Origin of the sequence: Schaalia radingae, assembly GCF_900106055.1 — a bacterium.
Taxonomy (GTDB): domain Bacteria; phylum Actinomycetota; class Actinomycetes; order Actinomycetales; family Actinomycetaceae; genus Pauljensenia; species Pauljensenia radingae_A.
Window position 1 is genome coordinate 2,076,174 of sequence record NZ_LT629792.1, and the last position, 115,343, is coordinate 2,191,516.

The 115,343-nt window shown below is 59.2% G+C and carries 103 protein-coding genes, 2 tRNA genes, 1 other RNA gene and 1 pseudogene (2 of these 107 cut by a window edge); 40 read left to right on the forward strand and 67 right to left on the reverse strand.

Annotation, left to right across the window (positions count from 1 at the left end; all coding sequences use genetic code 11):
• Together BLT69_RS09105 and BLT69_RS09110 are read right to left on the reverse strand one after the other, a co-directional pair.
• Positions 1–10: the start of an ABC transporter permease/substrate binding protein gene (locus BLT69_RS09105; protein ID WP_092648857.1), read on the reverse strand. The gene continues 1,751 nt to the left of window position 1, outside the view; 10 of the gene's 1,761 nt are visible here — the first part of the coding sequence; it begins with the start codon at positions 8–10; the stop codon falls past the left edge of the window.
• Positions 10–1,314, reverse strand: coding sequence for a quaternary amine ABC transporter ATP-binding protein (locus tag BLT69_RS09110; protein WP_092648858.1), 1,305 nt, complete (start codon positions 1,312–1,314; stop codon positions 10–12). The genes BLT69_RS09105 and BLT69_RS09110 overlap by 1 nt, the downstream gene beginning before the upstream one ends.
• Before the next feature lie 524 nt (positions 1,315–1,838).
• Between BLT69_RS09110 and BLT69_RS09115 the strand changes: the two genes are divergently transcribed.
• Complete coding sequence (locus tag BLT69_RS09115) at positions 1,839–2,807, forward strand: Sir2 family NAD-dependent protein deacetylase (RefSeq protein ID WP_092648859.1); 969 nt, start codon at positions 1,839–1,841, stop codon at positions 2,805–2,807.
• 44 nt (positions 2,808–2,851) lie between these two features.
• Here the strand turns inward: BLT69_RS09115 and BLT69_RS11270 are convergent.
• A pseudogene (locus BLT69_RS11270) lies at positions 2,852–3,070 on the reverse strand (YdeI/OmpD-associated family protein); the annotation flags it as partial.
• Between BLT69_RS11270 and BLT69_RS09125 the strand changes: the two are divergent.
• The 4 genes from BLT69_RS09125 (at position 3,011) to BLT69_RS09140 (ending at position 4,920) form a co-directional block, all read left to right on the forward strand.
• Positions 3,011–3,385, forward strand: a complete 375-nt coding sequence (locus tag BLT69_RS09125) for a hypothetical protein (RefSeq protein WP_162272381.1) — start codon at positions 3,011–3,013, stop codon at positions 3,383–3,385. The pseudogene BLT69_RS11270 and the gene BLT69_RS09125 sit on opposite strands and share 60 nt — an antisense overlap.
• Positions 3,386–3,674: 289 nt before the next feature.
• A complete protein-coding gene (locus BLT69_RS09130; protein ID WP_092648861.1) occupies positions 3,675–4,163 on the forward strand; it encodes a phage holin family protein in 489 nt (162 codons plus the stop codon).
• Positions 4,160–4,468, forward strand: a complete 309-nt coding sequence (locus tag BLT69_RS09135) for a DUF3618 domain-containing protein (RefSeq protein ID WP_058237341.1) — start codon at positions 4,160–4,162, stop codon at positions 4,466–4,468. The genes BLT69_RS09130 and BLT69_RS09135 overlap by 4 nt, the downstream gene beginning before the upstream one ends.
• 173 nt (positions 4,469–4,641) lie before the next feature.
• On the forward strand, positions 4,642–4,920 hold the full coding sequence (locus BLT69_RS09140; protein ID WP_058237904.1) for a DUF3073 domain-containing protein: 279 nt from the start codon (positions 4,642–4,644) through the stop codon (positions 4,918–4,920).
• Positions 4,921–5,530: 610 nt separating this feature from the next.
• Here the strand turns inward: BLT69_RS09140 and purM are convergent.
• The 8 genes from purM to BLT69_RS09180 all read right to left on the reverse strand — a co-directional run bounded on the left by purM (position 5,531) and on the right by BLT69_RS09180 (position 15,949).
• Entirely contained in the window at positions 5,531–6,679 is a 1,149-nt protein-coding gene (gene purM / locus BLT69_RS09145; protein ID WP_371935808.1) for a phosphoribosylformylglycinamidine cyclo-ligase, read from the reverse strand.
• A gap of 96 nt (positions 6,680–6,775) precedes the next feature.
• On the reverse strand, positions 6,776–8,521 hold the full coding sequence (gene purF, locus BLT69_RS09150; RefSeq protein ID WP_092648863.1) for an amidophosphoribosyltransferase: 1,746 nt from the start codon (positions 8,519–8,521) through the stop codon (positions 6,776–6,778).
• Positions 8,522–8,673: 152 nt separating this feature from the next.
• Complete coding sequence (gene mnhG, locus BLT69_RS09155; protein WP_058237344.1) at positions 8,674–9,027, reverse strand: monovalent cation/H(+) antiporter subunit G; 354 nt, start codon at positions 9,025–9,027, stop codon at positions 8,674–8,676.
• Complete coding sequence (locus BLT69_RS09160; RefSeq protein WP_070727812.1) at positions 9,027–9,506, reverse strand: MrpF/PhaF family protein; 480 nt, start codon at positions 9,504–9,506, stop codon at positions 9,027–9,029. The genes mnhG and BLT69_RS09160 overlap by 1 nt, the downstream gene beginning before the upstream one ends.
• Entirely contained in the window at positions 9,503–10,561 is a 1,059-nt protein-coding gene (locus BLT69_RS09165; protein WP_058237346.1) for a Na+/H+ antiporter subunit E, read from the reverse strand. Before BLT69_RS09165 ends, BLT69_RS09160 begins: the two co-directional genes overlap by 4 nt.
• Positions 10,558–12,471 carry a Na+/H+ antiporter subunit D gene (locus tag BLT69_RS09170; protein WP_092648864.1) on the reverse strand — a complete coding sequence of 638 codons (1,914 nt, stop codon included), beginning with the start codon at positions 12,469–12,471 and terminating at the stop codon, positions 10,558–10,560. Before BLT69_RS09170 ends, BLT69_RS09165 begins: the two co-directional genes overlap by 4 nt.
• On the reverse strand, positions 12,468–12,986 hold the full coding sequence (locus BLT69_RS09175; protein WP_092648865.1) for a Na(+)/H(+) antiporter subunit C: 519 nt from the start codon (positions 12,984–12,986) through the stop codon (positions 12,468–12,470). Before BLT69_RS09175 ends, BLT69_RS09170 begins: the two co-directional genes overlap by 4 nt.
• The gene (locus BLT69_RS09180) at positions 12,986–15,949 is read right to left on the reverse strand and encodes a Na+/H+ antiporter subunit A (RefSeq protein ID WP_092648866.1); all 2,964 of its coding nucleotides are present in this window, start codon (positions 15,947–15,949) and stop codon (positions 12,986–12,988) included. The genes BLT69_RS09175 and BLT69_RS09180 overlap by 1 nt, the downstream gene beginning before the upstream one ends.
• Before the next feature lie 254 nt (positions 15,950–16,203).
• On the opposite strand from BLT69_RS09180, the gene BLT69_RS09185 reads away from it, so the two are divergent.
• Positions 16,204–18,495 carry a (Fe-S)-binding protein gene (locus BLT69_RS09185; RefSeq protein ID WP_092648867.1) on the forward strand — a complete coding sequence of 764 codons (2,292 nt, stop codon included), beginning with the start codon at positions 16,204–16,206 and terminating at the stop codon, positions 18,493–18,495.
• A 27-nt stretch (positions 18,496–18,522) separates the two neighbouring features.
• Here BLT69_RS09185 and BLT69_RS09190 read toward each other — a convergent pair whose 3' ends face one another.
• Together BLT69_RS09190 and dcd are read right to left on the reverse strand one after the other, a co-directional pair.
• Complete coding sequence (locus tag BLT69_RS09190; protein ID WP_092648868.1) at positions 18,523–19,866, reverse strand: hypothetical protein; 1,344 nt, start codon at positions 19,864–19,866, stop codon at positions 18,523–18,525.
• Complete coding sequence (gene dcd, locus BLT69_RS09195) at positions 19,859–20,452, reverse strand: dCTP deaminase (RefSeq protein WP_058237351.1); 594 nt, start codon at positions 20,450–20,452, stop codon at positions 19,859–19,861. The genes BLT69_RS09190 and dcd overlap by 8 nt, the downstream gene beginning before the upstream one ends.
• Before the next feature lie 66 nt (positions 20,453–20,518).
• Here dcd and BLT69_RS09200 point away from each other — a divergent pair, with 66 nt between their 5' ends.
• Positions 20,519–21,403, forward strand: coding sequence for an HhH-GPD family protein (locus BLT69_RS09200; protein ID WP_257590315.1), 885 nt, complete (start codon positions 20,519–20,521; stop codon positions 21,401–21,403).
• A gap of 85 nt (positions 21,404–21,488) precedes the next feature.
• Here the strand turns inward: BLT69_RS09200 and BLT69_RS09205 are convergent, their stop codons facing one another.
• The 3 genes from BLT69_RS09205 to BLT69_RS09215 are packed head-to-tail and all read right to left on the reverse strand — an operon-like array spanning position 21,489 to position 24,854.
• The gene (locus tag BLT69_RS09205; protein WP_092648869.1) at positions 21,489–22,916 is read right to left on the reverse strand and encodes an ABC transporter permease; all 1,428 of its coding nucleotides are present in this window, start codon (positions 22,914–22,916) and stop codon (positions 21,489–21,491) included.
• Positions 22,913–23,821, reverse strand: a complete 909-nt coding sequence (locus BLT69_RS09210) for an ABC transporter ATP-binding protein (protein ID WP_092649150.1) — start codon at positions 23,819–23,821, stop codon at positions 22,913–22,915. Before BLT69_RS09210 ends, BLT69_RS09205 begins: the two co-directional genes overlap by 4 nt.
• A 1-nt stretch (position 23,822) precedes the next feature.
• The gene (locus BLT69_RS09215; RefSeq protein ID WP_092648870.1) at positions 23,823–24,854 is read right to left on the reverse strand and encodes an efflux RND transporter periplasmic adaptor subunit; all 1,032 of its coding nucleotides are present in this window, start codon (positions 24,852–24,854) and stop codon (positions 23,823–23,825) included.
• Between the two features lie 454 nt (positions 24,855–25,308).
• Between BLT69_RS09215 and BLT69_RS09220 the strand changes: the two genes are divergently transcribed.
• The 5 genes from BLT69_RS09220 to BLT69_RS09240 all read left to right on the forward strand — a co-directional run bounded on the left by BLT69_RS09220 (position 25,309) and on the right by BLT69_RS09240 (position 30,185).
• A complete protein-coding gene (locus BLT69_RS09220) occupies positions 25,309–26,070 on the forward strand; it encodes a hypothetical protein (RefSeq protein ID WP_154955715.1) in 762 nt (253 codons plus the stop codon).
• A gap of 12 nt (positions 26,071–26,082) precedes the next feature.
• Positions 26,083–27,342 (forward strand): aspartate aminotransferase family protein, encoded by a 1,260-nt coding sequence (locus BLT69_RS09225; protein ID WP_092648871.1) that lies wholly within the window; start codon positions 26,083–26,085, stop codon positions 27,340–27,342.
• 176 nt (positions 27,343–27,518) lie between these two features.
• Positions 27,519–28,382, forward strand: coding sequence for a transketolase (locus BLT69_RS09230; protein WP_058237357.1), 864 nt, complete (start codon positions 27,519–27,521; stop codon positions 28,380–28,382).
• 1 nt (position 28,383) lies between these two features.
• Positions 28,384–29,388 (forward strand): transketolase family protein, encoded by a 1,005-nt coding sequence (locus tag BLT69_RS09235; RefSeq protein ID WP_092648872.1) that lies wholly within the window; start codon positions 28,384–28,386, stop codon positions 29,386–29,388.
• 11 nt (positions 29,389–29,399) lie between these two features.
• Positions 29,400–30,185, forward strand: a complete 786-nt coding sequence (locus tag BLT69_RS09240) for a hypothetical protein (protein ID WP_092648873.1) — start codon at positions 29,400–29,402, stop codon at positions 30,183–30,185.
• A 689-nt stretch (positions 30,186–30,874) separates the two neighbouring features.
• Here the strand turns inward: BLT69_RS09240 and ald are convergent.
• Both ald and BLT69_RS09250 read right to left on the reverse strand, forming a co-directional pair.
• Positions 30,875–31,993, reverse strand: a complete 1,119-nt coding sequence (gene ald, locus BLT69_RS09245; RefSeq protein ID WP_058237360.1) for an alanine dehydrogenase — start codon at positions 31,991–31,993, stop codon at positions 30,875–30,877.
• 18 nt (positions 31,994–32,011) lie between these two features.
• Positions 32,012–33,424 carry an aldehyde dehydrogenase family protein gene (locus tag BLT69_RS09250; RefSeq protein ID WP_092649151.1) on the reverse strand — a complete coding sequence of 471 codons (1,413 nt, stop codon included), beginning with the start codon at positions 33,422–33,424 and terminating at the stop codon, positions 32,012–32,014.
• A 310-nt stretch (positions 33,425–33,734) separates the two neighbouring features.
• On the opposite strand from BLT69_RS09250, the gene BLT69_RS09255 reads away from it, so the two are divergent.
• Positions 33,735–34,490: a trimeric intracellular cation channel family protein gene (locus BLT69_RS09255; protein WP_257590316.1), complete on the forward strand. Its 756-nt coding sequence runs from the start codon at positions 33,735–33,737 to the stop codon at positions 34,488–34,490.
• Between the two features lie 8 nt (positions 34,491–34,498).
• On the opposite strand, the gene BLT69_RS09260 is transcribed toward BLT69_RS09255, so the two are convergent.
• Positions 34,499–35,296, reverse strand: a complete 798-nt coding sequence (locus BLT69_RS09260) for an SDR family oxidoreductase (RefSeq protein ID WP_092648875.1) — start codon at positions 35,294–35,296, stop codon at positions 34,499–34,501.
• A 128-nt stretch (positions 35,297–35,424) separates the two neighbouring features.
• Here BLT69_RS09260 and BLT69_RS09265 point away from each other — a divergent pair, with 128 nt between their 5' ends.
• From BLT69_RS09265 to BLT69_RS09290, 6 genes are all read left to right on the forward strand, one after another.
• Positions 35,425–35,838, forward strand: coding sequence for a hypothetical protein (locus BLT69_RS09265; RefSeq protein WP_058237363.1), 414 nt, complete (start codon positions 35,425–35,427; stop codon positions 35,836–35,838).
• Positions 35,839–36,630: an SDR family oxidoreductase gene (locus tag BLT69_RS09270; protein ID WP_092648876.1), complete on the forward strand. Its 792-nt coding sequence runs from the start codon at positions 35,839–35,841 to the stop codon at positions 36,628–36,630. It abuts the gene before it with no gap.
• A gap of 162 nt (positions 36,631–36,792) precedes the next feature.
• Positions 36,793–37,824: an ABC transporter ATP-binding protein gene (locus BLT69_RS09275; protein WP_092648877.1), complete on the forward strand. Its 1,032-nt coding sequence runs from the start codon at positions 36,793–36,795 to the stop codon at positions 37,822–37,824.
• The gene (locus BLT69_RS09280; protein WP_092648878.1) at positions 37,821–38,648 is read left to right on the forward strand and encodes an ABC transporter permease; all 828 of its coding nucleotides are present in this window, start codon (positions 37,821–37,823) and stop codon (positions 38,646–38,648) included. The genes BLT69_RS09275 and BLT69_RS09280 overlap by 4 nt, the downstream gene beginning before the upstream one ends.
• Positions 38,649–38,653: 5 nt before the next feature.
• Positions 38,654–39,937: a sensor histidine kinase gene (locus tag BLT69_RS09285; RefSeq protein ID WP_092648879.1), complete on the forward strand. Its 1,284-nt coding sequence runs from the start codon at positions 38,654–38,656 to the stop codon at positions 39,935–39,937.
• The gene (locus BLT69_RS09290; RefSeq protein ID WP_092648880.1) at positions 39,934–40,542 is read left to right on the forward strand and encodes a response regulator transcription factor; all 609 of its coding nucleotides are present in this window, start codon (positions 39,934–39,936) and stop codon (positions 40,540–40,542) included. Before BLT69_RS09285 ends, BLT69_RS09290 begins: the two co-directional genes overlap by 4 nt.
• A gap of 94 nt (positions 40,543–40,636) precedes the next feature.
• Here BLT69_RS09290 and BLT69_RS09295 read toward each other — a convergent pair whose 3' ends face one another.
• From BLT69_RS09295 to BLT69_RS09315, 5 genes are all read right to left on the reverse strand, one after another.
• The gene (locus BLT69_RS09295) at positions 40,637–42,070 is read right to left on the reverse strand and encodes a DUF4232 domain-containing protein (protein ID WP_157886396.1); all 1,434 of its coding nucleotides are present in this window, start codon (positions 42,068–42,070) and stop codon (positions 40,637–40,639) included.
• A gap of 112 nt (positions 42,071–42,182) precedes the next feature.
• Positions 42,183–43,400, reverse strand: a complete 1,218-nt coding sequence (locus tag BLT69_RS09300; protein WP_092648882.1) for an ABC transporter permease — start codon at positions 43,398–43,400, stop codon at positions 42,183–42,185.
• The gene (locus BLT69_RS09305; protein ID WP_082628600.1) at positions 43,384–44,148 is read right to left on the reverse strand and encodes an ABC transporter ATP-binding protein; all 765 of its coding nucleotides are present in this window, start codon (positions 44,146–44,148) and stop codon (positions 43,384–43,386) included. Before BLT69_RS09305 ends, BLT69_RS09300 begins: the two co-directional genes overlap by 17 nt.
• Complete coding sequence (locus BLT69_RS09310) at positions 44,145–45,299, reverse strand: efflux RND transporter periplasmic adaptor subunit (protein ID WP_092648883.1); 1,155 nt, start codon at positions 45,297–45,299, stop codon at positions 44,145–44,147. The genes BLT69_RS09305 and BLT69_RS09310 overlap by 4 nt, the downstream gene beginning before the upstream one ends.
• A 5-nt stretch (positions 45,300–45,304) precedes the next feature.
• Positions 45,305–45,871, reverse strand: coding sequence for a hypothetical protein (locus tag BLT69_RS09315; protein WP_157886397.1), 567 nt, complete (start codon positions 45,869–45,871; stop codon positions 45,305–45,307).
• A 248-nt stretch (positions 45,872–46,119) separates the two neighbouring features.
• Between BLT69_RS09315 and BLT69_RS09320 the strand changes: the two genes are divergently transcribed.
• Positions 46,120–46,788 carry a response regulator transcription factor gene (locus tag BLT69_RS09320; protein WP_092648885.1) on the forward strand — a complete coding sequence of 223 codons (669 nt, stop codon included), beginning with the start codon at positions 46,120–46,122 and terminating at the stop codon, positions 46,786–46,788.
• Positions 46,785–47,984 (forward strand): sensor histidine kinase, encoded by a 1,200-nt coding sequence (locus tag BLT69_RS09325; RefSeq protein WP_092648886.1) that lies wholly within the window; start codon positions 46,785–46,787, stop codon positions 47,982–47,984. The genes BLT69_RS09320 and BLT69_RS09325 overlap by 4 nt, the downstream gene beginning before the upstream one ends.
• 105 nt (positions 47,985–48,089) lie before the next feature.
• Here BLT69_RS09325 and BLT69_RS09330 read toward each other — a convergent pair whose 3' ends face one another.
• From BLT69_RS09330 to BLT69_RS09360, 7 genes are all read right to left on the reverse strand, one after another.
• Positions 48,090–48,815 (reverse strand): hypothetical protein, encoded by a 726-nt coding sequence (locus BLT69_RS09330; protein ID WP_092648887.1) that lies wholly within the window; start codon positions 48,813–48,815, stop codon positions 48,090–48,092.
• Positions 48,812–49,318 (reverse strand): hypothetical protein, encoded by a 507-nt coding sequence (locus BLT69_RS09335; protein ID WP_058237375.1) that lies wholly within the window; start codon positions 49,316–49,318, stop codon positions 48,812–48,814. The genes BLT69_RS09330 and BLT69_RS09335 overlap by 4 nt, the downstream gene beginning before the upstream one ends.
• Positions 49,318–49,866 (reverse strand): MFS transporter, encoded by a 549-nt coding sequence (locus tag BLT69_RS09340; protein WP_092648888.1) that lies wholly within the window; start codon positions 49,864–49,866, stop codon positions 49,318–49,320. The genes BLT69_RS09335 and BLT69_RS09340 overlap by 1 nt, the downstream gene beginning before the upstream one ends.
• Positions 49,867–50,064: 198 nt before the next feature.
• The gene (locus tag BLT69_RS09345; RefSeq protein WP_092648889.1) at positions 50,065–51,192 is read right to left on the reverse strand and encodes a hypothetical protein; all 1,128 of its coding nucleotides are present in this window, start codon (positions 51,190–51,192) and stop codon (positions 50,065–50,067) included.
• Positions 51,189–51,509 carry a hypothetical protein gene (locus BLT69_RS09350; protein WP_092648890.1) on the reverse strand — a complete coding sequence of 107 codons (321 nt, stop codon included), beginning with the start codon at positions 51,507–51,509 and terminating at the stop codon, positions 51,189–51,191. Before BLT69_RS09350 ends, BLT69_RS09345 begins: the two co-directional genes overlap by 4 nt.
• A gap of 670 nt (positions 51,510–52,179) precedes the next feature.
• On the reverse strand, positions 52,180–52,449 hold the full coding sequence (locus BLT69_RS09355; RefSeq protein ID WP_143273989.1) for a hypothetical protein: 270 nt from the start codon (positions 52,447–52,449) through the stop codon (positions 52,180–52,182).
• Positions 52,450–52,608: 159 nt separating this feature from the next.
• A complete protein-coding gene (locus BLT69_RS09360; protein ID WP_058237381.1) occupies positions 52,609–52,791 on the reverse strand; it encodes an LPXTG cell wall anchor domain-containing protein in 183 nt (60 codons plus the stop codon).
• 170 nt (positions 52,792–52,961) lie between these two features.
• Here BLT69_RS09360 and BLT69_RS09365 point away from each other — a divergent pair.
• Positions 52,962–54,082 (forward strand): IS3 family transposase gene (locus BLT69_RS09365; protein WP_257590317.1). Its coding sequence is split into 2 segments (ribosomal slippage): positions 52,962–53,195 and positions 53,198–54,082, totalling 1,119 coding nucleotides; the frame shifts between segments, so codons are not numbered across the junction.
• Here BLT69_RS09365 and BLT69_RS09370 read toward each other — a convergent pair.
• Together BLT69_RS09370 and BLT69_RS09375 are read right to left on the reverse strand one after the other, a co-directional pair.
• Complete coding sequence (locus BLT69_RS09370; protein ID WP_117394374.1) at positions 54,079–54,744, reverse strand: IS3 family transposase; 666 nt, start codon at positions 54,742–54,744, stop codon at positions 54,079–54,081. The genes BLT69_RS09365 and BLT69_RS09370 overlap by 4 nt on opposite strands.
• Complete coding sequence (locus BLT69_RS09375; protein WP_157886398.1) at positions 54,714–55,193, reverse strand: helix-turn-helix domain-containing protein; 480 nt, start codon at positions 55,191–55,193, stop codon at positions 54,714–54,716. The genes BLT69_RS09370 and BLT69_RS09375 overlap by 31 nt, the downstream gene beginning before the upstream one ends.
• Before the next feature lie 164 nt (positions 55,194–55,357).
• Between BLT69_RS09375 and BLT69_RS09380 the strand changes: the two genes are divergently transcribed.
• Positions 55,358–56,725 carry a glycoside-pentoside-hexuronide (GPH):cation symporter gene (locus BLT69_RS09380; RefSeq protein WP_058237383.1) on the forward strand — a complete coding sequence of 456 codons (1,368 nt, stop codon included), beginning with the start codon at positions 55,358–55,360 and terminating at the stop codon, positions 56,723–56,725.
• Positions 56,722–58,629 carry an alpha-glucosidase gene (locus BLT69_RS09385; protein ID WP_058237384.1) on the forward strand — a complete coding sequence of 636 codons (1,908 nt, stop codon included), beginning with the start codon at positions 56,722–56,724 and terminating at the stop codon, positions 58,627–58,629. Before BLT69_RS09380 ends, BLT69_RS09385 begins: the two co-directional genes overlap by 4 nt.
• A gap of 454 nt (positions 58,630–59,083) precedes the next feature.
• Here BLT69_RS09385 and BLT69_RS09390 read toward each other — a convergent pair whose 3' ends face one another.
• Positions 59,084–59,977, reverse strand: a complete 894-nt coding sequence (locus BLT69_RS09390; RefSeq protein ID WP_092648892.1) for a TIGR01777 family oxidoreductase — start codon at positions 59,975–59,977, stop codon at positions 59,084–59,086.
• A 503-nt stretch (positions 59,978–60,480) separates the two neighbouring features.
• On the opposite strand from BLT69_RS09390, the gene BLT69_RS09395 reads away from it, so the two are divergent.
• Positions 60,481–62,532 carry a SpaA isopeptide-forming pilin-related protein gene (locus tag BLT69_RS09395; RefSeq protein ID WP_092648893.1) on the forward strand — a complete coding sequence of 684 codons (2,052 nt, stop codon included), beginning with the start codon at positions 60,481–60,483 and terminating at the stop codon, positions 62,530–62,532.
• 265 nt (positions 62,533–62,797) lie between these two features.
• Here the strand turns inward: BLT69_RS09395 and BLT69_RS09400 are convergent.
• Positions 62,798–62,871: transfer RNA gene (locus BLT69_RS09400), tRNA-Gly, on the reverse strand.
• A gap of 128 nt (positions 62,872–62,999) precedes the next feature.
• Between BLT69_RS09400 and BLT69_RS09405 the strand changes: the two genes are divergently transcribed.
• The 3 genes from BLT69_RS09405 (at position 63,000) to trxA (ending at position 64,849) form a co-directional block, all read left to right on the forward strand.
• Entirely contained in the window at positions 63,000–63,437 is a 438-nt protein-coding gene (locus BLT69_RS09405) for a (deoxy)nucleoside triphosphate pyrophosphohydrolase (protein WP_307876268.1), read from the forward strand.
• A 114-nt stretch (positions 63,438–63,551) separates the two neighbouring features.
• A complete protein-coding gene (locus tag BLT69_RS09410; RefSeq protein WP_058237417.1) occupies positions 63,552–64,322 on the forward strand; it encodes a TetR/AcrR family transcriptional regulator in 771 nt (256 codons plus the stop codon).
• Between the two features lie 161 nt (positions 64,323–64,483).
• Positions 64,484–64,849 carry a thioredoxin gene (gene trxA / locus BLT69_RS09415; RefSeq protein ID WP_058237418.1) on the forward strand — a complete coding sequence of 122 codons (366 nt, stop codon included), beginning with the start codon at positions 64,484–64,486 and terminating at the stop codon, positions 64,847–64,849.
• Between the two features lie 92 nt (positions 64,850–64,941).
• Here trxA and BLT69_RS09420 read toward each other — a convergent pair whose 3' ends face one another.
• The 10 genes from BLT69_RS09420 to betT all read right to left on the reverse strand — a co-directional run bounded on the left by BLT69_RS09420 (position 64,942) and on the right by betT (position 75,732).
• On the reverse strand, positions 64,942–66,021 hold the full coding sequence (locus tag BLT69_RS09420; RefSeq protein WP_092648894.1) for an aspartate-semialdehyde dehydrogenase: 1,080 nt from the start codon (positions 66,019–66,021) through the stop codon (positions 64,942–64,944).
• On the reverse strand, positions 66,018–67,334 hold the full coding sequence (locus BLT69_RS09425; protein ID WP_092648895.1) for an aspartate kinase: 1,317 nt from the start codon (positions 67,332–67,334) through the stop codon (positions 66,018–66,020). Before BLT69_RS09425 ends, BLT69_RS09420 begins: the two co-directional genes overlap by 4 nt.
• Positions 67,335–67,435: 101 nt before the next feature.
• Complete coding sequence (gene recR, locus BLT69_RS09430) at positions 67,436–68,032, reverse strand: recombination mediator RecR (protein ID WP_092648896.1); 597 nt, start codon at positions 68,030–68,032, stop codon at positions 67,436–67,438.
• 9 nt (positions 68,033–68,041) lie between these two features.
• Positions 68,042–71,014, reverse strand: coding sequence for a DNA polymerase III subunit gamma and tau (locus BLT69_RS09435; RefSeq protein WP_092648897.1), 2,973 nt, complete (start codon positions 71,012–71,014; stop codon positions 68,042–68,044).
• Between the two features lie 68 nt (positions 71,015–71,082).
• Positions 71,083–71,178: signal recognition particle sRNA small type (gene ffs / locus BLT69_RS09440), an RNA gene on the reverse strand.
• 129 nt (positions 71,179–71,307) lie between these two features.
• Positions 71,308–71,868 carry a TetR/AcrR family transcriptional regulator gene (locus BLT69_RS09445; RefSeq protein ID WP_092648898.1) on the reverse strand — a complete coding sequence of 187 codons (561 nt, stop codon included), beginning with the start codon at positions 71,866–71,868 and terminating at the stop codon, positions 71,308–71,310.
• A 709-nt stretch (positions 71,869–72,577) separates the two neighbouring features.
• The gene (locus tag BLT69_RS09450) at positions 72,578–72,811 is read right to left on the reverse strand and encodes a hypothetical protein (RefSeq protein ID WP_070725231.1); all 234 of its coding nucleotides are present in this window, start codon (positions 72,809–72,811) and stop codon (positions 72,578–72,580) included.
• 4 nt (positions 72,812–72,815) lie between these two features.
• Complete coding sequence (locus tag BLT69_RS09455; protein ID WP_070725233.1) at positions 72,816–73,052, reverse strand: hypothetical protein; 237 nt, start codon at positions 73,050–73,052, stop codon at positions 72,816–72,818.
• A 110-nt stretch (positions 73,053–73,162) separates the two neighbouring features.
• A tRNA-Ser gene (locus BLT69_RS09460) sits at positions 73,163–73,247 on the reverse strand.
• A gap of 187 nt (positions 73,248–73,434) precedes the next feature.
• Positions 73,435–75,732 (reverse strand): choline BCCT transporter BetT, encoded by a 2,298-nt coding sequence (betT, locus tag BLT69_RS09465; RefSeq protein WP_092649152.1) that lies wholly within the window; start codon positions 75,730–75,732, stop codon positions 73,435–73,437.
• A gap of 179 nt (positions 75,733–75,911) precedes the next feature.
• Here betT and BLT69_RS09470 point away from each other — a divergent pair, with 179 nt between their 5' ends.
• Positions 75,912–76,364 carry a hypothetical protein gene (locus tag BLT69_RS09470; protein ID WP_058237437.1) on the forward strand — a complete coding sequence of 151 codons (453 nt, stop codon included), beginning with the start codon at positions 75,912–75,914 and terminating at the stop codon, positions 76,362–76,364.
• Between the two features lie 61 nt (positions 76,365–76,425).
• Entirely contained in the window at positions 76,426–77,100 is a 675-nt protein-coding gene (locus tag BLT69_RS09475) for a LytR C-terminal domain-containing protein (RefSeq protein ID WP_157886399.1), read from the forward strand.
• A gap of 98 nt (positions 77,101–77,198) precedes the next feature.
• On the opposite strand, the gene BLT69_RS09480 is transcribed toward BLT69_RS09475, so the two are convergent.
• Positions 77,199–78,671 (reverse strand): uracil-xanthine permease family protein, encoded by a 1,473-nt coding sequence (locus BLT69_RS09480; protein ID WP_092649153.1) that lies wholly within the window; start codon positions 78,669–78,671, stop codon positions 77,199–77,201.
• A gap of 284 nt (positions 78,672–78,955) precedes the next feature.
• On the opposite strand from BLT69_RS09480, the gene BLT69_RS09485 reads away from it, so the two are divergent.
• From BLT69_RS09485 to BLT69_RS09495, 3 genes are read left to right on the forward strand one after another with little or no spacing between them, the layout of a single operon-like run.
• Positions 78,956–79,405 (forward strand): hypothetical protein, encoded by a 450-nt coding sequence (locus BLT69_RS09485; RefSeq protein WP_092648899.1) that lies wholly within the window; start codon positions 78,956–78,958, stop codon positions 79,403–79,405.
• Positions 79,406–79,462: 57 nt separating this feature from the next.
• A complete protein-coding gene (locus BLT69_RS09490) occupies positions 79,463–80,200 on the forward strand; it encodes a glutamine amidotransferase-related protein (protein WP_058237440.1) in 738 nt (245 codons plus the stop codon).
• Positions 80,200–81,048 carry an SIR2 family NAD-dependent protein deacylase gene (locus BLT69_RS09495; RefSeq protein WP_092648900.1) on the forward strand — a complete coding sequence of 283 codons (849 nt, stop codon included), beginning with the start codon at positions 80,200–80,202 and terminating at the stop codon, positions 81,046–81,048. Before BLT69_RS09490 ends, BLT69_RS09495 begins: the two co-directional genes overlap by 1 nt.
• Before the next feature lie 4 nt (positions 81,049–81,052).
• Here the strand turns inward: BLT69_RS09495 and BLT69_RS09500 are convergent, their stop codons facing one another.
• Together BLT69_RS09500 and BLT69_RS09505 are read right to left on the reverse strand one after the other, a co-directional pair.
• Positions 81,053–82,324, reverse strand: coding sequence for an MFS transporter (locus BLT69_RS09500; RefSeq protein ID WP_092648901.1), 1,272 nt, complete (start codon positions 82,322–82,324; stop codon positions 81,053–81,055).
• A gap of 48 nt (positions 82,325–82,372) precedes the next feature.
• On the reverse strand, positions 82,373–84,469 hold the full coding sequence (locus BLT69_RS09505) for a beta-galactosidase (RefSeq protein ID WP_092648902.1): 2,097 nt from the start codon (positions 84,467–84,469) through the stop codon (positions 82,373–82,375).
• A gap of 141 nt (positions 84,470–84,610) precedes the next feature.
• Here BLT69_RS09505 and BLT69_RS09510 point away from each other — a divergent pair, with 141 nt between their 5' ends.
• The gene (locus tag BLT69_RS09510; RefSeq protein WP_092648903.1) at positions 84,611–85,597 is read left to right on the forward strand and encodes a LacI family DNA-binding transcriptional regulator; all 987 of its coding nucleotides are present in this window, start codon (positions 84,611–84,613) and stop codon (positions 85,595–85,597) included.
• Positions 85,598–85,679: 82 nt separating this feature from the next.
• Here the strand turns inward: BLT69_RS09510 and BLT69_RS09515 are convergent, their stop codons facing one another.
• The 4 genes from BLT69_RS09515 to BLT69_RS09530 all read right to left on the reverse strand — a co-directional run bounded on the left by BLT69_RS09515 (position 85,680) and on the right by BLT69_RS09530 (position 90,772).
• Positions 85,680–86,624 (reverse strand): variant leucine-rich repeat-containing protein, encoded by a 945-nt coding sequence (locus BLT69_RS09515; RefSeq protein WP_092648904.1) that lies wholly within the window; start codon positions 86,622–86,624, stop codon positions 85,680–85,682.
• Positions 86,625–86,741: 117 nt separating this feature from the next.
• Positions 86,742–87,554: an anaerobic ribonucleoside-triphosphate reductase activating protein gene (locus tag BLT69_RS09520; RefSeq protein ID WP_092648905.1), complete on the reverse strand. Its 813-nt coding sequence runs from the start codon at positions 87,552–87,554 to the stop codon at positions 86,742–86,744.
• Positions 87,551–89,404, reverse strand: coding sequence for a ribonucleoside triphosphate reductase (locus BLT69_RS09525; RefSeq protein WP_092648906.1), 1,854 nt, complete (start codon positions 89,402–89,404; stop codon positions 87,551–87,553). Before BLT69_RS09525 ends, BLT69_RS09520 begins: the two co-directional genes overlap by 4 nt.
• Before the next feature lie 330 nt (positions 89,405–89,734).
• Positions 89,735–90,772 carry a phosphatase PAP2 family protein gene (locus BLT69_RS09530; protein ID WP_070725260.1) on the reverse strand — a complete coding sequence of 346 codons (1,038 nt, stop codon included), beginning with the start codon at positions 90,770–90,772 and terminating at the stop codon, positions 89,735–89,737.
• A gap of 279 nt (positions 90,773–91,051) precedes the next feature.
• Between BLT69_RS09530 and BLT69_RS09535 the strand changes: the two genes are divergently transcribed.
• The 6 genes from BLT69_RS09535 (at position 91,052) to BLT69_RS09560 (ending at position 96,775) form a co-directional block, all read left to right on the forward strand.
• Positions 91,052–91,525: a hypothetical protein gene (locus tag BLT69_RS09535; RefSeq protein WP_157886400.1), complete on the forward strand. Its 474-nt coding sequence runs from the start codon at positions 91,052–91,054 to the stop codon at positions 91,523–91,525.
• A gap of 2 nt (positions 91,526–91,527) precedes the next feature.
• Complete coding sequence (locus BLT69_RS09540) at positions 91,528–92,016, forward strand: YbjN domain-containing protein (protein ID WP_058237450.1); 489 nt, start codon at positions 91,528–91,530, stop codon at positions 92,014–92,016.
• Between the two features lie 70 nt (positions 92,017–92,086).
• Positions 92,087–92,542 carry a hypothetical protein gene (locus BLT69_RS09545; protein ID WP_058237451.1) on the forward strand — a complete coding sequence of 152 codons (456 nt, stop codon included), beginning with the start codon at positions 92,087–92,089 and terminating at the stop codon, positions 92,540–92,542.
• Positions 92,539–93,018 carry a YbjN domain-containing protein gene (locus tag BLT69_RS09550; RefSeq protein WP_058237452.1) on the forward strand — a complete coding sequence of 160 codons (480 nt, stop codon included), beginning with the start codon at positions 92,539–92,541 and terminating at the stop codon, positions 93,016–93,018. The genes BLT69_RS09545 and BLT69_RS09550 overlap by 4 nt, the downstream gene beginning before the upstream one ends.
• The gene (sftH, locus tag BLT69_RS09555; RefSeq protein ID WP_257590318.1) at positions 93,011–95,581 is read left to right on the forward strand and encodes a DEAD/DEAH box helicase; all 2,571 of its coding nucleotides are present in this window, start codon (positions 93,011–93,013) and stop codon (positions 95,579–95,581) included. Before BLT69_RS09550 ends, sftH begins: the two co-directional genes overlap by 8 nt.
• A gap of 309 nt (positions 95,582–95,890) precedes the next feature.
• The gene (locus BLT69_RS09560) at positions 95,891–96,775 is read left to right on the forward strand and encodes a hypothetical protein (RefSeq protein ID WP_092648908.1); all 885 of its coding nucleotides are present in this window, start codon (positions 95,891–95,893) and stop codon (positions 96,773–96,775) included.
• Here BLT69_RS09560 and BLT69_RS09565 read toward each other — a convergent pair.
• The 15 genes from BLT69_RS09565 to BLT69_RS09635 all read right to left on the reverse strand — a co-directional run.
• Positions 96,772–97,440: a CDP-alcohol phosphatidyltransferase family protein gene (locus BLT69_RS09565; RefSeq protein WP_257590319.1), complete on the reverse strand. Its 669-nt coding sequence runs from the start codon at positions 97,438–97,440 to the stop codon at positions 96,772–96,774. The two genes, BLT69_RS09560 and BLT69_RS09565, sit on opposite strands and share 4 nt — an antisense overlap.
• A gap of 216 nt (positions 97,441–97,656) precedes the next feature.
• Positions 97,657–98,277, reverse strand: coding sequence for a hypothetical protein (locus BLT69_RS09570; RefSeq protein WP_092648909.1), 621 nt, complete (start codon positions 98,275–98,277; stop codon positions 97,657–97,659).
• Between the two features lie 34 nt (positions 98,278–98,311).
• The gene (locus BLT69_RS09575; RefSeq protein ID WP_092648910.1) at positions 98,312–101,023 is read right to left on the reverse strand and encodes a hypothetical protein; all 2,712 of its coding nucleotides are present in this window, start codon (positions 101,021–101,023) and stop codon (positions 98,312–98,314) included.
• A 2-nt stretch (positions 101,024–101,025) separates the two neighbouring features.
• Positions 101,026–101,385 carry a hypothetical protein gene (locus BLT69_RS09580; RefSeq protein WP_058237456.1) on the reverse strand — a complete coding sequence of 120 codons (360 nt, stop codon included), beginning with the start codon at positions 101,383–101,385 and terminating at the stop codon, positions 101,026–101,028.
• A gap of 170 nt (positions 101,386–101,555) precedes the next feature.
• Positions 101,556–102,398, reverse strand: a complete 843-nt coding sequence (locus tag BLT69_RS09585) for a prephenate dehydratase (protein ID WP_058237457.1) — start codon at positions 102,396–102,398, stop codon at positions 101,556–101,558.
• A gap of 123 nt (positions 102,399–102,521) precedes the next feature.
• Positions 102,522–103,799, reverse strand: coding sequence for a zinc-binding dehydrogenase (locus tag BLT69_RS09590; RefSeq protein WP_058237458.1), 1,278 nt, complete (start codon positions 103,797–103,799; stop codon positions 102,522–102,524).
• A gap of 31 nt (positions 103,800–103,830) precedes the next feature.
• Positions 103,831–104,871: an SDR family NAD(P)-dependent oxidoreductase gene (locus BLT69_RS09595; RefSeq protein ID WP_092648911.1), complete on the reverse strand. Its 1,041-nt coding sequence runs from the start codon at positions 104,869–104,871 to the stop codon at positions 103,831–103,833.
• A 43-nt stretch (positions 104,872–104,914) separates the two neighbouring features.
• Positions 104,915–106,228 carry a PHP domain-containing protein gene (locus BLT69_RS09600; protein WP_092648912.1) on the reverse strand — a complete coding sequence of 438 codons (1,314 nt, stop codon included), beginning with the start codon at positions 106,226–106,228 and terminating at the stop codon, positions 104,915–104,917.
• Between the two features lie 139 nt (positions 106,229–106,367).
• Positions 106,368–108,818, reverse strand: a complete 2,451-nt coding sequence (locus BLT69_RS09605; RefSeq protein ID WP_092648913.1) for an alpha-ketoacid dehydrogenase subunit alpha/beta — start codon at positions 108,816–108,818, stop codon at positions 106,368–106,370.
• A 42-nt stretch (positions 108,819–108,860) separates the two neighbouring features.
• Complete coding sequence (gene lpdA / locus BLT69_RS09610) at positions 108,861–110,231, reverse strand: dihydrolipoyl dehydrogenase (RefSeq protein WP_058237462.1); 1,371 nt, start codon at positions 110,229–110,231, stop codon at positions 108,861–108,863.
• Between the two features lie 5 nt (positions 110,232–110,236).
• Positions 110,237–111,586, reverse strand: a complete 1,350-nt coding sequence (locus BLT69_RS09615; RefSeq protein WP_058237463.1) for a dihydrolipoamide acetyltransferase family protein — start codon at positions 111,584–111,586, stop codon at positions 110,237–110,239.
• Between the two features lie 11 nt (positions 111,587–111,597).
• Positions 111,598–112,350, reverse strand: a complete 753-nt coding sequence (locus BLT69_RS09620) for a DeoR/GlpR family DNA-binding transcription regulator (protein ID WP_058237464.1) — start codon at positions 112,348–112,350, stop codon at positions 111,598–111,600.
• A gap of 275 nt (positions 112,351–112,625) precedes the next feature.
• On the reverse strand, positions 112,626–113,057 hold the full coding sequence (locus BLT69_RS09625) for an RbsD/FucU domain-containing protein (protein ID WP_092648914.1): 432 nt from the start codon (positions 113,055–113,057) through the stop codon (positions 112,626–112,628).
• A 13-nt stretch (positions 113,058–113,070) separates the two neighbouring features.
• The gene (locus tag BLT69_RS09630; RefSeq protein WP_257590320.1) at positions 113,071–114,111 is read right to left on the reverse strand and encodes a LacI family DNA-binding transcriptional regulator; all 1,041 of its coding nucleotides are present in this window, start codon (positions 114,109–114,111) and stop codon (positions 113,071–113,073) included.
• Positions 114,086–115,343: the 3' portion of a rhamnulokinase gene (locus tag BLT69_RS09635; protein ID WP_058237466.1), read on the reverse strand. It continues 149 nt past the right edge of the window; only the last 1,258 of its 1,407 coding nucleotides appear in the window; the start codon falls outside the window, past its right edge — the gene reads right to left on this strand; the stop codon is at positions 114,086–114,088. The genes BLT69_RS09630 and BLT69_RS09635 overlap by 26 nt, the downstream gene beginning before the upstream one ends.

Genomic DNA, 115,343 nt, shown 5'->3' on the forward strand with positions numbered 1-115,343 from the left:
ATTCCACCATCAGTGTTTACCTCCCTGCTCGCTTGCAGGTACAGCATGGGCCGCATCAGCCATTTCAGTTGCCTGAGTGGCTTGTCCCGTCCGGTTTGCATCACTGGTGATGGGCACGCTCGTGTCTTCTTTTCCAGCGCCCTGTCCTAGTGCGCGCAGCAGCGCGACACGTGAAATGACGCCAAGCAGCTGGCCGTCATCTGCCACCACGGGTACGGGTATGGGTCGCGTGGCGGACGGCATGATGATGTCCGACAGAGACGTGTCCGGCGAGATTCCAGGGTGCGTGGGGTGCACGAGGTCGCTGATAGTTCGCAGCTGCGGATCATGGGCGAGGGCCGCTGCAATTTCATCGGCTTCCACGTATCCATGCAGATGGCGGTCCCCTGAGGAAATCACCCAGCCGCCCTGCAGATCCACTTCTTCGAGCTTGTGCAGCACGACGCGTGGACCGTCGTCAAGGTAGATGCGTGCAACCGGTTTGTTCATAATGGCCGACGCGGTGATCACGCGCGAGCGGTCCACGTCGCGCACGAAGCGCGCCACGTATTCGTTGGCTGGTTGCGTCAGAATCTCTTCAGCTGTGCCGACTTGGACGATTTCACCGTCACGCATCACGGCGATGCGGCTGCCCAGCAGCATGGCTTCGTTCAGGTCGTGAGTAATAAAGACGATGGTGCGCTGAGAACGTGCCTGAATTTCAAGAAGAAGTTCTTGCATATCACGGCGAATCAGCGGATCGAGGGCGGAGAAGGCCTCGTCCATGAGCAGGATGTCGCCGGGAGCGCACAGCGCGCGAGCCAGGCCCACTCGCTGCTGCATGCCGCCTGACAGTTCAGACGGATAGAAGTGTTCGCGGCCCTCCAGACCAGCGATCTTCAGCTCTTCCATAGCTTTTTCTTCGCGTTCCTGCTTGCCTACTCCGGCGATTTCAAGCGGGTAGGCAGCATTCTCCAGCACTGTGCGGTGCGGCAGCAGTGCGAAGTGCTGGAAGACCATGGACATGGATTCGCGGCGCACATCTCGAAGTTCTGCCGGTTTCAGTTTCGTGATGTCAGTGCCTTTGACTTTGACACTTCCCGCAGTGGCGGGTCCAAGGCCGTTTAGGGTTCTTAACAGTGTTGATTTTCCAGAACCGGATAGTCCCATGACGACGAAGATTTCGCCTTCTTCAATGTTCAGGGACACATTATTCACTGCGACAGTTGCATGTGTGATGGATGACGGATCTGCACCATTTCGTAGTTTGTCAACTACCTGCTGCTTATCTCGTCCGAATATCTTATAAACATGATCACATTCGAGGATACTCATAGTTCCCTTCGAGTAAGAGCCAGCTGCTCGAATACTGCTCGCACAGACGTGTCGGGGCTTCAGCCAGCTGATGGGCATTCAGTTTCCAGGCGCTAATGACCACCACCTTCCATTTCGTCAGGTACACAGATCCTTTCGAATATTTCAAAGAAATGTGCCTGCTTCAAACGCAAAACTGTCGCCACATACGCAGACGAATCGGACGGGTTCTCACGATCCAGGCGGCATGAAAGAGAACAAATTCGCTGCTCCTGGGCGGTAAACTCCTAGGAGCGCAGTCCTGCCACACGGCGCTTCAGTGACTGATATTCACCTCCTCAAATGTGACAGATGCAACAGATTCCGATTCGAAAAGACACGATGTACTTTATCCTCATTGTGCTGATCAAACACGGTCCGTGTCCTTCGTGGGCAAACCGCCTCACACGCTAGGACCAGTCGTTGAACGGCTCCTGACGCATCCTGTTACGCCACGTAAACACTTCGAAATCACGCCTTCTGCTCACTCGCGATAGTCTGACAGCGTGGCTCACCATTCGATTGAGGATTACTTCCCCGACGGCAACATCCCTAACCTGCGGATCAAGAACACGCCCGTGCCTCCGGCTGAAGATGCGCGACCCGATCCCACGGATGTGTCGGCCGCCCTCGAACCTGTTGTCGAGCTGCTCGACGGTAAGCTCATCGCGGTGATCACCGGTGCGGGAATTTCCACGGACTCCGGCCTGCCGGATTACCGATCCCCCGGCGCAGTTGACCGACACCCCATGACACTGCAGCAGTTCATGTCTGACGAGTCGTACCGCCGTCATTACTGGGCGCGCAACCATTCCGGCTGGCTCGCGCCTCTGCGCGCACAACCCAACGCCGGCCACCTCGCCCTGGCGCAGATGGAACGTGACAGGATCATCGACGGCGTCATTACGCAAAACGTCGACATGCTGCACGCCCGAGCCGGCACCCACTCACTGGTCAACCTGCATGGCCGCTTTGACCGCGTCATGTGCACCAGTTGCCACAGAATTTTTCCGAGGGCGGCCCTGCACAAGCGCCTCGTTGAGCTCAACCCCACGTGGCAGATCAGCATTGACGAGGGGGACGTCGCGCCCGATGCCGATCTGGATGTGGGCGACACAAGTGGTTTCGTCATCGCCAACTGCCCGGCGTGCGGCGGCATTTTGCGAACTGACGTTGTTTTCTTCGGCGGCACCGTCCGTCCACATATTGTCCGCGCGGCGCGCACCCTGGTTGAGAAAGCTGATGCGCTGCTGGTGGCAGGCTCATCCCTTGCCGTAGGCTCAGCGATGCGTTTCGTGCGCCAGGCTCATCACGAGGACAAGCCCATCGCGATTATCAATCGCGGCGCGACGCGGGGGGATCGTTTCGCACAGGTGAGGGTCAACATAGGGACGTCAACGGCGCTGCCGTATCTGGCTGAACGGCTCCACGCTTCTGCCGCCCCGCGCCAGGCGCGGCCTGTTTTTTCGCGATGAGGGCACCCCGGCCAACAACACAGGCGGCGTTTGCCTTCATCAAGCTCTTCAAGAGTGCGTCGGATGCGTCGCTGGCGCGTAGCTTCCTGCTTCGCACTGGTGACCCAGCAGATAAATTCGTTGCGCGCAAGGGTGGTGATGTCACGCCACGCGGTTTCAGCCGTAGCGAGAATTTTGCGACCCTTTCGGGGCACAATAGGTCTATGTCTGATTCGCGCGGCTTTCGGAAGCGGTGGTGGCGGCCCTGTTCGTGGTTCCGCCATTCATCAGTGGATCAGTCCGCAACCGACGATACCGCGTCCGAGTCGTCGACGCTGGAGCTTGAGCCGGACGGGTCATCGAACACTGAAATAGACGAGTCAGTTACCCCTTCGGGCAAAGATGGCGACTCGCCCAGCCACCCTCGTCAATCTGACGATGCGGATAATGAAGCGGGCGGCGACGGTGGTGAGCTGTCTGCGGCCGATCGCAGCACCCACAATCATATGAGCGAGTTGCCTGAGGAAAGCCGGCGCGTCCTTGAGAAAGCGCAGGAAGTCTTCTCGCAGCTGCCAGGGCCTATCGCACCTGAACGCTGACGCAGCAACCGCTCTGGCTGCCGGCGCCTGGCCTAGCTCTCGGTCGCGGATCGCCGCCTGCACACGAGCTGTCTCCCGGCCGCAGAGGACTCCCGCACAAGGCTTAGATCTCGCTTAAAACCCGCCGCCCGCGCACGACCTACCTCCCGTTGCGCGCATGGAGGAAATCCGGTCGGATTTTACTGTCCACTGCACCAAAAAGCTCCAAATCTGCAACACTTGGGTTTATACACTTCTAACAGGCGAGTTAGAAGGCCGAAATCACTGACGGCGCGAAGGAGAATCATCCATGTCGACGAACCGCTTCCGCTCGAACTCGAGCGCGCAGCCGGTCACTTCGACGTCCGATACGACTCGGACGTCCTATACAGCAACCGACGCGAATGCATCACGAAAATCAGGGCCGACCATCGGTGAGCTCTTTGCCACCCTGTCCGCTCAGCTCACTACGTTGGTGCGTGGTGAGATTGAACTGACGAAGACGAAGGCAACCGCATTCCTGGGAAAGATCGGCATGGGTGGCGGCCTGCTCGCTGGAGCAGCCGTTTTCGCACTGTTCATGCTGGGCTGGATTTTCCACACGATCGAGCTCGGCATTGCACAAGCTCTGCCTCATTGGGCGGCATCGCTGATCGTTGTCGGAATTCTCCTCATCATCGTGTTGATTCTGGCGCTGGTTGGTGTCTCCGCCCTGAAGAAGGCAAAGGAAGACACGCCTGCTCCTCAGGAAGGCCTGAAAGATGACGTCGATGCGCTGAAGAAGGGATTGGGTAAATGAGCCAGTCAGAACCCCGCAAAGCTGAAGGTCGTTCTCCCGAGGAGATTGAGCGCGAACTGGAGCGCACCCGCGCACAGATGAGCGTCACCGTTGACGAACTGGTGAAAACCATCAGCCCGTCCAACCAGGCTCGCCTCGCGAAAGAAGCTGCACAGGAGAAGGCCAAGGATTACCAGGCCAAAGCACAGTTACTGGTCGACGATGCCCGTGCGGGTGATTCAGACGCCATCATGAAAGTTGCGGCGGCAGCGGTGGGCGTGAGCGCCCTCGTGGGCCTCGTGATCTTCAGGATCGTCAAACGCTGAATCGCCACGTCATCCTCGTGTAGAGGTTCTCGGCCCGCAGGCGACACGATGTCTCATGTCACACGAATAGGTGACATGGCTTTGAACACGCTATGATGTGGACACGACAGAATTTTGACCAACATAGGACACCGCTTTACGCGGATCCGCACACCGTGGAGGGGGTCGACGCCATGGGGCGCGGCCGTCAGAAGGCCAAGCAGACGAAAGTCGCACGTAAGCTGAAGTATTTCAGTCCCGATACTGATCTGGAAGCCCTCCAGAGAGAGCTGGCTGCCGAGCGTAAGGGAGCCGATCCAGATGACCCATACGCAAAATACATCGACGATGACGATCAGCAGGATGATTCCTATGAGGATCTGTACGAAGACCGTTACGCCGACATGTTCGCGGATGAGGATGACGAGGACGACGACTACGGCGCATACGAAAGCGACCAGAGTTCACGCTGAGTGACGTCCACTGTGACGTACGTTGTTTCACACGATTGACGAGGGCGGCGCGCTACGCACCGTCCTCGTTTTATGTTTGCGCGCGACGCGGCGCCCGGAGTCCGCGGATTGACGGCACATTTCCCTTGGATCTAACTGAGCTGTGTGCACAGCCCCTAGATCTAAGCCACCGGCGTGCACAGCCCCTGGATCTAAGCCACCGGCGTGCACGAACCCCTAGATCTAAGCCACCGGCGTGCACGAACCCCTAGTTCTAACCCGTTCGCGCGCACAATCCCCTAGATCTTCCGATTTGCGTGCACAACCCCCTAGATTTAACCGAAGTTCATTTCTCGCGTTTTACATATGCGCAGGTCAGGAGCCAGATGTACTGCCGCGCGCATCCGCAGGTGGGGTTTATCTAGGGGATCGTGCACAAATCACTTTAGATCTAGGGGATTGTGCGAGAAAACTGTTTAGATCTAGGGGGTTGTGCATAGGGTGCAGCGAACGCGGGGCCTGGTGTGCGACAACCGGTGGACGACAGCCTGCACGCGGCGCAGCGAACGCGGCGCAGCGAATGCGGCGCACTCCACCATAGCCGCTGGCATCACCCTGCTACCGAAGCCGCTCAGCTCACGCGATAACTGCCGGATAGCGCCACGGCCCCGGCATCGACTCCCTTGGCACCGCAGATCAGTCGCGGCTGGGACGTGCTCAAGGCGGCTCCCGTTGTGGCATGGCCCCCTGCAGCAGTGCGTTCTACGGAAGAGCCTTCAGCAGCAGTGCGTTCTGCAGCAGTGCGTTCTGCAGCGGAACCCTCTGAGGCGATGACCTCGCCCAGCACCCACGCCTCTATCCCAGCGTCGGCAGCGAGCGACATGCACTGGTCAGCAGTGGACTGCCCGACTACAGCGACCATGCCAACACCCAGGTTCAGTGAATCCTCCAGAGCTTCCCATGTCACGTCACCGTTGCGGCGCACCCACTCAAACACGGCAGGCACAGTCCATGAACCACGATCCACAGTCGCGCACAAACCGCTGGGAATGACTCGAGACAAGTTGGCTCCCAATCCCCCGCCGGTGACGTGGCTCAGGGCGTGCAGGCCACCCTCGTCAACGCCAAGAGAATCCAGCATGTCGAGGCACACACGGGTGTACAGACGTGTGGGTTCAAGCAGTTCCTCCCCCACTGTTCGACCGAAGTCGGCGCACTGCGATTCCAGAGAGGTTCCGGAGATGTCCAGAACGCGTCGCACCAGCGAATAACCGTTGGAATGCAGGCCAGATGATGCCAGAGCGATCACGGCGTCACCCTCGCGCACGCGGTCAGGGCCGATCATCTTGTCCGCGTCCACTACGCCGGTTGCAGCACCGGCGATGTCGTAATCGTCCGGATCCATCACTCCGGGATGCTCAGCGGTTTCGCCGCCCACCAGCGGGCAATCGACTTGTTCGCACGCCTGGGCGATACCGCGCACGATCGCCGCGATCTTTTCCGGCACAACCTTGCCGCACGCGATGTAATCAGTCATGAGCAACGGCCGCGCACCCACAACAACGATGTCATCAACGACCATGCCTACCAGGTCTTGGCCGATGGTGTCGTGAATATTCAGCGCCTGCGCCAACGCAATCTTCGTGCCCACACCGTCAGTAGAGGTGGCCAGCAGCGGGCGCGTCATTCCGAGTAGAGCGCTCGCATCGACCATGCCGGCGAACCCGCCGGTTGCTCCTACAACGGTGGAGTTATGCGTGCGGCTGATGGCGTTCTTCATCAGTTCCACCGCGCGGTCACCGGCCGCAGTGTCCACGCCTGCTGCCGCGTAATCAAGATGCTCGCTCACAAGATCCTCCGAGTTGTAGCTGTGTGACTAGACCGTTGCGCCCGGCGTGCCGGGGATGGGTGTGCCGCGTGTGACAGGTTCGGGGTACGCGCCGGTGAAACACCCTACGCACAGGTTATCGCCTTGCCCGGTTGCGCGGACCATGCCGGGAAGTGAGAGGTAGGCCAGCGAATCAGCACCAATGGAACGACAGATTTCGTCCACATCCATCGACGAGGCAATCAGTTCCGCCCTCGTCGGAAAATCAATGCCGAAGAAGCAGGGCCACAGCACTGGCGGCGAGGAGATACGCACATGAACTTCCAGCGCGCCTGCTTCGCGCAGCATACGCACCAACGCGCGCTGAGTGTTCCCGCGCACGATCGAATCGTCGATGACGATGAGTCGTTTGCCGGCGATAACTTCCTTGAGCGGGTTGAGCTTGAGTCGGATACCCAGCTGACGCAGCGACTGCGTGGGCTGGATAAACGTGCGGCCCACATAGGAGTTCTTCACAAGTCCCTGCGCAAAAGGGATGCCTGATTCTTCGGCGTACCCGATCGCAGCGGGTGTTCCCGATTCGGGTGTCGGCATGACCAAGTCAGCCTCGGCCGGATTCTCCTTAGCCAGGATTGCTCCCATTTGCCGACGAGCCGCCACGATCTGACGATCCCCGATCACCGTGTCGGGGCGCGCAAGGTAGACGTATTCAAAGACGCATGTTGCGCTGGCGGCCTGCGCAAACGTGTAGGAACGCACTCCAGAAGAGTCAATGACCACCAGTTCGCCCGGCTTGATTTCTCGCACGAACGAGGCGCCCACCAGATCCAGTGCAGACGTTTCCGAGGCGAGCACCCATCCGCGCGACAGGCGTCCCAGCACGAGTGGGCGGTATCCGTGCGGATCACGCGCACCATACATGGCGTGCTCGTCCATGAACACCAGTGAGAATGCGCCGCGCAGCAGTGGCAGAACCTTGAGCGCGGAGGGCACCAGTGAACCGTGGTCCTCATCGTCGCCGGCTTCCCTGGCCTGGCGTATCGCCTCTGACAGGGCGCCCGGATCGATTTCTCCGGATGCGCGGCGTGCGGCCTGGAATGCGGCTTCAGAAGGGCGGCCGGGCTGCGCGTTGTCTGCTCCTGCGGGCGCGGTATCGGCTTGTGCGGTGGGCGTGGTGGGCTCGGAGTCGAGCACGGTCCGCGCGGCAGGCTTGGCAGAGGCTGGTGCGGTAGTGGGTGCAGCGGACGTGGCTGCGTCGCCCTCGTCCACATCTTCGACAGCCCCTTCTTCGCCGCGCCACGGGGCGGGCAACCGGTCAGCTTTACCCAGCAGGTCAGTAATGATCGAGGTGTCAGTGGTCGAATTTCGGTCTGCCCGGCGTTCGCCATGACTGATTTTATCGACGAGGGTGCTCAGCGCAGCCGTGTTGATCAGGTTGCCGTTATGTCCTAGCGCGACTGTGCCCCACGGTGTCGGGCCGAGCGTGGGCTGGGCGTTGTGCCAGTTGTCTGCACCGGTGGTGGCGTAACGGACATGTCCGAGGGCGATGTGTCCACGCAGACCTGTCAGGGTTTGCTCGTTGAACACTTGGTTGACCAGGCCCTGATCCTTGTACACGAGGATGTTGTTACCGTCAGAGGCGGCAATACCCGCCGACTGCTGGCCACGATGCTGCAGCGCGTACAGGCCAAAATATGTCAGGCGTGAAACATCTTCGCCTGGCGCCCACACGCCGAAAACGCCGCAATGGTCGTGTGGATGATCGTCAGTGTCGTCAGGAAGCGACATGCTCATAGTCACGCCTCTACTGTGTCATATCCACTGGTCGCAGAGCCAATCTTCAGACCATGAGATTGCACCCTTTTTAGGACTGTCGGAGCGTGGCTGAAGTTGGCGGGACGCCATCCCATTCTCAGAGCAGGCCGAGGAAGCTCGACAGGAAACGATCAGGGCGCGTCAATCATCGACGAGGAGGACATGTCATCGGTCAGATCATCGACCAGAAGATGCTCTGAATCCCAATTCCCCGTGAGATAGGTCGCTCGACCCACGAGGTGCGACGACACGGGCGCGGTAATGACCTGCAGGACGAGGACTGCGACGGCGAGCACTGCCCAGCGCCAGTTATGTAATTCGACCGCCATGCCAACGCAGATGAACATCAGTCCGAGCAGCTGAGGTTTTGATGCCGCATGCATGCGCGTGAACAGATCCGGCATGTTGATCAGGCCGATCGCTGCAATCAATGTAAAGGCCACGCCGATAAAGACCAGGATGGCGCCGATCCATTCCATCACCATCAGTGTTCCTCCTGCGTGCCGTGTTCGGGGTCATGCACCAGTTCCAGGTCGTGCGCTGCGTCAACGGCTCCCGTCTGGCGGGCATCGTGCACGCTGCGCTGAGCATCCTCAGTTTCTTCACGCTGAGCTTCTTCAGCCTGCCGCTCACGTTCAGCTACCTGCTCCTGGGCCTCTTCCTCACTCAGGATGCGCTGCTGGCTGCGGTCGATACGTGTGGCGAAGCGTGAGACCACGACGCCGGACATGAATGCGGTCAGCGCCAGAATGATGAGCAGGACGCTCAGGTCGTAGCGATGCCACCACACGATCATCACGGCGATCATCCCGATTCCCGCGGCCGTCAACACGTCGAATGCGACGGTTCGGTCCAGCAGACCGGGGCCTTTGGCAATGCGGATCGTGGCGAGTACTGCCGCGAGCACGGTCATAAGTCCTGTCAGGGCATGCAGGAGGTCAAGCGCTGAAAAGTCGCCGATCATTGATCCTCCTCACCGCGCGCGCCAGGTTCACCGGCAGTGTCCGAGGGATAAGCATCACCGGGCTCTTCGGCATTGCCCGAGGCATGGGCATCGCCAGGTTCACCGGCAGTGTCCGAGGCAAAAGCATCACCCAAGCCTTGACCCTCCCCAGACTTCGTCGTCTCTGTTACGTCCAGCCCACGCTCTTCTTCCGGCACGACCTTTGTCAGATCCACCATGCCGGAAATGTCTCCCTGCGTGGCATCGCGCAAAGCCTTCGCGTGATCAACAGTGTCTCGAACATCGTCGCCGTGATTCCTCTGCGTCCCTTCGCCGGATGCGGGTTCCTCATGATGGTCCTCGCCGGTGGGCGTCACCTCACGCAGCGGCGGCTGAGCCTGAGTCGTCTCAACTGTGTCTTCGACGGGAACGCACCTCTCCGAGGCAGTCGGAGATTTCTTGCTCCACGACCAAATCGGCTTCACCGGCAGGTCAATCCCCCACTGCTCCAGGTGCTCGCTGGCTGCAATGGCACGCAGCATGCGTGCTTCCTGAGCGCGAATCGACTCTTTGACCCCGTCGATACCGCCCTGAGCCGGAACGTCAAGCACATGCAGGTACAGCCCGGCTGAAAGCCTGTCCACGCGCAGCACGACGGTCCCTGGCACCAGTGACGTCATTGCCGACTGAATCGTCAGGTGTACCGGGTTCGATGATCGCAGATCGACTCGCACGATCGCATTGTCCACGCGCTTATTGAGCAGCACGACTTTTGACACCTGCAGCCCGGCCACGATGACATCGCGCGTGAAGGTCAGCAGCACCCACAGCACGTACAGCGGACGGATATGCCACAGGCGAGTGATGTGCGGCAGTGGGAACGCCACCTGGACGGCGAGGGCGACCAGCACACCTGAAATAATCGTCAACCAGTCAAAATGTCCAAAGATCAGGCACCATATGATCGTCAGCCACAGCGTCATCGCGATGGAGAGGCGCTTACCCAGAGGGGTGTGGCGTCGTGACACGTGCGGTTCCGGCCCGGCCGGGTTCGACGAGGTTAGTGAGGCTGTCATGATCGCCTCCCATCCTGCGATGTACCAACCTGCCCACGCGTTTCGCCACTTTGGTTACCGGCATCTGACTGGCCGCTTTGACCCGATTGTGCATCGCGCCCGGACTGGGCCGAATCCGACTGAGAATCGTGATCCGACTGAGGCGCGTCGCCCTCGCCCTCACTTTGCTGATCTTCAATGGGTGAAGCCGTGGGGTCAGGTGAGGGAACGACCGGCGTGGTGCCGCCCGATTCCGTATCTGACGTGCCGCTACCGCGCCCGTCTCCTCCCAGAACGGCGTTGATGTAGGGCGTGCGTGTCAGCTGGTCGCGCGCGCCTTCTTCCACATAATTCCAGATCGGTCCGGACAGTGCGGCCATCGCGATCTGCACGCCGACAAGGACGGCCACGGTTGCCGACATCAGTCGTGAGGTTCCTCCAGACTTCGCTTCCGCTTCAGTCAGCGCGGATCGAGCCACTTCCTGAGAGTGCTGGAGGGAGCTGCGCATAGTGCGCTGGGCTCGGTCAAACTGGCGTGACAGGCGCGACGAGCTATTCGATGACATACCCGGAATGGGCAGAGAGGAAGCCAATGCGAGCGGCGCATCATCTTCTGTTTGCCAAAATGCCTGGTGCCACCATTTGATGACGACGTACAGCGTGAGGAACGAGGTGATGATGCCGCCTGCCAGCAGTGCCCATGCGCTGAACGTGCCCGCTTCGACAGATGCCTGCGCCAGGGCGAACTTCCCGATGAAACCGGTCAGGGGCGGAACACCCACCAGGTTGACACCGGCGATGAAGAACATGATCGACACGATGGGGGCGCTCCTGGCAAAACCGGACAGTTTGGCCAGCGATGTCGTTCCCGCTCGCCGTTCGATAAGACCAGCAATCAGGAACAGTGCCGTTTGCACCAGAATGTGGTGGGCTGCGTAGTAAATGACTGCCGCGACACCCACGCGCGAGGAGATCGCCAGGCCCCACACCATGAAGCCGATGTGCGAGACCAGCGTGAAGGACAGCAGACGTTTAATGTCATCCTGGGCAACAGCCCCCAGGATGCCGCCGATCATGGTCGCAATGCCGATGACCGTCAGTATCGGGGCGAAGCGATCACCGGGGAAAAGCAGGACTTCAAGCCTGATCAGCGCGTACACGCCTACCTTCGTCATCAAGCCGGCGAACACTGCCGTCACGGGCGCCGGTGCCGTCGGGTAGGAGTCAGGAAGCCAGGCCTGCAGTGGGAACAACGCTGCCTTGATGCCGAAGGCCACCAGCAGCAGCATGTGGATCATCGTGGCCACGTTCTGATCAATCTCCGGTAGGCGCAGCGCCAGTTGCGCCATGTTGACCGTGCCGGTGGCAGCGTAGGTCAATGCGATGCCGGCCAGGAAAATCGACGATGACAGCAGGGAGACGACCACGTACACAGCACCCGCACGCACTCGCCCTCGCGTGCCGCCCAACATGATCAGGACGAACGAGGCGGCCAGCAGGATCTCAAAACCCACGAACAGGTTGAACAGGTCACCGGTCAAAAATGCGTTAGCCACGCCTGCTGACAGAACCAGGAACGTCGGGAAGTAGATGGCGATCGGCATGTTCGGCTCGTCATCAGCCAGATTCTGAGCCAGGGAATAGACCAGAACGGCCAGCGTCACGATCTGAGAGACCACCAGGAACGCGCCGGAAACCCGGTCAACGACCAGCGTGATGCCGATGGGAGCGGCCCACGATCCCACGTCGAGGACGACGCGACCGGTGTGCGCCGCACCTGCCAGGACGACCGATGAAACGGTGGTCAGTGACAGTGCGACCAGGGCGATGAGCTGTTGGATCTTCGGGTGCCGTGACAGCGCCAGCGCCAGTCCTGCGCTCAGCAGGGGCAGTGCCACGGGAATGGGAACGAGCCAGTCCAGGGAGGTCATAGTCGGGCCTCCTCTGCGTCGTCAGCGCCATCAACGCCGTTAGCGTCGTCAGTGCCGTCCGCGTCATCCTCGTCAGATTGGGAATCCTCATCGTAGTTAATGTCTTCGTCCTCATCACCGGAGGAGGCCACATCCTGAGCCTCGGTAATTTCAGCTTCGGTGCGGCGCGCCAGCAGGCGGTCTTCCACGTCATCGACCACTTCATCGTGTCCGAGCAGTCGCCAGGAGCGGTACGCCAATGCCAGGCCGAAAGCAGTGGTGCCCAACGAGAGCACGATGGAGGTGAGGATCATAGCCTGCGGCAGTGGATCAGCCATTGCCGTCGGGTCTTCACTGCCCAGCAGGGGTGGGCGTCCGGCTGCTCCACCGCCGGACAAAATCAAGACATTCACGCCGTGTGTGATCAGGCTCAGGCCGATGAAGATACGTGACAGGGTGCGCTCAAGCAGCAAGTACACGCCCGTGGCCACCAAAACTCCGGCAATCACCAGCATCGTCAGGGAAGCAACGCTCATCAGTGTTTCCTCCCTGTCTTTTGCTGTGAAATCGGGGTCGGAGCCTGCTGATCGATTTCAGCACCGGCCGAGGCCACCAGGTCCAGCACCAGGCCGACCACCAGGATGTACACGCCGACATCCAGGATCATGGCGGTGGTGAAGTGAATGTCGCCCAGCACGCCGACGTCAATGGTCAGCGGCGTGGATTGGAGCACCGAGTTGCCATACAGCAATGGCATCAGCGCACCGCCGGCAGCCACGAACAGGCCCGTGCCCAGGACGCGGCCCGCTGGAATCGGGATCGCTTCAGCCAACTCATAGCGCCCACCTGCCAGGTAGCGCAGGACAAACGCCAGGCCTGCGACCACACCGCCAGAGAAGCCACCACCCGGATTGTTGTGACCGATCAGCAGCAGCCACAACGACACGACAATCATGGTCGGGAACAGCAGGCGGGTCACTACTTCCAGAACAGTTGAGCGATCCTGGGAACGCAGGGCGGTTGCTGCAGGCAGGAAAGAGGTGGACTCCCTCGTCAAGTCACGCGGGGCACGCTCCACCCGTCCGACACGTGAGGACACGTAGATCAGCGAGGCGACACCTGTTGCCGTGACCAGCAGGACTGACAGCTCACCAACCGTGTCCCAAGCGCGGATATCCACCAGGATCACGTTGACGATGTTCTCGCCGTAGCCGAATTCGGAGGCCTCGTTAGGCATCAGCTCCGACACTGCGGAGTGGACGCGCGCAGACGAGGCATACAGCCCAACAAACACAGTGCCGATCCCCATGAGCAGGGCGACGATGAAACGCCACCAGCGTGAACGTGCCAGCGGCCTGTCGGAGAAGAAGCGTGGGAGGCGGCGCAGCACGAGCACGAAAATCACCATCGACACCGATTCAACAACGATCTGCGTCAATGCCAGGTCAGGTGCGCCCTGCGATGCATACAGCACCGCCACACCTAGGCCCACGCCACCGAGCGCGAAGACGGCACGCATGCGTCGCCTGGAGCGGGCGGTGAGCAGAGCACAGATGATGATGATAATACCGATGCCGACCTGCAGTATGGAGTCCCACGGACGGATGACGTAGGTGCTGGGTCGGAAGATCAACACCGCAGAGCCCACACCGATCAGCATTGTCACGACGATTGTCGACAGGTCCCAGGGCAGCGAACCGCGCTGGATAAGTCGGGTGACGCGTGTTGCGATGATTTCCAGTTCACGCACCGACCAGGAGTAGATGTAAATGGCGGACAGCGGGGAGCGTGGCTTGGGTGAGATCAGCCCACTCGAATATCCAAACGCTGCCAGCAGCGCGCCACCTGCGAAAATGGCGAGTGTGATCAGTGCCGGTTCCCAGCCCGACCACCAGGCCACGTGTGCCGAGCCGTCCAGGTCGTACACCCCGTGTAGTCTGAGCACGTCTTCCAGCCCGGTCGGCGCCAGCCCGATCAGTGCGCCGAGGGAAAGCAGGCAAATCGGGATCAGCATCAACAACGGGACGGGCTTGACGCGCACCAGCTGACCGTTCGCATCAACCTCAGGGGCTGATTTCTGGGTCACAGCAGCTGATCCTTCGGTGTTTTTCTTCTGCTCGGTCGGGGTCAGTGTGCGCGTCCCGAATGCGCCCCACCATGCGCGCCATGAGTATGCGACAGTCAGCATCGATCCGATTGCGATCACGGCAAGAACAATGAGGTCAAATAGGGTTGGCCCCGAGTATGCGGCCTGCGCCCCCGTCCACGGCGCTCCTGAACCTCCCAAAAGGGTGGAGATCATGGATTCTTTGCCGACATATCCCACTGTGATGGGAACACCCGCCATTGACAGGCATGCCAGCGCGGCAGCTACGGCAAGCACGGGAAGGCGTCGCGCCAGACCGGTCAGACGGCGAAGATCGCGCGTGCCGGTCGAGGATTCAACCGCACCGACTGTCAGGAACAGCGTGGATTTGAAGCACGAGTGTGCGACCAGCATGATCAGTCCTGCCACCATTGCGCCGTGACTGCCGAACCCGACTGTCGCTGTGATCAGCCCCAGTTGCGAGACGGTACCGAATGCCAACACGAGTTTGAGGTCTGTTTGACGCAGTGCGCGCCACCCGCCCAGAACCATCGTGATCAGTCCAATAGTCACGATCAGCGGGGACCATAAAGCGATGTGGGTTGCACCGGGTGTCAGGCGGGCAACCAGGTACACACCTGCTTTGACCATTGCCGCCGCGTGCAGGTATGCGGACACAGGTGTGGGTGCAGCCATCGCGCCGGGCAGCCAGAAGTGAGCAGGGAAGAGCGCGCTCTTTGTGAATGCGCCGAGCAGGACGAGGACAGCCGCGGTCGCCACAAGCGGCGATCCGGCATCCATCGTGCCGTCGGCCAGGTTCGCGGCCAGCTCGGACAGGCGGAAGGAGCCACCGGGAGCCAGGCCCCACATGACGAAGCCTGCGAACATGGCCAGTGAGCCTGATGTGGTGATCAGCAGTGCCTGCCGGGCTGCAGCTCGTGCGGGCCGGCGGTCAAAGTGGTGTCCGATCAGCAGGAATGACAAAAGCGATGTGGCTTCCCAGAAGGTGTATAGGCCCATCGTGTGATCAACGGTGACCACGCCGAGCATGGCTCCGGCAAAGCCGACAAAGACTGCTGCGAATCGCCCGCTTCCAACCGCTGAGTGCCCAAAATACCGTGACGAGTACAGCAGGACGAGGGCGCCCACGCCCCCCACGATCATCGTCATCAGCCACGACAGCATGTCCATGCGGAACCAGATGTCCAGATCCAGTCCCGGAACCCACATCACGTGTTCAGCTGGAATCGTGTCAGCATTGCCCGACAACACCTGGGAGGTATGGACCAGTGCCCACACGAATGCTGATCCTGGCACCAGGGCCAACAACATGAACGCAGTGCGATGCAATCGCCCGACAAGCCACGGCGCTACAATTGCCGCGCATATATGCGCGGCAAGCAGCGTAATCATTCAGGACCTCCGCAGCGGTCGTCGTTCTCAGCGGGCAGATGGGCGCCGTGCGCGGGGCAAGCACACAGGTACGTCCCGCATTTACGAACGGTCACTTCTAGGATAATGCACCTGCTGATAATCTGCGTGCCCTGTCCAAAAGGCCTCAGCCACGGGCAGAGCTGATCGGTCGCATGCGCGAGGGGCTCTGCGTGAGAGGATAATGAGACACATCAGGATCAACAGACCGATCATTCCAGGAGGAAAAAACTCACATGGCCTCTCCCGTCATCGTCACGGTTTCATGGGTTTTCGCCTGGCTGGTCACTCTGATTGCCCTGGTGTCGCTAGGCCGAGGCATCGCCCATCTGGTTCGCCAGTTCTCACAGGGCCAGCCGGATCACACGAGGATGCGTCCTGTCGGGAAACGCCTGTGGACGATGCTCTCCACGATCATCACGCACCGCGAGTTCACACACAAACCAGTCGTGAAAGTCGCGCACTGGTTTGTCATGGTCTCCTTCCCCCTGCTTTTCCTGACCTTGATCAGTGGTTATGCGCATCTGCGCGACCCTCGCTGGTCGCTGCCGCTGATCGGCACGTGGGCGCCGTGGCAATGGCTCGTCGATATTTTTGCATGGGCCGGGTTGCTGGCGATCATCGTGTTAATGGTGATCCGTTACCGCACCGGACACCGCCCCGAGCCGCTACCGGCCGACGCCACCTTGCGTAAGCGCACGTCCCGTTTCTTCGGTTCGACCCGCTGGCAGGCCCTCTTCGTTGAATGGGTCATTGTCATCGTGTGCGGGTGCGTGGTGGTGTTGCGCGGATTGGAGGCCGCCCTCGTCGTTGCTGATGGAGGCGATGCGTCGTGGTGGCACTATCCGCTGACCGGTTGGATTGGATCGCTGGTATCCTCGGCGGCTCCTTCCACGCTCGCCACGGTAATCGTGCTGGTCAGTCTGCTGAAGATTCTCGTGTCGATGCTGTGGATGATCGTAATCGGCGTGCAGACGTCAATGGGTGTGGCATGGCACCGCTTCCTCGCCATCATCAACCTGTATGCGCGGCGCAACGCCGACGGCGCGAAGTCACTGGGGCCGGCAGCACCGATGCTCGTTGATGGCGAGCCGCTCACTGACCTGGACCGCCTCGACGACCTGCCTGATGACGTGCCGCTCGGCGTGGGAACCGCGCTGGACCTGACGTGGAAGCAGCGTCTGGACCTGTATTCGTGTACCGAATGCGGCCGCTGCCAGGAATTGTGTCCGGCGTGGAACACGGAAAAACCGCTGTCGCCTAAGCTGCTCGTCCTGGCGTTGCGCGACCATGTGGAATCTGTTTCCCGCGTGGAACTGACCGACATGGACGTACCTGAGGAGATTGACCCGGGTGAGGACAAGACCCTGATCGAAAAGGGCGTCCTTCCCTCCCCGCACACCAGCGACGTCCTGCATGCCTTGTCGTCCTCCGGTGCGACCGGTCCGCTTGGGGTACGCGACACCGACGGGCCGCTCGTTCCCGACGTCATTGACGAGGGTGTCCTGTGGGACTGCACGATGTGTGGTGCGTGTGTGGATCAATGCCCGGTCGATATTGAACACGTTGACGACATCTTGAATCTGCGACGCCACCAGGTGTTGATGGAGTCTGCATTCCCGCGCGACCTGGCGCGTCCGTTCCGCGGGATGGAAAAGAAGGGGAATCCGTATAACCAGTCGGCTCGCAAGCGTCTGGAGTGGGCGAAGAACCTGGACTTCGAGGTACCGGTGATCGGAGAGGATATTGAGTCTGCCGATGACGTGGAGTACGTGCTGTGGGTCGGATGCGCGGGTGCGTACGATGATCGTGCGAAAAAGACCACTGCCGCGCTGGCGGAATTGCTGCACACCGCTGGCGTGACGTTCGGGGTGCTTGGATCGGCTGAGTCGTGTACTGGGGATCCGGCGCGTCGTGCCGGCAATGAAATCTTGTTCCAGATGCTGGCAAGCGCCGCCATTGACACGTTGAACGAGGCTCACGCGAGGAAAATCGTTGTGACGTGTGCTCACTGCTTCAACACGATTGCCGGAGAGTTCCCGCAGCTGGGCGGCACTTTCGAAGTAATCCACCATACGCAGTTGCTGAACCGTCTGGTGCGCGAGAACAGGCTCACTCCCCTGCCGCCCGCACCCGGTGAGCGCCACCAGACGATTACGTATCACGATCCCTGCTTCCTGGGCAGGCACAACCGTCTCTTTGAGGCACCGCGGGAGCTGCTGGGATCGCTGCCGAGTGTGGACATGGTGGAGATGCCGCGCAATCGCGAGCGCGCACTGTGCTGTGGTGCAGGTGGCGCGCGGGCGTGGATGGAGGAAACACGTGGCACGCGCATTGCGGATAACCGCATGGATGAGGCGCGTGAAACCGGAGCACACGTCGTGGCAACTGCGTGCCCCTACTGCTCGCAGATGCTGGGATCGGCGCACGGTGAGAATATGCCTGAAGTCAAGGACGTTGCCGTGTTGCTGCTCGAGGGCGTCCACCGTCACCGCGATGCAGCCGGAGACGACGGCACCATCACCTAGTACCAGTGGAACAGGTCTGCAGATGTGTTAGTCGCCCTGGTCGCTCATGGCGACCAGGAAGTCATCCTCGTCAACCACGAAGCCACCCACTGCGGAGACGATCAATCCGGCGGCGCGCTCAATGTCGCGTGCGGAACGTGCCCGCTCAAGCCTGGCTGTCCGGGTGAGCATATTCGTCGGCGCATGCACTTTCAGATCCGCATGGTTCAACCAGTGCAGCCTGTAGCAGATCACCGACTGTGATTCCCATATTTCCCAGCGCAGGACTCGAGGAATGTCGCGCGTGACGGTGACTTCACAGGAAAACTCAGACCGGTTACCAGCCGGCGCGACCAGGCAGTAACCGTCAAGCACCTGGTCGCGGGTTGCCGCCTCGGCTCGGTCGCGTTTGAGTCTCTGAGCGATGTCTTCTCTCAATGCCGGCGTTGAGCTCTGGATCGCGCGCGCAGCTTCAACTTCACGCTGTGTCAGGCGGCGCTGCTGCCTGACACCCAATTCCCGCGAGTCAACCACCGTTGGGAAATCCCTGTGCAGCAGCTCCATCAGTTCATCGGGGTCCAGCCAGCGCCTCGAATACAGGGTCAGCCCCACTGCCGAATCCGGGTCAGGCTGAATGACATCACCGGACGTGTCGGTCGCGATGCGCAGCGCACCACCCAGGCGTCGAGCCATGCGATACAGGACCAGCAAGACTTTGTACTCCAGTCCTATCGGCATGCCGTCTGGGAATGCGCGCGCCCACCTGTCACGCTCTTTCATGTCCTCATCTGGAGCTTTCCCACGTGACGCGGGACAATTCAGGATCCACGCACGCGTCAGGTCCGCGCCCGATCCAAGCTCGGCGCGAGTCGCCGCATCCACGCTCCACGGGCCATTGAGCCGCGCGGACTGGCACAGCGTCAGGTTTCCTGCCCCGGCCCATCCGGCGTCATCCCACACAGAAATTGCCAGCGCTTCGAGTTCTTCGGGGTCGACCTCCGGGCTGAGCAACAGCACGTGGTGCTCACGCGCACTGTCCACGTCGAGTGGGTGCGGGTCCTCCAGGCGTGTCAGCGGCGCACTGATCGGTGCTCCCGAGTCATCGCGGGCCGCGCGGCCCCCCTCGTCAATGCGGAACGAATCCGTCAAAACGTTCAGGCCGCTCAGCGCCGTCAATGACGTGTCAGCCAGAAGGCTGGGTGCCTCGCGCTGCGCGGCCCGTTCACTTTCGGTCGCGTCGGCAGCCTCCCCCTGCTGCTCTGCACGCTTTTCAACACGGCGGTCCGCCTGGGCGAAGCGGTCATGAATTGAAATGCGCGTGGGTCGGCCAGGCGCAGTGTTGTGCGACGAGGGTGCCTCTGCGCCACTGCCAGGTGATGACGTGTCAGTCATCAGCCCCACGCTCGATTCTGGTGCGGGTAAAGCGCACATGCGTGCGGGACGGAGTCGGCCCGCGTTGGCCCTGATAGTGGGAGCCGGCCGCGGCTGAACCATACGGGTTCTTCGCGGGCGACGACAGATCAAAGAAACACAACTGTCCGACCTTCATGCCGGGGTGCAGCAGAATCGGCATCGTCGCCGTGTTCGACAGCTCCAAGGTCACATGGCCACAAAATCCGGGGTCAATGAACCCTGCAGTCGAGTGCGTCAGCAATCCGAGCCGGCCCAGCGACGACTTGCCTTCCAGGCGCGCGGCGATGTCATCAGCCAGGGTGACCTGCTCGTAGGTGGCTCCCAACACAAACTCGCCGGGATGCAGCACGAACGGGTCGTCCGGTCCCACATCAATCAGATGTGTCAGGTCTGACTGGTCGGCCGCCGGATCGATCACCGAATAGCGGTGGTTGTTGAACAGGCGGAAGAGCCGGTCGAGGCGTACGTCGATACTGGCGGGCTGAATCATCGAGCGGTCGAGCGGGTCGAGATTAATCCGCCCCGAATCCAGGCTGGCAGCAATGTCACGGTCACTCAGGAGCATGTGTTGATTGTCCCACGTCGGCGCCCCAGCTCCAACTGAACGACAACTTGCCCGTAGGCTGTAGTCATGTTTGACGCGGTAACGACCTGGTACAGGCACAATCGGCGTGACCTTCCGATGCGTTCTGACCATGTCAGTCCGTGGGCCACCCTGGTTTTTGAAGTGATGAGCCAGCAGACCCCGATACCGCGGGTCCAGCCGATCTGGGAGCGGTGGATGGAACGCTGGCCCACGCCTGTTGATCTGGCCCGTGCCAGGCGCTCCGATGTTCTGGTGGCGTGGGACCACCTGGGCTACCCGTCGCGAGCCCTGCGTCTGCATGCATGTGCTCAGGTGATCGCCAACCGCCCCGGTTCGCGTGTACCGGCCGATATGGATGCTTTGCTGGAACTGCCGGGAATCGGTCCCTACACCGCTTCAGCTGTCGCATCCTTCTCGTTCCACCAACGTGTCCCTGTATTGGACACCAACATTCGTCGGGTCCTCACCCGCGTTTTTGACGGCCGCCAGTTCGCCCGAAAATCGGCCCCTTCACGAGCCGAACAGAATCGCGCATGGTCATTACTTCCTGACGAGGGCGACGCTTGCGCCTTGTGGAACGTGGCCATCATGGAGCTTGGCGCACTGGTGTGTACGCAGCGCGCACCGCTGTGCGATCAATGCCCGATCAGTGAGCGGTGCCGATGGCTTGCTGACGGTCAGCCTGCCGATGCGGTCAAACCGCGCGGCCAGGCGTGGGCGGGAACCGACCGTCAGGCTCGTGGCCGCGTCATGGCGCTGCTGCGTGATGCTCACGCTTCTTCAGCGGAGCGCGTCGGCCGCGATGCAGTCATTGAAGCGGCCACCTTGCCCGGCGCTCCAGCCGACCAGGCAGTGCAAGTGGTGGATGCCCTCGTCAATGACGGGTTGATCGAGGTGGATCGACGCGGAACGTATGGCCTGCCTGACTAGGGTGCGGACCGCCCATTAGAGGGCGCGCAATGGCCTCTCTTCTGGTCAGGACGGCCTGCGCACGAGCCAGTCCCTTGGTAGCTAATTAGTAGCGAATCGCGTCGATCGGGCGCACCCGGATGGCTGCCACTGCCGGAATAATGCCGCACAGAGCGCCAACTGCAGATGCGATCCCGACGCCGGCGGCGGCCGCGGAAGTGGGGAACGCCGGTCGGTCCTGCAATATGATGTCCATTGACTCAAGCGGAATGAACTGCAGGATCACGATCGCAATGCCTACCCCGATTATGCCTGCAACAAAGGTCGCGACCACTGATTCCATGAACACGGCGAAGAAGACTCTGCCGGCCGAGGCACCCATTGCGCGTCGGATGCCGATTTCCCGGATACGTTGACGCACCGTCACGATCGCCACGTTCAGCAAGCCCAATGCGCCCAGGGAGATGACGATCGCGCCGATGATCATGACTATCAGGCGCAGCGTCTGAGTCTGGTCCTGCACACTTTCGAACTGTTCGCCGCCACTCACATCCACGCGCCAGCCCTGACCCAGAATCGCACTCAGAGCCGCGGGCAGCTCGGTGCGTGCCTGGTCGACCTGGTCTTCACCGCTCCACACCAGCATCGTCGGAAAACCTCCGATGCCTCCTGCCATTGTCGGGTCGGCCGTGTCCTGTGGTTTGGTCAGCTGCCAGGCGTCGTAGTGCATGTAGATGATGGGCTGATCCCAGGCGGATTTCGCCCTGACCACTCCGACTACACGCAGCTGCTGTGTCTGCTTGCCGGTCACGTTCAGCACAATCGGGTCAGCAATGTTGGGCTTGCCCAGGTATTCCCACAAAATACTGTTGATAACAACAGGGCTGACCCGCTGGTTGATGTCACTGTCCTGCAGCCAGCGTCCCTGCACCGGCTTCAGGCGGAACAGCACCTGATAATTCGGATCCACCGCCTGCAGTGCCAATCCTCCAAATCCGTATTTAGGCTCCACAACCGGAACCCCGCGGAACGACCCGGTTTGCTGGGCTCGATCGACTTCTTCGATCTGAATGGAGGAATCTTCCAGTCGTGACCAGTACGGAATTGAGAAGCGGTCCGCCAGCGTTTTCATGGCGGTAGACACCGGGTCGGCCACGATACCGGTCGCCTGAGCGGACCAGCCCATCTGGTCCTGGTCTTCCGGCTCAGTTGAATCCGGTACCGCGTCTTCGGCATACACCACGGCGCCACCGCTTCCCACGACCATGCCGCCACCAGGTGGCGCGCCCGCAGTGTCGCCACCGCCGTCTCCGGTTTTTTGCGGCATGAGCCGCAGCGTAATATCCCGGCCGTCGAACGCTTCATTCATTTCCTTGTCCGCCTGTCCGACGATGTCACCCAACGCAATTACCGTTGACATGGCGGCAACAGCTGCCACGACACCCACCAGGGAGAGGATCACGCGCGCTTTCTGCACGCGCACCTCACCCCACGCTTCGACGAGTGCGCCCACAATCTGGCTCAGGATCCTCATGGCGTCACCTCATTTCCACGGGGTTCCCCGTCCTCCGTGACGGTCACTTCCTCAATGGTGGCTGTGTCTGTTTCTTCGTCGCACAGTTCAGGCGCGGCCGAAGCCTCACCCTCGTTGCTCATTGGCATGTCCGATGGCGACTGGGGTATTTGACTGCGCTCAGCATCCTGCGACATGACGGGCACCCCGTCTGAAACGGCGGCAACGGTGTGCTCAGACAAATCGTCAACATTGTGCAAAATGCCGTCGTAGAGGGAATACGCGCGGCTCGCTCGCGCCGCCACATTCATGTCGTGCGTAATGACGATCAGGGCGGCATTGTTTTCCGCAGCCACGTCTTCGAGCAGTTCCATAATGATGCGGCCGGTATGCGGGTCCAGTGCGCCCGTCGGCTCGTCGGCCAGAATGACGCGCGGCGTGCGCACCAAAGCGCGCGCAATGGCGATACGTTGCTGCTCACCGCCCGACATCTGCGTGGGATAGGAGTCAAGGCGGTCGCCCAGGCCAACCCGCTCGAGCATGTCAGCCGCCAGGTTGCGACGGTTCCAGAACTGACGGCCTGCCGCATACAGCAACGGGACTTCCACGTTCTGCAGCGCTGTTCGAGCATTGAAAATGTTGAACTGCTGAAAGACAAAGCCGAAGGACGATCCTCGAAGTGCTGATCGTTTCCCCTCGCCCAGGCCCGATGTATCAACACCGTCGATGCTGTAGGTCCCACTGGTCGGCTTGTCCAACAGTCCAATAATGTTGAGCAGCGTGGATTTGCCGGTTCCTGATCGCCCCACGATGGAGACGTGGTCGCCAGGCTCCACAGTCAGATTGACACCCCTGAGGATGTGGAGATCATCCCCATCGGGCAGCGTGACTGTCCGTGTGACGTCATGAATGTCGAGCAGTGCCACGTCAGCACCCTTCACCTGTCATCGGGTCACACATGTCCTGTTCCTGCTGCTGGCCTGGGATGAATTCGAGAACTTCCTGATCCTCGGTCAGGCCCTCGACGATCTGCACGCGTTTGCCGTCAGTGATTCCCAGCTTGACTTCCACCTTCGTCGGGTTCGCCGGATCATCTGTCGGCATGTAGACGTAGCCGTTCTGGAAGCGTCCCTCAACTGCGGTTGCGGGCAGCGTCATCACGTCAGCTGCTTCACCGGCAACCACATCCATCGTCACCTGCAGGCCGGCAAACACCTTCTGGTCACCGGGAATGGTGCACGTGGCGCGAATGCCTGACTGAGTTGAACCTGAATTGCCATCCATCTTGGGGACAGACCCGGAATCCTGTCCCGATGCCTTGGGCGTATCGATACGAAGCCCCGTGCATTCGAACGGTGCCGGACCGTTCTTGATCGTGATCGTCGCCTTTTCAGGTGTTTGCTGCATCCGGTACATCTGGTCGGGTGTGAGACTCGCGCTGGCAACAAAGGTAGGCGGCTGAATGGAGCCGATCGGATCCCCCACGTTGAACTGCTGTTCAACCAGCGCATTCAAGGCGAGCGCACCGTCTGCCGGCGCATAGACCACTTCGCTCTTCCAATACTTTTCACCCGGGATGACGGTCGGATTGCCTTCTTCATCGACGCCCTGCTGGTCTTCACCCGTTTCTTCGCGTTGAATCAGCAGAATCGGATCGCCTTTGGCAACGTTTTGGCCATCTTGCACGTACACCTCAGTCACTTCGCCCATCATGGTGGCTTTCACCGGCGTGGCAGCGACCGGTTCGATCGTGCCTTCCAGCGACAGCGTGTTCGTGATCGTGCCCTTTTCGGGCAGAACTGTCATCTGTCCGTATTGCGCGCCAGGATCCAGCGCGTCACCCTCGGGCTTGTTGGCCGAGGGGAAGAATGCGAACTTCACGAATGCGACGGCGATTACCACCCACGCCAGGACTTTGATGATTGAAAGCACCAACGCGCCTTTGGACCGGCCTGCCATATATCCTCCTTGAGACTTGGCACGTCAGCCTCGGCTCAAGATCCCCGTGGCGTTGGTGCGCATCATGACGAAACTGAGTGTAGAACGCGCGGAGGATCACCCTCGAACATTCTGCGACCCCCCGCCCAAAATCAGGGTTTTTTCAGGGACGGCTCAGGGATGAGGTGACGCCACGGTCACACACAGCGTCCGTGAGCGGTCGCGCCCGGCGACCTCGTACCCACCTGCACCCGCGCGCACCCGTCGCGGAAAATTCGTCAACTTTTTATTTTCAACTTGCCGTGCCGAGGGCGCCCGGCAGTGTAATCTGAAACGAAGCGGCATTGAGTTCCCACTCATTCCACGGTGGGGGCTTGCCGGAGACGCCCTCGAACATGCGACAACTGGATACAAGACCTCCTGTGCTAGGAAGTCGTCAGGAATGGGCCTGAGTGATTTCAACGATGAGGTGACTATGACTAATCAGCAGAAAGTGAAGGCGGCGGTTTATCTTCACGCTGTCTTGCGAAATATTGAGCAGCTGTGCGAGCTCGACTCGCGCGCACGCTCCATCGTGGCGAACTCTGATACGAGTGTCGATTTCCACATCCCCGGTATTCAACCACTGACTTTGATCTTCGACCACGGATCCTGCACCGCAACGACCGAGCCAAAAACAAAGCCGACGATTTCACTGGTGTTTGCATCATCCAAGCACTTCAACAGCATGATTGACGGGAAAGCGAACCCGATCCCGATCAAGGGCTTCACTCATATCAAGTTCCTGACGGACGAGTTCATGCAGATCACCGATCGGCTCACGGAGTTCCTGCGCCCCACACCCGAAGCTCTCAAGGACCCGGAATTCTCACGAATTTCAACGATCCTGACGGCCAACGTCGCCTTCTCAGCGCTCGGCCCGATCGCCCGATACGACGATCACGGTAAGAAGAACGCGGGGCGCATCCCCGATGGCAACATTCTGGTCCACGTTGAGGACGGCCCCGAACTGACGATCCATGCCGAGGGTGGCGCGCTGAGCTTGAGCCAGGGCCGGATCCGCCCCATCAGCGCACTGATGTCGTTCGATTCGATTGAGACAGCTCAGGGCATTTTGAGCGGTGAGCTCGACTCATTTGCGTGCCTGGGGAAGAGTCGCCTGAAGATTCGAGGGCGAATCGCCATGATCGACAATCTCAACAAGCTGCTGGGCCAAGTCCAGACATATCTGGCGTAGGAGGAGCACCCGATGAACACATATGAATACCCCAAGAGCCACGAGCTGTTCGACCGCGCCACAAAGGTGATTCCCGCCGGCATCTACGGACACCTCGGTCCTTCCGAAGGTTGCTTCATTCCGATCGAGAGTTACCCGTTCTACGCTGATCATGCCCAGGATTCCTACATCTGGGACGTGGACGGGAACCGCTTCATTGACTACATGTGTGCGTACGGCCCCAACGTACTGGGCTACAACCATCCAAAAGTCAACGAAGCCTTCATCAAGCAGCTTGAGCAGGGCAACTGCACAACGCTTCCGACCACCCGCATGATCGAACTTGCTGAACTGCTGGTCGATGAGGTCGCCAGCGCCGACTGGGCGTTCTTCGCCAAGAACGGTGGCGACGTGACGAATATGGCGGTCCTGACCGCGCGCGCCGCAACCGGGCGTGACAAGATCATCCGCTTCTTCGGTGGCTACCACGGCGTGGCGCAGTGGATGCAGTACGTTGGGTACGCTGGCATCACCGACGCTGACCTCGCCAACGTCATCGACCTGCCGTTCAACGATATCGACGCCCTCGAAAAGGCAATCGCGAAGTATCCGAACCAGATCGCCGGCATCATTTCCACGCCGTACTATCACCCCACGTTCGTGGACAATGAGCTTCCGGCACCGGGATACTGGCAGAAAGTTCGCGAGCTGTGCGACAAGCACGGCATCGTGTTGATCATCGACGACGTGCGATGCGGTTTCCGCCTGGACGAACGAGGCAGCGACTACCACTACGGTTTCAAGGCCGATCTGATTTGCTTCTGCAAGGCTCTGGCCAATGGGTTCAACATTTCCGCACTGTGCGGATCTGACGAGCTCAAAGCCGCAGCTTCCTCCGTGTTCTACACAGGCAGCTACTGGTTGTCGGCAGCACCGATGGCTGCCGCGATCGAATGCCTGACAATCATGAAGGAAATCGACGGTGCCACGGTCATGAAAGATAAAGGTCGCAAGTTGACCGACGGCTTGAAAAAGGTCGCTGAGGAAGAAGGCTACAAACTGGTCGTGACCGGTGAGCCGTCCATGTGGTTCATGCGCCTGGATAATGACCCATCGTCGATGCTGCACCAGGCGTTCGTCGGCAACTGCGTCAAACGCGGAGTCTTCTTCACCAACCACCACAACCACTTCATCAACTGCTCACTGACCGATGAGGACATTGAGTTCACGTGGGACGTTGCAAGAGAAGCATTCAAAGAACTGCATACCCAGGAAGATGAGTTGATCCTGTAGGCAAGCCCATCGGCGCGGACGGACGCGGCCCGCCTGGCCATGCAGCCAGCACCCGCCCGCCTGTCCGCACCGGCGGCCTGTCTTCAGAAACACCTGATCTTCACCCGTTTACCTGCACGTCTGAGGCAGGCGTGCAGACTGACAGCACAGATGAGAAAAGTAGTAAAGGAGCTACGATGCCCGTATCACTAGACGAGCTCAAGCGACTCGAGGATAAAGCAAATTTCCTGCGTCACGATATCGTCGATACCGTTTACCACGCGCACTCCGGCCACCTCGGCGGCGCACTCTCCATGATCGATGCAGTCACAGTGTTGTATTACCACGTGATGAACATTGATCCGAAGAATGCCAAGTGGGAGGATCGTGACCGTTTCGTCATGTCGAAGGGGCATGCAGGAATCGGATTCGTCACGGTTCTGGCCGACCTGGGATTCGTTGACCACGACGAGCTGAAGACCTTCAACCTGACAGGATCAAAACTCGGCATCCACCTGGACTGCAACAAGGTCAACGGCCTGGATGCTTCCACCGGATCGCTCGGCCACGGCCTGTCGATCGCGCTGGGCATGGGTTTGGCGGCAACGCAGCTCAAGAAAGATTTCATGACCTACTGCATGCTCGGTGACGGCGAATGCAACGAGGGGTCCATCTGGGAAGCCGCAATGGCAATCGCCAACTACAACGCGCACAACGTTGTCGTGATGGTGGACCGCAACAAGGCCATGATTGACGGCCCAACTGAGGACGTCATGAAGCTCGAGCCCTTTGCCGACAAGTGGACAGCCTTCGGTTTCAACACATTAAGCATTGATGGTCACGATCACGCAGCCATCATCGACGCCCTCGAAACGGCGAAGAACACAACAGACAAGCCCACCTGCATCGTGCTGAACACGGTGAAAGGCCAGGGTGTTGATTTCGCTGCCGGTGACTACAAGTGGCACTACGGCGCAATCAACGACGAGCTGCGCGATCAGGCGTTCGCCAGCCTCGACAAGTATCACGCCGAACGTCTAGCCAAGTTGGAGGAGAAGTAAGATGGCAGGCCTTGTTTACACCAGTATTGACACCACGAAACTGTCAACCGCTGAAGTTTACGGCGCGATGCTGTCCAAACTTGGCGAAGACGATCCCAGGATTGTTGTTCTGACCGCTGATCTGGCCAAATCCACCAAGATCGGCACGTTCATGGAATCATTCCCGGATCGCTTCTACAACCTGGGCATCGCTGAGCAGAACATGTACGGCGTGGCGGCCGGCATGGCGAGCTGCGGACTGATTCCGTTCACGTCCTCGTTCGCGATCTTCAACTCGTGCCGCGCCCTTGACCAGGTGCACACCGATATCTGCTATCAGAACCTCAACGTCAAGATGATTGGCTCCCACGCGGGCACCTCGTTCGGACAGGCCGGTTCCACGCACCACTCGATTGAGGACATCGCGATCATGCGGTCGCTGGCGAACCTGACCGTGCTGGTACCTGCTGACGGTATGGAGACTGCGAACGCAGTCAAGGCTGCTTACGAGATGGAAGGCCCGGTCTACATCCGCATCAACCGCGGATTCGACCAGATCGTGTACCGCGAGGCAGACTACGGCTACGAGATCGGCAAGGCTGTTCAGCTTGCCGACGGCTCCGACGCGACGATCATTGCGTGTGGCTGCACAGTCTTCTCTGCGGTTCAAGCAGCCCGCGAACTGGCCGCTGACGGCGTGAAGGTGCGCGTGTTGGACATGCACACGATCAAGCCGCTGGACGAGGAAGCGGTACGCAAAGCCATTCACGACACTCGACGCATCATCACCGTGGAAGATCACTCGATCATCGGCGGTCTGGGCGGCGCGGTCTCAGAAGTCATCGCATCTGCCGGTATGGGCTGCGCGTTCAAGCGTCTGGGAATTCCAGACCAGTTCTCCCCCATTGGCCTGCAGGAAGACCTGATGGCCTACCACGGTATCGACACTGCCGGCGTCGTCACGGCGGTCCATGAACTGCTCAAGATGGACTTCGAAGAAGACGACGACTGGGCGGATGAGATTTAGGGCGACACTCCATGGATAAAGAAGCTATTTACACTGCGAAGATCTTCCTGAACAGTGCGATCCCCTTGCTGAAAGTCATCATCGAGGAGACCTCGCTGCACAAGATGTTCGCCAAAAAGACCGGTATCGTCCAGTTTTCCTTCCCGCACGAGGGCGACAAGTGGGCCACTCACCTCGTTTTCGACGAGGGTGACATCTCGGTGAAGCTTGGACCCAGTGAAGACGAACCGACTGTGGAGTTGGCGTTCAACGATATCGATCACTTCAACGCCTTCTTCAAAGGCACGTCGATGAAGTTACCGCAGTTCCGTCACGTGCATCACCTGAACTGGGTTGTTCCCGTAGTCATGGGGTTGCTCAAGATGCAGAAACTGCTCAGCGCTTCGGAGCCGCCGGCTGATGAGGAAACCAAGGCACTGATGGTCAAGCTCATGTTCTACCTGCTGCCGTCGGGTATCAGCCAGCTCAATAAGGCTGGACACCCGGAGGTGGTGAAATGGGCGAAGATGTCACCTGACCGTGTCTACGCCCTGGTGGTAGATGGCCGCGATGACCTGGCTGGCTACATCCGTGTCAAGGCGGGCAAGACCCGTTCTGCGCGCGGCGCATACAAGCGGTCGCAGCCCTTCTTCACGATGCGCTTCACCGACCTGGATGCGGCGCTCGGCGTGTTGTTGCAGACAGCGGACATGTTGGCGTTGACTGCACAGAAGCGTCTGATCATGGAAGGTGCGCCGGAGTTCGGTGCTCAGATCGGTGATTTCATGATGCTGGTCGGGCAGTACGCCCAAAAGTAGCCGCACGCTCAGGCTCGGCTGAGCAGCTGCTCTGTCCAGTCGAGACGGGCCCGTCAATAAGCTGTAGCCCGGCCGGGCTGCTCCTAACGCCTGAGTTGCACGAGGTGCCGGTGTTCGGATCATTCCGAACGCCGGCACCACTGCGTTGAGACCGCTTATCTGTTCATGTGACGCGCACGAGGCTCCAGATCGAAGCCGTTTTATGCACGAAGCCTTAGATTTAAGCCCTCGTAGTGCACATTCCCCTAGATTTAAGCCCTCGTAGTGCACATTCCCCTAGATTAACCGCGCTCCCCGACGCCCGCGATCACACTCACCCTCTCTGACCTGCAGGTTTGCAAATCGTCTCATGAGAACTCCGTTCTTTTCTAGGGGTATGTGCACGCAGGGCGCTTAGATCTAGGGGATTGTGCACGTGGGCCTCTTAAATCTAGGGGCATGTGCGCGCGGTGCCTTGAGATGTTGGCGGTCGTTCGCGCAGTGCGTTGAGATTCATGGGGGCGCGTACGCGGGCCTCGAAAATCTAGGTGCTCGTGCAGGCACAGTCGCTTAGGCGAGGCCTTCGTGCGAGCCGACCCGGCATGATCTATTACGTGTTCGTCCACACTCATACATAGAAAGGGGCGGGTGTGCGGACAATTCTAAGCCCGCGCACCCGCCTGGCTGGAACCGTTGAGGTGGAATCCTCTTTACGCTCCGACGATCTCCTCCGCACTGGCACATTCCATGTCGAATGCCTCGGCAACGCCGGGGAAGGTGATCTTCCCGTCGAAGGTGTTCAGACCCTGACGCAGCGCCACATCATCGGCCAGAGCCTTCTTCCATCCCTTGTCCGCAATCGCATGGATATAGGGCAAGGTGGCGTTGGTCAGTGCCTGCGTCGAAGACACCGGGACAGTGCCCGGCATGTTCGTCACACAGTAGAACGTGGTGTCGTGCACCCTGAAGGTGGGCTCCTCATGAGTGGTGGGGTGTGAATCCTCGAAACAGCCACCCTGGTCAATGGCGATATCAACCAGAACAGATCCCGGCTGCATTGATGCAACCATCTCATTGGTCACTAGCTTGGGAGCTTTCGAACCTGGGATCAGAACCGAGCCGACCACCACGTCGGACTTCTTGATCAGGCGCGAAATTTCCAGCGGCGTGGAATAACGCGTGCACACGCGCCCTTCCCAGTGGTTCGTGATCTGGCGCAGCTTGTCGATATTGTTGTCGACAACCGTGACATCCGCGCCCAGTCCCACTGCGCCCGCAGCGGCGTTGATTCCGGCGGTGCCGCCACCGATGACCAGTACGTGTGCATCTTCCACGCCGGTCACTCCGCCCATCAGGACGCCTTTGCCCCCATGCGGCTTCTGAAGGAAATACGAGCCGACCTGGGGCGCCAACCGCCCAGCGATCTCTGACATCGGAATCAGCAGCGGCAAACGGCCGTCAGGCAAACGCACCGTCTCGTACGCAATGCCAACCGCTTTAGCTCCCAGCAGCGCATCCGTGCCGGGCTTGTCCGCAGCCAGGTGTAGGTAGGTGAAAACGATCTGGCCTTCACGGATATGACCGTACTCAGATTCGATCGGTTCTTTGACTTTCACGATCATGTCGGACTGTGCCCACACCTCGTCGGCACCGTCAACGATGGTGGCGCCCACCGCGGCATAATCCTCATCGGAAATTGCAGATCCGACACCCGCGCCTGCCTGAACCAGGACTTCGTGGCCGCCGTGCACAAGTGCAGAGACGCCACTCGGGGTCATTGAAACTCGGAATTCGTTGTTCTTCGCTTCGGTTGGAATTCCTACGCGCATTGAAACCTCCCTTGTGTGTTAACCCAGTATCTTTTTGAGGAATGAGAAGGACTTGGAATCATAGGGGTGGTGCCGCACCGGAATGTCGAAGCACCAGCTCTTATGCAGCACCGTTCGCTCGTGGCTCAGGGTTCTGAAGCCCGAGGCCCCGTGGTAGTTGCCCATGCCGGAGTTCCCGACTCCGCCAAAGGGCGCTTTCGATGAGGACATGTGCAGCAACGTGTCATTGATGCACACGCCGCCGCTGGATATCGCCTCGACAACGCGCTGAGCAAAGCGCTTCTTCCTGGTGAAGATATACAGCGCCAAAGGCTTGTCGCGATCCTGGTAGTCCGTCAGCACGTCCTCAATATCCGTGAACTCCTTGATCGGCAAGATGGGACCGAAGATTTCTTCCTGCATGACGGGGCTGTCCCATTCGGGGTCGTCGACCAACACCGGGATGATCTGCTGCGTATCCTCCAGCGTCACATCGGCCGGCTTGGCGTCGCGCGACTTCGACGTGATCAGGCGCTGCCCTTCCAGCAATCCGGACAGACGCTTGAAATGCTTGGGGTGAATCACCTTGGCGAAGGAGTTGCGACGATACTCCTCGGTCGGCAATGCGCTGTCGATCCCCCGCCTCAGCGCCTCGATCAGTTGGTCCTTGACGTCGCGGTGAACATACACGAAATCGACGCCCACACAGGTCTGCCCGCCGTTGGTCAGCTTGCCGAACAGGATTCGCTTCGCTGTCTTTTCGATGTCAGCGGTCTTGTCGACAAAGCACGGGGACTTGCCGCCCAGCTCCAGGACGACGGGCGTGAGGTGCTCCGCCGCAGCGCGCATCACCACTTTGCCGACGTTCGGGGAGCCGGTGAAGAAAATAAAGTCGAATTTTTCATCCAGCAGTGCCGAGTTCTCCTTGCGCCCACCTTCGATGACGCTCACGTAGCCGTCCTCGAAAATCTCCTCGCACATCTGTCGGATGAGGCGGGATGTGGCCGGCGAGTAGGCGGACGGTTTGATGACCACGGTATTGCCCGCTGCGATCGCCGCGGCGAGGGGACACATTGTCAGCTGGAAGGGGTAGTTCCACGGACTCATCACCAGTGCCACGCCAAATGGTTCATACGTCACGGACAGCACGCCGGGCATCTGCGAAAGCGCGGGAATCTTGTAGTGCGGCGCTGCCATGCATGACAGGTGCCGGCGCATGAACTTGATTTCATCCAGGACCAGCGAAATTTCCGTCATGAAGCTTTCGGTGTCCGACTTGTTCAGGTCAGCGTGCAGCGCATCCAGAATGTCACGTTCGTGGGCGCGTACTGATTTTTCAAATGCGGCCAGCGTGCGTTTGCGGTAGCTGAGGTCACGGGTTTTCCCAGTGAAGAAGAACTCCCGTGCGCGCGTGACTGCCTCGTGAATTTCCTCTTGTTTTGTGCGTGCCATATCCATCCTCTGATACTCATCATTGAATGACACTCATCAGTGAGCGACTACTCACATGCTACTAGCGAGGAACGCACGGCGCTGGGTCTTCCAGAGAATTTCCTCAAGGTTTTTCCGGTTCCGCTCCATCAGCGTCCCTACTCCCTTTCTGGGTTATAGCTCCGACCAGTTTCCAAGAAGGAAAAACTATGTCTTCAAGATATGCACGGAGGAATAAAGCAGGTGAGGAGCGCAAGTATCCAGCAGGCGTTGCCTCGCACTCACAGGCAGGGTTGTTAGAGTACATTGCATGTGGCTGACGGTGCTCTTTATGATTGGAATCACGGCCGAGGCCATGACAGGCGCCCTGTCAGCGGCCCGCGAGCGCATGGACCTGTTCGGCGTGATGATGGTGGCCGCAGTGACCGCCATTGGCGGTGGCTCCATTCGCGACGTTTTGCTGGGACACTACCCCCTCACCTGGGTGAAGAACCCCCACTACGTGGTCATTGTCGTGTGCGCCGCGGTGATTTCGGTCCTGATTCCCTCATTGATGAAGCATTTCCGCAAGCTGTTCCTTGGTCTCGACGCACTTGGCCTGGCGGTATTCTCCATTTTCGGCACACGCATCGGCTGGGACGTCGGCATCCAGCAAGGCCCCGCCCAGGCGTTCATCCTCGCCTGCGTCGCCTCAGTGATTACCGGCGTGATGGGCGGTGTGCTGCGAGACCTCCTGTGCGACCGCATCCCCCTGGTGTTCCTGAAAGAGCTGTACGCCACGGTGTCATTCCTCGCCACCTGCACGTACGTCACACTTTCCGAACTGGGCGTGCACGATGACTGGGCTGTGACCATCACGCTGATCGTCACCTTCGTCTTCCGCATTCTCGCGATTCGCTTCAGCTGGCACCTGCCTGTCTTCGACTATCAGGAACAGCACTACGAGCGCAGTCAGTCGGTGCGTCCCCGCCTATTCATCCACCGCCTCAAGCAGTGGAGGCCAAGGCGCCCTCGTCAATTCATCAGGAAGAACTCGAAGCCTGTGCAACCAGATTCCACCGCCCCCACCATCGACGAGGGTGACTAGTGGACCGCCTACTTACCCAGTTTGCTGCGCGGCACGACCGGGCGAATTTCGAGGTTCTCCACCATTGCTTCCTCACTCGCGTCCACTGCCATGCGCACCGCGGCGGCAACTGACTGCGGGCGCAGGTGATCGCTGGGGCGGTAGGAGCGGCCGGCGCGCTGCTGAATGTCCACCTGCATATCTGTGTCAACACGACCCGGATGCACGGAAGTGACGCGAATCGTGCCGCGCTCCTGCTCACGCAACGCGTCAGTGAAGGCACGCAGGGCGAACTTGGAGGCTGAGTACACCGCGTTGTCAGCGCCCACGCGATAACCGGCTCCGGAGTTAATCGCAACGACCTGGCCACCGGCAGCGCGCAAAGCCGGCAGCAGCAGGCGTGTCAGCTCGGCCACGGCAACCACGTTCAGGCGCAGGACTCGGAGCCACTCGTCAGGCATGGTTTCGGCGATTGTACTTGAAGGCGCCATTGTTCCGGCACTGTGCACCAGTATGTCGAGGCGCTCCAGGTGCAGGTCTTCGACGGCTTGGTGCATCTGTTCGAAATCACTGAGGTCTGCGACAAATGGACGGACCGTGGCTGCTGCGTCTCGGCTGGAGGTGTCCGTTTTACTGCCAGTGGCAGCTGCCTGGCGTGCTGCGATGAACCTGTCGCAGGCGGCCGCCACCGATTCGTCCGAACTGCCACCAACGATGATGGTGTGTGTGCGGGACAGTTCCTGGGCAATGGCTGCACCTATACCGCGCGTTGCGCCGGTGATCAGGGCAATGGGTCGATCTGTCGAAAGCTCGTGCGTAATCGTCATGGGGTCAGCTTATCGATTCGGGCAATGCCTGTTCACCCCCTTCGATACACTGGACGCACGACACTCCTGTGTCGACTTGGCAATGATCGAGCACCAACAAGACGATCCTTTCAAGCGAGGAGGCCCCCGTGAAACTTGCATCCGGCATCATGCGCACCATCACCGGCGCTTACATTCTGAACTCAGGTATCGGCAAACTGCATCTGGATGCCGAGGCCGCTGCCGGACTGCAGGAAATGGCCGCCACAGGCATTCCCCAGCTCGGTGAACTTGACCCGGAGGTATTCGGCAAGTTCATCTGCGCATCGGAAATCGGAATTGGCGCATCGCTTCTGACACCGTTTATTCCTCGCAAACTCGCCGGATTGGCGCTGACAGCATTCGCCTCGGGCATGCTCACCATGTACTTCCGCAACCCTGCGATGACCGAAGCAGACGGAATCCGCCCCTCGCAAGAAGGCATGATGCTCTCAAAGGATGTCTTCATGCTGGCGATCGGTTTGGCTCTGATCACCATGAAGAAAGACAAGAAAGCGCAGTAGATGCCTCGTGATCAGTTCCCGCTGGCCGGCCGAGTCATCGTCATCACGGGAGTGAGCCGGCGGGCAGGGATCGGATACGCTATTGCCCGGCGCGCCGCCGAATGGGGCGCTGACTTGGTATGCCACCACTTCAGCACCCATGACGACAAGCAGCCGTGGGGCAGCGATGATATTGCAGCCGTGTGCGCCGGCATCCGATCCCACCTTCGGTCCGGCGCCCGCATGATCGACGTCGGTGGTGATTTAACTGACGAGGGAGCCCCCGCGGCACTGATCGATACAGCGCGCAGCGAATATGGCCGCGTTGATGCTGTTGTGTGCAACCAGGCGCTGTCTGGCAATGACGGCGCGCTCAGTGACATCACAGCGGACGATCTTGATGCCCACTGGCGTGTCAATGCGCGCACGTCAATCCTGCTGGCGCAGGCCTTTGCGGCCGTTGCCGGCGACCAGGGGTCGATCGTGTTCATGACATCCGGGCAGGCGATGGGGCCGATGCGCAGCGAAATCGCCTACGCCGCCTCAAAAGCAGCAATCGCAGGCATCACGCTGACACTGTCAGATGAGCTTGCGGCCAGGAACATCCGCGTCAACACTGTCAATCCCGGCCCTGTTGACACCGGCTACATGACGGACGAGGTGCGCCAGCATGTGCTCGAGCAGTTCCCCGGTGGCCGGATGGCCACCCCTGATGATCCGGCACGGCTGGTTGTATGGCTCCTCAGTGATGAGTCTCAGTGGGTCACGGGTCAGGTGATCAACACTGAAGGCGGGTTCTCACGCTGGAAGTAGCGCCACGCTCACCGCTGCCAGGCACAAGTGTGCACACCACCAGGAAGCACGGTGGCGAAAACAGGGCACGAGAGTGTCCGCACCCACCCCATGACATTTGTGATAGATAGATCGTGACAATCACTCTATCCACATGCGGGTAATCATTTGTACTGTGAAGACATGAACACAGATGAGATTGCCACCACACGTGGCTCCACAGTGCGATCCGAAAACGCTCACACAGCACAGACGTCATCGCAGGCATCATCGGCGGCGCCTACACGCGCACCACAATCCGCTCCACCAGCAATCGACCTCGTCGACATTCACCGCTCGTTCGGTCAAGTCCACGCAGTCGACGGTGTCACCCTGTGCGTTGAACAAGGTGAACTCGTCGCACTGCTGGGACGCAACGGCGCGGGCAAGACCACACTCATTGACATCGCTCTGGGTCTGGGCCATCAGGATTCGGGCACAGCCAGGCTTTTCGGCATGGCTCCTCATGACGCAATCAAGCGCGGCCTGATCGGAGTCATTCAGCAAACTGGCGGACTGCCGCCCGAACCGTCCGTTCGTGAAACAGTGTCAACACTGGCCAGCGCATACGTCGATCCCGCACCTGTGGATGAGGTGCTGGAGCTGGCCGGAATCACCGACCTGGCAACGCGCAAAATCGGCAAGTGTTCAGGTGGCGAACAGCAGCGCGTACGCCTGGCGATCGCCCTGCTTTCACGTCCGCGCCTTCTCATCATGGATGAGCCGACCGCCGGAATGGACGTGGATTCACGGATGCAGTTCTGGCAGACGATGGAGAAACTGACAACAGGCGGCTTGACCGTCGTGTTCGCAACTCACTATCTGTCAGAAGTTGAAGCAGTTGCTCACCGCATCATCATCATGAATCGCGGTCACGTTGTCACAGATGAAAGCTCCCGAACTCTGCTGAACACGGAGCGTGCCCATATTCGCGCAACCGTCTCAGAAGAGCATAGGGACGCCCTCGTCAATGAGATCACTGCGCTGCCCGGGGCCGACAAGTGGACCTACGAATTCGACGACGGGCAAATCGCGATCGACGGAGAAAAGCTTGAACCGGCTGCTCTTGCGGTACTGAACACCGCAGGCATCAAGGATTTCCAAATGAAACGAACCAGCCTGGATGAAATGTTCACCCGCCTGACCGGCGCGAACACGGAGGAGTCAGATTCATGAACACGCACGCCGCAACGACACATACCCTGACGAAACAAGACCTGACAGACCGACCTGTTCCCCCGCCGCTCAAAGGACTGGGTGCACAGTTCATGATGGCGTTGCGTGATAACACGCTGCGCAACCCGTGGTTCATCGGCGGTTCCATCGGCATCCCCATTCTGATGTATTTCCTGTTCGCAGTTGGCAAGGAATACTCAGATACCAGCGTGGGGCACGCGAACATTCAGGCAGCCATTCTGGCCGGTCTGACATGCTACGGAGCGCTCATATCGGCTGCAAGCGCAACATGCAACACCGCGCTGCAACGTCGAACCGGATGGTGGCGCACACTGGCACTGACTCCAATGAGCCTGTCAACATACCTGTGGGCTCAGATCTGTGCGGCAATCCTGGTCGGCGCTCTGGCTGCACTGGTGACCTATGGTGTAGGGGCACTCACCGGCGCTGAAATGTCAGGAATTACCTGGGTTGTGACGTTCGCGTTGATTGTCGTGTGCAGTTTTCCCCTGGCGGCATTCGGATTCGCGGTTGGCCAGCTTGTCGGTGAGAACGCCGCGAACTTCATCGTCTCAATGACGGTGCTGGTCAGTGCATTCCTGTCCGGCATGTTCATGCCGCTGGAGCAGATGGGCTCATTGGTCCAGAAAGTCGCGAAGTACACACCAATGTATGGGATCATCAATCTTGTTCGGGCACCGCAGCTTGGCTGGGATACCGCGTTCGAATGGAGCTGGGTCATCAATATCGCGGTCTGGTCGCTCGCAATGTTGGCCGCAGCTGTCTGGACGTTTACCCGCTCGAGCCGTACTGAAAGGAACTGACAGCGATGAGCTGGAGCTGGCTGTGGCACTCACCGGCGGCTTCAAGTTCGCTGCGCGAGCGCCTCAGCTCGTTGCCGTGGGCACTGCCGTACCTGATCTTCATGATCATCGGCATCATCCTGGGAGTGCGCAGCAGCCCGGAGCAGGCTGTGCCCATGTTCGCCTGGCTCACCGTGTTCATCCTGGTGTACGTTTCCACGTGGATCCGTTCCGACTCTGCCCCCGTTTCACGGTCAACGGACCCGTGGGTGGTGGCGACGATCGTCGTCATGAGCGTCCTGCTCGCAGGTATGATGCCGTTTTCGGATGCGGTGTCGGTGTTCTTTTTTCTGCCGTACATCAGCGCGGTGATTGTGCTGCAGCTTCCGCGCCACCTGTACACGCGGTGGGCGTGCGCGCTGCTGATCGGCTCAGTCCTGCTCGCAGTGCTTTTGGTGATTCTGCGTCTGGCCAACATCAATGAGGCGTCCTTTGGGCTGGCGATCCTGCTGTGCACGATTTTCATGACGTTCATGGCTCGTCGCGCCATCGACAATGACCGAGAAGACAGGATCCGTCAGGCCGAGCGCGTCCAGACCTCCCAGTCAGAAGAACGCAGCCGCATCAGCGCGGATCTGCATGACGTCCTCGGGCAGACCCTGACCGCCATCAACGTCAACGCGCAGGTCGTCGCCCGGTTCGCCCAGTTGGGCAAGATGGACGAGGGCGTCCCCTACCTTGAACAGCTCCAGGAATTATCACATGACGCCCTGGCGCAGATGAGACAGGTTGTTGCCGCCACGCGTGAAGCGGATCTGGATCAGGAGCTGGCGCAGGCCGCGCACCTGGCGGACGCTGCGGGCATCGTGCTGACGCTGAGCGATGAGGGGCATCCACCTGAGGGCAAAACCAGTCAGGTTGCCGCTCACCTGGTCCGTGAATCGATGGCGAATGTCGTCCACCATTCCGGTGCTGACCGGGTATGGGTGGAGCTCAGTCCGGTTCGCGTGAGCGTGCATGACAACGGTCGGGGCAGCAGGCCGGCTGCCGCGGGTCGAAGCCGGGCCGCTGCCGGCCAGAAAACCATTGCGGACAGTCAGCAGAGCGCTCACGCGGGACAGCGCATGTCCACCGGTTTGGAGTCGCTGGAAAAACGTGCCGAAGGTGTGGGCACCGTGACCTGGGGGCCTGCTGACGGGGGCGGATGGCACGTGACGTTCACGGTAGATCCGGTCGATGGGGCGGATCCTCCTGCCCTGTCAATGGTGGGCGACACTGTTCGTCCCGTCAGTGAAGGAGCACTCTCATGAGGGTCGCAGTTGTCGATGATCAGGGAGTTGTCCGCGCCGGTATCGCCGCGCTGATCGGTTTGGAGCCTGACATTGAGGTGGTCGCTCAGGCTTCGAACGGCAGCGAAGCGGTTGACCTTGCCGAGACCATGGGCGCAGAGATTGACGTGATGCTGCTGGATGTGGAGATGCCCGGTATCGATGGTTTGCAGGCGCTGCCGCGCGTGCGCGAGGTGAGCCCTCATACACGCGTGCTGATGCTGACAACGTTTGACCGTCCGGGGTGGGTGGCGCGTGCCCTGTCGCTGGGGGCGGCCGGCTTCGTGTTGAAGGACCAGCCGGCGGAGGCTCTGGCCGCGTCGATCCGCGCGGTCAACGACGGTAAGCAGGTTGTTGATCAGGAGCTTGCCGCGCGCACACTGGGCCTGGGGATCAATCCGCTCACCCCGCGTGAGATCGATGTGCTGCGTGCGGCCGAGGGCGGCGGCACCACTGCTGATGTGGCGCGTGAAGTCGGTCTGTCTCAAGGCACCGTCCGTAACCATGTCACCAGTGCCATGGCGAAAACCGGTGGCTCATCCCGCATGGATGCCGCGCGCCGCGCCCGCGACAACGGGTGGCTGTAGGGACTGCCCGCGGGGCTTGCGTAGGGGCCCGCGGGGCCCTGCCTCTGGTTCAGGCGTCGTGCTGACCGCTGCTGATCGGCACGATGAGCGTTTCCTATCGCCAGGGCTCGCAGGTGATCTGGGTTCCGGTCTCCATATCCAGACTGCCGCCATCCTGGCCCTGTGCTACGTCGACCGGCACTTCGCCGCCTGCGATGCCCAGTGTCATATCAACCGTGTCAGATTCCTCCGTCCCCGCTCCGCGCCAAGATAGTTGCATCGCGGCGCTTGCACCTGCAGGAATATCCACTCCCCGGTCAAATTCGGCCGCCGAGGCGCGGGGCGAGGCAACAGTGCTCACCGCTAGGTCTGCTCCACTCATCGTGATCTGCAGGTCGGGCACACCGCTCACAGAGCACGCGGTGTCGCCATTGTTAATCACTGTCAGTATCGCGCCTCGAGCACCCAGCGCTCCCTGCACCGGTCCGAGCTCGGCAGTAAGAGAGTCCGGGCTGCACAGCGGCTCCACCGCCGGCGTCGCTTCACCTCCAGACTCAGCGACCGCCCCAGATTCAGAGGCCACCGCAGCTCCAGACTCAGCTTCTTCCGGCGGCACCGAAGACGAAGCAGGTGGAGTCTGATCAATCGGGGTCGACCGGTCAGCCGGTGCAGGCAGAATCATCAGGGCGCTCACACTGACAATCCCCGCCACCGTGCACACCACCGCCGCGCATCGGGCGATAGGACGCCACGCAGCAGTGGTCGGGTCACCCTCGTCGATGATGATTGCCGAGGATGGAGCACCGCCTTCATACTCGACGGCAGAGTTTTCGCGAATGCTCTCGTAGGCGGCGGCGCGAGCCAGCAGCATGGCGACAATCCCGATAACAGGAACCGCGAACAGGCCCGGCCCAGTGAAAAGCAGCGCGATTCCGGAGATGAAGACTGCGATGATCGCTGTGAGCGCGACGGCTCCGCCTGCAATCCAGGCTGGTCGGGTTGTGCGAGTCTGAATACTGGCCGTGAGGGCGAACACCAACGCGAGCAGCACGCCGGCCACGCCCGCAAATCCAAGTGCCGCGGCGTATCCACCGAAGGCCAGAGCCAGGCCACCGACTGCCAGGATCGGCGGCGCAACGACGCATAGTGCCACATCAACGATGAGGGAGACCCATTGGCTGGTTGTCCGTGAACGCGTGGGGCTCCTGCGCGACTGATCCAACAGCTCAGCAGAGCCGCCAGAACGCGGCATCCCCGACCAGCTGCCTGTCAGTTGGCGCGCCAGCGCGACCCACAGCCCGATAACGGCAATGATGAGCAGCAGCATCGCGATGAGGTAGCCGTAGGGGAAGGGGTAGTCACGGCACTGCCCGGGGAAGTCATTGCAGTCGAACTGGAGTTCGGGACCGGGCATGCGGATGTCCTGTCCTGTGATGACGATCAGTGCGCTCAGTGCGAGGCCGAGGAGCGCTGCGGTGCCCAGCAGGTTGCGTCTGCGCCTGATGGGGCAGGCCCCTGTTGGTACGCGCCGCCGCCGTGTGCTCTTCACAGTGTCAGTGTGCCACACAGGCGGCACAGCCAACCGGATGTGCCTGTAAGAGATGACAGGCACATCCGGCAGGACATGCCACGCGGGCAGGACTGCAGCCTCAGTTCTGGATCTATTGCGAGTTCAGGGCGGCTGTGGGGGGTGTGCGTGCGGCGCGCACTGCCGGGTACAGGCCGGCGACAGCGCCAATCACCACGGTCACGGCCAGACCTGCGGCCACCACGTACAGCGGCATGACGAACAGCCATCCACTGACAGTGGCCACGACAGCAGTGATCAATGTGCCGATGATGCAGCCGAGTGCTCCGCCGATACCGGCCAGCAGCAGTGCTTCAGACAGGAACTGGATACGGATGTGAGCGCGCGTTGCTCCCATGGCCCGACGCAAGCCGATTTCCTGGCGGCGCTCGAGGACTGAAATGATCATCGTGTTGGCAACGCCGATACCGCCGACCAGCAGAGCAATTGATCCGACGCCGGCCAGCAGCGTCGTGAATGCATGATCGGCAGCGGCTTTCGCACTGAGCGCTTCTGAAGGTCGCGACACTTTGATACCACCTGATGCCTGCGGTGAAATGGTCGGTGCCAGGAGGTCACGGATCCGGGCGACCTGGTCATCGGCGCTGCGCTCGTACACTGTGGTGGGATGGTCATCATGGCCGTACAGTCGTTGCGCCACTGTGCGACTGATCAGCGCCGCGGAGTCCAGTTCCGGTGCCAGTGGTACCGGTTTGAGGATACCGGCCACCGTGACGAGCTGGTTGCCCATCCAGATCTGTGTTCCGGGAGTGACAATGCCGAGGCGCTGGGCTGCACTCGCCCCCAAAACGGTTGTCGGATACTGCGCGAGCGCTTCGTTGAGCCACGTTCCATGCGCCACTTCGCCTGCCACCACGTCCAGCAGTGTCAGATCAGTGGAGACGGTCGCGATCCCACCTGTTTCTTCTGCAGGAATCAGCGAGCTGCGATAGACCTTGATGTCGGTCAGGGCAGCTGTGCTGGTTGCATCGGTAACACCCGGCAGGAGCGCCACTTTCGCTGCAGCGTCTGGTGGCAGTGTGGCAGCGGCTCCCGTCATGTCGCTTCCGGCAGTGACTGTCAGCAGATTTGTGCCGAGGGCGTCCAACTGTCGAGTCAGTTGAGCTCTGCTGGAGGTGGAAATTCCGATCACCGCCACCATTGCTGCGATCCCGATCGCGATGCCCAGTGCTGACAGGAAGGCACGCATCGGGCGTGAGCGCAGCCCCACTGTGCCGAGCCGCACCGCATCTGATGCCAGAAGCGTTGACGCGGCCGGCGCTGAACGAGTGTGATCAGATGTGTGAGTCATGGTGCTCCCTTCCAGCCACGCCGCCCGCCGGGCATTCAGTCGAACCGCCTGTCGCGCCGCCCGCCGCACCGTCGGCCGAGTCAGCCACGATCCGTCCGTCACGGATGGCGATTCTGCGCGGCAGGCGCGCAGCCAGGTCGTTGTCGTGTGTAATGACAACGATGGTTGTGCCCGCCTCATTCAAGTCGTGGAGAAGCTGGACGATTGATTCACCCGAGCGTGAATCCAGATTGCCTGTCGGCTCGTCTGCCAGCAGCAGCGGCGGTTCAGCGACAACGGCTCGTGCAATCGCCACACGCTGGCGTTCTCCACCTGACATCTGGTGGGGTCTGTGCTCCAGACGATGCCCCAGTCCGACGCGTTCCAGCGCTGCTCGTGCTCGCTCACGGCGCTGCGAGCGCGCTACGCCCAGGTACAGTAATCCGTCAGCCACATTGTCCAGTGCGCTCACTCCCGGTGAGAGATGGAACTGTTGAAAGACGAATCCGATCATGCGGGCGCGTACCGCTGACACACCTGCATCATCAAGTTCACTGACGTTGATTCCATCAATGAGGACCCGTCCCGACGTGGGAGTATCCAGTGTGCCGATCATGTTAAGCAACGTTGTTTTACCTGATCCGCTCGGTCCGACAATGGCCGTGAATTCGCCGCGATTAATCGTCATGCTCACACCCGCACATGCTTGGACGGGCGGGGAGCCGAACGAACGAGTCACGTCATCCAGTTGCACCAATGCGTCGGTCATCGTGATGGCACCACCACGTGCTGACCTTCGGCAAGGTCGTCTCCGGATACTTCCACGCGTCCGGCTGAAAACAGTCCCGTTTCAACAGGTATCTGTGAAAATGAGCCGTCCTCGCGTGCGATTTCCACGCCGAACTGTGTCGGTGTCAGGGCAAGCAGGGCGTTGACTGGAACGGTCAGCACGTTTTCGCGGGTTTGGGACGGTAGCGCAACTGTCACGGATGCTTCCTGGAGCGTTGATGTGGCTTCCGGGTCGGAGGGGGTCACGGTGATGGGAAGGATGCGTTCCTTGTTTCCCGCAGCCGGGCCTGCCTGGTTTGCCTGTGAGCCCTGCCCGTCGGCCTGGCTGTCCTGACCGTTTCCAGCGCCACGCTCAACCGGGGTGCCAACTGAGCTGATGGTGCCCGGCGTTGTTGACCCGTCGGGAAGCTGAATCGTCACCTCGCGGCCCTTTTCAGCCAGGTCCTGCTGTGCGAGCGAGACGTTCGCATCCACGACCTGTTGCATGGAGGACACGCTGAAAAGGCTGGTGTCCAGCGTGACTCGATCTCCCACACGGGTAGACAGTGTTCCGACGCGCAGGTCAGCTGGCGCAAAAATGATTCGTCCCAGCTGCAGGCGACCACTACGTGTCAGTCCGACTGCGTCCTGCCAGTTCCTGATCGCACTGATCGTCTGCGCATCGAAGCGCTCATCTGGCTCATCGGCAAAATAGCCCAGATCCTTGAGGGACTGTTCGAGCTGCTGAACGTCCTGCCCGTTACTCATACCGTCTTCAAAGTCACGCCACGCAGGGGTGGCACCGCGCATGAGGTAGGCCGGGTCGTCACCTACCTGGTACAGCTGTGCACCGGCGCTGATTTGAGTGCCCGGTTCAGGCAGCTGTGTCACGATTCCGTCGAATCCGGCACGAAGCTGGTGCGAATCAGCGTAATGTAACGTGCCGGCAACATTCACACTGCCATGCAGATCCTCGCGCACAACGGGTTCGGTGGCAATTGCAGAGCCTGCCTGCCCCGTTGCACCGCTCTGACCCGATTGTGCGGCATTGGCCTGCCCGCCGTGCCTGAGCCAGATGGCACTTGCCACCACCAGCGTCACAATCAGGATTGCCGCTATGCCGAGGACGACAAGCGTGCGCCGCTTCGTCATAGCTTTCACTTGGTGTTCTCCGTCCCGGTGTTGGAGGCATTGGCCGCATCAGCCTTGTCGAAGCATTGAGAAATGGCTGCTGGCGGCACGTCGTTGAGTCGGATTCCCTGGCCTCGCACTGGATCTTCCACGTGATAGCCGTCCTGGCGCAGGCATTGAGCGACACGCACAAGCCGATCGAATTCTTGGTCAGTCATTTCACTGTCCGCACCTGCCGTTGGGCTGTCACCGACTTTTTCCCAGCAGCCCTGCACGGCGGTGTTCCACGCGTTCGCATCGACACCAAAATCTTCGCCCGGGCCGTAATTTTGAAGGTCGTCGGGCACATTCACACCGGCTTCGCGCATACAGGCAGCGAATTTGAGATTGTATTCTTCCACAGCTTTGGTCTCTGACTCTGATGCGCCAGCGCCCTTGCCCGCAGCGTTGCTGTCCGATCCGGCTGCGTCGCTTCCGACCGGCATATTGCTCGAACAGCCTGCAAGCGTGACCAGGCTCATCAGCGCAGCTCCAGTCACCGCGCGCGCCCTGAAAGCTTTCAGCACGCCTCCAACTGAACTCTCTGCCGTCACGTTCGAAGCCCTACCATGTATGCGCAGTTGCATCGTCAATTTCCTCCACGTATTTGGTCCTGCAGTTTGCGCGAGGTACCCGGATCAGTACTCCACGCGTCTGAAGAGATTTAAACGCATCATGCGTTGCCGTAGCGTTGCGGTTTTTGTTTATGTTTTGCTAACACTGACATCGTTAAGATGTCGCCAGCGGAAGGGGCTCAACTGAGTCGCCCTCGTCAAGAGGAATGAATGAAAGGTACACCACTATGAAGGTCCTCATCGCCGAGGATGAAGAATATCTCGCACAGGCAATCGCCCAGGGGCTGAGGCGCGAAGCAATGGTTGTTGACGTGACTTTCGATGGCGATGACGCGCTGGAGATGGTGCGTTGTTCTTCCTACGACGCGATAGTTCTGGATCGTGATTTGCCGGGAACTCATGGTGACGAGGTGTGCAGGATTCTCGCGCACCACTACCCTGAGGTGCGCATCCTGATGCTCACTGCCGCCCGCACGCTCAACGCACGCGTCACGGGGTTCGAACTGGGAGCTGACGACTATCTGGTCAAACCGTTTGAGTTCCCGGAGCTGGTTGCCAGACTGCGAGCTCTCGGCCGCCGCTCTCAACCGGCACGAGAACCTGTCCTTGAATCGTGCAGAGTGCGTCTGGACCCGTTCCGTCGCGAAGTCTACCGCGATGGACGCTTCGTCCGTCTGAGCCCCAAGGAGTTCGCGGTTCTGGAATTGCTGATGGAGGCTGACGGCGGGGTCCTCAGCCAGGAAACGCTGCTGGAGCGCGCATGGGACGCGAACGCTGATCCCTTCACCAATTCGATTCGCGTCACTATTTCACATCTGCGTCAGCGGCTCGGCTCCCCCTGGGTTATCCAAACCGTGCCGGGCGCAGGATATCGCTTTGGGGAGGCAGACAGATGACGAGGACACCGCGCGGGGAACGCCGCCTGACCCTGAGAATGCGCCTGACCTTGTCCTATGCGGGACTGGTGGGCGGTGTGGGCCTGGTGATGATTGGCCTGGTGTACGCCTATATGCGCCTGGTGCCGATGCGACTGAACACCACGTTCGCTCCTCCCGCGCCTGACGGGCAAAGCGCCAGTTTTGACCTGGTGATCCCAGTGGCCCGCTCCATGCTCAACACCATGCTGGTCACGTCGCTTCTGGTTCTGACGATTCTGACGCTTCTTTCCGGCCTAGTCGGGTGGATCGTGGCGGGACGCGTGATGGCGCCGCTGGTTGACATGAAGAAAGCCGCTGCTCTGGCAACATCAGGCGATTACAGTTACCGCCTGAACCTGAAGGGACCGGATGATGAGGTGCGCGAGCTGGGCGTTATGTTCGACGCGATGCTTGATTCGGTCGATCAGTCGCTCCGTTCTCAACAGCAGTTCGCAGCCAATGCGTCGCATGAGCTGCGTACTCCTCTTGCCACGACTCAGACAATGATTGATGTGACGCTGTCTGATCCGGATGCGACCACTCAGGAACTGCGGGACCTTCTGCGACGGGTACGCGAAACCAATCACGCCAACGCTCAGACTGTGGATGCGCTGCTGGATCTGTCGGCAGCTCAAGGCGGGATGCTGGCGCGCGAAGAGGTGGATCTAGCCGAAATTGTTCGCCACGCCATCCATGAAGTTGAATCTCCGGCGAAAGACCATGGTATAGCCATCCATATGAGCATCACTCCCGCTGCAGTTACTGGAGATCAGGTGCTGCTGCGCCAGGCGGTCTCGAACCTGCTGCGCAACGCCGTCACCTACAACCTGGCGGATGGATCTGTGAACGTCACCCTGCAGGTACACCATTCGCCTTATGCCAGTGCTTCCTGCGCAGTGCTGAACGTGACCAACACCGGCCCCCTCGTCGATGCTGATACCGTCAGCTCACTGTGTGAGCCTTTCGTGCGTGGATCCAGACGTACAGCCGGTACCACGCGCGGACATGGCCTGGGACTCGCAATCGTGCAGGCTGTCGCTCAAGCTCACCGCGGCACAGTCACTATTTCCGCACTCGACGAGGGTGGTCTGAGCGTGACACTCACCGTTCCTGCAACAGTGCGCATTGCCAGCCGTTCAGTGGATGCGACACGGGCTACGCCCAGCACCACGTGAAGACGTCCGGCCCCAGACAGTGATCCCGGTCAGTATTGCCACCCCAGAGATATGGCGGGCAGCTCAGCAAAGACCTGCGGCCTCACGTGGAGGCCGCAGGATCGATCAGGCGAACAGGTAGGGGTTGATCATCTGCCACGCGAGCGGCGATGTCAGCCCTGCCAACTCCACTTCCGGTTCATCGGCCTTGGTGCCGTCCATCGCGTACAGGCACGTCGGAGTACTCAGGAAGAGCAGGGATCCAGCGGGCGCCATCTGCTCGTCGACCGCGGCGAAAATGTCGAACACATTCATCGCCCAGGTTCCCTCAAGACCGGCCTTGCCAAATCCTGTGTCGTCGTGATCTCGGCATTCACTGGCGATGACGCGTTGCAGCTGATCGACATCACCTTGGTGTGCCAGACGAATGACGTCGGAGGGCAGGTGAAGTGGGCCGTCGAAAACATTCATGTGCGGCCCGAAAACCAGCCAACGCAGAATCAGTGAGGGAACTTCTTCCGGGTCGGAGCGGAACAGGTTCATCGAGTCACCCTCGGGCACGATCCACGTGACGTCCGTTGAAGAAATCCACACGGTGAGGGTGATCCGTTTGACGTCTTCCGACGGTGCGATGCGGGTCAGTTGAATCATGTGGGAACGCTGGAACAGGCCGGCGAAGAGGCGTTCGGCACCGTCCGTCAGGGATTCCTCATCGCTGATGAATCCCATGTCGACCAGATTCTTCCAGCCGTCTGAATTCGTGTCAGCTTTGCCGTCCAGCAAATCGGTTAGGGCTTCCCAGTCGGCCTCGTTGAGAATTGCAGCTGATTCTTCAGGGTTAAAACGGCTCATTGTGGGTTCCTCAAGCTATTCGACATTTCAACAAACGTGTCGTACATCGGGTCAAATTCGCGTGTCGCGCATGTCAGGGTGGCGGTCAGTCCGGCCTCGCCGTTCACCCACAGCCACTGGCACGACGACACGGACAGATCTTCCATCATGTAGACCCCCATGCGGGCTACACCATTGAGGTGTTCGTTTTCCCATGCTGCGTTTTCCAGCACCAGGAATCCGGGGATAGATTCGACGAGTTGACGCAACGTGCCGTCGTACCAGTCGATCGGATCGTCCGAGCCGGTCGCGGCTTTCGTCACGACGAGGCTGGGGCGGAACCCTGATGCAGCTTCAGGACCAAGTGCGATCAGCGGAAAAGTGCTCTCAACTTCCTGGAGCATCTGCTGAGTCGGGCCTTCTTCCGGCACTTGCTGGGTGAATTGCACTTTTTCTTCAGTGCTGAGTTCTTCCCAGTCTGCGGGAAGAGTGACGAACTCAGCGTCACTACTCGTTGGACTCATCAAAATCCTCCATCGCTTCGGTGGTTATTGTCGGACTTAAATTCTTGATGTTCGGGCTGGGTCAGGCGGGTCGGATCACTGTGGGAAGTAGTCGGATCACTGTGGGAAGGCGGGAGGATACCTTCAGCAAGATGACGATCGGCCGGGTACGAGCCCGGATCGACCTGAGTCAGGGCTTGCTGCTGACGTTTTTCCAACCGCTTCTCCGGATACATCGCGTCAGGCAAACGGAAGGGGATCACTGATATCAGCGCGACAACCATACAGGCCATTGCAACGATGACGATGATACGCATTCCCTGTTTGCTCATCCCCAGTGTTCCAGCAGTAAATGCGACTCCGAAAAGCAGGAACGCCAGACCGATGGCAGGAGTGGTGAGTGCTTCGGAGTTTTTCCACCATCCGAAGATGTTCCCAACTGAGCGAGCGAGTTTTCCGAGCGTGGAGTCTGAAAACATCGCAAGAGCCCATTGAGCCAGGATGAGGCCTCCAAACAGGAATGCCAGTGTGATCATCCAGAAGGTATCACTACTCGAAAAATCATCCATCGATTTCCTCATCCTCAGCTACAGAGCCTGTACTGCCGTGGCTGGAACAGCGGCGGGGCAACGCGCGAAGTGGTTTCGCCGTCAGTCCGCAGCCACATCCAAATCCTCGGCTCTTGTCAGATTACCTTGAGGTCACTACGCCTAGCAGCGTTAATCACCATGCACAACACTCACACATCAGTATCGGTCTTGCTGGCGCTAATCGAACAGGCCGAAGGTAAAATCTGTTGCTTTTCCGCCAAGCCACTTACCGCCGGCACCACCCGCGACGCCACCGATGATGCCGCCAACGGCCGCTCCGATCGGTCCGCCAACAGCCATACCAATAGCTGCGCCACCCATCGCACCAGCTTTGCCGCCAGCCCAGCCACCGCCGACTTCCAGCAGTGTTCGGGTTCCGGCACGTGCAACCTTTTCTCCGGTTCCCATACCAGGATTGAGCGCACTGTCCGTCTTCCACTGGTCGTAAGCGGTGGTGCCAGCATCGACAGCGGTGAGCACACGCCCAGCATGCTTCGTGACCTTGCTGACTTTGTCGAGGATCTCTGGCGAATCTCCCCATCCCTTACCAAGGTTGACCTTGTCTTTAAATGTGTGGAACCGAACCTCTGGCGTATCTTTGAAATGCTTTCCGAGTCTCTTCGGATCGAACGTGGCACCGTTGAGCTTGAAGTTGATGCCCTTAATAAGCTTGACGGCATCGCCGGTGCGGGACTTCAGCATCTTCAGGAAGCCCAGCGTCGTACCGCCACCTGAGAACATCCCAGTGAAAGCCTTGACCAGCCAGTTGGCGGAAGTAACGGCACTGCATGCGTTCTGCAGCTCACTGTGAGCCACGTCCTCATCGCGGCGGACGATGCTCACCTCTCCCGCGAGGGTCGAATAGAGGGCCTGCTTTTCCATGTACTCAGTCCACGCCTGGATGAGAGCCGCATTCGTCACCGGATCCGCCGGAACCGGCAGCGGAGGCGGAGGCGGAGGCAGTTCGATTGAAGTCTTGGGGATAACAATCAGCTTGCCTGCTGCCGCCCGACCTTCAATGTCTTTGAGGCGGGTCTTACATGAACGAATCAACGTCACAAATGAGTCAACGGCACCAGCAAAAGTTTCGATCTCATCATGGATCTCCTGCGCTGATTTAGTGGCAGACTGGATAGCCGCGGACGCTTCAGCTGCCGTGTAGCCCACCAGCTCAGACTGCACGATGCTATTGGCCCGATCGAGGTCCTTAATACCGTCGTACACTTGGCCCCTGCCATGCAGGAGGACTCCACTCTTCCAGGAGGAGAGCGTTTCGGGTTCTATATCGAGCTTGGTGTCAATCATTTACCCATTCCTCCTGACTGGGGGTAGTAAACCCCGCCCGCGTGAGGGTAAACCGAGGTAAGTTCGCTAAAGATTCGAGCTTCTGAAGCTTCAAAATTCTGATCAGCGGTCGACAGACTGCCACTCACCTTCCCTGTTCCATCAGCCAGGGCTTTCAGGCCTTCAGTAAACTTGCTCAGTACAGCATTCACACTTGCCGTGGACTTGCCAAAATCAGGCGGCGCCCCGAAATTCACTCCCGCGAACGTGCTGTTCGCGTCGTTCAATCGCGCTTGTGCTGCTTGCGACCGATCCTGCTTCCATTTCAGATCGCTCATACGATCCCCTCACGTGTCTCATCGCAGATACGTCGTGACCAACGCGCCACGCTAACTCTTCGATTGCCGCACTTAGGTTAGGGATTCTGATTAAACGGTGGGTAAACAGAATGTGAGCAGTTTTCAGGCGCCCGTCACAAGCGGGTCGGCCGCCCTCGTCAATCACGCCAACACTGAGCGAGACCTTGCCGCCTCCATCATCCACCGGGCTGCATAATCCTCGTCCGCGGGCACCTCTCTCACGAGGAAGAACACACATCGACGCTCCTACCTCGCGCGCGGGCGTCACGACTATTGAGGAGCGGAACCGCAGGCCCTCACGCACCCACCCCCGACACCTCATCGTGAAGTCGACCACATCAAAAACACCTACATCGAACCGGGCATTTCTGGCTTCCGCACTGGAATTTCACTATATGGACGGGCGTGAGAGCCGAAGACAGATCAACTTGGCACGCCCCGCCAGTGCTCCACCACGCAGCGACATGCCCTGTTAAGTGAACTAGCCCCTGAAAGTTGGACTGGTTTAATTCTAGGCGGTTAGGGCTTCAAGGCCGTAGTTGAATTCGTGGTTACCAGCACCCACCGCATCGTATTTCAAGTAGTTGAACACACTAGCCATCGGGTCAACAGTGCTATCTGTCCGGTTCGAGTGGTACACCATTTCCATTCATGAGCCCTGCGCAGCGTCGCCGTTGTCTAGAAGCAGCACGGCGTTCTTACCTTTTTCTTCACGAACGTTCTGGATTGCCGTTGAGGGGTGATCCATACCGCGAACATTTTGGGGTTTGGAAGAGCCAAAGGGCTGCCCGGTGAAGTAGTCGTGGTCCACTAGGGTGCCATAAATGAAGGTTTTGGTTTTCAAAACAAAACAGGCAAGGTTACTTTTGTACTTTAACTTCACTTGAGATGCAGGTCTTACAAATTTGCGCTCGTACATATCGCGGATTTGGCCGGGCGGAGCAAACAACGTTGTTTTGGTGCCTCACCGAAATTTCGTTCAGCACTGTTCGGACTATAGGAGAAATTGGCGACGGGGGTGAGACCGTTTAAGGTCTCACCCCCGTACTGTTATGCCGGTGTTTCGTCGGCTAGGCGATTAGTTCTCCTCGCCTTCTCGACGGCGTCGCACGAGCGCCAGGCCAAGGCCTGCTACGCCCATTGCGGCTGCGATACCAACGAGTCCTGATACCTGCGCGCCGGTGCGTACAAGCTTAAACTTCTTGACTCCCGGCTCGGTGGTCATATCGCCAGCGGCAGACTTCTCAACGGTGACCGTCACGCGATCAATCTCGTTGCCGTTCTTGTCCTTGACGATAACTACGATCTTGTCACCAGGCTTAGCGGGTCTGCTGAGGGTTTGGTTGACGTCTAGTTTGTTTTGCTGGGGCGGGGCAGGGAAGGGTGTTGATTATGTTGGAGTTGTATTCAGAGTAGTTCAAAGCTGATGTTGTGGCGTTGGTGGAGTCTGGGGTTGCTCGCCGTCAGGTGTGTGCTGATTTGGGGATCTCGCGTTCCTCGTTGCAAAAATGGATTACTGATACGAGGTTGCAGGCTCAGGGGATGCAACCGTCTGCCGATCCGGTAGCGACTAAAGAGATAAGCCAGGCTTTGAAACGGATTCGCGAGTTGGAGATGGAAAACGAAGTGCTACGTGCCGCGGCGGCGTACCTGTCTCAAGAAGCGATTCGCCCAAAAGGGTCTTCCCGACCGTGGAAAAGCTGATCAAGGCGGGTAAGGCGACCTTGACGGTAGCGGCTCGGGTACTGGGGTTTTCCCGCCAAGCATTTTATAAATGGGCTGCTAAGCCAGTTTCGAACAGGCAAGCCCAAGAAGTAGAGCTTATAGACAAGATTCGCCAGATTCACAGTGACGATCCTGAATTTGGTTACCGCCTGATAGCAGACGAGCTCCATGATCAAGGGATAGAGATTTCTGAGCGTCGAGTATGGCGATTGTGTTCTCATGCTCAGGTGTTCTCGGTGATCGCTAGGCGTAAGCCGCGTGGGAAGAAGTCGGGTGCTCCAGTACATGATGACCTGTTACAGCGTCACTTCCACGCTGATGCGCTCAACGTTGCGTGGGCTACAGATATTACGGAGCATTGGACCAAAGAGGGCAAGCTGTATCTGTGTGCGATCAAAGACCTGTGCTCGCGAAGAATCGTGGGCTATGCGACCGGTGGGCGAATGAAATCACGCCTCGTGGTGGCGGCGCTCGATGATGCGATGAGGAAACGAGGCAATCCCCATGGCGTAATCGTTCACTCTGATCGTGGCTCGCAATTTCGTTCTAGAATATTCCGTGCCGCGCTGAAATCTTACGGCGCGAGGGGATCTATGGGCAGAGTTGGAGCGTGTGGGGATAACGCTGCGATGGAATCTTTCTTCGCTCTTGTACAAAAGAACGTTCTTGATCGTGGCTCTTGGAACAGGCGCCGTGAATTATCTGCCGCGATCACTCACTGGATTGAACGGACATATCACAGGAAAAGACGGCAACGAGCACTGGGTAAATTGACACCAATCGAATACGAAACAATCATGGAACCAGCCGCATCCCTTGCGGCCTAAAAATCAGAAGGAAAACTGTCAACCAAACCCTCAGCAGACCCCTGGTATTGGAATCCTTGGTCGGTGTGGACTACCAGACCCGGGCCCGGCTTAGCCTTGTTCAAAGCCTTGCGGAGACTGGTGTTGGTCAGTTCAAGATTGGCTGATTTCCCGACCGTGTAGGAAACGACTGAGTGATCGAACAAGTCGATGATTGGTGAGAGATAGATCTTGGACGATCCGAGACGGAACTCGGTAACGTCAGAGACCCATTTTTGGTTCGGGCTAGTAGCAGTGAAGTCGCGGGCTAACACGTTTGGGGCAATGGTCGATAGTGTGCCTCGGTAAGAGTTATAGCGTTTCTTCTGACGGACCAGGCAGGTCAGTCCTTCACGCTTCATAAGCTTGGCGACGAGTTTACGAGAGACCACCAGGCCCTGGCGGTGTAGGGCGAGTCGGATCCTACGGTGACCATACCGACCGCCCGAAGCTTCAAAAATTGTTCTGATCTTGGCTCGAAGATCAGCATGTTTATCTGGCTGTCCTAGGCGGGCTTGATGGTAGTAGAACGTTGATCTGGCCAATCGCGCTACCCGCAAAAGAACATCGAGATCATGATGGGACTTGAGTGTAACGATTACTCGAGCTCGGTCTATTGCTCGTTGTTCATCAAGTCCCTTAATGCTTTTAGGTAGGCGTTCTCCGCTTCTAAGTCCCTGATCCGTTGTTCAAGTTCCTCAGTTTGAGATAACACCCTGGGACCGGTCTTAGGTCGCCTGCCCTTAGGCTTAGGGCGCAAGCCGTCTTCGCCTTGGTCGCGATAGATCCGCACCCAGCTCGTCACCACGTTGACAGAAGCCAATCCCAAGTCCTGCGCGATACTCATCCGGGTCTTGCCGGCCAGAAAGCGTTGAACAGCATCACGTTTGACTTCAAAGGTAAAAACTCGCTTATGTGACTTATTCACAAGAACAAGCCTGCCATGAATACGCCACCGATTATAGAAACGATCGCACGGCTTGAAACTCAAGCCAAGGTAAGAAGCAGCCGCTGCGGCACCACACCCCTGCTCAAACAAAGCAACTAAACGCGTCTGATCAGACTCAGTCAATGAAGATAAAGAAGAAACCATGAAAATGTCCCCCGGAAAAAGAAACTGAATAATCCAGTCCAACTTCCGGGGGACACTTCATAAGCGACATGCTCCATTAAAGGCCACGCGGTCTGCACACTCAGTACAATGGTGGCGCTACCTGCCGCTGGCAGGCTGCGCATCAAACAGTGAGGATTGACGCCATGAAGAACGCCTTGGGTTTCGGTTTAGGGACGCTGGGGCGCGACATGATGTACGGAATGGTGTCGATGTACCTCATGTTCTACCTCACCGACGTCCTGGACCTGTCGACCGGTGCGCTCGCAGCGGTCACCGTCGTGCTGGTGCTCATGCGGATCTTCGACGCCGTGAATGATCCGTTTATGGGTTACGTCGTCGACAATACGCGCACGCGGTGGGGCAAATTCAAACCGTGGATCACGATCGGCGCATGCGGATGGTGCATTGGCACGGTGCTGCTGTTCACCGACTGGGGGGTGCGAGGCTGGCAATTCATCACGCTGTTCATCGTGGTCTACCTGGTGTTCGAGGTCGCCTACACGATGAACGACATCTCCTACTACGGGATGATGCCGTCACTGACCCGCGACAAGGCTGAGCGTGAACGCATCGGAGTGGTCACACGTATCTGCGCGAACATTGGCCTGTTCTCCATCGTTGTCGGCATCGTGCCGGTGACTCAGTGGCTCACAGGTGTGCTGGGGGATGCGCAGCGTGCCTGGCAGCTGCTGGCGATCGTGCTGTCGATCATTGCGATCGCTTTCCAGTCCATCACGCTGATCTTTGCGCACGAGACCGTGCATGTGAAGTCGGAGTCGACGCCGCTGCGCGAACTCGTCAGCGTCATCTTCAAGAACGATCAGCTGCTGTGGGTGTCGCTGACGTTCCTGCTGTATATGTCCGGCTACACCCTGCTGACCAGCCTGGGCCTGCATTACTTCAAGTACCTGGTGGGAGACGAAGGCAAGTACCCGGTTTTCGCGCTGGTTCTGGGCGTGACCCAGTTGGGCACGCTGCTGGTATTTCCCTTGATTTCTGCCCGCATGCCGAGGCGACAGGTCTTCACCCTGGGGTGCGGCGCTTCCGTCGTGGGATACGTGGTGTTCATCTGTGCCGGCAGCAACATGGCCGTCATTTTGTGCGCCGGGTTGTTCCTGTTCTTCGGGGAGGCACTGTTCCAGGTGCTGCTCATGATGTACATCGCGGACAGTGTGGAGTACGGCGAATGGAAGCTGGGGCGGCGCAACGAGTCCATTACTTTTTCCCTGCAGCCCTTCATCTATAAGCTGTCCGGTGCAATTTCTTCGGGCCTGATGGGTATCTGCCTGATCTGGTCGGGTGTGGAGAGCGCCACCAGTTCTGCCGATGTCGCCGAGTCGGGCACGTGGATTTTCCGGCTGTTCATGATGGTCGTCCCCCTGATTTTGACCGTCGCGGCGTTCCTGGTGTTCCGGCACGGCTATCGCATTGACGAAGCCACATACAGTTCAATTGTCGCAAGCCTGCAAGACAGTGAAAAAACCAGCACACCCGAGGAGGAAGCACGATGACCCGACACCCTGTGCGCACCCTCGGTGATGTGTACGACCACCCTGTTGGACGCGACGTCCTGGACAAGATCGCGTTGCAGATTGGAGTGTCGCCCTCGTTCATCGTGAACCCGCTGACGCGCCGGCTCCCATTGACGGTTCTGGATCGCGTGGCTGGGCGAGCAGCGCCGGGACTGGTCGCGGCGCTCACGGATTTGTTGGAGATGAATCCCGACCGGCTCGATGACGCCGACACCCACACCGAGGGACAGTCCGAGCCCCCCTGGTGGCAGGGCGCCGTTTTCTACCAGATCTATCCGCGCAGTTTCGCAGACTCGAACGGCGACGGGATCGGTGATCTGCGCGGCATCATCGGCAAACTTGATTACCTTCAAACACTGGGCGTTGACTGCCTGTGGCTCTCCCCCATCTTCGATTCACCCAACGATGATATGGGCTATGACGTGCGAGATTATCGCGCAGTCATGGATCTGATGGGGTCGATGGAGGATCTGGACGAGCTCATCGAACAGGTTCACGCGCGCGATATGCGCATTATTTTGGACCTGGTTGTCAACCACTCCTCCGCCGAGCACGAATGGTTCCAGGAAGCGCTGCGTGATCCAGACGGCGACAAGGCGGCGTACTACTTCCTTCGTGAAGGCTCTTCCGACGCGCCGCCCAACAACTGGGTGTCATTCTTTTCCGGGTCGGCCTGGCGCTGGTTTGATGACATCAAGCGTTGGGGCATGCACCTGTTCGCACCCTCGCAAATGGATCTGAACTGGGACAATCCTGCGGTTCGTCGCGAAGTTGCCGACATTGTGCAGTTCTGGCTGGCTCGAGGCATCGACGGTTTCCGCATGGATGTCATCAACTACATTTCGAAAAACGCGGGCCTGCCCAATGGCGTGCCGGCAGTGGGTGAGCTGGTCGGTTTCACCGGCATCGAGCGCTACTTCATCGGGCCTCATCTGCACGATTATTTGCGTGAGCTGAGGTCGGCAGGCTTCACACGACCGGACGGCTCCCACGCTCTCATGGTGGGCGAAACACCGGGGATCGGCATCGAGGTAGGTCGCCTTCTGACCAATCGGCAGCGTCGCGAAATGGATCTGATCTTCAACTTCGACGTCCTTGAGCCCCCCGGAAAGATCCGTTGGGATGACTACCGCTATCCTCCCGCCTACTTCCTGGATTTCTATCTGCGCTACCTGCGCCGTCTGGGGCCCAGCGACCAGATGGCGATTTTCGCGGAGAATCACGATAATCCGCGCATCGTCAGCAAGATCACCCTCGATCCGCGCTGGCGCGGTGCGGTGGCCAAACTGATCGCCGCGATTTCACTGACCCTGCCCGGCACGCCCTTCATTTTCCAGGGGCAGGAGCTCGGCGCAGTCAACCAGAATTTCACCAGCCTCGACCAGCTTCGCGACGTCGAATCACTGAACTATTTCCGCGAACTCATCGACGGCGGTGCGGCGCGCGATGAGGCCTGGGACCGCATCCTCGCTGGTTCACGCGATCATGCGCGCGTCCCCATGCGCTGGACTGTCGAGGGTGGCTTCACGACTGGCCAGCCGTGGATTACGGGGACCGACATGGAGGCGGGATGGAGCGCCGCCGAACAGCTGGACGATGAGCATTCGGTTCTGAACTTCTACCGCTATCTGATCAGTGTGCGCCAGTACTTTGCACACGATGACTTCACGCTGCTCACACGCAGCGGGCACTATGCAGCGTGGACGCGCGGGCACTACCTGGTTGAGGTCAACTTGTCAGAGCGAACGATCAGGCGTCCCCTGAGCGTGAGACGGATGCCCGGCCGAACTGTGATGACATCACTGGGATCAACGGTTAGGAGCGAACGCCCTCGTCCCGATGAGTTGCCGCCGTACGGGGTGCTGATCCGCCTGCTCGACTAACACTCAGGAGCGATCCGCGATCCGGCACGTGGGCATCTGAGACCCATACTCGCCACGGCAGGATCTTTCGATTCTGTGCCGCTCCGCCGGTGCAACTCCGCCTCCGCCGCGGCTATGCACATACCCCTAGATTTAAGTCCCTGGCATGCACATACCCCTAGATTCACAAGTGCTTTGTACACATACCCCTAGTTTTGGGGCCCTGTATGCACATACCCCTAGATTTAAGACCTCGAGCCCCGAGCAGTGAAATCCGTACGCACTCTGACCAGCAAAAATAGAAAAATGCCATAACGAGGAGCCGTTAGATCTAGGGGTATGTGCACGCGAGCACTACTTTTTAGGGGTATGTGCACGAGGCGGAGATGATCACACCACGCTCGCGCCATAAGCGGCCCGGTCCCAATCTGCAACCGACTCAACCGCAGGGCGGGGATACTCTCGACGACCTCCGTCACAGAGCAAAGGACATTGCGCGCGACACGGTCGGGTGCACAAAGGTGAAGCCAGCTTCTTCCAGGACACGCGCATGCACACGCTGGTCGGCCATCAGTAAGGAATCGGCGGCATCACGCGTGAGCGACATGCGCAGCGCCCACTTCGGAACCGGGAGCCAGAAGGGGCGGCTCAGCCGATCAGCCAGCTCAGAGCCAATGTCATTCATGGTTGCCATTTCGGGCGCCGTCAGGTTGATCGGTCCGCCAAGGCGTTGGTCGATCACGCATCGCAATGCGCGCACCTCATCAATCAGAGAGATCCACGGAATATGCTGCTGGCCATCTCCCAGTGGCCCACTCACGCACAACTTCGTCAGAGGAATCAGCGGTTTCAACAGGGCTTCACGGTGGATGATCGAGGATGTGCGGCACCTCGCCACGGTCGTCACGTCTTCAGACTGCCGCGCTTCATCTTCCCACGCACGACAAATGGACGCCAGATAGGTGTCACCGCTACTCGACCCTTCATCGAGTTCTTCGCCGGGACGATCCCCATAAATACCCACGGCCGATCCGGCCACAAACTGCGGCGCACCCTGCCCGATCTGTGCCAATGCCTGAGCAACAGTGCGGGTGGGATCCACACGCGAATGCAGCAGCGTCTCACGGTACCGTTTCGTCCACGGGAAGGACGCGATGCTCGCGCCGTTCAATGTGACAACGGCTCGAGCACCCTCGAGCACGCGAGGGTCAAGCGGGGCTGAGCCGGGTGCCCACTGCACTTCGTTCGCGGTACGCGCCGGACGCCTGACCAGCGCAATCACCCGGTACCCGTCTTCGTGCAACGATCGCGACAAGGTTCGACCGATCAGGCCTGACGCGCCGGCAACAACCACAGTTTCCTGTACCATCAGCGCTCATGCTACACGACGGTTCGTGCTCGGTGGAGACGATCGACCACACGACTCAGACGCGCGCTGCGATAATGACCCCATGACTTCACAGCCCCATCTCCACGCCGACGGAAGGCCTCCGAGCCCTGATTGTCGATGACGAGGTCTCTCTGGCCGACCTGCTCTCCTCGGCACTGCGATACGATTGGTTCCTACGCATACGCTCCTACATGAAGTCAGACTCTGCAATACTTACCGTTCATTTACTTTTCAAACGATCGATAATAAGGAAATTCTCTCCAGAATCTGCCCAGACTGCTATGATTTTTCTGCATCCCATCTAGACCTGATGACATTCAGTGCGGGTTTTCACAGACGCCCTCGTCACTGCACAAGGACGATAAGACGCCGTGGCGCTTCACACACGATGCCCATCGGGTGCAATGGGACTCAACAGATTCTTTAACTCAACTGTGAGCGCCCGACTATCCCGTCCGTGCTCACTGACCTACGACGTTGCGATGCCATCAGTCGGCAACGCAACAGGCGAAAGGGCTGAAAACGCCATGAAATCTCACTTCACAGTGCGTGCCAGAAAAGCCGCGGCGCTGCTCGGGGCGTCGATCGTAGCTGCCACAGCGTTTGTTGTACCGATACAGCAGAGCAGCCAGGCTGCAGAGCGACCATTCCCCAGTTATGAGCTGTCGTACCAACGCATCGTTGGACAGAAAGATCCAAATTTCAATCCTGAGACCGATGAGGGTGACGGATGCATTCACTCAGCAAATCCGGAGCTGGCGCCCCTCCCCTTCTTTGGCTTCGAATCGGCCGCCATCAACCAGTGTGACGGCATGCGCGTAAAAGTTCGGTGGTTCTACGACAAGAGCCTTGATTCCGAAACTACTGCTCCTACGCTCGAATTCCGCTTCGGCACGACGTGGCAGTACACGCAGGTCGATAATCCCGATTCCAATGCGTATATCTGGAAGCCCGTGGAAAATTTCCTTTACGACGGGCAGCCAACCGACATTTATAAGGCCGACGATCCGGTGGTCAAGGACAGCAACGGCAATTTTGTGCGTATGCACAACGGCAAGGGGTTCTACGAGCCTATTCACTTTGTCTTTGAAGACACCTTCGGCCCGGGCGTTGAGCACACCATGCAATACGACGTCTATTTGCCGTACAACGCTGACTGGGGCGGCATGACTTTTGGCACCGGGTCCACGGGCGATACACACGGCGGATCGATCGGCGCGAAGGCGAACGGTATGACTGTGCCGATCGCTGCGAAAATGGATGTACGCTACGTCCTCGACTCCGAGTATCGTGCAGCTCGCGGTTTTCCTCAGGCGTCCAGCAGCTCGACCGATGAATCCCAGTCGGCAGGTCTTCCGAACGAAATTGCCGGCAAAGACGAAGTATTGAAGAACCAGTATACGGCACGCCCACAAGCCGGATGGGGTCGCCAATTGGAGGGCTCAACCTACACAACGCTTGACTGCCTTGAAGCTGAAGGTCAGCAGCTTACCGAACTTGCCAATTCAGTGCCGATCAACAAGATTTACCCGAACCTGAATTCTGACGCGGCTGTTCCGCTCGAGGCAGCGTCGGGTACTGCGTTCTTCGCACGATATCCCTACCAGTATTACCTCACCGGCGGACGGACGTGGGACTCCCTTTCGGGGCAAAGGTACATGAATCTCAATTCTGAGACAGGGGAATTTGAGCCATTCACCGATAAGAATGGTAATCAGCTCGTTTTCCCATATAAGCCGACGCCGCAGTCCCTCATTGCCGACATTCCGGGATACAAGTATGTCGGCTTCGACCTGCCGACGATGAAAAACGGCGCATATAAGGGCCTGACCAGTGAAGGTTATCCTGAATACCAGGACGGCCCGAACGTGGCGTCCAGATATCACAAGTCGAATGAAAAGACTCAGCACTTCTACTACACCTATGAGAAGATCAAGGGAGCCTTCAACTTGTCGAAGGTGAGCACGCTCGATAAGACTCCCATTGCCGGAGCTGAGTTTGAGCTCTACCAGGTTATCGATCCCACGGTCAGTGCCTGCGGCGTGCAACCGGATCTAACCGATACGAGTACGGTGAATATCTGCCCGCTCAAGAACGGCGCTGAAAACACTGCCCCCGAGTGCAGCAAGACGGTTCGCCGCATCACTTTGGACAACATGACTGATGGCAAGATCATCACTGACGCTGAGGGTGCTTATGTGGCACCTCAACAGTCACTGGCGTCTGACACCACCTACCTGCTCAAGGAGGTCGCTGTTCCCGATCCCTACCGCATCGACAACGCGTGGACGCAGTTCAATGTTCCGTTGCAGACATCTGACGACCAGACTGTGTCGACCCCGACGGTGACAGTCAAGAACCCCGAATCGGTTCCTCCGCCGGAAGTGCCTCCAACACCGCCGACGAAGACCCCGCCCAAAAAAGTTGTCCTGTCGAACACAGGCGCCAACGCTGCAGATCTTGCGGCTGCGTGCGTCGCCTTGGTGGCTGCAGGTGGCATGACGCTGATGCTTCGTCGCCGCTCGTCCAAGTAGCTATTGCCGAGGGGGTTGTCGACTGACCGCCCCTCAACGGCATCGCTCAATATCGGCCGGGTTCGTTACCTTCACGGTAGCGAGCCCGGCTTTCATATCTGCAGATCATGATTCGTAGCATCTGGTGGTCACACATCCGCATAATGCGCCCCACACTGATTCATTCGGTATGCCAGTCAAGAGTTGCATGATGCAGACTTATCTGCTGGACGCCGGAAACAGCAGCGCATCATCACGCCTTTTCGTTGATGCTACGCAAGAAACATGGAGCGGGCGACGGGAATCGAACCCGCCTTTACAGCTTGGGAAGCTGTCGTTCTACCGATGAACTACGCCCGCAATGGCGTCACTTTCTTCTCAAAGACGCTTCACGATGATAACTGTTTCCGAGCGCTAACACCAATTCAGAACACAAAGTGGACACCCACGCAAATCGCGCCACACGCATTACGCCTACCATAGAGGCCGTGACCATCACGCAGCATCAACCGGTACGCCCCGTCGTGGGCGCAGCAATCGTCGACAGTCTTGACCGGCCCCACCAGCTCCTGGCAGCGGCACGCTCCTATCCACCCGAGTTGGCCGGCCGGTTCGAACTTCCCGGCGGAAAAGTGGAGCCAGGTGAGAACGCGATGGACGCCCTCGTCCGTGAGGTGCGTGAAGAACTAGGGACGACTATTGAACTGGGCGCCCAGGTCGCAGGACCGCTCGACGGATGGTGGCCGATCCTTGGGACACGCACAATGGCCGTGTGGCTGGCGCAGGTCTCGCCGGGTTCCAAGGCGCCGCGAGCTGGATCCTCCCATCAGCGTATTCAATGGGTTCCGCTCGAGGAAGCGCTGAGGTTGAACTGGCTGGATCCTGATTTTCCAATCGTGCAGGCGATCATTGACCAGTGCGCATGAACCGACACGGGTGAATCCCCGCTCTCATTTTCCGCTGGCACCGCGCTATTCGCGCACTCAGCAGATTTCAACATAATTTGACGACACACAGTACGCTTCTGTCAGAATACAATTATGCCGAAGATTATTGGATCGACTCTTGCGGCTCATCGCGAGCTGACTCGCAGCCGACTTTTTACTGCCCTGTCAGAACTGCTGTCCGAAGAACCGTTCGATGCCATCACCATGGCACAGATTGCCGAACGTGCCGAAGTGGGACGAACTGCCGTGTATAACCACTTCAGCGACAAGGAAGCTCTGCTGCTGGCATTCATGGAGGATGCCACCGCCAAGTTCGCTAACTTCCTCAGGGACAAGCTGGCCGGAATTGACGATCCGATCGAGCAACTCACCGTATATCTGCGCTCCTATCTCGATCTCAAAGATCAGTTTCATCTCGCATCGAGCATCACGCTGAGCAAGCAGGTATCGTCACAGCACACTGCCCGCCTCCATGACCACGCCGGAATCGTTGAGCATATCCTGCTCCACATCCTGGAAGCAGCAATGGCACAGGGGCGCATTCCACAGCAGAACTTGTTGACGCTGGTTGCGCTGATTCACTCATGTCTGGCCGGCGTGCGAGTACCGACACATTCGCCTGCAGACTCACCGGCAGATGCGCCTGACAACGCGCGCGCAGGAAGCGACGAGGATGCCGCGAGCCGCACCGATGCCCGAGAAGCCACAATCGGCACCGTCGTGGCGTTTATTCTCAGAGCGATCGGTGTGGCGGCCGATGAAGTTTCCCTGCCTCCAGCTGAGCAGCTTGAACGAGCGCACTCGCAAACCTCCGGCAGCACCGATTCTCTCGCGATACTGCGCTGCCCTGTTGCGCACGGCTGATACTCACAATACGGCCACTCAGCACGAGTTTCCTGACTCACAGTGAGGCGAGGATCTTCACAGCCTGATTGCTCCAGTCATGGAATAATCGTGCATACAGCACAGTTGAGATAGGTGAAAGGCTGCGGACCGACCGTAGACCACTCATGATGGGAGGCCCTATGAGCACTGTTGAACTGACCAAAGAGACATTCGAGCAGACAATCAAGGACAATGACATTGTCCTGGTCGACTTCTGGGCAACGTGGTGCGGACCGTGCCAGCAGTTCGGCCCTGTTTTCGAAGAAGCGTCGAACAAGCACGAGGACATCGTCTTCGGCAAGATCGACACCGATCAGCAGCAGGAACTGGCCACCGCCATGCAGATCAGCTCAATCCCCACGGTGATGGGTTTCCGCGATGGTATTGCCGTTTTCCGCCAGTCCGGCGCTCTGCCGGCAGTCGCGCTGGAGGATCTGATCACTCAGATTCAGAACCTCGACATGGATGATGTGCGCGCCAAGATCGCAGAGCAGAAGAACCAGTAGGCTTTTCGCACTCACGCGTGAACGCAGTCGCCCTCGTCAGTTATTGATTGACGAGGGCGACGCTGTTTGTCTGGGGCGCAGGTGGATGGAAGCTAGCCGGCGAGCAGCTCCTGAGCGACCAGTTCGGCCAGTTGCACCGAGTTCAATGCAGCGCCTTTACGCAGGTTGTCACCGGCCACTACCAGCACAAGCCCCTTACCGTCATCAACGGCCTGATCCTGGCGGATCCTGCCGACCAGCACATCATCAATGCCGGCGCAATCAAGCGGTGTGGGCACATCCACCAGGCGTACACCGGGAGCCTCGGCCAACAGTTCGCGCGCACGGTCAGGAGTGATCGCGCGGTCGAACTCGACGTGGATCGTCAGAGTGTGGCCAGTGAACACGGGCACGCGCACACACGTTCCCGACACCTTCAGATCCGGGACGTGCAGGATGCGGCGCGACTCATTGCGCAGCTTCTGCTCCTCATCGGTTTCGTCTGACCCGTCATCGACGAGCGCCCCCGCGAAGGGCACCACGTCAAAGGCGATCGGTGCGACGTATGTGGACGGTTCCGGCAAGGTGACGGCCTGGCCGTCCAGTGTCAGTTTGCTCAGATCCTGGTGCGCGCCGGCACGAATACCTTCTTCCAGTTCACGCACGCCTTTCAGCCCGGATCCGGAGACAGCCTGATAGCTGGAGACGAAGAGGCGGCGCAGGACACCCTCGTCGTGCAGGACTTTCAGTACCGGCATCGCGGCCATCGTGGTGCAGTTCGGGTTCGCAATGATGCCTTTGGGACGCTGCGCGATATCCTCGCCGTTAACTTCGGACACGACCAGCGGCACGTTCGGATCTTTGCGCCAGCCGGAGGAGTTGTCCACCACGACCGCGCCTTTTTCAACGAAACGTGGGGCGTAGGTGCGTGAGGCGGTGGCTCCGGCGGAGAAGATCGCGATGTCGATACCGGACAGGTCAGCGGTTGCCACGTCCTCGACGACAATGTCCTGGTCACGCCAGGTCAGTGTCTTGCCTGCTGAACGTGCGGTGGCAAAAAAACGCAGGCTGGTCAATGGGAAGTCGCGCTCATCGAGCAGGGTGCGCATGACGGAGCCGACCTGGCCGGTGGCTCCTACGACGCCGACGCTCAGGTCGCGCTGGGTGTGACTGCGGGTTTCAGGCGTGGTCATCGTCCTGTTCCTCCATATATGACGGCTTCAGATTCGGTGGAATCCAGACCGAAAGCGGTGTGCACTGCCTGCACGGCGCGGTCAAGGTCTTCCAGCTTGGTCACCACAGAGATGCGGATCTCTGAGGTGGAAATAAGATCAATGTTGATGCCGGCCTGGGACAGCGCGCCGAACAGTTTGGCCGATACGCCGGGGTTGGTACGCATGCCAGCTCCAACCAGGGACAGTTTGCCGATATCGGGGTTGTACTTGAGTTCCTTGAAGCCCAGTTCTTCGCGCGCAGCTTCCAGCGCCTGCATGACGTGGTCGGCGTCCTCGGCGGGCAGTGTGAAGGAGATGTTGGCGCGATTTTCCAAGGTGACGGGAATGTTCTGCACGATCATGTCAATGTTCGCACCTTGCTGCGCCACCAGTTCAAACAGGCGTGCGGCCATGCCGGGTGAATTCGCAATGCCGACCACGGTGATCTTGTCCTGTGACCGGTCGTGAGCAATGCCGGAGATAATCGGCTCTTCCATTGGGTCCTCCTGGTTGGCAGCTAACGCAGCTTGAGGGACGAGGCCGGCCAGTGCAGGGTTTGCGGGTCTGTCGGAAATCCATGTCCCATTCTTGTCGGAAAAAGATGAGCGCACATGCAGCGGAACGTGGTATCGACGAGCGAACTCCACTGCCCGAAGGTGCAGAATCTTTGCTCCATGTGCGGCAAGTTCGAGTGTTTCTTCCTGGCTGATGGTGCGCACGCGCCGCGCGGTCGGCACGATGCGCGGGTCAGCAGTGAACAGCCCGTCAACGTCGGTGTAGATTTCGCACACGTCGGCGTGCAGTGCGGCAGCTAGGGCGACCGCTGTCGTATCGGAGCCGCCGCGACCCAGCGTCGTCGTTTCGTCATCTTCTGATATTCCCTGGAATCCTGCGACGATGGCGACCTGACCGTCACGGATGGAGCGCGCTACGCGTTCGGGCACCATGCCGACGATTTGTGCTTTACCGAAGTGAGTGTCGGTACGGATGCCGGCTTGTGCACCGGTGTAGGCCTGTGCAGGCACGCCGCATTCATTGACCGCCATCGCCAGCAGTGACATGGAGATTCTTTCTCCGGCTGTGAGCAGGATGTCGAGTTCGCGGTCAGGTGGCGCGCTGGTGATCTGGGCGGCTGTGTCCAGCAGATCATCTGTTGTGTCACCCATCGCTGAGACCACCACGACGACCTGGTGTCCTGCATTTCGAGTGTCCACGACACGCTGGGCGACCCTCTTCATCGCGTCTACGTCCGCGACAGATGAGCCACCGTATTTCTGAACAATCAGTGCCACTTTGTCTCGTTTCCTTGTGATCAACCTGGGATGGGTTTCCCCTTCATCCTATGAGTCTGCGACTCGTGACGGAAAGGTGCCCGCTATGCGGTCGCGTGGAGTTATTCGGCGCGACGGCGGCCTTCGAGCGCGCGCCCCAACGTCACGGGATCGGCGTATTCCAGGTCGCCCCCCATTGGCAGTCCCATAGCCAGGCGCGAGGTCATCACGCCGATTGTGGACAGGGTGCGCGAGAGGTAGGAGGCGGTTGCTTCGCCTTCAATGGTGGGGTTCGTGGCCACGATAACTTCTTGAACCGTGCCGTCCTGAAGGCGAGTGAGCAGTTGACGCACACGCAGTTGATCAGGCCCCACGCCATGAATCGGGTCGATCGCTCCGCCCAGGACGTGATAGCGCCCTTTGAACACTCTCGCATTCTCAATGGCACGAATATCTTTGGGCTCTTCGACAACGCAGATCACTGATCCGTCGCGCGCGGGGTTACGGCAGATGGTGCACTGGTCGGCTTCGGTGAGATCACCGCAGATTTCGCAGTGGTGTACTTTTTCGCGCACGGCCTGGATGGCGTCTACCAGGTGCGTCACGTCATCGGGTTCAGCGTCGAGCAGATACAGGGCCATGCGTTGAGCTGACTTGGGTCCGACACCGGGCAGCATTCCCAATTCATCGATCAGGGTCTGTAAGGCGCCTTCAAACACGAGTCACACTCATCTTTCTTCGCTCTGGTCTTTTTCTTCGATCACTGTACCGCCGAGTATCTCCAGTATGGCCGGCAACCCGACGCTGGTCGACATCTCCAGATCCACGTCATCCATGCTGGCCGAGTCATCCTCATTGGGCGGCACGATAACTGGGTCAGGTTCACCACCAGGTGCGTCGTGGCCGTACGGGGCAGCGAAATGGTCCTGCTGGCGATGCGGCCGTGTACCGCGCACCTCTGCCTCGTGGGCGTGAGTATCGCCTGTGCCCTGCTCCCCTGCTTCGTCAGCTCGTTCCTGCTGCACTTCACGGATCGCTTCGGCGCGCATCTCCTCCACGCTGCCTGGTGAAAAGGTGTCCTCACCCTGCGGTTCAGGTGGTGTGGATGAGTGAGCTGTCGACGGGGCGGCCGGTTCTGTGTCACCACTGTCTCGCACATCCTCAACAGCGTGTGCCACTCCTTGAGGACGACCGCCGATCTTCTGCTCCACTAATTGCGCGGCGTGCTCGGCGTTCTGCTCGTCATGGTCACGGTCGCGCAAGGGTTCGGCGCGACCGGAAGTCGCTCCGTCTCCCTCGCCCTCGTCGTTTTCGTCGTCCTCGTCATCAAAGATCGGGCCATGTGCGGCTCGAGGTGGCTGTTTTGTGCCATTCTCGCGCCCAAATGGACGATGCTGGCGTGCTGCCGGATGAGCGTCACGCTCTGACTGGTGATCACGCGCTACCGGGTCAGAGTGGACAGGCTCGGAGGAAGACGCCGATGCGGCCGGTTCAGATGCCTCGGCACGTCCGCCACCGGGTATGGCTACCGGCCCCCAGCCGTCATCATCGTCATCGTCGTCAACTGTCGGAGTCGAGGGTGAGGCCGGCGCTGAAGGCTGGTCAATTTGTGGGCGTGACGGCGCGTTCGCTGCCTGTGCGTCGTGCGTTGCCTGTTCAGAGCGCATCGACTGTTGGCCGGGCATCGCACCGTGCTGCTGATTGGACGAAGGCGGCTCGTGACCTGCAGTGCGCTGGGGCGTGCCCTCGTTACTGGGCCCGTGTGCCTGATGATCAGTGCGTTGTGATTGCTGTGGAACCGATGCAGGCGTAGTCAGCGACGCGCCGCCTACTGACTGCGCGATCTGAGCCCTGACCTGCACGTCTGCACCGCACACGTCGTGGACTGCGCGGGCGACGTCCTGGGCTCGGGAACCCGAGTCGAATGCCTTTACCAATCCTGGAGTGGTGAAGCTGAGGATCACGGTAGATTCGTCCACGCCTCCCAGCTGGGCGTGAGAGTCCACGAGCGACCATGTGGCTCGGCTGAGCGAAGCGATACGATCGACAATTTCCTGCCAGCGCATGCGAATCGAATCTGCAACCGCGCCGCTTCGATGAGGTTGTTCGGACGCAGCGTGCTGTTCAGGCGCAGGGTGGTGGCCGGGGCGGTCAGGTTCAGGACGCCTCTGCTCAGTCGGGCGCTGCTCAGCCTGGCGTTGGCCATTTTGGCTGTGTTCTGGCTGATCGCGCTCGGCCCCCGGTGCGGCGTCAGATTCCCGCGTTGCGTGTGTCGGCTTGCCCGGCGTGCCGGCTTCGGGCCTAGGTGCTCCCTGCGTCTCCCCGGTTTGCTGGGAATGCTGAGATTGTTGCTCGCGACGACGACGCAGATCCGCTTTCGCCTGAGCCGCGCCATAAGTTCCGCCGCGCTCGTGGTCATACTGACCATCGCCAGCACCACTCGCACGACCAGACCCGCTGCCACTTCCGGCACTGCCATGTCCAGCATCACCGCCTGGCGACTGGTAATTCGGTGCGCCTCCGCCGACTGTTCCCACTGTTCCGGGGAAGCCCTCCTTGCCCTGCGACGCTGCCACCTCTGTGCGGGATGCAGGTGAAGTCTGTGACGGCACCAGGATTCGGCCCAACAACAACTCCAGCTGTATGCGCGGAGATGTCGCGCCCACCATCGAACGCAAGGCCATATCAGTCAGATCGGCTGCGCGCGACAGGTGGTACGGCCCCCAATTTCGGGCCTGCACCTGCATGCGTTCAAACTGGTCACTGGGCGTTCCCGCCAGGACATCGACTGCCGCATCTCCCGACACGGCGATAATCAGGAGGTCACGCAAACGCTGCAGGAGGTCCTCAACGAACCGACGAGGATCATGGCCCGACTCCACCATATGCTCCACAACTCGGAAAGCGGCAGCACCATCACCGCCCGCGAGCGCATCAACCGTCTGATCAAGCAGAGCAGTGTCGGTGTACCCCAGCAACGCAACAGCAAGGTCATAGCTCAGCGCCCCCTCCACTGCGCCAGCCATCAGCTGATCGAGGACCGACAACGTGTCGCGCACAGACCCTCCACCCGACCGCATCACGAGGGGGAGCACGCCCGCGTCTGGATGAATCCCTTCTTCCTCACACAGATGCTCCAGATACGGTTGCATCACGTCCGGCGGCACCAGTCGGAACGGGTAGTGATGAGTACGCGAACGAATCGTCCCGATCACTTTTTCGGGCTCAGTCGTGGCGAACACAAACTTCACATGCTCAGGGGGTTCTTCAACCAGCTTCAGCATCGCGTTCGAGCCCTCTTTGGTGACCATGTGGGCTTCGTCGATAATGAACACCTTGTAGCGGTCGCGCACGGGCGCAAAGGTGGCGCGCTCACGCAGATCCCTGGCATCGTCAACGCCGCGGTGTGAGGCTGCGTCAATTTCCACAACGTCGAGGGAACCGGGCCCGCCAGTTGCCAGTTCGCGGCATGATTCGCACTGTCCGCATGGGGTGTCGGTCGGCCCCTCCGCGCAGTTCAGACAGCGTGCCAGGATTCGTGCCGACGTGGTCTTTCCACATCCGCGTGGACCTGAGAACAAGTAGGCATGTGTCACTCGGTCGGCACGAAGAGCTGCACGTAACGGCTGCGTCACGTGGTCCTGGCCGATCATCTCATCAAACGTATCGGGCCGATAGCGGCGGTACAGAGCTGTGGTCACACTCGAACCTTAAAGGTATCCATAGGCATTTGGCGACACCAACCGTCCTGAACAGCAACGACGATGATAATAAAGATCCTCCGCGCACCCGGCAGAGCGCCCTTATCCTTGCTGCCTTCCAGCCCTGGGGAGGTTCGGACGGTACCGTCACGCGGAGGACCGCCATCTAGTCTACACAATTCCATCCCGCTCAGCGCGCCGCGTCACCCTCGTCAGCTACTTCGACCAATGAGGCCATGAGTTGCCAGCTGATAATTCAGGAATCGTTTCCTCATACCCTTTCTCGCTGGCATTCACGAGGCGGTCACATGCTGGATAAAATCGCGCATCGTTTCAGCAATATCCAGAGAGGGGTCATTGAGCCACAACAGCTGCAAACCTTCGACTAACGCCCTAATTTCATGCGCCAACTGCTCAACATCAACGTCGTTTGACAGCCTGCCAACACGCTGTTCCCGAAGCAGTTCGATACACAATGATTCTTGAAAGTCCTCCTCGCGCTGGCGGACGAAGTCATGGGCGGGATGCTCAGCGTCGATCGCCTCCAGCGTCAAAGTTGTGTCCAACCTGATAATGGCCGGCATGGTCATATTGTGTGCCAAGACCTCAGGTAGAGCAGCTAAGAGCCCCCGCTGTTCAATCAATTCAGATCGCCAGTCTCTCTCACCTTCTTCGCGCTGCTCCAGCACAGCTTGAAGCAAACCGTCTTTTGAACCGAAATATCTCAAGAGCGTCGTATGCGAGATGCCTATTTCATCGGCAAGTTGACGCATCGAGAGGTGACGAAATCCGTTTTCACCGATGGCCTTAACAGCAGCAGCAATAATCCTTGTTCGTCGACGCTGACTGTTCATATAAGGGAGATAGCGGCCATTTTTGGTGTCTAAACTATTGACTTTTCGTTGGTATACTGCCGAAAATCGTGTTTCTAATGATTGTGAACCTTATGGTGAGGTAAAGCTGAGCAAATCCCACATATCGCGGTTTTGTATGCTAAACGTCTTTCTTGGTCTGCTTCCTGCATGGCACGACCTGCATCAACAAGAAAATACCCAACGTGTGGCGAACCTGGGCTCACATGTAACGGGACTCGGGGCGGCAAAACCCGATGACGGAACGTCAAGTGCGGCTCCAGCACTTTACGGCTCCGCGAACACGCCGGCGAGCTGACAACATTCCAACGCTTCCTAACACGGGTCAAAGACCAACGCCCCCAAAGGGACTGTGACGCCACCACAACAGGACGCACCCTACGCCGCCACAGCGCATGGTGCTGGAATATCCCAATCCCCCCGCCACCTTGCACAGGCCAGGTCCATGATCAGATCTTCATTGACGGGACCTACCTCGCCTACGGCTGATGCGTCCTCATAGCCTGAGCAAGCACAGGACCAGTAGTGGCCTGGCAATGGTGCCACACGGAAAACAGCACAGCCTACGGAAAACTCCTGTCCACCATCCCAGCCCCGCGGGTCATCACAATTGACGGCAACGGCGGTACACTCAAAGCCATCGCACATCACTGTCCAAGAATTGGGGTTCAGCACACACATTCAGGTTTGGTTATCCGAATCGTTTTTGTGCGCCTTGTCGGGTGATGCCGAGCGCGGCTCCGATGATGGTCCACGAGTCGCCTGCCTGGCGTGCGTCGTCGACGGCTTGGCGTAGGCGCCTTTCGGCTTCTTCTACTTGCTTGTTGGCTGCGACTATTTTCCTGAAGTTTTGTGCGTCTCGCGCGTGGTGTGTGGTGACGTCGAGTTCGTCAAGCCCGGTGTCGGTGTCGGTTGCGTATGTCATGTTTTTACCTCAAAAAGTCGTAGAACTTTGCTCTGAGTCTGTCAGCGTGAATGATTCGGTCGGGCGTTGGGGCTGGGACTGCGACGAGTTCGAGCAGTGTGCCGTCGGCGGCGGGCCCGATCAGGAGTATGCGGTCTTGTCCGTGGTATTCGTATTCGATTATCCGTATGGCGTTTTCCCACGCGTGTGTGATGTCAGCATGTGTGATGCCGTGCTTGTGGGCGCTGGGAAGAACTTTCACACTGTCAACTGTAAGTTGACGGCATGGGGGTGTCAATCCTTGCTGGCTTGGTGCGCTGGCGTGGGGAAAACGAAAAACCCCGCCATTTCAACGAAACAGCGGGGCGTTTGCGGAGGATGGGGGATTCGAACCCCCGAGGGCTTGCACCCAACACGCTTTCCAAGCGTGCGCCATAGGCCACTAGGCGAATCCTCCAAGGCGCTGCACCGATTCGACCACACAGCTGATCAATACGTGCAACAACATAGGAGCATATCTGATTGACCGCCCTTTCGGCCACCTCGCAGCGTTCACATCAGGGTGTAATCGCTCACGCAGCGCCAGCCAGGTGCAGCGTGGTCGCCCTCGTCAATGCAATCAATCAACGAGGGCGACCCATGTGCTACTCGTCGTACACGCCCAGGTAGTCTAGCCACCCTTCGTAATGATCCAGAACGTCGTGCGCGATCTGGTCAGAGGACCACCCCACAATGTCGTACCCCTGACCACCGCCCGAGGGACGCACTTCCAGGCGCACCGTCACGTCATTCGCCTCAGCAACCATCGCGGTGCCCACAGACGGAACGGGAGACTCGACCACTCGCACGGTGTAGCGGAACGGATGCTCGGTCAGCAGGCCCGCGATGCTCGGTTCAGCTCCGTCAGCAGAAGTACTCCCGGCCGTTCGAGGCTTCGCATCATCAAACATTTCATTGATCTGCTCGTGCAGCTCAGTGGTGGAATCGGTCTGCGGTTGCTCGCCCGTATCAGTGGTCTGAGCACCTGAATCCCACTCCTGCGCGCCCGATGCCCTGGCCTCCGATTCGCCGCCAACTGTCAGCGTGACGCGGCCCAGGAAGTTACGCTCGTCATCCGGATCCTGTGCTTCGGGACCCTCAACAACCACCCATGCGGGCAGATCTTCCTTGTGGAGTTCATCGGCCACAGCCTGCAATGCGGGAACCACTCGCCTGTCAAGGACACGCTGAGCGCGCACAGGGGTGACAACGTCGAATGTCTTGCTCAGACGGTCACGCCAGGAGCGGCGAGCCATCGTTCCGGCTCCTGATGCGAGCACGCGGTTTTGGACGATGCGGCGACGACGCTGAGCCATCGACGCCTCTTGCGACAGCGAGCGCCACAAGCCGATCATCACCAGCACAAGGACGAAGGAGAATGGCAGCGCCATAACGATCGTGGCTTGCTGCAGGATCGTCAACCCACCGGCAACCAGCATCGCAATGGTCAGCACACCGGTCAGCGTCGCCCAGAAGATACGCAGCCACGGCACAGCGTCCTGGCGAGCGTTCGTGATGCGGCTGGACAGGTTTGACATGACGAGGGAGCCTGAGTCCGCGCTGGTGACATAGAACAGGATTCCGACGAACAGTGCGACGGCGACAACCACTGTTGAGCCAGGTACTCGTTGCAGCAGGGCGTAGAACCCCTGTTCCGGAGCGTTCACAGTGATTTCTGCGAATTCCCTGTCACCGTTCATCACGAGTTCCAGTGCAGCGTTACCGAAAATTGACACCCACATGATGACGTAGTTCAGGGGCAGGATCAGTGAGCCCATGACGAACTCACGGATGGTGCGGCCGCGTGAAATACGTGCCAGGAACATTCCGACGAATGCGGCCCAGGTGATCCACCACGCCCAGAAGAACAAGGTCCAGCTATTGAGCCACGTGTTGATCACATCTGCCGTTGCCGGGTTCACACGCAGGTCAGCGTAGGTTTCCAATGTGAGGGCGGGGAACATGCGCACCAGGTCGCCCACGGAACGAACCAGCGAGTCCAGCAGGTACGCGGTGTTTTGGGTGACCAGAACCCACACGGCCAGACCGATTGCCAACAGTACGTTCACGTTGGACAGAACGCGCACGCCGCGATCGACGCCGGAAACAGCGGAAACTGTCGCCATGATGACACTCAGTGCGATCAATCCGATCTGAGTGGAGGTTGTCTGCGGCAGTCCGAACAGTATCGTCAGACCGACATTCAGCTGAATGATGCCCACGCCCAGGGATGCGGCGATACCGAAGACACCGCCCACAACGACTGCGCCGTCAATGATGTTGCCCAGCGGGCCGTCCACATGTTTGCCGAAAAGAGGCCGCAAGGCTGACCGCACCGCGAGGTGGTGCTGGTGACGGTAGGCGAAGTATCCCAGAGCAATTCCGACCAGCGCGTACATGCCCCACCCTGTGATGCCGTAGTGGAAGAGCGTGTAGACCACGCCGGCGCGGGCAGCTTCCACTGTCTGAGCTTCACCGGTGGGAGGCGCCATGTACTGCGCGATCGGCTCTGCGACAGCAAAGAACATGATGTCGGTACCGATACCTGCGGCAAACAGCATGGCTGCCCATGAGAAAGTCGAGAAGTCAGGTGTCGCGTTATCTGGCCCCAGCCTCACGTTGCCGAACTTGCTCAAAGCGAGCACAACGACGAACACCAGGATGAAGGTTGCGAGAAAAATATAGAAAGATCCGAACCAGTGACTGATCCAATCCACCGCCACGGTAAACCCTGCCTCCACGCTTTGCGGTGATGCGATCGCGATGATGGCAATGACCGCAACGATCAGAGCTGATCCGATGAATACCGGGTAGTTGACTGGTGGTGATTGGGGTGTGGGTCGAGTGGCGATCTCCCCTTCGCGAGGCCGTCCGTCCGGTGAGGATTCTGCCTGCTCATCCATATCGTGACTTGCGCTGTTTGTGTTGATGTGCGCGCTCACACATCGTCCTTTCGCTCGTGTGCGCGACAGCTGGGAGCCGCACACTGCTCTATCACCATAAGGCGTTGATGGTGACAACTGCATATCAACCTTATCGACGAGGGTTCTCATGGCGCCTTCGTCGTGACAGACTCCAAAATGTGAGAAAACCGACCAAAATTCTCGCGCTCCTGAGCACAGTCGCCATCACCATGACCCTGAGTGCATGTGGACCACTCGTCAAAAAGGACCCCACTGCACAGGGCATCCAACCCACACCGCAAAGCACGCAGCCCGTTCCAACTCCAACTCCGACTCCCACCCCGGCGCCGGCTCCCGCCCCGTCCCCCCCAATCCACGGGCCTCACGCCGGGCGGCTCACAGACGACGATCGCACGAAGAAGAACCTACTCTCACTGGCCGACAAGGCTGAGCAGGGCGATGACATGGGTATTGTCAACGTGTCGATGGATCAGGCACAGTTCTGCTATCCAGACACTTTCTCGGGTGACGTCGAAAACCTCACGAGTGACCTTGACGACCAGTTCGCAGAATTGGATGAGCAGCTCGAGGAGCTTGACAAGATGCTCGAGGACTTGGACAGCGGCAGCTGAGCTTTCACCGCCCGTGCATGGCGAGGTCACATTCACAGTGTATTTCGGCTAAGTTAGTGACGTGAACCCGCAGCAATCTCGGCGTCGATCAGCACGTCAACGCTTCCTTGATGCCCGACAGAGTAAGCAGAATCTGACATTTTCCGTCGTGGCATCCGTCATGGCAGTACTGGTCATTGCTGCGCTCCTCGTGATCACGAACATCATTTCGATGCCCTCCGAAGAGTTCTCCAAGACGGAAAAGACGGCAGGTCTGGGCGACATTGTGTGCCCGACGGAAGGTACGACACCGCTGCCGGCAGACACGATCCATGTTCAGGTTCTCAACGCCACCTCACAGTCGGGCCTGGCCAGCTCGGTGACGACGATGCTGGCCGAGCAGGGATTTGTCATGCAGGATCCTGCCAACGCGGCAAGTGAGTTGACCGGCACCGTCGAAATTGACGTCTCCCCCAAGAACATTGATGCCGGCTACACGGTTGCGCGCTTCTTCCCTGATGCGCGCGTGGTGCTGAGCGAAGGCACCGACGAGGTTGTCCAGGTCATCCTCGGTACATTCTTCGATTCACTGCTGCCTAAGGAAGATATCAAGAAAATCGCAGAGGCTCAAAGCGCCTTGAAAGGCAGCGACTCGTGCCTGCCTGTCGACCCGGAGCTTCTTGCGCCCGCGACCACCCAAACCGGCGACGATGATCAGTCAGGCGACGGCAGTCAGTCAGAGGGACAATCCGAGTAGCGTCGCCGCGGTGTCACAGCAGTGACGTTGCGTCCGCTTTTAATAGGAACGAGGGCGACTCACGTGAGCCGCCCTCGTTTGATACCTGAAGAATTGGCTTAGCGAGCCTGTTCAGCGCCGCCAGTCTGTTCGGTGCCATCTGCCAGTTCAGCAGCGTCCGCCAGTTCCCCTCGTGAATGATGACGGGTCGAATAGGCCGTCGACTCCAACTCGGTACCTGACGGGGCTGACGCAGGTGAAGCAGCCTCAAGCGTCGTGCCGCGCAGCTTAGAAATCCAGCGCATGACATGGTAGATCAGCAATGCTGCACCTGAACCCAGTGCAATACCTTCGAACTGCATGCCGCCGGCAACCCACGTGAAGTTCGCGATTGCGACGATCAGGGAAACCGCAGCGGTGTTGAGGTTAACCGGGTCAGAGAAGTCCACCTGGTTCTGCACCCAGATACGCACGCCCAGCATGCCGATCATGCCGTACAGGACGGTGCCTGCACCGCCCAGAACGCCAGCCGGAATCGTCGAAATGAGGGCGCCGAACTTGGGCGTGAGAGCCAGAAGGAACGCCATGCCTGAGGCGACCAGGTACGCGGCCGTGGAGTACACGCGGGTCGCAGCCATCACACCGATGTTTTCCGCATACGTCGTGGTACCTGAACCACCGCCGGCACCGGCAAGCATGGTGGAGCAGCCGTCAGCGATCAGTGCACGCCCGGTGATGCCGTCAAGATCGCGCCCGGTCATCGCTGACACCGACTTCACGTGACCAACGTTTTCAGCAATAAGGACGAAGACAACCGGGACAAACAGGCCCAGCGTCGATGGATCAAAAGCAGGTGTGGAGAACTCAGGCAGACCGATCCAGGAGGCTTCAGCAACGCGTGAGAAGTCAACCTCGTTCTGGAGGATTGCTGCAACGTAGCCGATCAGCACGCCGAACAGGATGGACAGGCGTCCGATAATACCCTTGAAGAGCACGGTGATCAGGCAGATTGACACGATGGTGACCACTGCCGTCAGTGGGCCTTCCTTGACCCAGTTCCATGCGGCTGGCGCAAGGTTCAGGCCGATCAGCGCGACAATTGCACCGGTGACGACCGGGGGCATCACGACGTCGATCCAGTGTGCGCCGGCGAAGTGCACGATGACGCCGACCAGGGTCAGGGTTGCACCGGTGGCGATTACGCCACCCAGGGCATAGTTGTGGCCGAGGGTCTGTGTGACAGCGGTGATCGGCGCAATCAGCGCGAAAGATGATCCGAGGTAGGACGGCATGCGTCCGCCGGTGATCAGGAAGAACAGCAGTGTGCCGACTGCGCAGAAGAACAGCGTGGTCGAAGGTGGGAAGCCTGTGATCAGAGGGACGAGGAACGTCGCACCGAACATGGCGACAACGTGCTGCGCACCGATTCCGATGGTGCGCGGCCACGACAGACGCTCTTCGGGGGCGACAACCTCGCCGGGAGCGATTGACGTGCCATCACCGTGAAGTCGCCATGAAAAAAAGCCGCCCCGAGGACGACTTGACGAATGGGAAGACTCGCGCGAGGCGCGAGGGGTAGCTGAACCGCTCATGCGGATGTCTCCGATCAGTTGATAAGGATGCAAAAGTGCAGGCCGTTCACCGGTCGGAACATCACAGTATCGAACTTGCCGACAAAAGGCTAAATTCCGCGGCAAATCATGGTTGATTTCACACGGGTGAACTGATGGGCGAGTTGCCTGAGCGTGCAGATAAGCTGTGACCATAGATGAACCCAGTCGTCATGCCGTAGGGTGGGACGTAGCAGGATCGTCACAAGGGGATACCAAAGATGCCCTCGGTCAGCACAGGGCCGCGGGGAGTGAGGGGGGAACTGGTGAGTCAGCCAGCGACAGGTCCGCAGTTGCACGTGCTGGATCCTTCTCTTGATTCCTCACACAGTGCCACAGAAAACCCGACGCTGGATCCGTCCTTGGATCCATCCCTTGATCCTGCACTGGATCCGTCGTCGCCCCAGTTCGTTTTCCCCGGAACTCAGAACATTGACCCGGCCATGGTTTTCTCGGCCCCCGGATACAACGCCCCTCGCCATAACTCCAACACTGCCGCCACGATTGGCCTGTGGATGGCAGCCCTTTCCCTGCTGGCGTTCCCTCTGACAATCTTCGCCCTGATCTTGAGTATTGCCGGACTCATCACCTCGTTTTCACGCGGTGGTCGAGGAAGGCACGAGGCCGTCGCCGGGCTTGTTGTATCGGGCATCGTGATCATCTCGATCTGTCTCGTTGTCGGCATCTTCGTCATCGGTTTCACGGCCGGTCTGTAGATCCCATGTTTCGACCGTAAGGGTACCGGAAATTCTTTCTTTGCCTACACTTGAAGCATGAAGCCTTTCTTGCTGGTATCAACACGCCCCGAAGAAGAAGCGATCGACGCTGAATACCATTCGTACCTCCTGGTCAGCGGTTTGACGCCGTCCACGCTCGAACAGGTTCGCATGGATATGCTGGGGCTGCCCGAAGTTGACGTCAATGCCTACAGCGGCATCTTCGTGGCTGGATCGCCTTACGGCACCACTACTCCCACTGAGAAGAAGTCATCGTCCCAGCGCAGAACTGAGGAAGATCTGGCTCACTTGTTCCATCAGATCCTCGAGGCGAAAACCCCATGTCTGACCACGGGTTACGGAACGGAGGTTGCCGCGACGGTTCTGGGCGGCACGGTGACGACACGGTGGGCTGAACCGGCTTCGATGGTGACAATCACCCTGACTGAGGAGGCCGAGGGCGACCCACTGCTTGAGGACTTTCCGCGCACATTCACAACCTACGTCGGCCACCACGAAGCAGTAGAAGAAGTGCCGCCGGGCACGACGGTTCTTGCTAAATCAGTCACGTGTCCCACGCAGATGATGCGTTTTGGGCCAGCTTTTTGGGCTACGCAGTTCAACCCTGAACTTGACTCCGACGCAATCAATCAGCGCCTGGCGATCTATGCCGATGCCGGCTACTCAGGCACTGACGATCTGGAGACCCTGGTGCAGATCGGCCACATGGGTGAAGGAACCCACCAGGCGGGACAAATCGTGAAGAAGTTCGTTGAAAGGTTCAGGCAGCAGTAATGCCACGGTCGTCATCCTCGCTGCCTCATCTGGATGAGCTGGTCGAGCTGTGTGCGGGTAAGCGTCTGGCTGCTCTGACAGGTGCCGGAATGTCCACTGATTCAGGGCTTCCGGACTATCGCGGAACCGGATCGTCTGGCACGCCGACAGTGGATATCGACCTGTTCCTGTCGGATCCGAAATGGCAACGCTGGGTGTGGGAGCGAAACCAGGTGACATGGCGAGCGTTGCAGGACCTGCCCGCCACGCGCGGACATGAGGCGCTCGCACGCATGGAGCGGGCAGGAATCCTTCACGGCGTTGCCACTCAGAATGTGGATGGCCTAGATGAAAAGGCTGGGATCCACCAGCTCGCTCTGCTTCACGGCTCGTTCTTGACGGTTGACTGCATGCAGTGCGCAGCGCGGTACCCCCGAGAATGGCTCGATGGCGAGTTGCGCGCCGCCAACCCAAATCTGGTCGACGACCCTGATCCCACTCACGTGGCGATTCTGGCTCAGGTTGATCCCGAGGGCGCCACGGCTTCCGCGATCACGCTGGTTCCCTGTCCGCAGTGTGGTGGGATCCTCAAACCGAATGTCGTCTTTTTTGGCGAGATGCTGCCATCAGACCAGATGGACAAGGGACTGACCTTTGCTGCGCAGTGTGACGTACTCCTGGTTGTGGGCACGTCAGTGAAAGTGTCAACCGCCGTGTGGATTGCTCATCAGGCGATCAGCAGCGGCGCTGACCTGATCGTCATCAATCGTGGGCCGTGCGACCTCGATCATCACTCTGCCGTTCGCCTGCGCATCGACGGCTCTGCCAGTGACTATCTCGAGGCACTGGCAGACGCCCTCGGTGCGTAAAGCCCTACCGCACAGACTTGATCCGCATGATAAATACGCACGCAATGACAGCAAATGCGATCGCTGTCGGGAACACAAACGAGTATGAGGACATGGCCGTGACAAGTACAGACGTGATGATCGGGCCAACAGCCTGACCAAGCGTCGTCGCTATGTTCAAAATGCCCAGATCTTTACCCGCAGTTTCCTTCGATGGCAGCACATCGACATTGAGCGCCTGATCAACTGACGAATACGTGCCGTATCCGAATCCTGCAAATGCGGCAAACAGAATCATGCCTGTTGTTGTCGGCATCACCCACGGGATCAGGTATCCCACTGCAAGCAGAATCGAGGCGACGACAACAGGGATCTTCCTGCGGTGAATCAAGTCAGATAGCGGTCCTGACGTAACCGTCGCAATCGCCGATACAATCAGCGTCACTATTGCCATTGTCGCGATCGTCGCCGAGGCCTGGGCATCTGTTGCACCAATGTGATCCTGGAGGATGTACAGCTGGTAGTTGAGGATCATGTAGTAGCTCAGAATCAGCAGTGAACGGCCGACAAAGGCGCGCCAGAAATCCGGGGCATTGCGAGGTGGGCGGAAGGACTTGAGCAAGTCAAGCAGGGTTTCTTTTTCATGCTGCGTTTCGCCATTGCGGGAGGAGCCTTCCCGTGGCCACACCATAACCGTGAGAATTCCTGCCAACCCCATGAGGATTCCTGCCGTAACGAATCCGGGCAATGTCTGGCCGAGGAAACGTGCACCTACCAGCTGGCCCACTGATTGGCCAACCAATGTACCTGCTGCGATAAATGCGGACATAGTGGCACGTTGACGCTCGGGGATTCTGTCCGACAGTGTTGCGATCACCGGGGCAATCATCATATTGAGACCGACCATGGAGATGGAGTAGGACAGTCCGATCAGGAATGCATTGGGTAGAACCTGAATCAGGAACAGCGAGGCGCCACCTAAAATGCCGCCGGTGAAAACCCAGGGCGTACGTTTGCCAAACACCGAGCGAGTACGGTTTGAGAGGTTACCGGCAATCAGATTCGACAGGAGCGAGACGATTGCAGTAATGGTGTTGAGGGCTCCGAATACTGCCTCTTTATTCGCCACGCCAATGTCTGTGAGCCGCTGCGGCAGTAGGACGCCCGAGACAATCATCAGGCCGCCCATCCACAAGAATGAGAACAGCGCGAGAGCCGCTGCGAAGCGGATGGTGTCAGCTGTCAATTTCGGACGGGTCACCTGTGAGGTGCCCGTCGTGCCGGTATCAGTGTTCATCTTGCCTTCTTTCTTCGTTATTCGTTAATGGGAACCGGAAACAGTGGATCAGTGAGAGGGCGTATGAACGACTGCAACGTCCCATGCGCCAAGCTTGATTTCTTCCCCGGCCTTGTAAACTGCGCCGTCAAGTCCCGTCGCACGTTCAGGCACAACATAGGTACTGGGCTTCCAAGACCAGTTGTGTATGAAGTGCAGCGTTGTGTTCTGAGTGCTCGTAGCACGCATGTAGGTTTGCTGTTCGCCTGCATGTGCTCGCCACTGATCCGGCTCGAGCGACGTGGAATCGACCCATTCGAACAGGTGACGCGCCAGTTCACGATCCGGGTAGCACCCCACGGTGGTTACTCGCCCTTGGCCCGTTTGCTGGGTCGTTGCAGCTGCGTAGTCGTCCAGGAATGGGTCATCGTAGTGACCAAGGACGAGGACGTCGTCGCTGTCCGGAATCAGGCAGTCGGCATACCACTGCGCATGTCCTTCCCACTGCCCATGAACTGCAACGGGGTGCAGCAGCGTGGTTGATTCGTCGTAATGGACACCAGCATCTGTTCGAAGTACGCCTGGCTTGGTGCAATCACGAACAATTGCTTCTGCATCTGCCAGCCCTGTACGCGGCATAACGACAAGGTGGCCACCTGCAGCGACGTATTCGCGCAGCAGCTGCAGATCCTGGTCGGAAAGCACGTAGAGGAAAGCGCTAACCAGCACCGGCCAGCGTCTGACCATCTCCTCAGGGCTCGTACCGAGTTGATCAATGCTGACAATATCGGTGGTCAGGCCGGCATCCTGGATACCTCTCATGAGAAGTGCCATGCCTTTGTCGTAGGCACCCTGGTCGCCGCGAATGCCTTCACCAATGGGCGGTTGGAATTCAGTTGCCCAGCGCGATTCAGCCGTGACAATCACTCCGATGTCAGAATGCGGTGTGAGCCCTGAGATGAGTTCGCGTGAGCTTTCCAGCTCGTGGGCCACATCTGACAACTCGTGATAGGTACGGGTCGGTGTCAGCGAGTGACCGAGGATTCCTTCCCACCATGTCTCGAATCCAAATCTGTTGGTGTGCCAGTGCCAGTATTCAATCATCTGAGCACCGCGGGCAATCATCTGCCATACGACCTGTCGGCGTTGGCCAGGCCACGGCACGATCAGGTTATGGGAGTAGCCAATTGAGGTTGCTCCCGTTTCGGTGACGACAAAAGGTGCGTCTTTCATACCGCGGGAGACGTCAAGAAGCATTTGAACATAGGCGGGGCCAGACCAGGGAATCCAACCGGGAGCACCTTGAGGATCCAGTTCGTCTATACCAGGCTTTTCTAGGCCGACCTGTGCGGCAAAGTAGATGTTCGATCCGGCGATATCAAGTGCGCTGGCCACCTCTGTAATGTCTTGTCCCGGCTGGTTGGCTGCAATACACGTGGCAACGATGTGGTGATCGGGGACCATCTGGCGAACCAAGTCAGCCTGCCATTGAATCATCTCGTGAGTGATTTCTGCCTGGAATCGCCGCCAGGCTAGGTCATAGGAAGGTACCGTGTTACCGTCGGGCGTCCACAGCTCATCCCACGAGGTGATTCTGTGGGACCAATAAGTCAGGCCCCACTTCCGGTTGAGGGTGTCGACGTCACCGTAGCGTTTCTGAAGCCATTTCTTGAAGTCGGCGAAAACATCCGGATTGTACATCAATGCCAGACCGGGCTCATTATCCACTTGCCATCCCACCACAGCAGGATGATCTTTGTAGCGCTCAACGATTTTCCGTATGACGCGTTCGGCCAGACGACAGAAGGTTGCGTTGTGGTAGTTGATGTCCTGTCGCCCGCCGTATGGCTTTTCCACACCTGTCGCGACCTGCAAGGTTGTCTCGGGGTATCGCACTCTCATCCACGGAGGCGCGGCATATGTCGGTGTCCCGATGATGACATCGATACCACGCTTATGGGCACCATCAAGGATCGGTTGAAGCCATTCAAGATTGAAGACCCCGTCTTCTGGCTCCCACGTTGACCAGACGGATTCACCGACTCGAATGATGTTGAAACCGCCCTCGACCATGAGATCCAAGTCCTTATCGAGACGGTCCTCGAAATGATACTCGTGATAATACGCAGCACCGAACCCTATCTTGTTCTGCCATGGGTGCGTCATTGTCTGTCCCTCTTCATTGATTGGTGTTCACAACCGGACTTACACGCGTAAGCAAACGTTAGCTCATAACTTAAGCGCGTAACCCAAAATCGTCAAGCGATATCATTTGATTGCCCCAGCAGTCGCAGGAAATGAGCAATCATGGCTAACGTCCGTCGCCGCCCCACCAGTGCCGATGTCGCAAGATTGGCACGCACCTCGCGCGCCACGGTGAGCTACGTTCTTAATGACAAGCCTGGGCAGAGTATCTCGAGTGCCACGCGGGCACGCGTCCTTCAGGCGGCGCAGAAACTGGGCTACACACCCAATTCTCTTGCCCGCGATCTTGCAATGGGACATTCGCGGGTCGTCGTGATCGCCATGCCACCTTTTCCCTCAACATTCAAGTTAGGGCAGTACTACCAGCAACTCAGCACCGCAATCACTTCATGCGGATTGACCCCGCTTCTATGGTACGAAAATGAAGAGCTAACAGCGTCGCTGCTATCAGCGATCACTCCAGCCCTGATAATTGCTCCATATGGCTTGGATACAGACGATATTGAAACTTTCGATTCTTTGTCGATTCCACATGTCGAAGGAGGACATTCTCAGGAACTTGCCGGCTTAGAGGTAGGCAGGGCTCAAGTCCACTATTTGTTCTCACGAGGTTCTCACACGATTGCTCTCGCAACTACGGACAATCCCCTGATGCAGATCTTTTCGGCTCCGCGTGCACAAGGCGCTCGAGCTGCACTCAACGAAGCGGGATACCGTAGCCCATTCGAGCTAGTGCTCCCCATCCCACAAGGAGGAGATTCGGCTGAACTCACACAGATGGTAAACGACTATCTCGACTTGAATCCTGAGATAGATGCGTTCGCCTGTTACAACGACGTTCACGCAATGCCGATCATGAATGCTGTACTCAGCAGAGGCATGTCGATCCCCGATGATATCGCAATCATCGGTGTGGATGATGAGTTATTCGACTCGTATCTGCCGATTCCTCTCACCACTTTCACACTCGCTGGCGACCCGACAGCAGCTCAGCTTCTTACTGATGGACTAAACATGCTTGGAATCACAGCGGACATTGAAATCCCCAAACCCCCTATCGCTCGTCTCGTCGAACGTCAATCAGCTTAAGAGACAGTCCAAATTACTAATGAGAATCGCTTCGCATCCCCGAGACACTAGGCTATTCAGACCGTGCTGCAAGTATCGATACTCACCACCTGAACTGGTCTTCACCGATGGGGCCTTGCTCCCCGACCATCCATCCTTGACGGGCAAGGGCAAATGAAGCTCCGGACTTCACGTTCCAGCAGCTCATGCCGTTCTGCGTCGACTGACATGCGACGTCACCACTGGTTGCAAACTTGCCGTATTCAAGGGCCTGCCCACCACCTTGTGCGGACTCCACGCATTCGCGCGAAACTCCTTCGGCGGTGGCAACCAGATTTGTCAGCCGGTCACCGCAGCTCTCAACTCCGGCAGCTGCGTAATCGTCATCAACAATGACACATGAGACAGTTTCGTCGGACAGGGTGCAGGCAATATTGCCCGAGGGCGCCATGATCTCGCCGGCCTGAACTGCACCCGCCGGTGCCGGGTACACGATCGGTTGTTCATCTGACTGAGCCTGCTCTGGTTCGGCCTCCGACTGCTCTTCAGCTGCCCCGTTGCTTTCAGGCTCGGTCGACTGCGCAGACGACTGCGGAGCCGGCGCGGGGCTGGGATCAACCGGACGGGAGGGGAAAATCCCTTTGAATACCACGATCGAGATCACCACAAGCACAAGAGCGATGGCGATAAGGATTCCGAGCACCAGTCCCACTCTGGACTGCGACGATCCATCAGATTCACCGCTTCGATTCCCCTGCTGGCGGCTGGCCTGGTCGAGGGCGGCCGTACCGGACGCCGCCTGAGAAACAGGTGGAAAACGCCCCACTCCCTGCTGTCCGTATGCACGCCTCTGGGCAAGCGCCTGGTCCACCGCGGGATCTCCCAACGATCCCAACCACTCGAGCAGCCCCGAGTAGGTGTGCGGATTCTGAGCAACGACGGCACGCAGCTCCGGGTGACGGTAGGCGATATCCCTCAGCGTCTCATAATCCGTACCGGGGTCAGCGGCCAGTTGATGCAGGTTGCGAGGATCTGACTGATTGTTCATCGCGTTTGCCTCCATCAGCTCCAATGGTGTTGCTGACAAGCCTAGCGCACCGCTGCACGCCTGACGATCGCGCGGGCGAACTCTGCCCTATTGTCCGAGGTCACCGCACTCACCTATTCAGTGCGCGGGCCGATAGGCGAAGGTGTCGAACCCGATCTGTTCGATCTCGCGGGCCAGCGCCTCAACCTGGTCATCCCACCCCACCGCGTCGGAGCGGAAACCGTCAGGCGCACCCATCGCCCTGGCCTGCTGCAAGGCAAAACGGCGAACGCCGCGCCGGAACGCCTCTCTCGCCACCGTCAAACCGTCACGCGGCCCATCGGGGTACACCGTCAGGCGCACTTCGTAATCCACCGACCGCGAGCGCGCACCGTCATCACCCTCGTCGCCAGCCGAACCAGCGCTATCCGCGCCTGGGCTGCGTTCGGCATACTCGAGCAGCACGTCCAGTGCCTCCCACGCTTTCGTACCGGCACCTTGGCGTCCCGCCACGACCTGATACGTGTCCGGCATCGCTTTAACATCAATCCCGACCCAGTCAACCAGGCCCTCAGACAGCACATCACGCAGGCGATGCGGATACGGCCCTGCGGTGTGCAAACCAATCAGGAATCCCATCTCGCGCACCCGACGCATCGCCGGTATCAGCGCCTGCTGGCGTGTGGCCTCCCCTCCGGAAAACACCACGCCATCGAGCAGTCCGCGGCGCCGTGACAGCAGATCCTCCACCGATGACCATGCGACCACGCCCGGGATCGTCGGATCGATGATCGCGTGGTTATGGCAGTACGGGCACAGCCACGGACATCCCTGGCAGAACACCGATGCGACCAGCTTGCCAGGCCAGTCCACCGTTGACATCGGGGTGAGCCCAGCTATTTGGAGGTCGTCGGCGTTGACAAGGCGCCCGCGGCCTGCCTCGTCCTTCATGAAAGGGAGACGGGAGGAAAGGCGCTGACCAGTTCGCCGTGCTGAGAGGCGGCTGATTCAGTGAACATTGTGCGTTCGGCGTACTCACCCTTCTTGCCGATGTTGAAAGACTGGACGGGGCGGAAGTAGCCCATGACGCGTGTCCACACCTCACACGTCTGCGGAGCACTGTTCGGGTGGGCATCCGCGCAGCGTTCACACGTGAAGTGCTCGCCAGCCAGATACCCGTGGACCGGACAGATCGAGAAGGTCGGCGTGATTGTCACGTACGGCACCTTGAAAGCAGTCAGAGAGCGACGGACCATTTCCATGCAGGCCTTCGCAGATGAGACACGCTCCCCCATGTACAGGTGAAGCACGGTGCCGCCCGTGTACTTGCCCTGCAGCACTTCCTGCTCTTCCAGAGCCTGGAATGGGTCGTCGGTGTAGCCGACGGGCAGCTGCGAGGAGTTCGTGTAGTACGGCTGATCGGCGGAGCCGGCCTGCAGGATGTCGGGGTAGCGTTTGCGGTCTTCCTTGGCGAAGCGGTACGTCGTACCTTCGGCAGGGGTGGCCTCCAGGTTGTACATGTGACCGGTGAACTCCTGCAGCTGAACCATGCGGTCGCGCACGCGATCGAGGATCTTTTCGCACATCTCGCGTCCACGCGGATCCGTGATGTCCATCTGGTCGTCGGTGAAGTTGCGGACCATCTCATTCATGCCGTTCACACCGATGGTGGAGAAGTGGTTATCCAGTGACCCCAGGTAGCGGCGCGTGTAGGGGAACAGGCCGTGTTCCATGTGGTAGGAAATGGTTTCGCGCTTGCGCTCCAGCGTGTCGGAGGCAATGTCGATCAGCTGGTCCATCGCACCGATCAGTCCGTCCAGGTCACCCTTGTACAGGTAGCCCAGACGCGCCATGTTAAGCGTGACCACGCCCACCGATCCGGTCAGCTCGGCCGACCCGAACAGGCCGTTGCCGCGCTTGAGCAGTTCGCGCAGATCCAACTGCAATCGGCAGCACATTGATCGGATCATATGCGGATCCAGATCGGAATTGATGAAGTTCTGGAAGTAGGGCAGGCCGTACTTCGCGGTCATTTCGAACAGGCGCAGCGTGTTGGGCGAATCCCAGTCGAAGTCCCTGGTGATGTTGTACGTCGGGATCGGGAACGTGAAGACGCGTCCGTCAGCGTCTCCCCCGGTCATCACTTCGATAAACGCCTGGTTGATCAGGTCCATTTCATGCTGCAGGTCGCCGTAGGTGAAGTCGCAGATCTCGTCGCCAATCAGCGGAGCTTCATCCATCAGATCGTCGGGGCATGTCCAGTCGAACGTGAGGTTCGTGAACGGGCACTGCGAGCCCCAGCGTGAAGGAACATTCAGGTTGAAGATCAGTTCCTGCATGCACTGGACGATCTCCTCGTACGTCATGTTGTCGAGGCGGACGAATGGCGCCATGTAGGTATCGAAAGATGAAAACGCCTGCGCACCGGCCCACTCGTTTTGCAGCGTGCCCAGAAAGTTGACGATCTGACCGCACGCAGAGGAGAAATGTTTGGGTGGGGCCGAGGCGATCGCACCGGGCACACCGTTGAAGCCTTCCTGGATGAGGCGTTTGAGCGACCAGCCTGCGCAGTACCCGGAGAACATGTCGAGGTCGTGAATGTGCAGGGCTCCCGAGCGGTGCGCTTCACCGGCTTCCGGTGAATAGATCTTTTCCAGCCAGTAGTTTGCGACCATCTTGCCGGAGGCGTTGAGGATCAAACCGCCCAGGGAGTACCCCTGGTTTGCGTTCGCATTGACGCGCCAGTCGGAGCGTTCCAGGTATTCATCAATTGTGCTGATGGCATCTACGTCATAGCGCACGGTTCAGTCTCCTCTGCCTTGATGTGGGGTCGACGCGCGGAAAGCCCGCCACGCGTCGGGGGTTTCGTCACAGGGAAAACAGCCCGCACTCGGGCTGCTGCGGCGTCAGGCCGTCGTCCTTGTCGACGTTGCGTGAACACCATATCTAGTTGCCGTTTTAAATTCCACCCACTAGATGTCGTGGTTCGGCGTGTCGCATGCGTCAGCTTTGATTCCCTCGTCGAGCATGGGCCGAAAGTCCCCATCTCGCCCAGTGGGCGTTGCACAGCGTCCCCCTCGTCGGTCACTTTGTGCGTGTTGTCATTGACGAGGGCGACCGCGCCCGCTGTTTCACCGACTGTTGCGAGATTGCGGCTGCGCCCACGACAGGCGGTCCACCTCGCACATCACAGCCCCCGCGATACCACTGAGCATGAACATGACGGCCAGGGCGAGCCACCTGGTGCGCGCCGGGTCACTGGCAACGAACTGTGCGTAACCCAGGTCCCACGCGCCCGGCGCAAAGTGCGAGACGATGTCGACGTTGGGCATGAAATACCATGCGATGAGGAGCGCGAAGATGATCGCGCAGCCACAGAAGAAGGACAACATGCGCCGCGCCATCACGCCGTGCCGCCTGCGGTGTTCAACGGGTGCGAGCAGCTGCGCCCATGTGCCGGCCACCAGCACTGCGACCAGAACATCGGAAGGGCGATGCCAACCATACATGATGACGGTCATGGCCATGAGCGTGGTCCAGATCCACCCGACGTAGGCGGCCGGGGTGCGCACCCATCGAGGCGCCACGATGACCAGGGCGAGCGCGATGGATGCGGCAAACGTTGTGTGGCCGGAGGGCAGTGAGTTTGCGATGTGGATCGACGATCCCAGATCCGGTCGCGCGATCAGGAGTTTGACCAGCTGCGTGGTCAGATTTGCCGCAACGACGACGATGATGGCACGCACGGCCAGGTGCCACCGCCTGCGCGCAATCGCAACGACCGCGACAACGACACACATGACAACGACGGCCTGCCAGGAGGCCAGGTGAACCAGGATGCGGCCCACCGGCGCAACAGTGGGGCGCCACGTGGCCAGCGTTTCCATCAATGCCGTATCCCAGGCCTGCCCAACTGCCGTGAAGACGGCGCCGCGAATCGTCACCACGATCACGACGATATACACCACGGCTGACACAATCCGGCGGAACAGCCGTGCGCTGTATCCATCCGGGCGGGCGGCCCACTGCTGCGCCGGGCGAGATGATGGCCCGATTTGGTAGGACGCGGACGGCGATGTGGATGAGGCCGGTGGTCCGGCTGCGCGCTGACCAGCACCATCTTCGGGCACCTGCCGCACGTCAGGGCGAGGCTCGTCAGGCATGGCCATCTCGCTTACTCCTCGGTTCGTGTTGAGCATTCCCGATAGAAACTGTATTCCATGATGCGCCAACTTCCGAGCACGGTTTCACGGCCGCGCGCCGCCCAAGCGCGCGAGTCACACTCGTCTAGACATGTAGGATCTTGCGGCTCTTCGCAACGAAGTTCTGCCGCCCTCTTTTCCCTCACGTAGGATGAAGAAAATGAGGCCTGGGCACCTCGCTCAGGAAACGGCACGATAAGCGCATATGATGAAAATGCATCGGCAGCTGGCAAGGGAGGGATGAGCGTGTCACCATCACAGACGTCGCCCGTCACATCGACCCGACTGGACCGGACTCTGACGGATCTTCATGTCGATTTCCGCCCCTCCTCAACCGATGACGCAGTGTTCACCAGCCTGGAACAAAACGCGTTCTACTCCTGGGATCTGTCCCACCCTGATTTCTTCCGTATCCGCGCTCACTGGCGCGGTGAAGCTCCTGATGAAGACAGCCGCACCGAACTTGAACTGGTAGCCGCCAAGATCAATCCAGTCGAGTTCAGCCCCAAGCTCTTTATCGTGCCACTGGCTGACGATGAGGGATACCAGCTCGTAGCCGAGACGACCCTCATCATTGCGGACGGCGCCAGCGACGAACAGCTGACCGGGTTCATCACGCGCTCGGTGGCATCCATTGCTGAAGTTCTGCACGCCCTCGAACGCCAATTGCCGGACATGGTGACCTGGGATGTGGACGCGCCGCACGAGGAGGATCGCTGACCATGTCTGACGCACCTGCAATTCTTCCTGTCGACCTGGATCGCATTGAGCGCGCACTGCGCGACGTGGGCACACATCCGCGTCCCTCCGCATCCAACCCGACACAGCTTCAGGTCAGACTTGGCAGTGACCTGTTTTTCGTCTCCCTTTCCGAGGGCGACGATCCGTGGCTGACTGTCAGTGCTGCGCGCCTGATCACACGCCTCTTTTCGCGCCAGGCTGGCACGTTAATTGAACGAGCCAACCAGTGGAATGCGCAGCGGGTGACACCCACGGCGTTCGTCCAGACCGATGCTCAGGATCGTTCCTTCGTCTTTACCCGCCTACGCGTCTCAACAGCACACGGCCTGTCAGATGCGCAGCTTCGAACCAATGTCAATGTCGGGCTCAAGGGCGGCAGACAGGCTCTGGACTTCATTGACGGCGTAAGCCAGCCGCCAGCCACTACGGCCCCGACATCTCAGCGCGCTGAAAGCGATGACGTGTCATAGGGTGTTGGCAATGCCAGTGCGCCCACTTTTCCACGTATCCGCCACTCGTCCTGAGCCAGAGGAGGTCGTCATGGTTGCGTTGTCCCGTCCCATTGATGTCCAGCGCATACGCACATTGCTTGCGGGCAATCACGTGCATTTTGATGACTGGGAAAACAACCAACTCGTCGTTCCCACCCCGAACGCGATTTACCTGTGGGATGCGACGTATCCGAATGTGCTGATCATGCGGGGCATCTGGCGAGGCATCGCACGCAACGACGCTCAGTTCTACGCACTCGAATGTGAAATCGAAGCCTGCAATTCGATGCGTACGGCACCCAAGGCTTACCTGGCGCCCCTGGAAGATCAGACGAGTTTCGGCCTCCACACCGAATGCGCCATCCTCACGTCAGCAGGTCTGACCGACCAGCAGCTCTCCACGTTCTACGAAACCTCGATGGCGATGACCATGTCGTTCTTCCACGATCTGGAGGCAACACTGCCCGAATTCATCACATGGGAACGCGAGGAGGAGGCACAATGAACACGTCGCTGCATTCAGTGCCTGATTCAGCGGATTCCGCGCGCCCCACACCGGTCAGCCTGGATCGCGTCATCAGCTGCGCCCACGCGTTGACATACGAGCTGGGTGTCCTCGTCAAAGATCAGGCAGCCGGAGTAGTGATCGAGGAGGTTCCTTTCCTCTTCTCCTTCGATGCGAGCGAGCGTTTCCTGTGTGTTCGCGCGGTGTGGGATACCGATGCGCAGCCTGATCGGTGCAAGAAGCAGCTCTTTGCCGCATCCGACTGGTGGAATCGTGAGAAGTTCATTCCCACCGTCTACACGATGAACAGCCCCGATCACCACGTCCAGGTGTGCGCTGACTTTACCGTTGACACGCAGTGCGGCCTCACGGACGCTCAATTGTCCGACAACCTCGCAGCAGGGGTGAGCGCCGGCCTCGAAGCCATCGCCTACATGCGTCAAGCATTCACCCATACGTCGTGTCCCAATGGCTGATGTCGCAGGTGCCGATTCGACGAGGGCGCCCTCGTCCCTGAGCGCGGGCATCGACGACCTTCTTGCGATGCTGGAGCGCATTGGTGCGCGTGACGATCGGCTGGTCCACGTTCACAGCATTCCTGCACGACCGGCACGCACCGCACCGTGGCCTGGGTGGATCAACCCCTCCGTCACACACGCAGGCGCTGACCTGGGTATCGAGCACGTGTGGGAGCACCAGCGGCGCGCACTGGACGCCGTGCACGCCGGGCAGGACACAGTTGTTGCTACCGGGACAGGCTCCGGGAAGTCTTTGGTCGCATGGGTGCCGATTCTGTCCGATCTGGCCGACCACGCCGCATCCGACAGGCCGGCGCGTATCTCCGAAGTACACCACCGGCCCACACTGTTGTACCTGTCCCCCACGAAGGCGCTTGCCGCCGACCAGTTGAGCGCACTGCACAAGTGGATCAACACGACGCAGGGCACGCAGTGGGGAGTGCGCGTGAGTACGGCGGATGGTGATACACCACGCGAGGCGAAGGACTGGGCGCGCGCACATGCCGACATCGTCTTGACCAATCCTGATTACCTGCATTTCGTCATGCTGCCTGGCCATCAGCGGTGGACACGCCTGCTGGCTTCCCTGCGTTACATCGTCATCGATGAGCTGCACTACTGGCGCGGCATGACTGGCTCCCACATTGCCCTGGTCATTCGCCGCCTGCTGCGTATTGCCCGCCACCTGGGCGCGAACCCCACCGTCATCATGTTGTCCGCCACTGTGCGTGACCCTCACGATGTCGCCCGTCAGATGACGGGGCGTGAGGACATCTGCGCCATTACCGAGGACGGCTCACCTGCCGGTGAGCATCAGCTCATACTGTGGCAGCCTGCGTTGCGCCCCGACCCGGACGATATCCCCATTGACGCATTCCTGGACGCGCTGGCTGACAATGAGCCGGTCGTGCTGGAGAAGGCACCGTCCACGTGGCGTATCAGCGCCACGTCCGAAGCTGCCTCGCTCATCGCTGCTTTGGTGGAGCGTGGCGCTCGTCTCCTGGCATTCGTGCGCTCACGCGTGGGAGCTGAAACCCTGGCGGCGCATGTGCGCGACATACTGTCTGCCTCATTGTCTCCGCTGGTTGGGTCCGTTGCCTCCTACCGGGGCGGATACCTGCCTGAAGAGCGCCGAGCATTGGAACGTTCTTTGCGGTCTGGGCAGCTGAGGGCGGTCGCCACGACAAATGCACTGGAACTGGGCATGGACGTGTCCGGACTGGACGCGACCATTACTGTCGGCTGGCCGGGTACGCGCGCATCCTTGTGGCAGCAGGTGGGCCGTGCCGGTCGGGCCGGAGCGCGCGGCCTTTCGATTCTCATCGCCAGCGACAATCCGCTCGACTCCTACATCATCCATCACCCCGACGAACTCACCCGGGAGGTTGAAGCCGCGGTCATTGATCCGCTCAATCCGTGGGTCCTGGCGCCTCACCTGTGTGCCGCCGCTCAGGAGCTGCCGCTGACCGCTGACGATGCCGCTTGCTTCGGTCTGCCTGACGGTGACACCTCTATGTTCGATGACCTGGCTGATCAGGGGCTTTTGGTGCGCCGCCCGGCAGGGTGGTACTGGGATGTCACGCGCGGCGACCGCGCAGCTGATCTGACCGATTTACGAGGGGGCGGCGGCGAAGTCCAGATCATCGATCAGGCCACCGGCACCGTCATCGGCACAGTCGACGAGGGGTCCGCCGACGCTCAGGTTTTTCCAGATGCCATCTACCTGCATCAAGGGCGCACCTATCACGTACTGAGCCTGGCACCGCTGTCACCTGGTGACGGCGGACGGGTCGCCCTCGTCGAACCTGTCTCAACGCAGCTGCGCACCCGCGCGAAACAACACGTTGCTGTCTCCATCGTAAGTACATCCCAGGAGTGGCACAGTGCAGATGGCGCGGTCACGTGGCACACCGGCGAGGTTGACGTCACCACTAGAGTCACTGACTACGACCTGCTTCGACTTCCGGGCCTGGAATTCATCCGTAACCGCGAGCTTTCGTTGCCGTCCCACACGCTGGAGACCGTAGGCGTGTGGTTCACTCTAACTCCCGGTGCACTGCGCAGCATTGGCCTGACGCAAGCTGAACTGCCGGGCGCTTTGCATGGCGCTGAGCACGCGATGATTGCACTGCTACCGCTGCTGGCGACCTGTGACCGCTGGGATTTGGGCGGGTTGTCGACCGCACTGCACGAGGACACTGACGCGCCTACCGTCTTCGTGTTCGATGCCTATCGCGGCGGCGCTGGTTACGCGATGTACGGGTGTGCGCACGCTGCGCGGTGGGTGCAGGCAACTGTGACGCGCCTGCAGGAGTGTCTGTGTTCGGACGGGTGCCCGTCGTGCGTGCAATCTCCCAAGTGCGGCAACGGCAACGAGCCGCTGTCGAAGGCCGGCGCGATCGCGGTGCTGGAGTTCCTGGCCAGTCACTGCCCGCCGGAGGAGGCGGCGCCCTCGGATTCGCCCACACCGTCTGCTTCTCCCGATTCTTCGTCTTCCTGCCCCGCGACCGTCCGATCCTGAGTCGAGGACCTCACCACAGGACCAAAATTCACAGGGATTTTTAAGGTTCGCTCAAAGCTATTCCAAGGTAGGGCCCGTAGTGTTGACACCATCGAGCCAACGAGGTTCTATAGCGACTGTTTCAAGGGAGCTGTTTCTCGATTAGACTCGCACTGTGTTGATGGGATGCCTGAGGGGCCGGTCTGCTGACCGGCCCCTCAGTGCGTCTGCACATCGCGTCTGCTTACCTCCAACACTTCAGCCTCGCAGATACGCCACTACCGGCGCACCTTTTGCCGCGCGAGAGGTCTCGACATGTACTGTGTGTAGGTGCATCTTCTTCTGGGAATCTCATTCGCCAGCGACATCAGCCTCGACCCGGTGTCCGTGCGCGGAGCTGCAGGTGTCGAACGCACAGGCGACCTGCGGGATCGCCACGTCCGCGAATTCTCCCGCGTCATTGATCCCACTCGCCCTGACAATATCCGCGAACTGCAGGTCACGCTGCGTGACTCGGTACGAAAACGCGAACGGCTCTGGCTTTTGATGATGACACCCACCGATCGCGCGCACTGGGAACAGTGGCTGGCCCCCGACCTGCTCCACGAGCTCGGACCCGTGCAGACCTACGAGGGGCAGCAATGCCAGCCCATCGGCGTAGCCCCGCGTCTGTTAATCCCATTCCTTCTGGAACGAGGCAGACCTGAGGACCTGGCGTTCCTTCACCATGCCCTCACGGGCCTGGATGCACTTTTGGTTTCAGCTTCCACTTACCGCGGCCTCACGCAGGCAGGTATCCGCCTACAACACCGTTTCATGGTCACGCGAATACTGACGAATCCGAAGTTCCTGGCTTACGCGGTTGTGCTGATCTACTCGGCGCTGCGCGTGTTGCCCGTGTCGTATGTGCGCGAATTCCACGGCTCGCTTCTGTTGTTGTGGCTCATCGACCTGACGACGGCGATTCCCTACACGTGGGGCGTGCTCACGATGGTGACGGCCGCGCATTTCCTCAAACGCATGGCAGGACTGGCCGTCACCGTCATCACCTTCGTCGCGCCCTACGTGTACTTCGGGCTCAACGGAAAAGACTACCCCGGGTACGTCATCGTGATCATCGCACTGCTGATTGCCTCTGCCTTCGTGCTCGAAGGTTTCAAGTACTGGCTGGACCGGCGTGCCAATCGCCAGCTCTCCAGCATCGAGCCTGATTAGGACACGTGGCGTTTGGAGGGGCGCCCTCGTACGGTACGTTCTGCGCTGACGACCATCAGCCACACGCCAGCCACGAGCCACACGATCATGAGCCACAGCGGGCGAGCCGGGTACAACCCCACCATCACCGCAGTTGTCACGACCCACAAGGCGGCGGCAGTGGCATTGAAGATGCGCAGGTGAGTGACTCTGAAGGGATGGATCCACTTGAACGGGATAACGGCCAGCACGGTGAAAATCACGACGATCAGCCAGTTGAACCACCAGGGCGTCGCGAACAACCACATGATAATAGCGACGACGTTCCACGCTGCCGGGAACCCTACAAAATACCAGTCCGAGGACTTCATCTTCGTGTTGGCGTAACAGAACATGGATGAGCCGAGGACCAGTGCTGCAGCAAGGATTGGCCATTTGCCCGGCCCGAGCGGAATGTAAAGGAACATGAACACCGCTGGAATGAATGTCCACGTCAGATAGTCCACGACGTTATCCATCATCACGCCAGAGAACCACGGGACCACTTTCGTCACGTCAGCCGCGCGTGACATTGGCCCGTCAACAGCGTCCACAATCAGCGCAATTCCCAGCCACAGCCACATCATCTTGATGTCGCCAGAGCGCAGTGAGTCGACTGCCAGCAGTGCCCAAAGCAGACCGCTCATGGTGAAAGCATGGATGCACCATACGGTCACTCGTCGTTCAATGGACCACTGTGTCTCGTTCACCGCGTGAGTGTCTGCGCTCATGTTTCCCTCGATTGTTGCCTACAACGATGCTGAACGAGACAATACACGAAAAAACTGCTCATTCCGGCGATCGTTGGGCACATCACCTGCGATGGAGCCAGATGATCGGCTCCGGTTACCTGCGCGGCGCGTTCAGCTCCACGTCACGGTGTCGAGGGCGGCCACGAGTTCGTGCGGCAGCGCCTCGTTCGGCGCACTTCGAAGGGTCATCACCCACATGCCATCAGGTCGAGCCACGTACACAATCATGGTCTCGACAGCACCCTCATCCTCATCCGCAACGAAAGTCAGTCCCGTGGCCTGGCAGCCGTCGATACTCCGATCAGGCAATGCCTCAGTGTTGGACACGCGAGAGTTCTCCTCAGCGAGTTTGATTCTGTCTTCTCGCATGTCAGCAGGATCTGGAATCAGTTCCATCGGATCAGAGCGAGGTTCTTTTGTATCGATGTCGCCCCAGTCGAAAATGTGGTAGCGCACAACTTCGGCCGTTGCGTTTGAATCCGGATCAGTGGACGCTTCAATCCGATAATCCACTGTCGGATTATCCGGAGTTTCACGGATGACCCACCCGCTGGGCAAGTCAATATTCATGGTGCTGACCTCCTTGGATTGGTCATCATCGGAAGATTGCATGCACTGCGTCGAATCCGACATGGATGATTCCGACTGTCCCGACGTGACGGCGCATCCGTTCAAGTGCCCCAGTGAAACAAGTCCAATGGTGACCAGTGCATACCGCCACAGTCTCCTCATGTTTTAGCAGCCTTCCATGCGACTCAATGAGTCTTTATTTTCCGCCTTGCACGTTCTTTTCATTTTGCTGAGTGTCATTGAACACCGAATCGACTTCGTGCTCAATATTCGCAGTATTCTCATTATTGTTGATGAAATTCTGGAAAGCCGAGCGTTGTTCCGGTGAAAGATCCTCGTAGTCTTTCAATGTCCCATCAGAATTGTAATAGTCGTCCAAACCGGCGCCAGAGCGAGTGCTCAAAAAGCTCCCATCAGGCTGTTTGCCCATAACTGGCGAGCCCATGACTTCCGAATCGGCATAACGTGAGTACAACGACTGAGCCATCAAAGTACGCGCAACTTCCTGATCATTAATGCGTGAAGCCTGCGCCAGTTCAGCGTGATTGGTCGGCAGAAATTGGTCAAGAGCCATGTCAGTTCCGGCACCGAGTGCCTGACCCGCGATAAACTGCGTGACTTTACCGGCGCCGGGAATCTTGCCTGGCAGTCCTGCTGCACCAAGACCGCCCTCAGCGAGCTCTCGCCAGCGTTTGTTGGTTTCGTCAAGCCATTCGGCATGAGCCCCGTCTGCGGCTCCGTGCGCACCGAACAATTGATTGAAACCGGGCGCCCACTTTTGAACAATGTTTTGTACGCCTGCTGTTGTCGGCGACGAACCATCGACATCTTCCTGGAATTTCTCAATTGCCGAAAGTCGCAGATTATCGATTGCGGGGCCGCGTCCACCGATGTACGAACCGTCATCCATTTTCACCGGATGATCAAATGCCAAATCAGTCAGCAAGCTCTTCTCACCCAGAAGCGAATTCCTGAGATCCTTAGAGAACGCAAACGATGCCCGATCATCATTCAGGCCCATTTCCGCAACGGTATTTTCAGCACTCGACCCAGAACCGATTTCGAACAGAAGATTATCGACTCGAGGCGCAAGCGCGACGCCAGCCCAGCTTCTCAGTTGGCTGTTCATCATGCCGAAGCGATTTTCGCCTTGTGATTCTCCAAAGTCCTCCAGGCCATCTTGATACCCCTGAACAAAGTCCATGGTGATTTGCGCAGACTTCTTCTCACGATCCGCCCATTCTGCATACGCTGGATCGTCGGGAGAGGCGTCAGGCTTGTCAACAAGCATCGTATTTTGCGCAATGACCTCACCAAATGCATCTCCCTGATCAGTCCATCCGCCGAAGATATCAGTAATAGCGCGGTGCCCTGTCAGGTACTCCGTCATCGACATCGTCCTGCCGTCAACATCAAAATCAGTGTTACTGGCAAGCAGGTTACGCACACCATCTGCGCGGTCAGTTTCTGCGGCAGACAGGGAATCCGGTGTCCCATCGGCAAAAGAGTCGGGCATATCCATCAATTTCATCATGGAGGTGACAGGATCAAGTGTCCAGCCGTAGGCACCATAGCTGCCTCCAGGCATGTGCGAGCCATTCCATGAAGAGTACGGGAAGGCGTTTTGTCGCAACTCAGGATGCTCATTATCCCAGTTGATAATGTCGCGAGCTATCGAGTCTTTCCCGTTGTAATCTTCAACGAATCCTCCGCCAAGTGAAATGTTTTCATTTTCTGACGCTACGCCGAGCATATGCCCAACATATTCATAGCCATAATGAGTTCCAGTCATCCCCGCGAAATTGGGGTCTACAGGTTCTCCGAAAGAGTCGACAAGCGTGCGGCCAAACTCCTTCAAGCCATCCAGATTATGCTCCTGAACAGCGGAATAATGCTGTCCGCCAGATGCCATCAGGCCGTCTTGCACCACATTGAAACTGTTCTGGGCGCTCTGGTATGCAGGATCACCATTCATTCCCCCAGTTGACAGAGCCATGGCTGTTCCCAGCGAACGCGTCACATTTTCGATTGCTTTATCGAAATCGGTGTCAATTTCATGGGTCCCTGGATCAACAATCTGTCCCTTGAAATCCCCCATCCTCGCCACAAACCGGGCCATATCCTCAGGAGGTACCCGTTCGGCCAGCGCATTGGCAAAGAACGGGTTATCCAGATCGTCGGCGTATTTCTTATTGAATTCCTTGATGTTTTCAATGAGATCCGGGGAAGACATATCAAGAAGATCAGCAGCGTCGTCCGCTATGCCCTGACAGTATTCCCATTCGGCCTGGCCATCTACCAGCGGCATGTCGTCGAATAGGCTCTTTCCTATCGAGTCTCGCCCACCCTTGCGATCAGCAGCCGATACGATTAAATTGATTGATCCGGTTAAAGCGGACGCAGTAGCTGACGCCTCACTATTCAGTCTTTCCATCTCATTTTTATAAGATTCTCTCAGACGAGTCTGCTGAATATCTTTTGACTCAATGATCTCTCCATGGCTCCGGCCGTACTCAAGACGATCCATCGGATTGTTTGTGTTTTGTCGGGCGTCTCTGTCGGCATTGAGCGCGTTGATTCTCTGCGTAGCTTCTGCTTCAGCGTCATCCCATTCCTGCTGCCACCGCTCAACCTTGCGGATGGCTTCGCCTACAGTGTGAGCCCAGTCCCGTAGTGAATTCACAGGCTTTGAAAATGATTTAGCCAATGTGGAGACGTGTGTCGACAGTGATTGAGCTTCCGAACAGTACTTTTGAGCAGCCTGGCCTTCCCAGCCCGGCACCTGGTCTGCTCCAGATGCGATTTGGGTGTTCGCGATACGTTTACTCACCATCTCGAAATCGTCGGCATACGCGTTCGCGCCTGCCTGGATATCAGGCGGGGTGGGCAGTTCGTCAGCACCAGCCATAGTCAGCCCCCCAACCTTTCACTCAGCACTGCGATACCTTCGCGGACATCTCGTATGAAGAGATTTCCATTCGCCGCTTCAGTTTTGTCATAGTTGGCAATTGCTTTTTCCTGACCTGATCCCAGAACAGCGCAGGCATCCGAAAATTCAAAGATCACGTCCTTCATGCCATCGCGATAGTTCCTCACTGCATCGCGCAGGGATTGAACACCTTCGTTTGGGCCTTCTGGCAGATTCTTCGCAATTCCCACTATGGAAATCTGTCTGGCAACAGCACCGATTCTCCCGAATTCTTCAGAATCGGTCCAATCTTTCTTCGCGCTCACACCAACGGCAGCGCGGTCGAATTCCAAGTCAGCCATCGAACTGTCAATCTCTCGTCTCGGAGGAACTCAGGCGTTACTACATTAAATGGAGAATTGACTGTCAGTCAATAGTTCTGACTATTTTCTTTTCATGTTCCTCGCCGATCATGAAAAGGAAAGGTTACAAGGCGCAGATGAAGGCCCGAGACAGCCGCAACGATAGGGAACTACGCCAGTTCCTCGCGGTAGGGGTCCGCCGGGTAGCAGCCCATGACTTTCATGTCCGCGACGTAGAAGTGCAGTTCATCGAGGGCACGCTTGACGTTTGGATCCTCCATGTGCCCATCAAGGTCGACATAAAACTGCGTGGCGCAGAAAGAGCCCCCCAGCTGGTAGCTTTCCAGCTTTGTCATGTTCACCGAGTTCGTCGCGAATCCGCCCAGGCATTTGTACAGCGCGGCAGGCACGTTCTTGGTGCGAAACAGAACCGTTGTGATGGCTGGCCGTGTCTGGCTCACCTCTGGCTTGGGCGACAGGACAAGGAATCGCGTCGCGTTGTTGTCGTTGTCTTCGACATGGCTTTGCAGCACCGCCAGATCGAATTTGTCTGCAATTCCGGAGGGAGCCAATGCCGCTACGGATCGGTTCCCCATCATCGCAACTTCACGCGCAGCCCCTGCCGTATCGGCACTGATGTGGCGCGTCCACTTCCAGTTGGCAAACAGTTTCGTACACTGGCCGAATGCGTGGACGTGGGAGCGCACGGAGCGGATCGACTCCAGTGTCGCACCCTGGGGTGCCACCAGATCGAAGTGGATCGGCAGAAACAGTTCACGGGTGATGTACAGGCCAGAGTTGGGCAGCAGCTGGTGCGGGTCTGCGACGCGACCGGCCGAGGAGTTTTCCACCGGTATTACTGCTACATCAGCTGCCTGGTCGTGCACCGCATCGAAAGCGGCGGTAAACGTCTCGCAGGGCGCAATCGTTGCGTCCGGAAAGAGTTGGAGAGCACCCACTTCGGAATTCGATCCGGCCTCTCCCTGTATCGCAACTGTCATCCCGCGTGTCATGAAAATTAGGCTATCAGGGCGACAGCGTTCTTCTCACATCGTGTGAGCAGGATCTACAGAAGCGATTATGGGTCGCCCTCGTCCATCACAATGAACGAGGGCGACCCATGACGCGCGACGATGCTACTCGTCAATCGACGGCGCGTGCTCCAGGAGGTATTCTTCAGCCTGCTTGTTCCACAGACCGTTGTTCGCCTTGCACAGGCGATCCAGCTCCGCATAGAACGGATCCGTCTTACCGCGCTCAGCGAAGTCGTCAATTGCGACCAGATCCAGCCTCTTGTGGGTGTAGATCAGCTTCTTGCCACCGGGAATGTTCGGCAGATTCAGCGTCGTTTCCTCGACCACGTTCAGACCACCGATGTGGGTGACCAGGACAGCCGGGTTCAGCTTGCCTGATTCAAACATATCGATCGCATCAGCGACGTCCTCGTACGTGCCACCGGTTGTGGCCACGTAGTGGTGACCTGAGTAGTGGATATCGTAGAAGTTGATCGTCGCCTCAAAATCGTTACGCGGCGGGCCGGCGAAGAAGTTCATGCAGCCTTCGCGAGCCAGCAGCTTCGAGCCGAGCTCCACGACCGGACGCACCGGAGCGAACACGAAGACGTCATCAAACAGTTCGCCCTCGTTGATCTTTGTCAGCTCCGCGACCGGATCCTCCATGTCGCCGGTGTTGACGTAGTGAAGCTCGATGCCGTTCTTCTTCGCATCTTCAACGGTCAGCAGCGCGGCTGCACGATCGAGGCGATCCTGTGCAATGTCGGTGACGACGATACGGCGCGGCTTGCGCTCCTGATGCAGTGCCACGTCCAGGCCGGCCAGTCCCATCGGGCCGACGGATGCGAGCATGGCCAGTGTGCCGCCCTCGCGAATACCCATGTAGTGCGTGTAGTCGTTCGGCTTCATGTGGTACTGCGCCTTGAATGCGCCGATGACGCACGAGTACGGCTCGGTCAGGGAGCCGGTGAAGAAGCTGTCTTCCTTGTATTCGAACAGGCAGTTGGACTCCATGACCTCACTGGGGATCACGACGTAGGTCGCGTCGCCGCCGATGTACTGGTAGGAGTATCCCGGTGCCCACAGTGTTCCCTTGTAGTTCAGGGCGGGCTGGATGGCGAACTTCATGCCGGGTGTGAACTGGTCAGCCCACTTGGAGCCGACCTTCTTGATCGTTCCGCAAAATTCGTGCCCGACCATTGTCGGGGTTTCCGCCAGCGATCCGCGCACGCGTTTGTGCGCCTCGCCCTGGTGTGCGAGCTTGTTGGTGGACATGCAGATCGAGTCTGACGTGACTTCAGCGAGGATTTCGTCCTCACCGATTTCAGGCAGGTCGAACGTTTCCAGGCGGAGGTCCTCCACTCCGTGGATACGCACTGCAGTTGTTGTCTGAGTGGACATTGAAATGTGTTCCTTTCGGCCTGTGGCCCTGTTAATTCATCATGACCTGACCGCCGGTGACGGGCACCGCCTGGCCAGTTTCATAGGCTTGCTCAACGATGTAGTAGATGGCGCGCAAAACGTCGATGCCCTGTGCGCCGCGGTGCATCGGCACCTTCGCTTCGTAGTATTCCTTCACATCGGCAACGGTCTTCGCGCCTGGCACCTTCCCTGAGTTGAGGTACTGGACGAACAGTCCGCGATCAGGGTCTGACCACAGTGGTCCGTCGAGGAAGTTGCCCGGGCACACAGCGTTGACTTTGATGCCGTGGGCGACCAGTTCGAGGGCGAAGGACTGCACCAGTCCGAGGCCACCGAACTTCGACCCGGCATAGGCGGCGTTCTTGTTGGATCCTTCCAGGCCGGACTTGGAGTTGACCTGGATGATGTCAGTCAGCCACTGGGGTGCAGCCTTGTGCTGGCGGGCCAGAAGATTGCCGCACGCCTGAGTGACCAGGAAGAACGCAATGTAGTTGATGTTCGTGGACAGGCGGAATGCGGACGGGTCCTGCGTCAGGACGCTTCCTGCGCGCACGATTCCGGCGTTGGAGACCACCAGGTCAAGCCCGCCGGCCACGCGCTCAATTTCCTCAGCCATCGCTGCCACTGATTCCTCGTTGGACACGTCTACCGTGATCGGCCATGCGTGTTCGCCGAGTTCTTCGGCCTTGGCGCGGGCGCCTTCTTCGTTGAGGTCAGCAATGAAAACGAAGCAGCCCTGGTCGATCAGACCGCGTGCGATTTCAGCACCGAAGCCCTGCGCGCCGCCCGTTACGACGGCAATCCTGCCGGAGATCTCGCGTTCACCGCGTTTACCTGTTTCGGTGACCTCGAAGATGTCCTCTCCGCATCTGACGGTGACCGGTAGGTTCACGCCGCCCAGAAGCTCGTTCACCTCCGAGTCATTCATCTGGATCAGGCTGTCTTCGTCTGCAGGCAGCGTGATCGTTGCTTCCTTGCCGCTGCGGCTGACCAGAACCGGTCGACCTAGTGCGCGCAGAAACACTCCGCGCACGATAGGTGCAACGCTCATCTTTCATTCCTCCACATCACTTGGGTCTTGGGTAAGCCTGTGATCACGCCGTCAGGCGTGAAGCTATGTCCTCGGCGGGCGTCCCGTCGGCGTATTCGCGGCCAAGCGGCGCGTATTGTTCGATGCGGGCCGCCAGGTCCTGCGGGCTCAGTCGACCTGATCCCAGCAGGTGCAGCTGCGGGTCCACACTGGTGAGTGCTTCGTGCGCCACGAGTGCCCAGGTCGCCTGGTTGAGTCCGGCAAATTCCTCTCTGCGCAGCTCAGGGCAGTTGAAGGATTGGCGCGGCTGGTTGATGTCCACACCGGAGATTTCCAGCATGCCGTGCTGCGTGGCCAGTTCATGAATCCGGGCAAGCTGCTCATCGGTATTGCGTGGCGGCATGTAGGTCACTGCCCTGAACCCGCGTTCCTCCAAAGCTTTGAACAGCTCATCAAGGAAGGAGTCTTCAAACTTCTCCGCCTTCTTGTCTCCTGTCGGTGAGGCTGACACGTCTCCCAGGTAAGCGTAGGTCGCGATCGCGCCGATCGAATCAGCAAAGGCGACGACCTCGCGGGCGGTCGGGCATTCCTCGTGAGAAGGCTGAATGTAGATCTGCTGCAGGTATTCAGATTTGAGCAGGCCGAGCAGGTCGTACATCAGGTACGGATTGGCCTCGTCTCCCAGTCGATCGACGAGGGGGGCCGGCACCTCCACATTCATGGTCGCCAAGCCGTCAAGCAGAGCCTGTCCCTTGCCGAAACCGTTGATCAGTGCGCGCGCCATCGCTGCAAGCAAGTGGCGTTCCGTGATTCCGCCGCCGTTGGCATATTGGGAGTGACCCACCATGTCGCGCTGTGGATCGAAGGGAGTCAGATTCAGGCCGGCCAAAATCTTGTTGGCACGTTCGGCCATTTCGAGGGTGCGCTGCAGGCGTGCCACTCGCTTGGGTGCAAGCCACTGATCGGCCTTTTCACGGGACGGCGCCGGAACTCCCTGGACGGTCAGGTAGGCCATACCCGCTGAATCGGGGTTGTTGAGTTTGCGCGATGCAAACGGGCCGTCGGGCGTATCGTCGAAGAACGCGCGGATTTCAAAGCCGGTCACCGAACCCATCGACAGGATACGGCAAGCCTCGCTCATTTCCGGGGCGGCAGCGATCGAGTCGTGGTCAACGGACCCAACAACCCGCAGCCCTGCCTGCCTGGCTCGCAGTGCAGCATGGGTCGGTGTGTACGGGCTGAAGGAGTAGCACGTGTGGATGTGGTTGTTGGATTCTGGCGCCCACGCAGGGAACGTGAAGTGTGCGGCGCCCTCACGCAAAGCATCGAGGCGTTCACTCTGAGTGAGGCTGACATCGTTAGTAACTGGAACGCTCATATTTCCTCTGCTGGGTTCGTTGTCGGCCAGGTGCTCACGGCATCGCTCAGTGAGCACCGTGGCCGTTGGATATGTTGTGGCTGCGGGTGGGATACGGCGGTGAGGCGGCAGCAGCCTTTTTGCCGCCTCACCGCATGTCTCAGATTCCGAGGCGGTTACGACGTGCCAGTTCACCCTCAGTCTGGTTGGTGGTGGGGGTGTGTCCCGGCAGTGGAACAATGCGCTCGTGAATGGCATCGATCATCCATTCAGGCTGCGGGAAGAAGGTCTTTTCCAGCTCAGCAGCCGGGATCACGGTGTTGCGCGATCCCACGATGGTCACCGGTGCGTCAAGTGCGTCGAAGGCCAGTGACTGCACGTTCTGTGCGACGTCCTGCAGCACCGAGCCGCGTTCACACGCGTCCGAGCTCAGCAGCAGGCGGCCTGTCTTCTTCACTGATTCGATCAGCTTGTCGTAGTTCAGCGGGCAGACGAAGCGCAGGTCGATGACCTCAGCGGACATGCCGTACTTTTCTTCCAGAATGTCGGCTGCTTCAAGCGCACGGTAGAGCGTCGCGCCCAGGGTTGCAATGGTGATGTCCTTGCCTTCGCGACGGATGGCGGGCTCACCTTCAGGTGTTTCGTAGTAGCCCTCGGGCACGCCCCCCTCTTCGAAGTCTTCGCCCTTGTCGTACAGCTGCTGGGATTCGAAGAAGACCACGGGATCCGTGCCGTGCAGCGCCAGATTCAACATGCCCTTTGCGTCGGTTGGCGTGGCCGGGAAGTATACCTTCAGGCCAGGAATGTGAGCGGTCAGAGCTGTCCAGTCCTGTGAGTGCTGCGCACCGTACTTGTTGCCGACAGACACGCGCAGCACCAGTGGCATCTTGATCAGGCCCGCGGCCATTGCCTGCCATTTGGCCATCTGGTTGAACACTTCGTCACCGGAGCGGCCCAGGAAGTCGCAGTACATGAGTTCTGCAACAGCGCGGCCACCACAGATCGCGTACCCAACACCGGCACCGACAATCGCCGCTTCGGAAATCGGCGAGTTGAACAGGCGACGGTACGGCAGGGCTTCGGTCAGGCCACGGTAGACGGCGAATGCACCACCCCAGTCGCGGTTCTCTTCGCCCCATGCCGCCATCGTCGGGTCGACGGAGAAGCGATGAATCATGGCTTCGAACAGGGCGTCACGGAACTGGAACATCTTCATCTTCGAGACGGGCTTGCCGTTCTCGTCGCGCGAAGAGCGGATCTTCTTGGACAAAGCCTTGATACGCGGGTTGTCCTCGAGGGTGATTTCAGATTCGCCCTCCTCCATTGCCCCGGTGGGCGTGTTGGAGAACATGGCGTTTTCGACGTACTCGGGTCCCACACGCGGACACTTCTCATCGTCGGATGCCAGCACCAGCACCTTGGTGAGCTTCTCGGTGAACTTCGCGGAGAAGTCATCGATGTCGCCCTGGGAGACCAGGCCGTTGGAGATGAGCAGCTCAGAGTATGTCTTGATGCAGTCGACTTCCTCCCACAGATCCACTTCAGCCTTGTCGCGATAGCTGGAGGCGTCGGACGGGGAGTGGCCTGAGAAGCGGTAGGTCAGAGTGTCCATGAGGACAGGTCCGCGACCTTCTTCCAGGATCTTCTTCTTGCGCGTGACGGCATCTGCAACGGCCAGCGGGTTAATGCCGTCGACGCGTTCGGCGTGCATGGCTTCGGGGTTGACACCTGCGCCAACGCGGGCCAAAACGTCGTATCCCATTGTTTCGCCGGAGGTCTGGCCGCCCATTCCGTAGAAGTTGTTGAAGAAGTTGTACATGATCGGCGGGTTGCCGCCGTCTTCTTCGCGCCACAGCGTGCGGTACTGATCCATCGATGCCAGCTGGATGGCTTCCCATACCGGGCCACAGCCCAGGGCTGCGTCACCGACGTTGGCCACCACGATGCCGGGCTTGCGGTTAATGCGCTTGTAGAGCGCTGCGCCCGTGGCAATGGGTGCCGAGCCGCCAACAATGGCGTTGTTCGGCATGGAACCGAAAGGCTGGAAGAAGGCATGCATCGAGCCGCCCATGCCGCGGTTGAAGCCTGCCTTACGGGCGAAGATCTCCGCCAGCGTGCCGAACAGGATGAAGTTTTCGGACAGCTCACGCAGGTTCTCGTACCCGATTTCTTCGGCCAGTCCCAGCGTTTCACCGTCGAGGAAGCCCTTCATAACTGCTTCCAGATCAGCGTCCTCGTACTGGCGTGCAGCTGAGAAGGACTTGGACAGGATCTCACCGTGTGAGCGGTGAGAGCCGAAGATGAAATCGTCGGGGGTCAGCACAAAGGACTGGCCGACGTATGCGGCTTCCTGACCGATTCCCAGGTGGGCGGGGCCACGGTGGTTGTATTCCACGCCCTGCCATCCGCCGGTCTTCTTGATGGAATCAAGCATGGATTCAAATGTGCGCACCGCGATCATGTCGTGGAGCATCTGCACCATGCCATCTTTGCCGTATCGGCCGACCTCGGTGTCAAGGTCGAACGTGTATTGGTTGATCGGAATATCTGGAATGGTGATCTTTCCGGACGCGCGGACCTTCGCCGGGTCAACTGTCAGTGACTTCGTCATGTTCTTTCTTTCGCCTACTTCTAATCAGTTACGTCGGTGCGCTCAGGCTTTGACAGCCCAGGCAGCTTCGCGGATGAGTTCAGATACTGTCGGGTGCGGGACGACAAGCTGACGCAGGTCGTCCAGTGTCAGTTCGGTTTCGAGGACGGCGCATGCGCCCCAGATCATCTCGGATGCGTATGTGCCCAACACGTGAATGCCGAGGACGTGGTTCGTCTCAGCATCCACAATCACTTTGGCGCTGCCGGGTGCTTTGAAGCCGTTCTCAGCGATGAACCGGCCGGACATCTGGCCAGGCACGGACCCGACCTTAATGGCGCGTCCCTCAGCCTTGGCCTTCGATTCGGTCAGTCCCACACCGGCTGCTTCCGGCAGGCAATACACAGCCCATGGGATCGTGTTCCAGCGCATCACCTGTCCACGCTTGTAGGCCTGGTCATCCAGGATGTTCGCCGCCACGACCTCGCCCATGCGGTATGCAGCGTGCGCCAGCAGGGAACGACCCGTCACATCACCGATGGCCCACACGTTGGGAAGGTTCGTGCGCAGGCGGTCATCAACCGTTATGCCGCGGCGCCCGATGTCAAGTCCGGATTCTTCAGCTCCCCAGCCGCGCGTGGCTGGGCGACGACCCACCGCCATGAGAACCAGGTCGGCCTCCACCGTGTGCTTCTGGCCATCCTTGGAGAAGACGACGTTCGATCCTTCGACCGCCTCCACCTTGCAGCCGAGGTTGAAGGTGATGGCGGGCATCGCCTTGCGCAGCTGAGCTGCCATGTCGTCATCCATAAAGGGCAGGATCTCGTCCATCATTTCGACGACGGTCACTTCACTGCCCAGGCTGGAGAACAACGAGGCGAACTCCACGCCGATGACACCGCCACCGATGACGGCCAGTCGTTTCGGCACGTCGGAGATAGATAACAGTCCGGTGGAATCCACGACCTTTTCGTTGTCGGCGCTGCCCGGGATGGGCGGCATCGCAGGAACTGAACCGGTCGCGATGATGACGTGTTCAGCGGTGTAGTGCGTGTCATCCACGCGTACCTTGCCGGGGCCTTCGAAGTAGCCACGCCCGTACACGACGGTGCAGCCGGCTTTCTTGACGCTGGCTCCCACGCCTCCGACCAGACCTTTGACGACCTGGCCCTTCCACTTTTGCATCGCTTCCCAGTCATAGGAGGCACCCTCGATCCCCACGCCGTAGGCGCCGGCCTCACTCGCGTGCACGTAGTGCTTCGCGGAGTTCAGCAGGGTCTTGGTGGGGATACATCCCACCGTCAGGCATGTGCCGCCGAGATCTTTCTCCTCGATCAGCAGGACTTTCTTGCCGCCGTTGCCGAGGCGTTCGGCTGCAAGATATCCGCCCGGGCCTCCGCCCAGTACGATGACGTCGAATTTTGTCTCTGTCATGGCGCTCATCCCAATACTGTCAGGTCGATGTTTTCGATGGCGTTGACCAGGTCGCGCAGGAATCGCGCTGCGTCAGCACCATCAATCACCTGGTGGTCAGCGGTCAGCGAGAAGCCGATCCTCTTTTCCACCACAACATTTCCGTCATTGTCGAGGGCGGCCCGCGGCGTCACAGCTGCCACGCCCAGGATCGCGACCTGCGGACGGTTGATGATCGGTGTGAAGGTCTCCACGCCGAACGATCCCAGATTCGTCACGGTGAAGGTGCCGCCGTTGAGCAGGTCGGGGCTGATAGTGCCGTCAATCGAATCACCAGCCACCTGCTTGGAGGCAGCGGAGAATTCCTTCAGGTTCATGGCGTTGGCTCCGCGGATCACCGGGACCAGCAGGCCGCGCGGAGTATCGACGGCCACCCCGAGGTGAATGTTCTGGAACTTCGTGTAGGTGCCGTCAGCCAGATGCGCGTTGAATGTCGGGTACTTCGCGATCGTCTTGACGACTGCGTATCCGACCAGGTCACCGATCGTAATGGCATTGACGCCCAGTGATTCGTCGGCCTGCTTGAAACGCTTGCGCATGGCCATGAGCTTGTCGGCCTTCGCGCTGACCGTGTAGGACAGCTGAGCGGTTTCGGCCAGGGACTCCATCATGCGCGTGGCGACAACCTTGCGGATGCCCTTCAACGGTGCCGCTTCGGAGGGGCCAGGGAAGTCGGCGTTGGCACTGATCAGCGGCGCTGCGGCTGCCTCGTCGGCTGCAGGGGAAGCCAGGTCGGCGGTCGTGACGCGTCCACCCAGTCCGGTTCCAGTTCCGGTTGCGCCCTGGGCACGAGCTGCGTTGGTGGCAGGGTTCTCGGCAAGATAGGCCTTTACATCGCGTTCGAGCACGCGTCCGTGGGGGCCGGATCCTTCGGACACTGCCGACGGGTCCAGTCCTTCACTGTCGGCCAGTGCGCGGGCGCGAGGCGAAATCGCTCCGCCGGATGCTGCCGTCTGGAACGAGGGCGCCTCAGGCTTTTCTTCTTCAGCGGGTGCTTCCTGTTCGGGAGCACTGGCGGCTTCGTTGGAGTCACCGGAAACACCGGCCTGCGCGAGAACTTCCTCGCTGATCTCTTCGCCAGGCTCGCCCAGGATCAGCAAGGGATCCTTGACGGGGACTTCGTCACCGACTTCCCACAGAAGTTTGAGGACTGTGCCGGCATCGGTACTGGGCACGTCCATTGTTGCTTTGTCCGTCTCAATTGAGCACAGCACCTGGTCAACGGCGACCGTGTCGCCAACGGAGACCTCCCACTCGTTGATCAAGCAGGACTCCACTGAGTTACCCAGTTGGGGCATCACCACGATGGTGGCCATGTGTTCCTCCCTTACACCGCGCGAACGCGGGTGTGTTCTTCCAATTCCTTCATCGAGTCCGCCGTGAGGTCATCATCGGTAATGATCCCCGTGACGTCATCAAGTCCCATGAAACTGACAAATCCGCTCTTTCCGTATTTCGACGAATCTGCCAGCAGCCACGTCTCTTCTGCACGCGCCCTCATCAAGGTGGCGACTTCTCCGCCTTCAACCAGCTGAGTTGTCAGACCACGCTCGACTGTGAATCCGTCCGTCCCCAGGAACGCGATGCGTGCATTGAACGAGTTAATTGAGCGTTCCGCCAGCGGTCCGGTCAGCGATTCTGATTCAGCGCGGAACTGGCCACCCGTCAGCGTGATGTTGAGCTGTGGATTCGAGCGAGCGTTGGCGAAAACAAGCACCGAGTTGGTGACAATCTGCACGCCGCGTTTTCCGGCCAGGTGCCGAACGATCATCGCACAGGTCGTGCCCGCTTCAATCATGATGCGGTCGTTGTCCCTGACCATCGCTGCCGCTGCACGCACGATGCGCTCTTTTGCGTCGACGCGATCCATCTGGCGCAGTCGAATATTGCGGAACGCGGTCGGACGCGCACCGCCGTGCGTCCTGACCAGGTAGCCGTCTTCTTCGAGCTGTTTGAGGGTGGATCGGACGGTAACTGGAGAGACATCGAGCTCAACGGCAAGAGTGCTCACAGAGACTTCACCCTCAGCCGCCAGCTGGTCGAGAATGAAGCTGTTACGCTCGTGTTGCGCTCTCGTCATCTCATCGCATCCTTACGTTTCGATTTGCCTATGATGAATTTTAGTAAATCAATCGAAAGTATGCAACACTCGATATGTGAACTTTTCTCCGCCACTTTTCCGCTGAATCACGCCCTTCCAGCCGTCAGATAACAACTGGAAATCAACGGAAGGCAGAAAACTAAGTCGCCCTCGTTGAAGAAAAATCTTCACGAGGGCGACGAAAGTCCCAGATACTCACCTCAGATCAATCGTCACTCAAACGAAAATCCGGTGAACGGAGGGTAACGGAGCGGCTACTCACCAGGCTGGCGCACGCCGATTGTCAGCAGCAAGTTCGCGTACAGGCGCTGATCGCCCGTCGCCACAATAATGCCGACATCCTCACTTCGAGCCGCGTCGTAGAACTTGAAGCGCGGAATCTCACCGAATTCCACATCCAGCAAAGCTGCCTTGTAGTCGGCGTGAGCCGGAATGTCAATCGTGTCCTGATCATCCTCAGGCACCATGATCTCCGCTTTTTCAATCGGGATCGTGCGCTTGAGAACTTCGAGGATCTCGTTGACGCCCAGCAAGCCGGGCGCAAGGTTGAGGGAGATCAGTTCGCAGCGCTCGTTCACGCCGGTGGTGTGCGGGTAGTTACCATCGGCCAGCAAGATCTTCGAGCCGTGTCCGGCTGCGGCAAGTGCGCGTAGGAACGCGGGGTGAGTCATAGGTCCGTACAGCATCAGTGGTGTCCTTTCATTCGTAGTGAGTGACAATTTGGGAGCTGGTCCGAATGACCAGTTCGGGGGGAATGATGAAGTCCTGCGGTGGGCGTCCGGCAATGAGGTCGACGATCTGACGAATCGCCGTGCGGCCCACCCGGTCAAAGGGCTGTCGAATAGTTGTGAGCGGCGGCGAGAAGCACTGCGCGCCCGCCTCATCGTCAAAACCGACCACGCGGGTGTCGTGGGGGAGCTCTCCGCCGAGCTCGCGAACGGCGCGCATGGCGCCCAGCGCAATCTGGTCGTTGGATGCGACGATTCCCTGAGGGATGCGCCCCATGCTGTAGGTGGCATCGAATCCGTCCACCGCATTCCACGAGCCACATTCGATGATCTCGACATTTAAAGAGGCGTCGGACTGCGCACACGCTTCTTCGAATCCCTTGCGCCGCTGATGTGCGTCGTTCCAGCTTGCCGGCCCCATCAGGTGAACGATGTCAGTGACTCCGCCACGCAGCAGATGGTCGGTGGCGACTCGTGAGCCCAGCACGTTATCGACAGAGACGGTCGATACGCCATCGATAGTCGTTTCCGATGACAGCAGCAGCGTCGTCGGCGTTGTGCGAGCCAGCTTCATCGCCATTTCGATGACGGGGTCCTGACCGCCCAGAATGACGATTCCGTCGACTCGAAATGGGATCGCGTTACTGGTGACGTGCCCGTCAGACATGTAGACATTCGAAATCGACACGCTCAGACCGGCATCGCTGGCAGCGTTGAGCACATGCAGCAACGTCTGGCCGTGCCCGTGGAACATCGGCGCCGCCATCAGCACATGGATGACCCCTGTACGCTTGCCGGCAAGAGCCCTGGCCGCATAGTTCGGCCGGTACCCCATCTCGTGGAGCAGCGCGGTGATATTCGCTCGTGTGGAATCTGCGACTTCAGGGTCGCCTCGTACCACGCGCGAGACCGTGTTGGCTGACACGCCGGCATGGCGCGCCACGTCTGCGAGCGAGACTCGCTTGTTCTTCGCGGGTGGTCCGTTCTTAACGCGCAGAGGGTTCGTGGACACGGGTCTTCGCTGTCGTTGCAATGATGTGGGGCCTGTCGCCTGAAGCGATGTTCCCCATTATTTCCAGTTGCGCGATGAGGGAGCCCAGGATCGACGCTTCGATCGGGCCGGCCACGACACGCAGCTGAGCGGCCTGCGCGGTCAGATCACACAGAAGGTGGTTGCGCGCGCCACCTCCTACCAGGTTGAGTTGGTCGGGCCTGCTTCCAGCGATCTGCGCCAGCTCGTCAATGCCGCGCGCATAACGCTGGGCAAAGGATTCAATGACCAGTCGTACGTACTCGGGCTTCGTCGAGGGAGGCTCACCGCCGGCTTCCCGAATCACGGTGTCGATCTTTTCAACCATTTCACCGGGTTCGGCAAAACGGGAGTCATCCGGGTCAAACAGATGTGCGGACGGGGCGCATGTGCGCGCAGCGGCCACCAATTCGTCGGTGTCGGTCGGCATCCCTTCGCGCTCCCACTGACGCTGGAGTTCCTGCAGGATCCACATGCCGGTGATGTTGAACAGCGGACGAACTCCTCCGTCACTGCGTGATTCATTGGTCAGGCCCAGTTTGAATGCTGCGTCAGTGAGCAGCGGGCGGTCCAGCATGCCGCCGAGCACGGACCATGATCCGCAGGACAGGAAGTACGCTTTGACGCCTTCTTCGACAGGCAGGCCGTGGACTGCACATGCCGTATCGTGTGCGCCGCCGCGCACCACCGTGAGCGATTCAAGCCCTTCGACCGTGCACGGGCCGACTGTGGTGAGGTCATCGTTGAGATCACCAACCCATGAACGGGGAAGACCAAGGCGTGAAAAGACCGTGTCTGACCAGCGTGGCGAACCAGGTTCGCACAGTCCTGAGCTGGAGCAGATAGAACGAGACCAGCCTTTGACGCCGGACAGTTTCCACGCGAAGTAATCAGGCAGAAGCAGAACCGTGTCGATGTGCTCAGCCAGTTCCGGTTCTTCGCGGGTCAGTGCAACGAGCTGGTTTGCGGTGTTGATGGTGGCTGGAGCGATTCCCGTCAGATGAAAGAATTCTTCATCATCAATGCGTTGACGGAATTGTTCCAATGTGCGTGCCGTGCGCTCATCGCGGTAGGCGCGTGGTGGGCCAACAGGATGATCGTCGCTGTCCAGCGCGACGAAGTCGACGCCCCAGGTATCCACAGATACGGATTGTGCGTCGGGATATTCCTGGACGGCTTTCTGCAGACCTTCAACGGTTTGATCCCACAAACGC

Bases quoted from the DNA above. Each gene is read 5' to 3' on its own strand.
- BLT69_RS09110 (WP_092648858.1), bottom strand. From the start codon at position 1,314: ATGAGTATCCTCGAATGTGATCATGTTTATAAGATATTCGGACGAGAT.
- BLT69_RS09125 (WP_162272381.1), top strand. From the start codon at position 3,011: ATGTCTGATTCGCGCGGCTTTCGGAAGCGGTGGTGGCGGCCCTGTTCG.
- BLT69_RS09130 (WP_092648861.1), top strand. From the start codon at position 3,675: ATGTCGACGAACCGCTTCCGCTCGAACTCGAGCGCGCAGCCGGTCACT.
- BLT69_RS09135 (WP_058237341.1), top strand. From the start codon at position 4,160: ATGAGCCAGTCAGAACCCCGCAAAGCTGAAGGTCGTTCTCCCGAGGAG.
- BLT69_RS09140 (WP_058237904.1), top strand. From the start codon at position 4,642: ATGGGGCGCGGCCGTCAGAAGGCCAAGCAGACGAAAGTCGCACGTAAG.
- purM (WP_371935808.1), bottom strand. From the start codon at position 6,679: ATGAAGAACGCCATCAGCCGCACGCATAACTCCACCGTTGTAGGAGCA.
- purF (WP_092648863.1), bottom strand. From the start codon at position 8,521: ATGAGCATGTCGCTTCCTGACGACACTGACGATCATCCACACGACCAT.
- mnhG (WP_058237344.1), bottom strand. From the start codon at position 9,027: ATGGTGATGGAATGGATCGGCGCCATCCTGGTCTTTATCGGCGTGGCC.
- BLT69_RS09160 (WP_070727812.1), bottom strand. From the start codon at position 9,506: ATGATCGGCGACTTTTCAGCGCTTGACCTCCTGCATGCCCTGACAGGA.
- BLT69_RS09165 (WP_058237346.1), bottom strand. From the start codon at position 10,561: ATGACAGCCTCACTAACCTCGTCGAACCCGGCCGGGCCGGAACCGCAC.
- BLT69_RS09170 (WP_092648864.1), bottom strand. From the start codon at position 12,471: ATGACCTCCCTGGACTGGCTCGTTCCCATTCCCGTGGCACTGCCCCTG.
- BLT69_RS09175 (WP_092648865.1), bottom strand. From the start codon at position 12,986: ATGAGCGTTGCTTCCCTGACGATGCTGGTGATTGCCGGAGTTTTGGTG.
- BLT69_RS09180 (WP_092648866.1), bottom strand. From the start codon at position 15,949: ATGATTACGCTGCTTGCCGCGCATATATGCGCGGCAATTGTAGCGCCG.
- BLT69_RS09185 (WP_092648867.1), top strand. From the start codon at position 16,204: ATGGCCTCTCCCGTCATCGTCACGGTTTCATGGGTTTTCGCCTGGCTG.
- BLT69_RS09190 (WP_092648868.1), bottom strand. From the start codon at position 19,866: ATGACTGACACGTCATCACCTGGCAGTGGCGCAGAGGCACCCTCGTCG.
- dcd (WP_058237351.1), bottom strand. From the start codon at position 20,452: ATGCTCCTGAGTGACCGTGACATTGCTGCCAGCCTGGATTCGGGGCGG.
- BLT69_RS09200 (WP_257590315.1), top strand. From the start codon at position 20,519: ATGTTTGACGCGGTAACGACCTGGTACAGGCACAATCGGCGTGACCTT.
- BLT69_RS09205 (WP_092648869.1), bottom strand. From the start codon at position 22,916: ATGAGGATCCTGAGCCAGATTGTGGGCGCACTCGTCGAAGCGTGGGGT.
- BLT69_RS09215 (WP_092648870.1), bottom strand. From the start codon at position 24,854: ATGGCAGGCCGGTCCAAAGGCGCGTTGGTGCTTTCAATCATCAAAGTC.
- BLT69_RS09220 (WP_154955715.1), top strand. From the start codon at position 25,309: ATGACTAATCAGCAGAAAGTGAAGGCGGCGGTTTATCTTCACGCTGTC.
- BLT69_RS09225 (WP_092648871.1), top strand. From the start codon at position 26,083: ATGAACACATATGAATACCCCAAGAGCCACGAGCTGTTCGACCGCGCC.
- BLT69_RS09230 (WP_058237357.1), top strand. From the start codon at position 27,519: ATGCCCGTATCACTAGACGAGCTCAAGCGACTCGAGGATAAAGCAAAT.
- BLT69_RS09235 (WP_092648872.1), top strand. From the start codon at position 28,384: ATGGCAGGCCTTGTTTACACCAGTATTGACACCACGAAACTGTCAACC.
- BLT69_RS09240 (WP_092648873.1), top strand. From the start codon at position 29,400: ATGGATAAAGAAGCTATTTACACTGCGAAGATCTTCCTGAACAGTGCG.
- ald (WP_058237360.1), bottom strand. From the start codon at position 31,993: ATGCGCGTAGGAATTCCAACCGAAGCGAAGAACAACGAATTCCGAGTT.
- BLT69_RS09250 (WP_092649151.1), bottom strand. From the start codon at position 33,424: ATGGCACGCACAAAACAAGAGGAAATTCACGAGGCAGTCACGCGCGCA.
- BLT69_RS09255 (WP_257590316.1), top strand. From the start codon at position 33,735: ATGATTGGAATCACGGCCGAGGCCATGACAGGCGCCCTGTCAGCGGCC.
- BLT69_RS09260 (WP_092648875.1), bottom strand. From the start codon at position 35,296: ATGACGATTACGCACGAGCTTTCGACAGATCGACCCATTGCCCTGATC.
- BLT69_RS09270 (WP_092648876.1), top strand. From the start codon at position 35,839: ATGCCTCGTGATCAGTTCCCGCTGGCCGGCCGAGTCATCGTCATCACG.
- BLT69_RS09275 (WP_092648877.1), top strand. From the start codon at position 36,793: ATGAACACAGATGAGATTGCCACCACACGTGGCTCCACAGTGCGATCC.
- BLT69_RS09280 (WP_092648878.1), top strand. From the start codon at position 37,821: ATGAACACGCACGCCGCAACGACACATACCCTGACGAAACAAGACCTG.
- BLT69_RS09285 (WP_092648879.1), top strand. From the start codon at position 38,654: ATGAGCTGGAGCTGGCTGTGGCACTCACCGGCGGCTTCAAGTTCGCTG.
- BLT69_RS09290 (WP_092648880.1), top strand. From the start codon at position 39,934: ATGAGGGTCGCAGTTGTCGATGATCAGGGAGTTGTCCGCGCCGGTATC.
- BLT69_RS09300 (WP_092648882.1), bottom strand. From the start codon at position 43,400: ATGACTCACACATCTGATCACACTCGTTCAGCGCCGGCCGCGTCAACG.
- BLT69_RS09305 (WP_082628600.1), bottom strand. From the start codon at position 44,148: ATGACCGACGCATTGGTGCAACTGGATGACGTGACTCGTTCGTTCGGC.
- BLT69_RS09310 (WP_092648883.1), bottom strand. From the start codon at position 45,299: ATGACGAAGCGGCGCACGCTTGTCGTCCTCGGCATAGCGGCAATCCTG.
- BLT69_RS09320 (WP_092648885.1), top strand. From the start codon at position 46,120: ATGAAGGTCCTCATCGCCGAGGATGAAGAATATCTCGCACAGGCAATC.
- BLT69_RS09325 (WP_092648886.1), top strand. From the start codon at position 46,785: ATGACGAGGACACCGCGCGGGGAACGCCGCCTGACCCTGAGAATGCGC.
- BLT69_RS09330 (WP_092648887.1), bottom strand. From the start codon at position 48,815: ATGAGCCGTTTTAACCCTGAAGAATCAGCTGCAATTCTCAACGAGGCC.
- BLT69_RS09335 (WP_058237375.1), bottom strand. From the start codon at position 49,318: ATGAGTCCAACGAGTAGTGACGCTGAGTTCGTCACTCTTCCCGCAGAC.
- BLT69_RS09340 (WP_092648888.1), bottom strand. From the start codon at position 49,866: ATGGATGATTTTTCGAGTAGTGATACCTTCTGGATGATCACACTGGCA.
- BLT69_RS09345 (WP_092648889.1), bottom strand. From the start codon at position 51,192: ATGATTGACACCAAGCTCGATATAGAACCCGAAACGCTCTCCTCCTGG.
- BLT69_RS09350 (WP_092648890.1), bottom strand. From the start codon at position 51,509: ATGAGCGATCTGAAATGGAAGCAGGATCGGTCGCAAGCAGCACAAGCG.
- BLT69_RS09355 (WP_143273989.1), bottom strand. From the start codon at position 52,449: ATGTACGAGCGCAAATTTGTAAGACCTGCATCTCAAGTGAAGTTAAAG.
- BLT69_RS09375 (WP_157886398.1), bottom strand. From the start codon at position 55,193: ATGGTTTCTTCTTTATCTTCATTGACTGAGTCTGATCAGACGCGTTTA.
- BLT69_RS09380 (WP_058237383.1), top strand. From the start codon at position 55,358: ATGAAGAACGCCTTGGGTTTCGGTTTAGGGACGCTGGGGCGCGACATG.
- BLT69_RS09385 (WP_058237384.1), top strand. From the start codon at position 56,722: ATGACCCGACACCCTGTGCGCACCCTCGGTGATGTGTACGACCACCCT.
- BLT69_RS09390 (WP_092648892.1), bottom strand. From the start codon at position 59,977: ATGGTACAGGAAACTGTGGTTGTTGCCGGCGCGTCAGGCCTGATCGGT.
- BLT69_RS09395 (WP_092648893.1), top strand. From the start codon at position 60,481: ATGCCATCAGTCGGCAACGCAACAGGCGAAAGGGCTGAAAACGCCATG.
- BLT69_RS09410 (WP_058237417.1), top strand. From the start codon at position 63,552: ATGCCGAAGATTATTGGATCGACTCTTGCGGCTCATCGCGAGCTGACT.
- trxA (WP_058237418.1), top strand. From the start codon at position 64,484: ATGAGCACTGTTGAACTGACCAAAGAGACATTCGAGCAGACAATCAAG.
- BLT69_RS09420 (WP_092648894.1), bottom strand. From the start codon at position 66,021: ATGACCACGCCTGAAACCCGCAGTCACACCCAGCGCGACCTGAGCGTC.
- BLT69_RS09445 (WP_092648898.1), bottom strand. From the start codon at position 71,868: ATGAACAGTCAGCGTCGACGAACAAGGATTATTGCTGCTGCTGTTAAG.
- BLT69_RS09450 (WP_070725231.1), bottom strand. From the start codon at position 72,811: ATGACATACGCAACCGACACCGACACCGGGCTTGACGAACTCGACGTC.
- betT (WP_092649152.1), bottom strand. From the start codon at position 75,732: ATGGATGAGCAGGCAGAATCCTCACCGGACGGACGGCCTCGCGAAGGG.
- BLT69_RS09480 (WP_092649153.1), bottom strand. From the start codon at position 78,671: ATGAGCGGTTCAGCTACCCCTCGCGCCTCGCGCGAGTCTTCCCATTCG.
- BLT69_RS09490 (WP_058237440.1), top strand. From the start codon at position 79,463: ATGAAGCCTTTCTTGCTGGTATCAACACGCCCCGAAGAAGAAGCGATC.
- BLT69_RS09495 (WP_092648900.1), top strand. From the start codon at position 80,200: ATGCCACGGTCGTCATCCTCGCTGCCTCATCTGGATGAGCTGGTCGAG.
- BLT69_RS09500 (WP_092648901.1), bottom strand. From the start codon at position 82,324: ATGAACACTGATACCGGCACGACGGGCACCTCACAGGTGACCCGTCCG.
- BLT69_RS09505 (WP_092648902.1), bottom strand. From the start codon at position 84,469: ATGACGCACCCATGGCAGAACAAGATAGGGTTCGGTGCTGCGTATTAT.
- BLT69_RS09510 (WP_092648903.1), top strand. From the start codon at position 84,611: ATGGCTAACGTCCGTCGCCGCCCCACCAGTGCCGATGTCGCAAGATTG.
- BLT69_RS09515 (WP_092648904.1), bottom strand. From the start codon at position 86,624: ATGAACAATCAGTCAGATCCTCGCAACCTGCATCAACTGGCCGCTGAC.
- BLT69_RS09520 (WP_092648905.1), bottom strand. From the start codon at position 87,554: ATGAAGGACGAGGCAGGCCGCGGGCGCCTTGTCAACGCCGACGACCTC.
- BLT69_RS09530 (WP_070725260.1), bottom strand. From the start codon at position 90,772: ATGGCCATGCCTGACGAGCCTCGCCCTGACGTGCGGCAGGTGCCCGAA.
- BLT69_RS09540 (WP_058237450.1), top strand. From the start codon at position 91,528: ATGTCTGACGCACCTGCAATTCTTCCTGTCGACCTGGATCGCATTGAG.
- BLT69_RS09545 (WP_058237451.1), top strand. From the start codon at position 92,087: ATGGTTGCGTTGTCCCGTCCCATTGATGTCCAGCGCATACGCACATTG.
- BLT69_RS09550 (WP_058237452.1), top strand. From the start codon at position 92,539: ATGAACACGTCGCTGCATTCAGTGCCTGATTCAGCGGATTCCGCGCGC.
- sftH (WP_257590318.1), top strand. From the start codon at position 93,011: ATGGCTGATGTCGCAGGTGCCGATTCGACGAGGGCGCCCTCGTCCCTG.
- BLT69_RS09565 (WP_257590319.1), bottom strand. From the start codon at position 97,440: ATGAGCGGTCTGCTTTGGGCACTGCTGGCAGTCGACTCACTGCGCTCT.
- BLT69_RS09570 (WP_092648909.1), bottom strand. From the start codon at position 98,277: ATGAGGAGACTGTGGCGGTATGCACTGGTCACCATTGGACTTGTTTCA.
- BLT69_RS09575 (WP_092648910.1), bottom strand. From the start codon at position 101,023: ATGGCTGGTGCTGACGAACTGCCCACCCCGCCTGATATCCAGGCAGGC.
- BLT69_RS09580 (WP_058237456.1), bottom strand. From the start codon at position 101,385: ATGGCTGACTTGGAATTCGACCGCGCTGCCGTTGGTGTGAGCGCGAAG.
- BLT69_RS09585 (WP_058237457.1), bottom strand. From the start codon at position 102,398: ATGACACGCGGGATGACAGTTGCGATACAGGGAGAGGCCGGATCGAAT.
- BLT69_RS09590 (WP_058237458.1), bottom strand. From the start codon at position 103,799: ATGTCCACTCAGACAACAACTGCAGTGCGTATCCACGGAGTGGAGGAC.
- BLT69_RS09595 (WP_092648911.1), bottom strand. From the start codon at position 104,871: ATGAGCGTTGCACCTATCGTGCGCGGAGTGTTTCTGCGCGCACTAGGT.
- BLT69_RS09600 (WP_092648912.1), bottom strand. From the start codon at position 106,228: ATGAGCGTTCCAGTTACTAACGATGTCAGCCTCACTCAGAGTGAACGC.
- BLT69_RS09605 (WP_092648913.1), bottom strand. From the start codon at position 108,818: ATGACGAAGTCACTGACAGTTGACCCGGCGAAGGTCCGCGCGTCCGGA.
- lpdA (WP_058237462.1), bottom strand. From the start codon at position 110,231: ATGACAGAGACAAAATTCGACGTCATCGTACTGGGCGGAGGCCCGGGC.
- BLT69_RS09615 (WP_058237463.1), bottom strand. From the start codon at position 111,586: ATGGCCACCATCGTGGTGATGCCCCAACTGGGTAACTCAGTGGAGTCC.
- BLT69_RS09620 (WP_058237464.1), bottom strand. From the start codon at position 112,350: ATGACGAGAGCGCAACACGAGCGTAACAGCTTCATTCTCGACCAGCTG.
- BLT69_RS09625 (WP_092648914.1), bottom strand. From the start codon at position 113,057: ATGCTGTACGGACCTATGACTCACCCCGCGTTCCTACGCGCACTTGCC.